Source organism: Burkholderia sp. AU45274 (genome assembly GCF_030482505.1).
GTDB lineage: Bacteria > Pseudomonadota > Gammaproteobacteria > Burkholderiales > Burkholderiaceae > Burkholderia.
On sequence record NZ_JAUJQE010000001.1, the window covers coordinates 113,391 to 225,951 of the forward strand.

Sequence of the window (112,561 nt, forward strand, 5' to 3'; positions counted from 1 at the left end):
CATGATCTGCGGCTCGAGCGCGAGCACTTTCGACATCGCATCCGGCAGATGCCTAAGCGCACGCAGATGCTCCTTCTCGTCGTCGTCGCTTAACCGCCCACGCACCTGCGCAAGCGACAACGTCAGCAGAAACAACGCAACGAGCTGCGTCGAGAAAGCCTTCGTCGAAGCCACCCCGATCTCGATCCCTGCGCGCGTGACAAACTGCAGCGCACATTCCCGCATCAACGCGCTCGTGGCGACATTGCAGATCGCGAGCGTATGCATCATCCCGCTGCGCTTCGCGACATGCACCGCCCCGAGCACATCAGCCGTCTCACCACTCTGCGACACCGCGACAACGAGCGTGCGCGGATTCGGCACACTGTCGCGATACCGAAACTCGCTGGCAATTTCCACGCTGGCCGGCAGCTTCGCGATGCTCTCGATCCAGTACTTCGCCGTGAGCGCCGCGTGATAACTACCGCCACACGCGAGCAACAACACCGAATCGACGTCATTGAAAACCCGCCAAGCACCATCACCAAACAACTCCGGCATGATCGACGACACATCGAGCAACGTATCGGCCACCGCCTGCGGTTGCTCGAAGATTTCCTTCTGCATGTAGTAGCGATACGACCCGAGGTCGGCCGCACCGCTATGCGCGGCGACCCGCTGCACCGCGCGCTCGACACGCTGGCCGGCCGCATCGACGATCCAGTAGCGATGCAGCTGGATATCGGCAACATCACCGTTCTCGAGGTAAGCGATGCGATCGGTAATCCCTGACAGCGCAATCGCATCCGACGCCAGAAAATTCTCCCCTTCACCGACACCCACGACGAGCGGCATGCCATCACGAGCACCGACAATCCGGTGCGGCTCGTCGCGGCACATCACCGCGATCGCATAGCTGCCGCGCAGTCGCGCAACCGCGCGCCGCACTGCATCGAACAGGTCGCCGTCATAAAGATGATCGATCAGGTGCGCGATTGCCTCGCTGTCGGTCTGGCTCGCGAACACGTAGCCATGCGCCTGCAGTTCCGCGCGCAGTTGATCGCAGTTCTCGATGATCCCGTTATGCGACAGCGCGATGCGCGCATTGGCGTCGCTCGGCGAGAAGTGTGGATGCGCGTTGAGCGTGACGGGCGCGCCGTGCGTGGCCCAGCGCGTATGCGCGATGCCGGTGTAGCCGGACAGCGCATGCTCGGCGATCTCGCGCTGCAGGTTGGCCACACGATCGACGCTGCGGGCGCGCGCCAGCGCCCGGTCGCGGTACACCACGACGCCGCACGAATCGTAGCCGCGGTATTCGAGCCGCTTCAGGCCGTCGACCAGGTTCGGCAGGATGTCCCGCTGGGCGACCGCCCCGACAATTCCACACATATCGCGCTCCGTAAATGTCCTGTCTGGATCAGTGACAGCGATGGTAGGGCGAGCCAAATGGAATTAAATTTCAAAATACAATAGAAAATGAAATGAATGGCAGATCGTTTATCATGTTGAAATTAAATTTCACGCCCTGACCGGAAGGAGCCGCCAATGGCCGGCATCACCCTCGACGATCTCGACCTGCGCATCCTCGCGATCCTGCAGGACGACGCGTCGGTGTCGAACCTGCAACTGGCCGAGCGGGCGCTGTCGTCGCCGCCCACCTGCATGCGCCGTGTGCGCCGGCTGACGGAAGCCGGCGTGATCCGTCGGCAGGTCGCGGTGCTCGACCCGGCGGCGATCGGCACGGCCGTCACCGCGTTGATCGAGATCAGCCTCGACCGGCAGACGGCCGAAGACTACGACGCGTTCGAAACGTACGTGTGCGCGGAGCCGGCCGTCACGCAGTGCTATCGCGTGTCGCCGGGGCCGGATTTCGTGGTGGTGGCCGATCTGGCCGACGTCGCCGAATACGACGAATTCGCGCGGCGGCTGTTCACCGGCGCATCGAACGTCCGCAACGTGCGGACGTTCTTCTCGACGCATCGCGCGAAGTTCGAAGCGAACGCTCGGGTCATGCACGCGATGCGCAAGCGCGCATGAGGTGATCGCACCATCATTCGCCATGCGTTCACGAATGCCTGCGCGACGTCATCACGTCATCACGCAGCCGCATCATCCGCGCCCACCAGTTGCAGCGGCTTGCCATATCCAAAGCAATGCGCGGGTTCCGGAAACACACGCTGCCGCACGTCGTGCGCGTACTGACGAATCGCCTCGCGCATCACCGCATTCGCATCGGCATAACGCTTCACGAAGCGCGGCGTGTATGCATCGAACGCGCCGATCATGTCCTCGGTCACGAGCACCTGCCCGTCGCATGCGGGCGATGCGCCGATGCCGATCGTCGGGATCGTCAGCGTTTCGGTGATATGGCGCGCAAGCGCTTCGGCCGTCCCTTCGACGACGACGCTGAACGCGCCGGCCCGTTCCGCCGAACATGCGGCATCGAACACCTGCGCGGCCGAGCGCGGGTCCATCCCCTGCGCGCGGAAGCCGCCCGTCGCGTTGGCCTGTTGCGGCATGAGGCCGACGTGCGCCATCACCGGAATGCCGCGCTCGGTCAGGAAGCGGATCGTGTCGGCCATCTCGCTGCCGCCTTCGAGCTTCACGCCCTGCGCGCCGGTTTCGGCGAGCAGGCGCGCGGCGGAGCGATACGCTTGCGCGGGCGATTCCTGGTACGTCGAGAACGGCAGGTCGACGACGACGCATGCCTGCGCGGCGCCGCGCACGACGGCCGCACCGTGTGCAATCATCATGTCGAGCGTGACGCGCAGCGTATCGGGCATCCCGTACAGCACCATGCCGACTGAGTCGCCGACGATGATCACGTCGGCCACCTCGTCGACGAGCTTCGCCATCGGCGCGGAATACGCGGTCAGCGACACGAGGCTGCCGATGCCCTTGGTCGAACGGATCGCGGTGACGGTCTTGCGGGTGGTGCGGGTATGAGCGCTCATGAGCGGAAGCCGTGTGAAAGAAGAGCCGCCACGGTAGCATCGCGCTCGTTCGTGCAATGACCTTCGGAGGACGTCTTATGGTGCTGGCGGGACAATCGGGTGACCCTTACGCGGTGCCGCCGATGGCGCGCCTGCCGAGGCCGCTGTATGTGCGTGCGTTCGGGATTCCCGGCAACGTGAGCATCGACGCGCACAGTCATCCGTGGGCGCAGCTGATGTATGCGACGAGCGGCGTGCTCGAGGTATCGACGCCGTCGGGCCGGCACCTGCTGCCGCCGCACTATGCGATGTGGATTCCGCCGCACGTGCCGCATGCGGTGTCGACGCGCGATTGCGTCGCGTTCCACAGCCTGTATCTCGATGCGGCGATCGCGCGCGACGACGTGCACGACGATTGCGCGATCCTCTGCATGACGCCGCTGCTGCGCGAGCTGGTGCTCGCCACGGCCGAATTGCCGGTGAACTACGACGAGACGGGGCCGGACGGTGCGCTCGTCTGCCTGATCGCGGACCGGATCGCACGCATGCGGCAGGCGCCGCTGACGGTGCCGCTGCCGCGCGATCCGCGTCTGCTGAAAATCGCGCGGGCGTTGCATGCGGATCCGGGCGATACGCGCAATCTCGACGAATGGGGGCATCAGGTCGGTGCGACGCGACGCACGCTGTCGCGCCTCTTCCGGCAGGACACGGGGCTGTCGTTTACCGAATGGCGGCAGGCGGTGCGGCTGCTGGCGTCGCTGCCGCTGCTCGATGCGGGCGAGCCGATCGGCGCGGTGGCCGCGCAACTGGGCTACGACTCGACGTCGTCGTTCATCGCGCTGTTCCAGGCGAAATTTCAGGTGACGCCCGGCGCGTATGCGAAGCGTGAAGCGCGCCGGCCCGTGTTGAACGCGTGACGCGGCCGCTCACTTCCTCTCAGAACGCGAGCGCCTGCTGCACCGGATGGTGGGCGCCGCGCTCGAACCCCGCGCCTTCGAGCGACAGCAGTGCGCGCTTGCGATCGATGCCGCCCGCATAACCGGTCAGGCTGCCCGACGCGCCAACCACGCGATGGCACGGCACCATGATCGACACCGGGTTCCGGCCGACCGCACCGCCCACGGCGCGCGCGCCGCTCATCGGCAACCCGACGCGCTCGGTGATGTCGCCGTACGTCACGAGTTCGCCGAACGGAATCGCGAGCAGTTCCTTCCATACCCGTCGTTGAAACGCGGTGCCTCGCAGGTGAATCGGCACCGAGAACGTTTCGCGCATGCCGGTGAAGTACTCGGCGACTTCTTCCGCGACCTTGCGCGCAAGCGGCGACATCGCGAGCGCGTCTGCCTCGGTCACGATCGCAACCGGCGGGAAGTATTTCTGGCCGACGAAGTAGAGGCCCGTCAGCGCATCGTCCTCGATGCGCACGGCGATGTCGCCCAGCGGGCTCGGAATCAGGTGAGCGGGAGTCATCGCGACACATCTCCATGAAGGCGCCACACGTGCAGTGCGGCATACGCGCGCCACGGCGCCCAGCGCGCCGCATGCGGCGCGGATGATGGCACACGGGCGCGTTCGCTGCGCGCGGGCAGCCACGCATCGTCGGCCGGGAACGCATTCGGCCAGGCCATCGCGCGCATCGCGACGTACTGCACCGCGTGCTCGTCGAAGCCGGGCAGCGCGCGCAGTGCGTCAAGCGTCGTGTCGAGCGGCGCCATCGGTTCGAGTGAGAGCGTGCCGTCGTGGACGGCGCGGGCGAGCGACACGATCGCCCGTGCGGGTTCGCGCGCGATGCCGATCGTGTCGAGCGCGGAAGGCGGCAGGGCGGCCAGCGTCGCGGCGGAGGGCAGCGCGTGCGTGAGGCCCGGCGGCGCGCCTTTGATCGATGTGCCGAAACGTTCGGCGAGGCGCGCCAGCACGGGTGTGCTTTCATGCGTCGCCGCAAGCCGTTCGCCCGCAATCGCACGGATTGCAATCTCGACGCCGTCGAACGCGCCGGGGACACGCAGGCCCGGCGAGCCGATCGCGAGTTCGCCGAGATGCGCGTCGATCACGTCGGGGCGGCTGTCGAGATCGAACAGCCGGCGCACACGCGCGAGCACGGCCGGTACGACCGGCGTCAACGAGGGCGATACGGTGACGGCCAGCGCGAAGCGCTGCGGCACGTGCGCGACGGACAGCCAGCCGGCAATACGCCCGCTACCGCCGTTGCCGTTCGGGTTCGGCAATTCAACGACACGCGCATAACCCTGCGCATCGATCCGCTCGACGCCGTCGATCTGCCGCTGCGCGAGAAAGCGCATCAGGTCGTCCCACGCGAACGGCGGGCGATACGGCAGCGGGAACGTCATGTCGCCATCGGCCGACGCGCGGGCTCCTTTGCGCAGCCGGAGTGGATTGAGGCCGTACCGCTGCAGGAACAGGTCGTTGAAGCGCCGCACGCTGCCGAACCCGGCCGTGGACGCGACGACGGCCACCGGCAGCGCGGTATCGGTCAGCAACCGCTTGGCCATCAGCAACCTGTGCGTCTGCGCGAACTCGACCGGCGACACGCCGAACTGCGCGCCGAAGATCCGGCGCAGGTGGCGTTCGGTCACGCCGACACGCCGTGCGAGCGCATCGACGGAATGCGCGTTCAGGAAACCGTCCTCGATCAGCGTGGCGGCCGCGTCGGCGAGCGTGCCGGACAGGTCGAGCAGTCCGTGGCCGGGCGCGAGCTCGGGGCGGCAGCGCATGCAGGGTCGGAAGCCGGCTTTCTCGGCGGCCGCGGCGCTCGGGGAGTAGCTGCAGTTCTGCGCTTTCGGCGGCTTCACCGGGCAGACGGGGCGGCAATACACGCCCGTCGTCGCGACGCAGACGAAGAACCAGCCGTCGAAGCGGCGGTTCCGCGAAAGCAGGGCGTCATAGCAGGTGTCGGGATCGAGGCGCATGAGACGACTGTAAACCATCCCGCCCGCCGATTCTGGCTGGAATCGGACATGTGTCTCGGCGGCCGCCCTCGCGCACGCCGGTCGGGAAAATCGGGGAAAAACGGTTAATGCCATGTAGTGAAACAGTCGTCTCTTTTGCGGTTGACTAATTTGAGATGACTCATCGAAATCCCCGACTGACAGGGCAGGGGCGCACGTCCTATTCTTTGAAAAACGTTTTCCAGATTGATCGACGGAATCGGCCGTGCGCGACAGGCGCGCCGCCGTCCGCCCCGGCGCCGGTCGCCGGTCAACGAATATCGTGCGGCGCGACGGGCGCGGCCGCGCATCGGAGACATTCATGCAATCTGCCGTCGTCGGTGCCGTGCGCGCAGCCGCCAGCCGCTACCGCTGGACCGTCTGTGCGCTGCTGTTTTTCGCGACCGTCATCAACTACATGGATCGGCAGATCCTCGGCCTGCTCGCGCCGATGCTCCAGCACGACATCGGCTGGAGCCAGGTGCAGTACGGCCGCATCGTGATGGCGTTTTCCGCGTTCTATGCGCTAGGCCTGCTCGGCTTCGGGCGCATCGTCGACCGGCTCGGCACGCGCATCTCGTATGCGCTGGCGATGCTGGTGTGGAGCATCGCCGCGATGCTGCACGCGGCGGTCGGCTCGGTGATGGGCTTCGCGTTCGTGCGCGCGCTGCTCGGCATCGGCGAGGGCGGCAACTTCCCGGCCGCGATCAAGACCACGGCCGAATGGTTCCCGCGCCGCGAACGCGCGCTCGCCACCGGCATCTTCAACTCGGGTGCGAACATCGGCGCGGTGTTCGCACCGGCGATCATCCCGGCGATCGCGGTGGCCTACGGCTGGCGCGCGGCGTTCGTGATCGTCGGCGCGATCGGCATCGTGTGGCTCGCGGTGTGGCTCGTGCTCTATCGCCAGGCCGATACGCGCGCGCTCGCCGCCGAATACGACGAGCCGCGCGACGAAGCGGAAGCGCTCGACGCGGCGAACGCGAATGCCGGCGCGCCGCGCTGGGGCGAACTGATCCGCAAGCGCGAGACGTGGGCGTTCCTGATCGGCAAGTTCCTGACCGACCCGGTGTGGTGGTTCTACCTGTTCTGGCTGCCGAAGTGGCTCAACGAATCGCGCGGGATGGACATGCAGCACATCGGCCTGCCGCTCGTCTGCATCTATGCGCTGACGACGGTCGGCAGCATCGGCGGCGGCTGGCTGTCGTCGATGCTGCTGCGCGCGGGCTGGAGCGTGAACGGCGCGCGCAAGACGGCGATGCTGATCTGCGCATGCTGCGTGCTGCCGATCGCGTTCGTGTCGCAGGTGCAGAGCCTGTGGGCCGCGGTGCTGATCGTCGGCCTCGCCGCCGCCGCGCACCAGGGCTGGTCGGCGAACCTGTTCACGACGGCGTCCGACCTGTTCCCGCGCCGCGCGGTGGCATCGGTGGTCGGCATCGGCGGGATGGCCGGTTCGATCGGCGGCGTGCTGTTCTCGGAAGTGATCGGCCAGGTGCTGCAGCGCACGGGCCACTACTGGGTGCTGTTCGCGATCGGCGCGTCGGCCTACCTGATCGCGTTGGGCGTGATGCACATGCTCACGCCGAAGATGAAGCCTGCGCAGCTCGACGCGTAATCGCGTGACCGCTTGTCCGCAAACGAACGCGCCGCCCTTGGGCGGCGCGTTTTCTTTTGCAGGCGCGAAACAGGAAACTCAGCCGACCGCGGCCGTCGACGCGCGCATGATCAGCCGCGGCTCGAACGTCGAATAGCTCGCATCGGTGCGGCCCGCGAGCGCGTCGATCAGCTTCTGCATCGCGAGCTCGCCCATGTTCTCGCTCTGGATGTCGACGGTGGTCAGCGCGGGCGCCGCGTATTCGCCGTACGGCACGTTGTCGATGCCCGCGACCGACACGTCCTGCGGCAGCCGGAAGCCGAGCGACGTGGCCTCCTTCATGAAGCCGAGCGCGATCAGGTCGTTGTAGCAGATCACGGCCTGCGGGCGCTGCGGCCCGAGCATCACGCGCGAACACGCACGCTCGCCGGCTTCGGCGGTCGGCGCATGCGCATCGTGCACGTCGAGCGTGAGCCCGGCTTCCGCGAGACAGTCGCGCGCGCCCTGGATCCGTTCGTCGTTCACGCGTGCGGTGCCGAAGCCGAGATACGCGATGCGCGTATGGCCGAGATTGAGCAGGTGGCGAGCAAGCATGTAGGTCGACAGCCGGTTGTCGATGCCGACGCTCGGAATCGGCAGACCGGGGCTGCGACGCAGCAGTACGAGCGGCTTGTTGAGATCGAGCATCCAGCCGGCTTCGTTATCCGGCATCCGCGTGCTGACGATCAGCCCGTCGACGCGCTGCGCGAGCGCCTCGATCAGCGAGCGTTCGCGTGCCTGGCTCTCCTCGGTATCGACGAGCAGCAGCGTGTAGTCGTGCTGCAGCGCGACGCGGTTCGCGCCTTTCACCACGTTCGTGAAGTGCGGGTTGCTGATGTCGAGGATCACGAGGCCGATCGTGCGCGTGCGGCCGGTGATCATCGAGCGCGCGAGCGGGTTCGAACGGTAGCCGAGCCGCTCGATCGCCTCCTTGAGCCGGGCCTCGACGGTCGGCGAGAAGCGCTGCGTGCCGTTCACGTACTTCGAGACCGTCGCGACCGACACGCCGGCTTCCGCCGCCACGTCGCGGATCGTCGGGGAAACTTTTTTCATTCGAAGGGTAACGTTTTCGTTCCGTAAGGCCGGATTGTGGCAGAAAAAGGGCACGCGCGGCCACGCGCCGATATCGGGAAAGTGCGGATGGCTGCCACCGGGGTCGACCATTGACGTTCGGCGGTGCGCCCGCGTATAGTTGGAAAACGTTTTCCGATTCAGTCAGATTTCAGGTCAGATGCAAGGAGATTCAATGAACGCCTCATCCACCGGCGCGCGCAAACCGTTCGGGCGCCTGCTGCTGACAGGCGCGGCCGGCAACCTCGGCCGCCAGTTGCGCGGCGCGCTCGCCGACTGGGCCGACGTCGTGCGCGTCAGCGACATCGCGACGCTCGGCGACGCGGCCGCGCATGAAGAAACCCGCGTCGTCGACCTGGCCGACCGGGCCGCGGTGATGCAGCTCGTCGACGGCGTGGACGCGATCGTCCACCTCGGCGGCATTTCGGTCGATGCGCCGTTCGACGATCTCGTCGGCGCGAACATCACCGGCACGTACAACCTGTACGAAGCCGCGCGCAAGCACGGCGTGAAGCGCGTCGTATTCGCGAGCTCGAACCATGCGATCGGCTTCCATCCGGTCACGGAAGTGCTCGACGCCGATTCGCCGCTGCGCCCCGACAGCCTGTACGGCGTGACGAAGTGCTTCGGCGAATCGCTGTCGCGCTACTACTTCGACCGCTTCGGGATCGAGACCGTGTGCCTGCGGATCGGCTCATCGTTCGAAGTGCCAAAGAATCCGCGCATGCTCGTGACGTTCCTCAGCTACCGCGATTTCATCGAGCTGGTGCGCTGCTCGCTGCTGACGAACCGCGTCGGGCACGCGATCGTGTACGGCGCGTCGGACAACCCGGTGAAGTGGTGGGACAACACGAAGGCCGGTTTCCTCGGCTTCCGTCCGCGTGACAGCTCCGAGCAATTCGCCGGGCTGTTCCCGGTGACGGCGCCGACCGCCGACTACGATGATCCCGCGCAGCGGTTCCAGGGCGGCGGGTTCGTCGTCGGCGAGCCGATGGAGCGCAAGGGGTAGCCGGCACGGTGGGGCGAGGGCCGCTTCATTGACGACGGATTTGCGATTGCGGTAAAAGGAAAGCCATCCGGTGCGACAGGTTCCGCCATGCGGGGCCGCAGAACGACGATACGCACCGGACGGCTGCATGCGAAGCGCGACACGTGGGGGCACGATGTCGTGCTTCGCCGCAATCCGATCGAATAATCACAATATCGAGAGCAATGAAAAAAACCCTATTGGCGCTGTGCGCCGCGCTGGCCGTTGCGCCGGCATTTGCCGACCTGAAGGACGGCTTGGCCGCCTACGAGAAGAAGGACTACCAGACCGCCATCCCCGAGCTGACGACCGCGGCGAACGCGGGTAACGCCGAAGCAGCCGCGTTGCTTGGCAAGTACTACCGCTACCCGGGCAGGGACGACGAGCAGGCGGTGAAGTGGAGCTTCATCGCCGCCCAGCATGGCGACGTGAAGATGCAGTACGACATGGCCGTACGGATCGACGATATCGCGTGGCGGCTGTTCCGTCGTGAAGAGGATCCGGCCAAGCGCTATTTCCGCGTGGCCGCGGATTGCTTCCAGCTGGCAGCCGACCGTGGCTACGCGCCCGCGCAGAGCGCGCTCGGCTTGATGTACGACATGGGGTTGAAGCTGCCCGCGGACCTCGACAAAGCCACTGCGCTGTATCGTTCGGCCGCGCGCCAGGGCGATCCGCTGGGGCTCGAAAGCATGGGGACGCTCTATCAGAAAGGCCGTGGCGTGAAGCAGAACCAGCTGACCGCGTACACGTTCTACCTCGCGGCGCTGAAATCCGCAAAGGGCAGCCGCAAGGTCGAGTTCTCCGAGGTATCGGCCGCCGAGCTCGACGGCGTGCTGTCGGCGCGCGATCGGGAGAAAGCGAAGGCGACGGTCGACGCGTGGGAGCCGGGGCAGCCGCTCGAAGGGATGTAACGCCGCCGTCGGCGCGTGGCGGCCCAACAGCCCGATTGGCGACCGGCGGCGCGTAATGCTTCGTCAGCGCAGGATGTCGGTCGCCTTGTGCCGCGCGTCGACGCCGTCGATCAGGATCAGCGGGCCGCTCGCGTGCCGCGCGCGCAGCGGCTGGATCTGCCGGTACGCATCCGATTCGTACCACGCGCGCGCCGTGTCCAGATCGGGAAACGCGATCGCGATCAGGTCGCCGCGCCACACGCCTTCACGTACCTCCGGCCGCGCGCCGTGAATCACGAAATGACCGCTGAAAGGCGCGAGCGTGCCGTCGATGCGTTCGAGATATTCGACGATGTCGTCGCCCATCTCGACGTCGTGCAGGTGGGCGATGGCGTAGGCGGTCATGGCGGGCTCCTTGATGTGATGCGCTTCGTGCGTCGATGGAGCCATCATCGTGGCGCGGGCGGCGCGCGTCGATTACCTGCGACGTAAGCAAATCTGCGCGGCGAAGGGGGCAGGCGCGTGCCGGCAGACACACTGCGCGTGCGGCGCGGCAGCGTCCGTGCATACCGCTTATCCGCACGCATCGTCAGTCGCGGCACGGCAGCACGGCGGCGCTGCGTCACCGTCAACGCGTCTTGCTGCAAGCCGGATCGCTACCTCGCCGCTCGGCCGAATCACACCAGTAACCCGGCCGCCACGCTTCGAACGTGACCGCTTTCGCCGCATTGGCGCGCGTGACGCGCACCGGGTCGGCCTTCAGCGCATCGCCGTTCGGATCGTCGTTGAAGCGCCAGTTCCGGAACACCTCGCGATGGAACACCCACGTGCGATGCGCGTTGTCGTAGCGAAACGTGACACGGTCGCGCCAGTGGTCATGGCCCGCGAATACGCCCTGTTCGACCGTGAAGGTGCGCGGTTCGACCGTGAGCGCGTTCTCGGCGACGCCATCCAGATACGGGTCGCCCATTCCGCCTTCGTCGGCTTTCATGATCACGGCGTCGTTGCGCGCCGCGAGCCGGTAGTGCCCGTCCTTGCCCGGCAGGAAGATCATCAGCGGACGCGGCGACGCCTTGCGCATCGAGTCGTCGGGCTGATGCGCGACGACGACATAGCCGACATGGGGGCTGTCGGTCAGTCGCCCTGACGCGGCGTCCATCGCTTCGTAGCCGGCGGGCAGCTGCGCGACGATCTCGTCCGGAAGGTCGGGGGCGGCGGGGCAGGCGAACGATGCAGGCGTATCGGCGCACGTCCTGGCGCAAGCGTTGCCGATGCCGAACGTCAGCAGTGCGGCGACGAGGAATCCTGTGGTGCGGGGGAGCGTCATGCGGATCGGGTCGTGAAGTCGCGCCGGGGAAGCCGGCGCACGCGCGTCGACTCGTCTCGCCGCCGCGGAGGTTGATTGTTTGTCAGGTGACGCAGCGTAACCAGTCATGCGCGCTTGCGTGTCGGCCGCGGGACCGGCGCGGACACCGGTGCCGACGCCGGCGCTTCTTCGGCCTGCGCGCACAGGCGGTCGAGCATCCGTTGCGCGGTTTCCGTGCAATCCTCGCCCTCCGGCTTGTTCTCAATCTCGTCGATCAACACCTCCAGATGTTGCCGGTTCTGCGCGAGACGCTGTTCGAGCAGCACGATTTCGTCGACCTTGTGCCGCAGCGCGACCAGCAGCTCGTCGCGCGGCCACGCGCCGAGATCGGGCGGCAACACCGCGCGGATCTCGTCGAGCGCAAAACCCGCGCGCTGCGCGCGGTCGATGATCGCGAGCCGCGTCAACGCTTCCGACCCGTATTCCCGATAGCCGTTGGCCTGCCGACGGGCCGGTTCGAGCAGCCCGCTCGCTTCGTAGAAGCGGATGCGGGACGCCGCGAGGCCGCTCGCCTTCGCCAGTTCGCCGATTTTCATGCTGCGCTCCAAAAGGGCTTGACCTTAAAGTTGACTTTAAAGTTATCGTTGGGCATCGTCAATTGAGGGTGCCCTCCATGAACCTGTTTACACCGCTGACACTGCCCAACGGGGCGGTGATTCCGAACCGTCTGGCCAAGGCCGCGATGGAAGAGAACATGGCCGATGCGAACCACGCACCGTCCGACGCGTTGCTGCGCCTGTACCAGGCGTGGGCCGATGGCCAGGTCGGCCTGATCCTGACCGGCAACGTGATGGTGGACGGCCGCGCGATGACGGGGCCGAACGGCGTCGTGCTCGAGAGCGATGCGCATCTCGACCGCTTCCGCCGCTGGGCGCAGGTGGCGCGCTCGGGCGGCGGGCAGGTCTGGATGCAGATCAATCACCCGGGGCGCCAGATGCAGGCGGCGCTCGGCCAGACGACGCTCGCGCCGTCGGCCGTGCCGCTCGCGCTCGGTGCGCTGTCGAAGCAGTTCCCGGTGCCGAAGGAGATGACGCCGGCCGATATCGCCGACGTGCAGCAGCGCTTCGTGCGCGCCGCGCAACTCGCGGAGCAGAGCGGCTTCACCGGTGTGGAGATTCACGCGGCGCACGGCTATCTGCTGAGCCAGTTCCTGTCGCCGCTGACGAACCGCCGGCAGGACCCGTGGGGCGGCAGCATCGAGAATCGCGCACGCCTGCTGCTCGACATCGTGCGGGACGTGCGCGCGACGGTGTCGCCGCAATTCGCGGTCGCGGTCAAGCTGAACTCGGCGGATTTCCAGCGCGGCGGCTTCAGCGCGGACGACGCGAAGCGCGTGGTCGAACTGCTGAATCCGCTCGGCGTCGATCTCGTCGAACTGTCGGGCGGCAGCTATGAAGTGCCGGCGATGCAGGGTGAGGCACGCGACGGGCGCACGCTGGCCCGCGAAGCGTATTTCCTCGAGTTCGCGCGCGACATCACGGCGGTTGCGCGGATGCCGCTGATGGTCACGGGCGGCATCCGGCGTCGCGTGGTGGCCGAGCAGGTGGTCGACAGCGGCGTGGCGATGGTCGGCATCGCGACCGCGCTGTCGATTGAGCCGAACCTGCCGCGCGACTGGCGGGCCGGCAAGGACAGCGCGCCGGTGCTGGAACCGATCCGCTGGAAGAACAAGGCGCTGGGCGCGCTGGCCAACATGGCGGTCGTCAAGTTCCAGCTCACGCGGCTGAGCGTTGGCCGGCGCACGCACCCGCAGGTGTCGCCGCTGCGCGCGCTGGTCGGGCAGCAACTGGCCGCGCAGTGCCAGACGCGGCGCTACCGGAAGTGGATGGCGGGGCGCGCGGCGGGCACGCGTGCGTGACGCGCGGTCATGCGGCCCGGCGAGGGGTTCGTCGGGCCGCCGCTGTGCGCCGATCCAGGGCGTTCATGCGGTTGCGTGAGTGGCCGCGCCTTCGCGGTGAGGTCGCGATGCATGCCCCCGCCGCAGGGCATGCACACCGGCGGCGGGTGTGGCGCACCGCATCGCGCCGCATCAGAACCGGTAGTTCGCCACCACTTCGAGCCGCCGGTCGTTGCCGAGCAGGTATTGCGTCTCGTTGTAGTACGCGGACTGCACGAAGCGCCGGTTGAACACGTTGTACGCGCGCGCGGTGATCGTCGTGTCCTTGCGCGGCTTCCACGCGAGGCCGAGGTCGACGGTGGTGTACGACGGCATCACGAGCTGGTTCGCGGTGTCGGCGAAACGCTTGCCGACGTACTTGACGCCCGCGATGCCCGTCCAGTCCGGCGCGAAGCGCCAGCTCACCCACAGGTTCGCGAGCCGCTGCGGCACCGACACCGGCACGTTGCCCGCGCGCGACACCGTCGTGCCGCCGGACGTCTGCTGGAAGTCGTCGTATTTCGCGCGCAGGATCGACACGTTCGCGTCGACGCGCCAGTCCTTCGCGATCTCCGCGCCGACCGTCGCCTCGAGCCCGCGCGACGACTGCTGGCCGATCTGGATCGACTGGTTCGGGTTCAGCGGATCGGCCGTCAGCAGATTGCTCTTGACGATCCGGTACGCGGCCAGCGTCCATTCCGCCTTGCCGCCGAGGAACGACTGCTTCACGCCGATCTCGATCTGCCGGCCGGTCGCGAGCGTGAAGTTCGCCTTCGACGCATTCAGCGACAGCAGCGAGCTGATCGGATCGGCCGCGACCGAATACTGGCCGTACACGGCGAGGCCGGGCTGCACGTCGTACACGGTGCCGATGCGCCAGCCCGTGTTCGCGAACACCTTCGTGAACGCGCCGCCGTTCACGAGATCGTCGCGGTTCACGCTTGCGTGGTCGTAGCGCAGCCCGCCGATCACCGACCAGCGCGGCGTGATCTCCAGCCGGTTCTCGGCGAACAGCGCGTACTGGTTCGCCTGGCTGCGGTACTTCGGGTAGGTGCCGGCCGTGTTGATGAAGCTGCCCGGATCGAAGTTGAACGGATCGACCGTCGACGTGCCCGAATACGGCGAGTTGTTGTCGTGCTGGAACGTCGTGTGATTGAACTCGAAGCCCGCCGAGAACGTGTTGCGCATGCCGAGCAGCGCGGTGGTGACGGTGGCCGCCGTCACGTTGCCGTACTGCTCCTGGTCGTGGAAGATTTCCGTGAAGCTGCTGCGCCGCACTTGCGCGGTTGACGGCAGGTACGTGTAGTACTCGGCGTCCTTCCAGTGACGGTTGCTCTTCATCCGGTAGAGCGTGCTGGTCACGTTCAGGCTGTCGCTCGGCTGCCAGTTCGCCGCTACCGTCGCCCAGCTGTCGCGGAACGCGATGTCGCTGTCGCCGACGTTGTAGTTCTTCTTGTCGAGCGCGCGATCGCGCGCGCCGTTCACGAGCGGCACGCCGAAATACTGCATCGGATGCTGGAAGCCTTGCGCATACGACGCCGTCACGTACAGGTCGGCGCTCACGTCGTAGCGCAGCGCGCCGGAGATCGACAGGTTGCGCGAATTGCCGCGGTCGACCCAGTTCGACGAACGGTTGCCGCTGATGTCGAAGCGATACGACAGCTTGTCGTTGATCGCGCCGCCGCTGCCGAACGCGACCCGCGCCGTGCCCTCGGTGCCGCCGCCGACCTGCAGCTCGTTCCGGATCGCGCCGCGCGTCGGCTTCTTCGGCACGATGTTGACGACCCCGCCGATCGCGCCTTCGCCGTAGATCACCGACGCCGGGCCGCGCAGCACGTCGATATGGTCGACCGACCACGTGTCGAACGGAAACGTGATGCCGATCGCGCCGTACGGGCGCACGCCGTCATAGAGCTGCGTGACCGACGACGCGCCGACGAAGCCGCGCGCGCCGAGCTCCGAGCCGCCGTTGCCGGGATGCGGCGATGCGCTGATGCCGGCGGCGCGGCTCACCGCGTCGACGATCGCGCTGTCGCCGCGCGTGTCGAGCGTCTTGCGATCGATCTGCTCGACGCTCGCGGGCGTTTCGAGCGAAGTCAGGCCGAGACGGCTGCCGGTGTCGAGCGGCTGCGTGAGCGGTGTCGCCTTCTGGGCGCTGACGCGAATCGGTGCGAGCGTGGCGCCGGCGCTCGCGGCATCGCTCTCCTGGGCTTGCCCGGCGGGCGAGAAGGCCGCGAGCAAGGCGGCGGGCAGCATCAATCTGAACTTCATGTTTCGAGATCCTTTGAATCTGTTCAATGCGGTGTTTCTTGTCAGGCCGGGCATCAGAACGCGTACCGCATGCCGGCGAACACGCTGCGACCTTCGCCCGGATAGAAGATCGCGGTGTTCGCGGTGCGCGCATCGGCGACCGTGCTGATGTCGCTCACATAGCGCTTGTTGGTCAGGTTGCGCGCGTCGACGAACAGCGAGAGGCCGTTGCGGAAGTCGTATCCGGCCTGCAGCCCGAGCAGCGTGTAGCTCGGCACGCGCAACGTGTTCGCATCGTCGGCCCACGCGCCCGACGGCACCCAGTCGAGCGTCGCCGCGATATGGAAGCCGCTCGGCCGCGCGTAGCCCAGCGTCGCGCGCAGCACGTTCAGCGGCACGCCGGCGATCCGGTTGTTGCCGTACTGCGGGTCGTTCTTGAAGCGGAAGTCGTTCAGGTTCCAGATGCCCGACAGCGTGACCTTGTCGCCCGCGCCGCGCCCGGTGACGTTGCGCAGCAGCTCGACCGACGCGCCGGCCTCGATCCCTTGCAGCACCGTCTTGTTCGCATTGAACGTCGACGCCGGCACATCCGGGTTCGTCGTGTACTGCAGCAGCTGGTCGCGCACGAGCGAGCGATAGGCGGTCACGTCCCAGCTCACGCGCTCGCGCGAGCCGCGCGTGCCGAACTCGATCGTCCACGCGTGCTGCGCCGCGAGCGGCGTGAAGCGCGTCGTGTTCGAGAAGGTCTGCGTGAGGTCGGTGAAGTCGGGCACGTCCTGGCTGCGCGTGATGTCGACGTAGGCCTGGGTGTGCGCATCCGGCTGCCACAGCAGCCCGAGCTTCGGATTGACACCGCTGTAGCTCGCGTTCGTCGACTTGTAGTTCGGGGCGCGCGGCAGCCCGCCGTTGTCGATGTACTCGCGCACCGAGTGCAGCACCTTCACGCCCGTCATCAGCGCGACGGTCGGCACGAAGAACAGCCGGTTCTCGACGTACGCCTCGTAGTTGAAGGCCGTCTGCGTCGAATCGAGTGTCTGCGCGCCCTTGTTGCCGTTGACGTTCACGTACTGGTTCGTCTGCGTGCGGCCGCCGAAGAAGCGCGCGCCGACGATCAGGTCGTTGCGCATTCCGCCGAGCGTCAGGTGGCCCGTGTAGCGCGGCGCGAAGCCGTAGGTCCAGCCGTCCTGGTCGAGCGCCTGGAAGATCGGGTGATAGAGGCTCTTGTGGATCGCCCACGTGTCGAACTGCAGCTCGCCCGAATCGAGCTTCACCGTCGTGCGGTTCGCGATCCGCTCGGTGCGCGTGTTGCGCGCCTGGTCGCCCGATATCGCGTTCGGCGCGGCCCTGGTCGGATTGTTCAGCGCGTCGGACAGCGACAGCGTGCCGGGCAGCAACTGATCGACGACGTACACGCCGACGTAGAAGCGCGTCTCGACCGTCGGGCTGAACCGGTAGCCGACGTTCGCGTTGAACTGCTCGTATTGCCCCTTCGAATGATCGCGGTAGCCGTCCGCGTGGTTGACGCTGAAGTTCGCGAGGAAGTCGAGCGGGCCGAGCACGCGCGAGACCTGCGCGCTGGTGCGCACCGTGCCGTAGCTGCCGCCTTCCACGCGCAGGATGTTCGGCGCGTCGGCGGTGTGGGCGGTCGGCGTGATGAAATCGATCGCGCCGCCGAGTGTCGACGCACCATACGCGAGGCCGTTGCCGCCCTTGTAGACCTGCACCGCCTGCAGTGCGAGCGGATCGATCTGGTAGTAGTCGCCGCTGCCGTCCGCGAGGTTGGTCGGGATGCCGTCCTGCAGGATCTCGAGGCCGCGCGTGTGGTACGAACGGGCGATTCCCGAGCCGCGAATCGACAGCCGCAGTTCCTGGCCGTAGCGGTTCTCGACGAACACGCCGGGCACGTCCTTCAGCACGTCGCGCAGCGTGAACGCGTAGGTGTTCCGGTAGCTGTCGGCATCGACGAAGCCCACCGAGCCGACCGTCTGCTCGAGCGTGCGCTTCAGCTTGCCGGTCGATTGCGATGTCAGCGAGTCCATCTCGCGGGGTGCGTTGACGTGGATCGCGGGCAGCGTCGATGCGGCCGGTGCATCGGTGGGCGCGTCGGCGCCTTGCGCGCAGGCGGCCGACGCGAAGAGCACGGAGATCGCGCCGGACAGCGCGACGGCGATACGGGTCGAGGTAAACATGTCGTTGTACGTATGGTTAGGGTGACGATGATGAGTCGGACACGATGCGCGCCATGCGCGGCGCCGGCCGCCGCGCGTGGTCACGCGCGCGGGTTCGGCATCGGGCGCCGGCAGGGCGGGCAGGCGAAGCGGACGGCGCCGCGCGGTGTGCGGCGGCGCGGTCGCGAGGTGCGTCAGGCGCGGGCGGAAGGCGGCCCGCGCGCGGCGAGCGCGTAGCGCTTCGACGGGTAGCGGGCAGAGGGGATCAGCGGCGCGGGCGGCGCATGCCGCACGGCCGGGGAGGCGGAGAGCAACACCGCGGACTGCAGCGGCGGATGGCCGGCGAGCAGGCCGCAATAGCCGCAGCGGTCGAAATGCCTGTCCGATGGAGAATCGGACGACGAATCGGGCGACGCCTGCGATTGCGCGTGCGCCACGAGCGTGTTGCCGGTTGCCGAGCAGATCGGCGCGGCCGGCAGGCCGTCATCGGGTGCGGCAGCGCGCAGTTGCGAGATCAGCGGCGCGACGAGCGCGAGCACGAGCGCGAACAGCCCGAGCCACGCGGTGGCCCGGGCGTGTCGCGTCGGCGCGCCGCGTATGCCGGCGCGCGATGAATCAGGCCGCTGCGCGTGCCGCACGGCCGAACAGCAGACGGTCGATCAACCAGACCGCGACGATCGTCGCGCCCATCAGCGGGAAGACGATGCCGAGCAGCACGAGCCCCGCGATCCAGCCGCGCATCGGCGGCGCGCCGCGTTCGCGCGACGGCGCCCCCAACTTGCGAGCCGGGCGGCGCTTCCACCACATCACGGTGCCCGTGACGGCCATCGCGGCCAGCCCGAGCGACAGCACCGCGCAGACGATCTGGTTCGCGAGCCCGAAGTAGCGGCCCATGTGCAGCGACGTGCCGTACGACACGGCGCGCGACACCGCGCCGTAGTCGTCATAGCCGATGTCTTTCAGCACGGCCCCGCTGTACTGGTCGAGGTAGATCGTCCGTTCGGCTTTCGGGTCGTCCGGGAAGTACGACGCGGTGAACACGCCGTCCGCGCCGGACGGCAGCGCGAGCGTATAGCCGCTCGTCACGCCGAGGCCCGCGACGATCGCGATTGCGCGGGCCAGCGGCAGCGGGGCCGGCGTCGGCGCCGACGGCGAATGCGGGACGGGCACGTTGCCGACCGCCCACGGCGTTTGCGGCAACGGCAGGTCGTCCATCACCATCCCCGGCATCGACTCGCCGGATTCGTGGTGATGGCCGGACGGTACATCTGCGTGGGCAGGTGCGGGCGCCGCGGCGGCACCCGGGCGCGTCGAGCGAACCGCTCCGCCACCCCATGCGCCTTCCGGCGCACCGAGGTTCACGGTCGCGGCCAGCGCCTTGAAGTTCTTGCCCCACGAGCCCGACCACGGCAGCCCCGTCAGGATGAATGCGATCGTGCCGGCCGCGAGCCAGATGCCGGCCGTCGCGTGAATGTTCTTCCACAGCGGCCGGCCGCGCAGCGACAGGTCGGGGCGCAGTGCCTGCCCGACGCGCGCCGCGCCGCGCGGCCACCACAGCGCGATGCCGGTGCCGATCATCACGAAGGTCCAGCACGCGGCGAGCTCCATCAGCAACTCGCCCGTCTTGCCGAGCAGCAGCTTGCGATGCAGCATCCGGTCGATCTGCATGAAGCGGTTCTCGACGCTCAGCGTGCCGAGCACGCTGCCGTCGTACGGGTTCACGTACACGCTCTCGCGGCTGCCGTCGCGCAGCCGGAACACGTATTCGGCGCTGCGGTCCGGCGCGGTCGAGACCTGCACGGACACCGGCGTCGCGCCGGCCGGCATCGCGGTGCGCGCGCTCGCGAGCAACGTGTCGGCATCGAGCCGCGGCGTGGCGCGCGGCTCGACGACGAGCCGGTGCGGATACAGCAGCGGCTCGATCTGCGGCTGGAAGCAATAGAGCGTGCCGGTGATCGCGAGGATCACCAGGAACGGCATGACGAACAGGCCGGCATAGAAGTGCCAGCGCCAGAGCGTCCGGTAGCCGGCGTGGGCGGATTGGGCGGGCGAGATCGCCCGTTCGACGGTGGTCGACATGGTGTCAGCTCCTCGGGTTCGTTGAGCGGCCGCGCCGGCACGGGCCGGCGGACGTCAACGCGCGTTGCGCCCGCCTGCCGGCATCGACGGAACGGGCGGCGCGGCGCCATGCGCGGAAGCGGCGCAGGACGGCGTCGCCCGCGCGAGGCGGGCAGGCGGGTGAACGGTTGAATCAGGTCGTGTGAGACGAACGGCATGCAGGCGCGCGCACGTCGTCGTGCGCGAGCCGCGGGGCGGAACCGTCAGCAGGACAGCGGAGGGGCGCGGGAGGGTGGGCGATCGTCGAGGATCGATCGCACGACGGGAATACGGTCGACGTGAATCCGGAAGCGCCGTGGCGCGGCGGCGGGAAACAGCAGCACCAGCAGCACGAATGACGCCAGCGCGGTGAACAGCGCGGCGCCGAATGCGCACAGGCCGTCGCCGCTGCCGGACGAGGTCGCATTGTCGGCATGGCCGTCATGCTTGAGCGCATCGGCGAGCGCGAGCGCGTCGTTGGCCGGTGTGATCGGCGCGCCGGCATCGAAACGGGCCGCCAGCGCGGCTACGTTGACGATCAGCGGGCCGCGGCCCGAACACAGCACCACCGAGCCCGCATCCGGACCGTCCGGATCGAGCATCACGGCGCCCGACATAAGCGCGCGGGACAGCAGCGTCACGAGGAGGACCCCCCACAGAAGCTGTCGCGCGACGCCTTGCCGGAGCAGGAAGCGGCGAAGTGCGTTCATGGCGCGCGATTGTACCTCCGTTTGCGGGGCGGGGCCGTCCGCCACGCTGATGCACGGCATCAGCCCGGCGGGGTGCCGGAAGCGGATGGCGTGCCCACGGGGGCTATTCGGAACCGAACGGGTTCCTGGAGATCATGCGGCGAGGTCATCGGGCATGCGCGTGCCGCGAATCGGGAAGGGCCGCCGTGGCCGTGCGTGACGCCCGCGGCAGCCGATGCAGTGCGCCGGCTCAGGCCGGATACGCATCGTCGACTTTCAGGTTCGCGAGCCGGAACAGCGTGCGCAGCGTCTGCGGATGAATGTCGCGGTGCGCGGCGAGCGACGTCAGCATGAAGTCGAGCACCTTCGCGTAGCGGAGCAGCACGAGACAACGCGCGAGATCGGGCGTGCGGCCGCGCATGTCCTCGGCGAGGTGAACCATTTCGGTGGACAACGAGCGTGCCATCTCGAGTTCCATCTGCTGTTTTTCGGTCCAGTCGGGCAACGGCTGTTCGAGCAGCTTCGCGAGAAAGAGCTGGAACGACGTGTCGGACGAATTGGGCAGCGCATCCATGAAGGGCCTCGTTACTTGCTCGGATCGTTCGGGCGTGTCCGCTGGATGCGCCCGACGGTGGGTTCGTGTCCGCGCGGTGATCGGCGCGGTGGTTACCCGAACGGGATGCAGGTTTCGTACCAGCGGCGCGAGACGATTGTTGAGTATTGTTGAGCCGCGACGCGACGAGGGCGGCGAGTCCCGCCGGTAGTGGGGGGCAGAGGGGGCCGAGGAGGTGGTCTACCGGCGCGGCGCGATGCATATCGCGTACGCGGAGCGGCTCGCCGACGCGAAATGCTTCACGGATGTAACGTAACGCCGGGATAAATTGCGTGGCGCGTTCCCCGGCAGTCTGACGAAATGGGCCGGCCCGCGCGTGCTGCCTGCGCCTGTCAAGCGTTCGGGCCGGCGGAAGCGGGGGGACAGGATGTCCGCCATGCGCGGCAAAAGCCACCAGCGAATGTGACGGGTGTTTCAAATCCGAGACGGATTGACCCGTGGCGATCCGGTTGCGCGCCCCGTCCAACTGGCCCAGCGAATTGTCGGCCAATTGTCCATGGGCAGACGGCGCGCGTTTGCCAACAATGCGTCGATCATCCCTGCGAGGTTCGACATGAGCGTCCACGCCTTCTTCTCGGCCAACCTGCTGCTGGCCTACACGGCTTATTTCATCGGGACGGCCAGCCCCGGGCCAAGCAACCTCGCGATCATGTCGGTCGCCGCGAACCAGGGCCGCAAGGCGGCGCTCGCGTTCGCGCTCGGCGTCATTTCCGGGTCGATGTGCTGGGCGACGGTGGCGGCGCTCGGCGTGTCGGCCGCGCTGCTCGCGTGGTCGAAGCTGCTGGTCGCGATCAAGCTGTTCGGCGGGCTGTACCTGCTGTGGCTCGCGTTCAAGTCGGGGCGCACGGCGTGGTCGGGCAAGGCAGCGGTGTCGACGAACGCAGCGGGCGAGCAGCGGCTGTCGCGCTTCTATGTACGCGGCGCGATGCTGCACCTGACCAATCCGAAAGCGATCCTCGTGTGGGTGTCGATCGTCGCGCTGTCGTCGAACGGCGCGGGCGCGTCGCACGGCGCCGTCGTGCCGGGCTGCATCGTGATCGGGTGCCTGGTGTTCGGCGGCTATGCGCTCGTGTTCTCGATGGACGGCGCGCGCCGGCTGTACGTGCGCGGCCGGCGCGCGATGGAAGCGTGTCTCGCCGTCGTATTCGGCGTGGCGGGGATCAGGTTGCTGGTGTCGAACGTCTGACGCGGCAGGCCCGCGCGTCTAGCTCTGGCGGGTGGTGCGTCGCTTGGGCGAACGCACGGCGTCGCCCGGCTGCTCCGCCGGGCGTGTGAACAACGACACGATCGTCTGCCGGAGCCAGCGGTGCGCGGGATGGCTGTCCCAACGCTGATGCCAGATCACGCAGTAAGGCCGCGCGGGCATGCGCACCGGCGGTTGCCGCGACACCAGTTCCTTCTCGTGGATCGACAGATCGAGCAGCGTGGTCGGCAGTACGCCGATGAAATCCGATTCGCGGATGATCGCCAGCGCGGGCGAGTACGCATTCAGCGTGAGGACGAGATTGCGCTGCAGGCCGTGCGCGGAGAGCAGGCTGTCGTACACCGGCACCCGCATGCCGGAAAACCCGACGTCGAGATGCCGCGCCGCGAGAAAGCGCTTCAACGTGAGCGGCCCCTTCGCGAGCGGGTGATCCTTGCGCATCAGGCAACTCCAGTGGATCGGCCACATCTCGTGCGTGCGCACGCCGCTGCTCGGGCTCGAGTCGTTCAGGTAACCGCCGATCGCGAGGTCGACGCCGCCGCGGTCGAACATGCCCGGCAGGTCGGCGACGCTGAACGGCGTGAGCTCGAGTCGCATCGATGGCGCATGCGTGCCCATGTACTGCGCGAGGCGCGGCATGATGCGCTCGACCGAGTAGTCCGACATCGCGATCGTGAAGGTGCCCCGATGTTCTTGCGGGTCGAACTGGTCGGGCGAGATCGCCTGCTTCAATGCGTCGAAGTGCGGCTGGACCGCCGACCACAGCTCGCGCGCCCGCGCGGTCGGCCGCACACCGGAGACGGTTTTCTCGAACAGCACGTCGTCGAGCGACTCGCGCAGCCGGCGCAGCGCATTGCTGACCGCCGACTGTGAAAGCGCCAGCCGTTCGGCGGCGCGCGTGACGTTGCCTTCGGCCATCAATGCCGCGAACACGCGCAGCAGGTTGAGGTCGAGCTGGCGGAACACATCCTTCATCGCACATCTCCCATTCGGATGCCGGCATCCCGCGCGTGACGTCGCGAGCCGGAACGTCGTGGCGGCCAGTGTCCGGGCCGCGGGCCGTTCGCGCAAGGTCGCGTTTGCCCTCGCAGAGCGCCGGCTGGCGCCGCGACGAAATCGCGCGCCGCGCTCGCACCGTTATTCACGTTGGTGATGATCATATTCCGGAAATCCGTTGGACGCGGTAACGGTGCGCATCGAACATGAGTACGAAACCACTGCAGCCAGCAGCGGGAGGAGACAGACGATGAAAGAGGATGCAGTGAATCCGGCGGGCGCCCTCGCGCTCGATCGCCTTTCGGCCGCGGCGCAGCCGTCGGAGCGGGCAGGCACGCTGCGCGACGTCGCGGCGGCCGCGGCAGGCAACGCGCTCGAATGGTTCGACTTCGTGATCTACGGCTATTTCGCCAGCGTGATCGCGAAGCTGTTTTTCCCGGTGGCCGGGCCGGTCGGATCGCTGTTGCTCGCGACGGCGACCTTCGGCGTGGGGTTCGTCGTGCGGCCGCTCGGCAGTGTCGTGCTCGGGCTGTACGGCGACCGGTACGGCCGCAAGGCGGCGATGTCCGTCACGATCTGGCTGATGCTGGCCGGCACGGCCGCGATCGCGGTGGCGCCGCCGTATGCGCAGGCGGGCTGGCTCGGCGCGACGATCCTCGTGCTGGCGCGGCTCGTGCAGGGCTTCGCGGCATCGGGCGAATTCGGCAGCACCGTCGCGTTCCTCGCGGAAAAGGCGCCGCCGCATCGGCGCAACTTCTTCGTGAGCCTGCAGATGGCGAGCACGATGCTGGCCATCGTGCTGGGCGGCACGATCGGCACGATCCTGACGACGTCGCTCAGCCCGCATCAGCTCGAAAGCTGGGGCTGGCGCGTGCCGTTCGTGGTCGGCCTGCTGATCGGCCCGGTCGGCTTCTACATCCGTCGCAGCGTGTCGGAAACCGATGCGTTCGTGCACGGCGAAGCGCTGCCGGTCGCGCAGGTGCTCAAGCGCCTGTTCGGCGAGCACCTCGCGTCGTTCCTCGCGGCGATCGGCGTGACGATCGTCAGTACCGCCGCGTTCTACATGTACCTGATCTACATGCCGACGTTCGCGGTGAAGCAGCTCGGGTTGCCGATGTCCGCGCCGTTCATGAGCACGACGGTCGCCGGCATCGTGATGGTCGCGATCGCGCCGCTCGCGGGCCTGCTCGGCGACGTCTGGCGTCGGCCGGTCGCGATGGTCGCCGCCGCGATCGTCGTGCTGTCCGCGATCACGCTGCCGCTCTATATGTGGGTCATCGCCAGCCCGTCGCTGCACAACCTGTTGATCATGCAGGCCGCCGCCGCCGCGCCGATGGGCGTGCTCGTCGGGCTGGTGCCCGCGCTGGCCGCGCGCGCGTTCCCGGCCGCGGTGCGCAGCACCGGGCTCGCGGTGTCGTACAACATCCCGACGACGGTCTTCGGTGGGTTTTCCCCGCTGATCGTCACATGGCTGATCGCGACCACGCACAACAAGGCGTCGCCCGCGCTGTACATCGTCGCGATGTCGGTCGTGAGCCTGGTCGCGCTGCTCGGGTTTCGACGCTTGCCGAGCGAATAAGCGAACCGGATTCGGTTTCGATCCGTAGCGTTGAAATAGAGGATAACGAATGAAATGTCGCTCTATGGAGGCGTAGAAATGATCGGCCGCCCCGTCACCCTCAACAGGAGAAATCACGCATGAAATTCACCCCTACGTTTGCGCCGCCCAGCGAGGCGGAACTCAAAGGACGCCTCGAGCGCGTGCGCGCCCGCATGGCGGAAGCCGGCCTCGATCGCTATGTGGCGTTCTCGCCGGACAACATCTACTACCTGACGAACTTCGCGAACATCGTCCACGAGCGGCCGTTCGTGCTGGTCATTTCGCGCAGCGGCCCGCCGCAGTTCGTCGTGCCGCAGCTCGAGCAGCCGCATGTGCGGACGCGCTCGGTCGGCGAGCTCGAGCTGATTCCGTATTTCGAATTTCCGGCGCCGGCCGGGCGCGAATGGAGCGACCGGTTCAAGGCGCTGTTCGGGGCGGGCGAGCGTGTCGGCGTCGAGTCGGTGTGTCCGTTGCAGGTCTATGCGCAGACGCCGGGCGAGCGCGTATGCATCGACATCATCGACGACGTGCGGATGATCAAGTCCGACTACGAGATCGGCCGCCACGTGTATGCGTGCGGGATCGCGACCGATGCGCACAACCTGCTGCTGAACGAAGCGCGCCCGGGCCTCGGGATGGCGGAGATGTCGTCGCGCATTCGCGGCTTCATCATGCAGCGGCTGCTGGCCGACGATCCGACGCTGAACCCGTTGGCGACGCGCATCGTCGCGGTGTTCCAGCCGGGCAGCGTGTCGCACGATCCGCACAACTTCAGCAACATCGACATGCGGATGGAGGAGGGCGGCCCGCACGTGTCGATCGTCAATGCGGTGATGAACGGCTATGGCGCGGAAGTCGAACGGACCTTCTTCCTTGGCCACGTGCCCGACGCGGCGCGACGCGCGTTCGATGTGATGTCGGAAGGGCGGCGGCTCGCGTTCGACGCGGCGATGCCGGGCGCGCTGCTGAGCGACGTCGATCGCAAGGTCAACGACTATTTCCGCCGCGCGGGAATGGGCGACCGGATGCTGCACCGGACCGGGCACGGAATGGGCGTCACCGCGCACGAGGCGCCGTTCTTCGCCGAAGGCTACGACCGGCCGATCGAGAAGGGGATGTGCCTGACGATCGAGCCGGGCATCTATATCGAGGGTGTCGGCGGCTTCCGTCATTCCGATACGGTGCTGATCGGCGATGAAGGCCCGGTTCAGCTGACCGGCGGGCCGCTGGAACTCGATGCGTTGACGTTCCCGGTTCGGGCTTAGGTAGTGACGCGCTGGCGTAAAAAAGCCGCTGCACGGGTGGGTGCAGCGGCTTTTTTGCGAGCGGCGCGCTTCCCAACTTGAAGTGTCCATCGATGAACTTCACGATCTGCACCCCATGATTCCGGCGAATTTCATACCGGACGTCATGGGCTCGCCTATAGTGACGAAAGACATCGGTGTCGAGGCTTGCTTCACGCCGAGCATGGACGCGCCGGGTGCTTCTCGGCAACAGGGTGCAGACAATGAAAGATATCAATGTGGGGAGGATCGTGATGGCGCGTTTTGTTCGTTCGCTGCTCTTGCTGACGGGGCTGTGTGCCTGCTCGTTTGCGTATGCCGTGGAACCCGGGGTGAACAATCCGTTGTTATCGGAATTGCGTCCGTGGTGCATCGGTCGCCTGATGTTCGACCGGCCCGTCTCGAGCGAGATCTCGGACGAGCGTTACGAGTACCGCGGCGAAAAGCTGGTGACGACGCACGATGTGTCAGCGGAGGACTACGATGCCAAAGTCGCGGCGCGCGAGAAGGAACTGCGTACCAAGCAGCGGGTGAATCCCGTCGATCTGCAGGAGCAGACGGGACGCATGTCGCTGGAAAAGGCCTTCTCTCCGGTGCCGCACTCACGGGTTTTCGTCTTCAACGATGCGGTGGCGAAAGCTGTCGCCTTGCCGTTCGATACGGAAGGCTATCTGTTCGCGAACCGCACGCTCGTCCGGACGACGAGCTTGATCGGTGCGGATGTGCTGGACCGGGCCGAAAGCATCTATGACGATACCTACCGCCGTATCAAGGTGCGCGACAACTGGGCCGTGCCGACGGAATCCGGCTTTTGCTTCGATGGCGGGGTCGTCGCCGGCCCGTCAACTTACTCGGAAGAAGTGAGCCAGTCGTTCGCGTTGATGCCGGGCCGCCCGGCGCTGCTCGTGATCAAGCTGAGGGATGCGGTGGACGTCGATCTGGAGCAACCGCTCACCCGCAATCTGCGCGCGCTGCGCGCGACACTCAATCGCATGCCGGGACGCTACAGCATCCTGCGCCAGGGCAAACGGCAGGTCGCCGGCATGGACGCGGAGGAGGTGCTGTTTGCGCTCAGGGATGGCGCGGTCACCGTCTATCGCTTCTACTTGCTCGCGCCGGGGAATCCCGCGACGGTGGAGCAGCCGCATACATCGGTCGAACTGCTGCTGGGCGCGCCCGCGCGCGACGACTTGCCACCGGAAAAGGCCACCTCGCCGGTGGACGAAGCGGGCGCGTTGCAAGTATGGGACACACTGCTGAACAGTCTGCGCGCGAGGCCTGGTGCGATCTGACCGGAGGCGGACGAGGTGGGGCGCGCACTCAACCCGATGACTCCGCCGCACTGACGCGCGGCGGAGGGCACCCGAATCAGAGCGGCTTCAGAAAATAAAACCCGTATTGATGAACTTCGAGTGGTGATCCGACACGATCGAATCGAGCAGCTGCTTGCTGCTGTCGGTCTGCTTCGCCGCGACCATCGAGCGGATCGAGAACGCGCGCAGCGCGTCGCTCACCGACAGCGTGCCTTCCGCCGAATCCTTGCGGCCCGCGAACGGGAACACGTCCGGCCCGCGCTGGCATTGGCAGTTGATGTTCACGCGGCACACCTGGTTCACGAGCGGATCGACCAGCGCGCCGATCTGCGCCGGATCGGACCCGAAGATGCTGACCTGCTGGCCGTGATCCGACGTCGTCACGTAGTCGAGCGCGGTGTCCACGTCGTCGAACGTCGCCACCGGAATGATCGGCCCGAACTGTTCCTCGCGGTACAGCTTCATCCCTTCCGACACCGGATACACGACGGCCGGATAGAACAGCGTCTTGCTGAACTCGCCGCCCGAATGGTTGACGACCTGCGCGCCCTTGGCCTTCGCGTCGTCGATCGCATCCGTCATGTACGCCGTGCGATGCATGCCCGGCAGCGGCGTGATGCTGACGCCTTTCTCCCACGGCATGCCGATCTTCAGCTGTTCGAGCGCGGCGGTGAAGCGCTTCAGGAATTCGTCGACGATCGAACGGTGTACGAGCAGCATCTTCAGCGCGGTGCAGCGCTGGCCGTTGAACGACAGCGCGCCGAGCAGGCATTCCTTCACGGTGAGGTCGAGATCGGCGTCGGGCAGCACGATCGCCGCGTTCTTCGCGTCGAGGCCGAGGATCGCGCGCAGCCGGTGCGACTTCGGGTGCTGCTTCTTCAGGTGGTCGGCCACCTTGCTCGACCCGATCAGCGCGAGCACGTTGATCTTGCCCGACGCGAGCATGTGCGGCACGACCACCGCGCCCGGCGCGTAGATCGTGTTGATCACGCCCTTCGGGAACGCGTCGCGGAACGCTTCGAGCAGCGGCTCGAACAGCAGCGTGCCGTACTGCGGCGGCTTGAACACCACGGTGTTGCCCATCAGCAGCGCGGGGATCAGCGTCGCGAACGTTTCGTTCAGCGGGTAGTTGTACGGACCCATGCACAGCACGACGCCGAGCGGCGTGCGGCGGATCTGGCCGATCGTGCCTTCGGCGATCACGAAGCGCGAATTCGCGTTGTCGAGCTCCTTCAGCGCGTCGATCGTCTGCGTCATGTACGTGACGGTGCGGTCGAACTCCTTCTGCGAATCGGCGAGGCTCTTGCCGATCTCCCACATGATCAGGTTCACCACCAGCTCGCGCTGCGCGACCATCCGCTTGATGAAGTCCTGCATGCACGCGATGCGCTGCTCGACCTTCATCGTCGGCCACTCGCCGCGGCCGGCGTCGTACGCGCGCACTGCGGCGTCGAGCGCCGCGTCGCTTTCCGTTTCGCCCATCACCGGGTAGCTGCCGATCTCGACCTGCTCGACGCTGCCGTCCGCCTGTCGCACGCACACGGGCGACAGCACGGTCTTGGTCGCGCCGTCCCACGGCCGCAACGCGCCGTCGACGAGCGACACGCGCTGGTGAATCGGCGAAGCGAGCCGGTACTCGGCGGGGATGTCCTGAAAGGCGGGAAACAGCTGCTGCAGGGAGGCGGAATCGGGCATGACGGTCTCGTTTGACGGGGTGTCCGGGAAGGACGGGCGATGCGAATCCTGAGCGGGGAGATCCTCGATCCTGAATCGGCATCATGACGCGCGGACGACGACACGTCACGCGTGACCCTGGCCGATTCAACGACTGGAACCAGTTCCATTAAAAAGGAACGCCGGCGCGAATGCAAGAATTGCCGAATCGCGCCGCATGCATCGTAAGCATTCAGAAAGACTGTTGCCGAATGCTTGGTATAAGCCGCCAACAGTGCCCGCAAACGTTTCAAACGGGCCAGTTTCAGCGGATAATGGCCCGGCGCGGCGAAGAAAAAAATGAAGCGAGCCTGAGAGCATATGTAGTGAAGAACGGAAGAAGGTCCGCCGCGCTGCCGATGCGAGGTCGGCTGCCCGGAGCGCCGGGTCGGGGTTGCCCGGTCCGGCGCGCACCGGACTTCGAATGCGCGCCGTCCGCTTCGACGGATGCTTCGTGATCCTCTCCAGTCCTTTCGTCGTCGTCTCCCGAATCCCGCCTGTTGCCTGGCCCGTCATCGCCTGATGCGGCCGAAGTATTTCTTTCGTTTTTATTACGGTCGGGTCGCATAAAAGCGCGGAATAGAAAGGCATTCGTCAGGAATGCAGAGCGCGATGCGCACGCACGTTGCGGGCAGGCGACACGTTAAAAATTAACTAAAAACACGAATCATTCTCGTTTAATATTTCGCTCCGTTACGGGCCGTGACGGAGCGTCACGGCCTCTTTCGTGCCGGCTCTGCCGGCCGGCTGCCACCCGCCGCCGGCCGTTCACCGGCCCGTGGGCGCGACGAGGCGATCCCTGCGCGCCGCTGCTTGTTCACGGAAAGGATGTCGCCAGCCCGATTCACAGCGTGGTTCGCGCGTTGGCCGGATGCGTTTCCGTTCGCCGTTTTCCCTCAGCCTCTACTTCAACGATGAAACTCAACAAGAGCGCTTGCCATGCGCTGCTGATCGCTACGTCGCTGGCCGGCGCACGCACCTCCTTCGCACAGGCGAGCGACGCCGCGGCAACCTTGCCCGCGATCTCGGTCAAGGCGACCGCCGAGCATGCGTCGTACGACGGCGGCCGCTCGCGTGCCGCAACCAAGACCGACATGTTGCTGATGGACGTACCGCAGACGGTGAACGTCGTGCCGCACGCGGTGATCGAGGACCAGAACGCGACGTCGATGCAGGATGCGCTGCGCAACGTGCCGGGCGTCGGCTTCTCGGTCGGCGACGGCCAGCGCGACCAGATCACGATCCGCGGTTTCAACAGCATCACGGACCAGTACGTCGACGGCATCCGCGACGATGCGCTCTACTATCGCGACCTGTCGAACGTCGATCACGTCGAAGTGCTGAAGGGGCCGGCGGCCGTGCTGTACGGGCGCGGCTCGGCGGGCGGCATCGTGAATCGCGTGTTGAAGCGGCCGGACGCGAACCCGGTGCGCGATGTGGGCGTGACGCTCGGCACGCGCGGCGAGCGGCGCGGCGAATTCGACCTCGGCTGGAATGCGAACGACGCGGCGCGTTTCCGGATCACCGGCGCGGCCGAGAACTCGAACAGCTTCCGCGACCAGTTCCAGCTCAACCGCCAGGCGATCGCGCCGTCCGCGCAGTTCAAGCTCGACCGCGACACGGTGCTGAACGTCGAATTCGACTACCTGCACGATCGCCGCACGTCCGACCAGGGGCTGCCCGCGTATCTCGGCCGGCCGGTCGACGTGCCGATCAACACGTTCTACGGCTCGGCCGACGCGGCGAACAGCTCGTACAACGATGTCTCCGCGAAGAGCGCGACGGTGTCGCTCGATCATCGCTTCAACGATTCGCTGTCGTTCCATGGCGCGATCCGCGCGTACGACTTCTCGCTCGAACGCAAGAACTACGTGACGTACGAGCCGATCAAGACGGCCGCGCATCCGGTCGTGACGCTCGACCAGTCGACGCGCCAGCGTACCGACCACGGCATCGACGGCCTGTTCGAGCTCACGCAGAAGACGTCGCTGTTCGGCATGCGTCACGAGCTGCTGTACGGGCTCGAACTGTCGCAGCAGCAGAAGTTCGACACGATCTACAGCGTGTCGAAGGTCGCGACCTACGATCTGTTCAATCCGCAGCAGGTGGTGCTGCCCGGCGTGCCGACCGGCACGCGGGCGAAGACGAACGCGTCGACCGTCGTCGGGCTCGCGGGGGTGTACGCGCAGGATTTGATTTCGCTCACCGAGCACTGGAAGGTGCTCGCGGGGCTGCGCTTCGACTACCTGAACCAGATCCGCCACGACTACACGTCGTCGAACGTCAACCTCGATCGCACCGATCACGCGTGGAGCCCGCGCGTCGGCCTGATCTACGAACCGCTCGACTGGCTGACGCTGTACGGATCGTTCAGCCAGTCGTTCTCGCCGCTGGCCGATACGCTGATCAGCTCGGGCGCATTCTCGAACGGCGCCGCGCTCGCGCCGCAGAAGACCACCGCGTATGAGGTCGGCTCGCGCTTCGACCTCGGCGGCAAGGCGACGGCCAGCGTCGCGCTGTTCGACATGCGCCAGACCAACCAGCAGATCGGCGACCCGGCGAATCCCGGCTATGCGCTGCCGATCGGCACGCAGCACGTACACGGGATGGAGCTGGGCTTTACCGGCGAGATCGCGCCGAAGTGGTCGGTGTATGCGGGCTACGCGTACCTGAACGGGACGGTCGACGGCTCGGCGCAATCGACGGCGGCCGGCGTCGCGGTGTCGAGCAACACGCCGGGGCTGATGCCGCGCCACAGCGCGAACCTGTGGGTGAAGCGCGAGCTGCCGTACGGTTTCTATGCGGCGGCCGGCATGCAGTTCCAGTCGGCGCGCTACACGTCGGCGAGCGATCTCGTCACGCTGCCGTCGTTTACCGTGTTCAACCTGGGCGCCGGCTATCGCAGCAAGAAGGTCGACGTGACGCTCACGCTCGACAACCTGTTCAATCGCCGCTACTTCATCGCCGCGCACGGCAATGCGGACCTGTACAACCTGCCCGGCGATCCGCGCACGCTGACCGCCACGGTGAAGTGGCACATGTAATGCACGTGATGCAGGCGCCGGGTGACAATGCGGGTCGTCGTCACGATGACCCGCACCTCATTGCCCATGATTCGCCAATCGATTGATGTGTCGAACCTGACCGGCCGCGCCCGCGTGCTGTGCGCCGTGTTGTGGCTGGCTTGCGGCGCGGCCGCGGCGCACGCGCAGACGATCCCGGCCGACGCCGAACCCGAATGCCATTCGGTGTACGTCGGCCGTGCGATCACGTTGTCGGGCCGTTTCATAGTGGATTACGGCGACGAAGAGAGCGGGGAAGACGTGTGGTTCGAGGAGGACGACGCATCGGCGCGGCGCCTGCCGGACCGTTCGCAACGCGCGGGTGTGATCCGGTTCACGAACCAGCGCGATGCACGGCGCAGTCTGCGGCTGCCCGCCGCGCAACCCGAACGCGTGTGCCGCTTCGACGGGCACGCGACGCTCGTGATTCGCGATCTGGAAACCGTGTGCCCGGGGCTGGAAGAGCCCGATCACGCGCGGCTGGTGAAGGTCGTGAAGGCCAGCCTGCCGACGCGACATGCGTGCGAGGCCGCCGCGCCATGAGGCGGCCGCGACCGCGCCGTTACTCGACGTCCTCGTCGTCCACGATATCGCCGCCATCCGCGTCGACATCCGGCGCCGCATACGCGCTCGCCTGCTCGAGCAGCCAGCCGCGAAACAGCTCCAGCGGCTTGCTGTGGCTGAACTCCGTCGGATAGACGAGGTAGTACGCGGAATCGCCGACCGACGCCGCATCGCACGGCACCACCAGCCCGAGCTGCTGCAACTGTTCCTCGACGAAGAACTTCGGCACGAGCGCGATGCCGAGCCCGGCCGCGGCCGCGCTGATCAGCATCGTGTGCAGTTCGTAGCGCACGCCCTGCATCGTGCGGATGTCCTCGACGCCGTGCGTCTCGAACCACTGCGCCCACGCGCCGGGGCGCGTCGTCGAGTGCAGCAGCGGGTAGGCGAGCAGATCCTCGACGCTGTGCACGGGCCCGTCGAGCAGCGCCGGCGAGCAGATCGGCACGACTTCCTCGCCGAACAGGTAGTCGGACGACGTGCCGGGCCAGGTCGGCTTGCCGTAGTGGATCGCGGCCTCGAAGTGGGTGTCCTCGAACGAGAACAGGTCGGTGCGGCTGCCCATGTTCACGCGCACGTCGGGCGTGCGATCGTAGAAGCTCTTGATGCGCGGGATCAGCCAGTGCGACGCAAAGGTCGGCAGCACCGCGAGCTCCAGGTAGCCGCCGCCGCTGCCGTGCGCGATGATCGACAGCGTGTCTCGGTCGAGCGCTTCCAGTGCGCGGCGCACCTGCGTGCCGTACAGCTTGCCGGCGCGCGTCAGCACGACGCGCTGCTTCACGCGGGCGAACAGCCGCACGCCGAGGCTCGCTTCGAGCGTCGCGATCTGGCGCGATACCGCGCTTTCGGTCAGGAACAGCTCCTTGGCCGCGTGCGTGAAGCTTTCGTGGCGCGCGGCGGCTTCGAAAGCCACGAGCGCGCCCATGTTGGGGATCTTGAATTTACGCATGATGTCAGGCTCTGTTTAGATATGGAACGCGCATGCGTTGCCACGAGAACGGCCGCTCGCGAGGCGCGCGACGCCGCGAATACTGACGTATTCGCAAGGAGCGCAACGCGGCGAGCGGCCGTTCTCGTGGCAACCCCAAATTAAAAAATCATGCCACGGGAATGCCCGAAATCGCCCGTATGGCGGCGTCGCTCGTCGCTTGTTTGGCTCGGCCAAACGGCGCTCCTCACTCCTTGCCCTACGAGCGATTTCGGGCATTCGCATGTGCGTTCCATATCTAAACAGGCCCTGAATTCGTCTGACGAACGCACCTGCCCGGTGCGGGCCGGCGGGCGAAGCCGGGAGCGGCTGATAATTCCAAAAACTCATCACATATCAATTTAATCTCGCTTTACGCCCCGCTGCAACCCTTTGAATAATGCTCTCCACGCAAGGTCAGGCGCCCGTGGGGCGGCCGGCCGACGAGTTGCCGGCACGTTTGCCGGCGGTCCCCCGAGACGAGAATCCTGATGCGCAATCCGAATATCGAGAGCTTGCTGACGAAGCTGCTGGGACAGGCGAAGACCGACGCCCTGTTCTCGACCCTGAACATGCCGGCCATCCTCGAAGAATGGGAAGACGGCGTCGTGACGCGCGCGGAAATCGCGCAGGCGATGAACATGGCGCTGTTCGAAGGGCTGCTCGAACGTTCGGCGAACGGCCGCGCGTACACGGCCGAAGCAGTCGAAAGCGGCGGCTCGGTCTATTTCGACCACGGCGCGCTGCGCACGGTGCGCTGGCCGCACACCGGCGCGCTGCCGCCGGGCGAGGCTGCGTTCACGCGCATCCTGCGTCCGCTCGGCTTCCGCCTGAACGGCCGTTACCCGCTCGACAAGCTCGGCATGACCGGCCGCGCGTATGCGCATGAAGACGCACCGGACGAAATCGCGCAGTTCTTCGTCAGCGAGCTGCATCCGGAACGTTTCTCGAAGGAATTCCAGCAGGCCGTGACGAACGTCGTGAGCACGTCGCGCGATCCGCTGTCGCCGGCGGCCGTCGCGCTGCTGTGGGAAGTGGAGCGCGAAGGCTGGCTCTCGCTAGAGGCCGCGCACGCGCTGCTGCCGGAGATCGTCGGCGCGTTCGCGCGCCAGCACGACCTGCCGAACGAACTCGACTACGAAACGCTGCTGCTCGAATCGGCGGAAATGGCGTGGATCGCGACCGAAGGCAACGCGTTCAACCACGCGACCGACCGCGTCGCCGACGTGTTCAAGCTGTCCGACGACGAGAAGGCGAAGGGCCGGCCGATGAAGCCGGAAGTCGAGCGCTCGCGCTCGGGCCGCGTGTTCCAGACCGCGTATCGCGCGGATACCGTCGAACGCGAATTCCGCACGCGCGACGGCGGCACGGTGAAGCGCAACGTGCCGGGCTCGTTCTACGAGTTCATCACGCGCAAGCGCACGTTCGACCAGGCGGCGCGCCGCTGGGTGACCGACCTGCGTTTCGATGCGGGCAACGCGCAGGGCATCTTCAAGATGACGGCGAACGCGGCGAAGTAACGAAAGGAAAGCGGGGGCGCTGCGCCAGCCGCGACCGATTGGCCGGCGCACGCACGACCCGCGGCCTGAAGCGCCCTGCGAATGCAGGGCGTTTGCCATTTCGGGGATGGGCGGTCATGGATGCTACCGCCGGGCGCGCGGGATGACGCGACCCCGAAAATCTCATCGAGCCGTGTCATATCCGCCGGTTCGGGACGACAAACGTCTCGCCAGTCGACCCCTCATTCATCAGCCGATTCGTCGTAGCACGTGTCAGGGAGACACCTTTCGATCATCGGGTCGATTGATTGGACGAGGTCTCGAGGTCCGCTGGCAGTTCATGACACACGCTCAGGAAACCCGTGCATGCGACACGGGCGCTTCCCGACGTCCTTTCTTGACAGGAGAACCCGGATGAACCCGATTCGCAAGCTCATGCTGTGTGGCGCCATTCCGTTCCTGCTCGTCGCCGGTGCGGCACAGGCAGACGGCGGCGGCATTGGTCGCAGCGGCACCTACATGTCGCATACCAGCGACTGGACCATGATGATGATGGACAAGCTCACGCCCGAGCAGCGTACCCAGGCCATCGGCATCCAGCAAAAGATGATGGCGATGGAAATGCAGCACAACGAAGCGATGGCGAAACTGCAGATGCAGCATGACAAGGACATGATGGCCTTGCATAGCCAGTTGCTCGATCTCTACAAGGGGCACTAAGTGTCGCGAGCCCGGTGTCGAACGCCGGGCTCGTCCCTCATGGCGTTGAACCTGTCATGCCGGGGTGTTCTGATGCGGCGCTTCGCCGGCGCGCTCGATGACCTGTCACGTTGCGCGACGGAACAGGCGAATCACGAGCAAGAGGATCACCGCACCGATGAGGGCGATGACGATCGAGCCGAGAATCCCGCTGAAGCCGATACCGAGCAATCCGGCGAGCCAGCCGCCGATCACCGCGCCCAGAATCCCGACAACGATGTCGATGAGCAGGCCGAAACCGCCGCCCTTGACGAGTACGCCCGCAAGCCAGCCGGCGATGGCGCCGATGACCAGCCATATGATCAAGCCATGCATGTCCATGAACGATTTTCCCCTTGGATTGGCGAAATTGTTGTAAATCGGGTGGTCATGTTCTTACCGGTGGCATCGCGCACGCGGCGCAACGCCGGCCGTTTCGAAGAACGTCGGGCGGCCCCGTCATGACGCGTTCATTGCGACGCGGCCGTTGCCGCGCTTGCCGCCTTGGCTTTCTTTGCCGCGTGGTGGTGGCCGATCGCGCAACCCGCGGCGGCGCCCACTGCCCCGTGGTGCCCCGCGACGTGGCCGGCGACCCCGCCCACGGCCGCGCCCTTCAGGCACCCTGCCGCAAAACCCGGGATCGAAGCGGTCATCAAGGCGATGCAGGCGACCGAGATCGAAAGCAATTTCATTGTTCATCTCCCTTGAAAACGAGTTGTTTTGATCGGCTCTGATCGAGCCGGCACGCTCAGAAGACGTGCGTGATCAGAAAGAACAGCACCAGCAGCCCGACTGGCACGCCGAGCAGCCAGGCGATCAGGTATTTGCCCATGTCGTTGTCCTGGTGGCCGCGACGCCGTTGGCGCCGCGGCGGTTGCATTGAAGCGCGATGGAAGCGCTATCGCGTTACAGTTCGCGGTCGAATTCCTTCAACTGCTTCTCGGCTTCATCGCGTGCGATGCCGTAGCGCTCCTGGATCTTGCCGGCCAGATACTCGCGATTGCCGTCGGCCACCTTCAGGTCGTCGTCGGTCAACTTGCCCCACTTGGCCTTCAGCTTGCCCGAGAGTTGCTTCCACTGACCCTTGATCTTGTCCTCGTTCATCATGTGCTCCTTGTCATGCAGGGATAAAAGGCGCGGCGGCATGCCGCGCCGGGAGGTCAGGCCTTCGCCTTCAGGCCGGATGCGTCGACGTGCTTCACGCCCTTGATCGCGCGCGTGACGGCGATAGCCTTCTTCACGGCGACCTTCGACGGCAGCACGCCGGTGAGCGTGACGACACCGTCGACCGTCTTCACGCTGATGTCAGTGCTCTTCACGCCGTCGGTGGTCGCGAGTTCCCCTTTCACCTTGGTGGTGATCCACGTGTCGGTGACGGGCTGGTTCGATTCGGCCGTCATGCCGCTGTCGGTGGACGAGGCTTGCGCCTGCGCACTCGTGAGCGGTGCGGCGCAAAGCAGGAAGGCCGCGCTGGCGGCGAGCAGCGTCGAAAGGTGCGAGGTCTTGTTCATTGATGTTCTCCTTCGATGGGCGTGGTGAATGGATTGACTGCCGAGCATGGCGCGTGCCCGGATCAACGGGCGATCGGCGTGTCGTAGCCGGGCTCGCGCGGCGGCATGTCCGGGCGCGGCACGTCGGGCGGCAGCGGAACCGGCGGATCGGTGCCGGGCGGTGGTTCGGGCGGATTGTCCGGGGCCGGTTCGGGCCGCGTCGGATCGGGTGTCTGATGCAGCTTCATCGTGCTTCTCCTCTGCGGATCGGAAGGCAGCGCATGAGCGCCGATGCAGTACCAGCGTACCGATGCAAACGGGCGTGGACATCCCGCAAATTCACCTGATCGGCTAGTGCGTTTGCACGGGGCGTCGAGAAGGGGGCGGTGGTGCGCCTGTCGGCTGGGACGTGCGGAAAGCAGGCGCAGTGGATGCTTCGGGGATCGGCGGGACACCGCACGGTGGGGCAGGCCGTGCGCATGTACTATGACGAATAGTGCATCCGCGTCTGTCGTGCACCGGTGCGGCACGCGATCATCGCCACACGCGCCGGCCGGCGCGTGTCGACGAAGCGGCAACCGGGCCGGCAGTCATGCTGACGACAGGGACAACCATTCGATGAACGAACAGGTAAACGAACAGGCGCTGAAGTCGCATACCGATCGGCGCCAGCTGCACCAGATCATCGCGGGGCTCACCGAGGGCGTGATCCTGGTCGAGCCCGACCAGCGGATCGTCTGGGCGAACGAAGCTGCGCTCGCGATGCACGGCGTGACCGAGCTGAAGGCGCTCGGTGCGACCGTCACCGATTACCGCGAGCGTTTCCGGCTGCGCTACCGGAACAACCATCCGGTGCGCGACGGCCACTATCCGATGGATCGTGTGATCGCGGGCGAGGAGTTCAGCGACGTGACGGTCGAAGTCGAATCGGCCGCCGACGAAACCGTGAGCTGGGTCCACCGCATCCGCAGCCTCGTGCTGACGAATGCGGCCGGCGAGCCCGACTGTCTCGCGCTCGTGCTGCACGACGCGACCGAATGGGCGAGCGCCGAGGAACGCTTCGAGCGCACCTTCAACGCGAATCCGGCGCCGGCCGTGATCTGCCGGCTCGACGACCTGCGCTACGTGAAGGTCAACCAGGGCTTTCTGGACCTGACCGGCCACGCGCGTGACGACGTGCTCGGCCGCTCGGTGTACGAGATCGACGTGCTCGACCAGGCCGACCGGCGCGACCTCGCGATCGAGCGGCTCGGCGAAGGTGCGACGATCCCGCAGATGGAGGCCGTGCTGAAGCTCGCGGACGGCAGCACGAAGGCCGTGGTGGTCGCCGGGCAGCCGATCGACATGAACGACGAGGCGTGCATGCTGTTCACGTTCATGGATCTCGAGCCGCGCAAGCAGGCCGAGCGCGCGTTGCGGCAGAGCGAGGAACGCTTTGCGACGGCGTTCCGGATGGCGCCGGTCGCCACCGCGATCGTCACCGCCGACCGCTTCGAATTGCTCGACGTGAACGACGCGTTCGCCGCGCTGACGGGCCATGCGCAGGACGACCTGCTCGGCAAATCCGCGGACGAGATCGGGCTATGGGCCGAACGCGGCGCGTGGCAGCGCATCGAAGGCCGGCTCGCACGCGACGGCAACGTGCGCAACGCCGACGTGCAGATCCGCACGCGCGAGGGCGACGTGCGCGATTGCGTCGTGTCGGCCGACCCCGTCGCGATTCACGGGCGCGACTGCCTGCTCGTCGCGCTGCTCGACATCAGCGACCGCAAGCGCACGGAGATGGAGCTCGTCTACGCGATTGAAACGGCGATGCAGGATGCATCCTGGTTCAGCCGTACGCTGATCGAGAAGCTCGCGAACGTGCGGCGCGCGAATGCGCCGGATGCGGGCGCCCAGCTGTCGGACCTGACTGCACGCGAGCGCGACGTGTTCGACCTGCTGTGTCACGGTCTTGCCGACAAGGAGATCGCCGGCCGCCTCGGGCTTGCGCCGAACACCGTGCGCAATCACGTCGCGACGATCTACGCGAAACTCGACGTGCACAGCCGCGGCGAGGCGATCGTGTGGGCGCGCGAACGCGGGATCGTCGGCGCGGCCGATGCGAACGGCGCGCGTGGCGAGAAGGGCGGCGCGAAGGACAAGGACTGAGGGCGCCGGTACGAATGCACCAGGCGCGCTGGTGCATCCGCATCTGCCGCGCGCGGCCTCCGCTTGCGATCCTGTCCACTCGGCGGTGCGACGCGGGCCGTCACGCCGCCGGCTCTCCCCCAACCATCGCAGGAGACGACCATGGACAGGAATCGCATCGAAGGCAAGCTCAAACAAGTCAAGGGTTCGGTCAAGGAAGCGCTCGGCAAGGTCACGGGCGACCGCGAGACGGAAGCGGAAGGCGTCGCTGAACAAGAGGCCGGCAAGATGCAGGAGCAGGCCGGCGAGGCGGCCGATGCGGTGCGCAAGCAGACGGGCACCGATCGGCACTGACCGATGACGCAGCGCCGCGGGCGTCGCGATGGCCGGCCGGGCCGTCATCGCCACGATGATGCGCCGTCGGCATGACCACGGCCGGCCTTGATGGCCGGGCGCCGGCGCGGCATTCCACGGTAATGATTTACCCGCGGCCCACCGTGGCGTGGGCCGCGGGCCGCCCGCGTACGCGGCACTTGATGACAAATCCTCACAACATAGTTCCGATATTTCGTTTGCTGCACGGGTATTGGCTATCCACAATCCATTCACCTCTTTCGCGATGAAAGGCTCTTCGGAGACGGAGCCGCGGCGATCGACCGGCCGGTAGCGGCGTTGCAAGACGCCCCGCAGGCGGACGACATGACCGGCACGCGGGAGGTTGCCGACGCGCGGCAGTCGCGCGTTGCATCCCGGCCCCCAGAACAAGGATTGTCATGACGTTCCGCATTCGTTCGCTTTCCGGCGTCGCATTGACCGCCGCGATCCTCGCGCTCCAGACCGGCGCGGTTCACGCGCAGGAGATGGTCGTCAAGGTCGGGGTGGCCGGCCCGCTGACGGGCGGCGGCGCCGCCTACGGCAAGGACATCGAGAACGGCGTGCGCATGGCCGTCGACGAAGCGAATGCCGCACGTACGACGGTGGGCGGCAAGCCCGTGAAGTTCGTCGTCGCGTCGCAGGACGACCAGAGCGATCCGCGCACCGGCGTGCAGGCCGCGCAGCAGCTCGCCGACGCGCAGGTGGCCGTCGTGATCGGCCACTTCAACTCGGGCACGACGCTGCCCGCGTCGAAGATCTACGCGAAGGCCGGCATTCCGATGATCACGCCGTCGGCGACCAATCCCGACATCACGCGCGCCGGGCTCGGCACCGTGTACCGCGTGATCGCGACCGACACGCAGAACGCCGGCAACGCAGGCGCGTATGCGGCGAGCGTGACCAAGGCGAAACGCATCGCGATCATCGACGATCGCACCGCGTTCGGCCAGGGCGAAGCCGACGAATTCGAGAAGTCGGTGAAGGCGAACGGCGGCACGATCGTCGCGCGCGAATTCACGAACGACAAGGCGGTTGACTTCAGCGCGCAGCTCACGAAGATCAAGAGCACCAACGCCGATCTCGTGTTCTTCGGCGGGCTCGACGCACAGGCCGCGATGCTCGTGAAGCGCATGCGCCAGCTCGGCATCCGCGCGCAGTTCCTCGCGGGCGGCGGCGTGATGAACGCGAACTTCATCAAGCTGGCCGGCAATGCGGCGGAAGGTGCGTCCGTGTGGGAATACGGGCAGCCGCTCGCGCGTCTCGCGAAGGGCAAGGAATTCGAAACGAAATTCAAGCAGAAGTACGGCATCGATATGCTTGCGTACGCACCGTTCGCGTACGACGCGACCTGGATCGCGATCAACGCGATGCAGAGGGCGAACTCGACGAAGCCGGCCGATTTCAACGGCGCGCTGAAGGGCACGCGCTACGACGGCATCACGGGCACGATCGCGTTCACGAACACGGGCGACCTGAAGAACCCGAGCTCGACGCTGTATGAGGTGAAGAACGCCGCGTGGCAGCCCGTCACGACGAAATCGGCGGATTGAACGCCACCCGCGCGCGGGCTTTCGCGGCGACGCCGGACGTGCTGAAATGCCATCAGCGATCGGTGGCGATCGCGGCGCACGCCGGTGTGGCAGCCGCACCGGTCTGCCCGCGCGACGCCGCGCGTGACGCGGCACGAACAACCCACGGGCGCGGCCGGCTGGCCGCGCCCAATCTGTGCAACTGGAGTCAGTCGTGAGTTCTCAAGTCGTCATCGTCGGCGGTGGTGTGATCGGCAGCTCGATCGCCTATTTCCTGCGCGCCACCGATCCCACGGTTTCCGTGACCGTGATCGAGCGCGACCCCACCTATGCGCGATCGTCGTCGGCGTTGTCGGCCGCGTCGATTCGCCAGCAGTTCTCGACGCCGCTGTCGATCGAGATGTCGCTGTTCGGCATCGACTTCCTGCGCACGATCGGCGAGCGCCTCGAAGTGGATGGCCATCAGCCGTCGATCGACCTGCACGAAGGCGGCTACCTGTTCCTCGCGACGCCGGCCGGTGATGCGACGCTGCGCGAGAACCACGCGCTGCAGACGAGCCTCGGCGCGGACATCCGGCTGATGGATCGCGATGCGCTGCGCGCGAAGTTCCCGTGGCTGAACGTCGACGATCTTGTGTCGGGCGCGTATGGCGTGAGCGGCGAAGGCTGGTTCGACGGCTACGGGCTCGTGCAGGCGCTGCGCAAGAAGGCGCAGGCGCTCGGTGCGCGCTATGTGCCGTCCGACGTGAAGGACGTGGTGCGCGACGGCCGCAAGGTGACGCACGTGGTCACGGCCGACGGCGAACGCTATGCGTGCGACACGCTCGTGAACGCGGCCGGCGCATGGACGCGCACGCTGTCGTCGATGATGGGCATCGACATCCCCGTGTATGCGCGGCGCCGCAGCATCTTCAACGTGTCGTCGCCGGCGAAGCTCACGGATTGCCCGCTGCTGATCGATCCGACCGGCGTGTATTTCCGGCCGGAAGGGCGCACGTATATCTGCGGGACGTCGCCGAGCCCGGACCGCGACCCGGACGACCTGCCGCTCGACGAAGTCGACCACGACCTGTTCGACGAAGTGATCTGGCCGACGCTCGCGAACCGTGTGCCGGCGTTCGAAGCGCTGCGCGTGGAGAACTGCTGGTCGGGGTACTACGAGTACAACGTGTTCGACCACAACGCGATCATCGGGTATCACCCGGACCTCGACAACGTCGTGTTCGCGAACGGCTACAGCGGCCACGGGCTGCAGCAGGGGCCGGCGACGGGGCGCGGCGTCAGTGAACTCATTCTGGGCGGGCGTTACGACACGCTCGACCTGTCGACGCTCGGCTGGGCGCGCGTGCTGGAGAACCGGCCGATCGTCGAAAAGAACGTCGTGTAGCGCGGCGTGACCCGCCCGGAGTGGTGGGCGGGATTCTCCTTGTGTCTCACCTCATTGGCCCGACCGTGTCGGGCCTTTTTTGTTGCGCGCGCAACGACATGGCGCAGGTCTGCGCGTGTCAGCCGACGCCGTAGACCGCGTCGCGCAGATCGAGCGTGTACGGGCCGTTCATCCCTTCGTAAAGCGTGTTCGACAGCGACACGACGGTGAGCCCTCGTGCGCGGTCGACGAACCAGGAATGACCGTAGACGCCGCCCCAGCGCCACGTGCCCGGCGACTCCGGCGACAGCGCCGCGCGCGGGTCGCGCAACACGGAGAACCCGATCCCGTAGCCCGCGCCGGGCAGGTCGGGCAACGCGAGGTTGCCGGTGTGGATGCGGCCCATCTCGTCGACCAGCTCGGCCGGCAGAATGGCGCCGCCACCGGCCCGCAGCGTGTCCAGTACGTCCAGCACGTCACCGGCGGTGCCGACCATCCCGGCGCCGCCCGATGCGAACGCCTCCTTGTCGAGCGCGCGCGACGGCGAGTACGTCACGCCGACGGAGCCTTCGTAGATGGGTACGGCTTCGTTCTCGGCGAGCCGGTGCGGCTGCGGCGTGTCGTTGACGTAAGGCGTCGCGAGCCGCGCGGCATCGCGTGCGACGAATCCCGTGTCGCGGGTGCCGAGCGGGCGGAGCACCAGCGCATCGACCGCGTCGGCGAGCGGCTGTCCGGTGACGGCCTCGATCACCGCGCCGACCACGTCGATGGAGAGCGAATAGTTCCAGCCGGTGCCGGGTGCGTACTGCAACGGCACGCTCGCGATCCTGCGCATGTTCTCGGCGAGCGTGATCGATGCGCCATCGAGCCCGTCGGAGACGCCCGCGCGTGCATACGGGCCGGCCGCGTCGGCTTCCGCGTAGCGATAGCCGAGGCCGGCCGAATGCGTGAGCAGGTGGCGCACCTTGATCACCGGCACGCTGCCGTCCCGCAGCGCCGGGCGGAACTCGGGCAGCCACTTCGTGACGTCGTCGTCGAGCGACAGCTTGTGCCGGGCAACGAGCGCCATGGCTGCTGCCGAGACGATCGGCTTCGTCACCGACGCGAGCCTGAACAGCGTGTCCTCCTGCATCGGCGTGCGTGCTTCGCGGTCGGCGAACCCGGCCGCGCGGCGATAGACGAGTTCGCCGTCGCGTGCGACCAGGACGACCACGCCGACGAGGCGTTGCGTGTCGAGTTGGCGGGACAGTACCGCATCGACGCGCTCGGCGAGCGCGGGATCGGCCGACGGCTGCTGTGATGATGCTCGGTGGGGGATCATCGAAGACTCTGTCGTGAAGGGAGAGCCGACATGGTAGGCGGCACGCGGCGGACGTGCCATTTATCCGTACATGGAACAGGGCTTCGGGGGCGTCGTGCGCTGCAACGGTCGGCGTGGACGGCCACGGGGCGGGCGATTCAGCCGGGGCCCGTGGCGGCTCCGTTGCAGCGCGGCGCGTCGGCCGGCGGCGGCGCGCCGTCACGCCTGCGCCGGACAGCCGACAAAATATGCCCCAAGCGGCGCGCGGCCTTCGTTAGAATCTGCTTTCGTCGAGAAAATAACGCAATTGCATGGGTGCAGCGCGGTATCGCATCACGGACACTGCTCGCCCAGATTCCATCGTTCATCTTTCACCGGAGGCGAGCATGCCAGGATTACTTCCCGATGTTGACCGCGAGGGGCTCCTCGAATATTCAGTGGTGTACACCGATCGCTCGGTCAACCATATGTCGCAGCGCTTTCAGGGTGTCATGCGCGACATCTCCGGCACGCTGAAAAAAGTCTACAACGCGAAGTCCGTGGTGATCGTCCCCGGCAGCGGGACGTTCGGCATGGAAGCCGTCGCGCGGCAGTTCGCCACCAACAAGAAGTGCCTCGTCATCCGCAACGGCTGGTTCAGCTTCCGCTGGTCGCAGATTTTCGACATGGGCAGCATTCCGTCCGAGACGACGGTGCTGAAGGCGCGCCCGGTCGAAGCGGGACGGCAGGCCGCCTATGCGCCGGCGCCGATCGACGAAGTGGTCGCCGCGATCAAGGAACACAAGCCGGATCTGGTGTTTGCGCCGCACGTCGAAACCGCGTCCGGGATGATGTTGCCCGATGGGTATCTGCGCGCGGTGTCGGATGCCGTGCATGCGGTCGGCGGCATGTTCGTGCTCGATTGCATCGCGTCCGGCACGGTGTGGGTCGACATGCAGGCGAGCGGCGTCGATATCCTGATCAGCGCGCCGCAGAAAGGCTGGAGCGCGTCGCCGTGCTGCGCGATGGTGATGCTCGGCGAACTGGCCCGCGAACGTATCGACGGCACGACCAGCACCAGCTTCGCATGCGATCTGCGCAAGTGGCTGCAGATCATGGAAGCGTATGAAGGTGGCGGGTTCGCGTACCACGCGACGATGCCGACGGATAGCCTCACGACGCTGCGCGACGTGATGAAGGAAACCGAGGCGTACGGCTTCGACAAGGTGAAAGAGGAGCAGTTGGAGCTGGGCAAGCGGATTCGTGCGTTGCTGGCCGAGAAGGGTTTCCGGAGCGTGGCGGCGGAAGGGTTCGAGGCGCCGGGTGTCGTGGTCAGTTATACGGACGACGACGGGATTCGAACCGGGAAGAAGTTTGCCGACGTCGGGTTGCAGATCGCGGCGGGTGTACCGCTGATGTGCGACGAGCCGGAGGATTTCAAAACCTTCCGGCTGGGGCTGTTCGGCCTCGACAAGCTGCATGATGTCGATGGGGCGGTTGGGCGGTTTGCGGATGCGCTGAACCGGATTCTTTAAGGCGCTTTGCGGATTGGGCGAGGCAGTGGGCAGTGGGCGTGCGCGCCTGCGGCCCACTGCCTTGCTGGATTGATGGTCTTGTCTGACGTGCGCGTTCGGGTCGAGTCGCAGTTGGTTGGAAACAGATGGAGCGCGGTCAACGCTTCCGGTTCGGGGGCGTCCGATGTGACCGCAAAGATGGATCGATTTCGGTCCGGAAAATATCGACACGTGGGGCATCGTGTTTCCTGTCGCGGTGCGCCCGCGCTAATTCACGCATTCCGGCACCACAGGGTCGTTGCTGCCCGTGTAGACGAATCCGTCGGAGATCCATTGATTCGAGGCGAGTCGATACCAAAGCCGTGTGGCGCCCCAGTTGCCATTCACGGAATCGCCGTACTGGTGGCAAGCGAGCTGCACGGTGCGCCCATTCTCGAGCGAACCGACGACCGGCGCCGACAATGAAGGCGCGCTGCGCAGATTCGCCGGACCCGGTGCCTGTACACGTGCGCTGACGGGCGTGGACGGATCGCCGGAATCCGCGCTCCCGTAGTTGACCAGCCATGCTTGCGGAGAGACGCGGCGCTGATTGCGAACCGCGTATCCGGAATACGGCGAAGTGCCCTCGAAGAATTGCCAGCCGCCGATCGTCATGCCATTGACGGACACGTCATTGCCATCCTTGCTCAATGAAAAGTGAACATGCGGCCCCGTCGTTTGTCCGCCGCACGGCAGGCCGTTTCCGACGCTGCCGAGATATTCCCCCTGACGGACCCGCGTACCGCTGTTCAGCGACGTCAGCTGGACCATGTGGTAATAAGTCGTCGCATAGCCGTTGTCGTGAACCACCTTCACGATGGCGCTGCCGTCGCGCTCGCAGCTCTTGTAAAGATAGCCGTCTCGCGCCGCCAGCACGCGGCCGTTGCCACCCGAGAAATCGAGGGAGTTATACGGCCTGCTTTGTCCGGACCAGCCGTGTGCACCGCCCGTCCAATACCACCCGGCATTCGGTTCCCACGGCAACGCAAGGCCCGGTTGCGGCAAGGCAGCCGACCGTGGTGCAAGCGATGCGCGTCTCGACGCCAGATTTTTCCGCTCGTCGGTCGCGAGCAGCGTGGGGGGTGCCGCATCGAGCAAGGCTCCAAACTGGCTGCTGCCCTCCACACCCGCGATCCATCGGCCATTCACGTTGCGCGCAATGAACAGCTTCGTGACGGGATCGCCGGATTCGTCTTCGCGCAGGATTTGCGTCGCAGTGCCAAATACCCATCCGGAAATTTCGTCGGTCTTGATTGCCTCGACCAGGCTGTCGTCCGACCGGGCCGGCAGCTTCAACGTCCCACCCGATCGGGATTCAAGCGCCTGCCCGATCGAGCGCTGCAACGACGTCTCGATTGGCGCCGCATGCGCGATTTCGGCAAGGCTGGCTGCAATCAGCAGGATTCCAATGGAGTATTGAATCGAATTCGACGCAGAACGATCTAATAAATTGCGCATGGTTAAATGCACCGCGGAGAGGGTTTTGAAGAAGTTCATGACGGCGCCAGCAAGCCTACATCATTTGCTAGTCATTGCAAGTAAAATGAAATATATCGGGATGCGTTTTTAAATTGGCCGATTCAGATGAAATTGTGGATGCGATCGTTTCAAAGCGATTTGACCACTCCGGAAAGCCGAGTTGATTGATCTGGAATCACCGCGTGGGGGCGGCCTCCAATCCGAAGTGCAACACTTTCGCCATCCGTTGATGTTCGCGACCCGGACGATCCGGCCAGCATATGTCTCGCGAATCGATTTGCAACGCCATCCATGCCCGGCCTCGTGGCGAACTGCGTCCGGGTTACAGGGGATTTAACAGTCGTTGAATCGGATCGGATTGTTTAAAAAAGAGAAACGATCGTGATATGGCCTTTGTTAATATTGCATTCATCTTCCTGGCAAATATACGGCGCGGTCACTGGCCCGTGCACGTTCACCGGCGATCCGGACGAGACGTCGACCGATTGCGATTCCGACGAGTATCCGTTTGCCTCGACAGAGGAGGGCGCATCAAGGGATCCGGAAGTATCGGTCAAGCGTATCGATGCCAGCGATAATCGACGTGCGGCGCTTTCCTCGGCAATTTCTATCTGAATCAGCGTGTGATCGACCAGGAGCCGTTCTACGTCGATGTCGGTTCTCCGCAGCCTGCGGCAAAACGTTAAGCCACGGGCGACGATAACCGTACCTGTGCCGTGGTCCGCAGGCCTCCTTCGAACCAGGGCATAACAACACCCATCATCATGAACGATCACGAGAACTTCCCCTTCTGGCTCGACCAGCCCTACAAGCTCTGCCGACGGGCCGTGCCGGGCGCGATGCAATCCGAGACGATTCCGGTCGAGGATGCGTTGACGCGCGTGACGGCGGCGGACGTTTTCGCCCCCGAGAATGTTCCGCCCGTTCCGCTTGCTGCGGTCGAAGGCTATGCGTTGCGTGCATCCGATACCGCGCATGCGACGCGTGGCGCACCGGCCGAGCTCGACTTCCAGTTCAGCCGGCGCGCGCTGGCCTCGCCGGCCGGAAGTCCGGCGGCTCGCGCAATCGGCGCGCAGTGTGCGGTCGACGTCCCACCTCATTTCCCGTTGCCGGAAAACGCCGACACCGTCGTGCCGAAAAGCGACCTCGAGGTTTCGTACCGTGGCGCTCGATCGCTTCTGCTGCTGCACGCGCCGCTATCCGCCGGCCGGCATGTGATCGCACCGGGCAGCGAATTTCGGCAAGGCAGCCTGCTCCTGCCCAGGGGCAGCCGGATAACGGCCGAACGGCAGATCGCGCTGACGGCCGCAGGCGTACGCGACATCGAGGTGACGAAACGGCCGCGCATCGGCGTGCTGATTGTCGGGTATGAGCAGTGCGTACCCCGGACCGCGCGCGAGCGCTGGCAGCGGCCCGACACGAGCGGACCGTACATCCGGGCGGTCCTGCAGCGCTGGGGATACGAGGTGCGTTCGGTCGAGTACATCGAGCCGCCGGACATGGCACGGCCGCCGCTTGAGGTGCAGCAGAACGAATACGCGTTCAAGAAGAAACTGGCCGAGCTCGCGCAGCGTTACGACCTCATCGTCGGTGCCGGGCTGCCTGCCGTGCCGCCCTTTCGGAATCTGGGGCTGAATAGGCAGTTGGTGTACGCCTACGACGAAACGACTGTCGACATCAAGCAAACGCCGGTCAATTGCTTCAACTTCGGACGCAGTGACAATCGCTCGCCGCCGAAGAAAACCATTCTGCCGTTCACGCGCCCGGACGGTACGCAAAGCGGGATGACGGTCCTGACCAGCTACGATCAGGCCACGCTGATCAACCTGCCGGGCCACACGAGCGCAGTGGCGATGCTGATGCACGCGATCATGCCGCGCGTACTCGATTTGCTCGAGCATGCTGCAACGCCGGGGCCTCATTGGGAGTCCGGCATCGTCGACCACGGCGTCGAGCGCGATGCCCGACTGAACGCGATGCGATGGGGCAATCTGCATCGTGGCGTCGACGGAAACCTGGTCGTTCGCCTGTTGCCGTCCGAAGGCGACGGGTTGATCGGCGGCGTCGTTCGTGCCGATGTGCTCGTCGCGATCCCCGCCGCGGAAGGTCCCATGGCGGCAGGTTCGTCGGTGCTGTTCCTGCGTCTCGACCGCGACCTCGCCAGTGAACCGCCGTGCCCCGTGGCGGAAACATCCGTCGAGGCAGCCTCACCACCGTCACCAGTGGTCGACGCCCGCGCGACGCCCCGTAATATCGACGACGCACGCGGCATCGATCTTCGCGAAACATGGCAACGACTCGAAGCAGCCTTCGCCGCCGATGCATCACGTCTGCCGGGTGGCCTCAACGGGCCGGCGTCCGACGACGCGATCGCAGCCTTGCAGACTGCGCTGGGAACGCGGTTGCCTGACGCATTCGTCGACAGCCTGCGCATTCACGATGGCCAGGCCGATTCGGGGGATGAATTTTACGGAAGTGATGCGCTGCTGAGCGCGCACGAGATCCTCGCGCAATGGCGTATCTGGAAAGGTCTCGTCGACGGAGGCGATTTCGACGGTGTGGAATCGGAGCCGGATCCAGGCATCGGGGACGACTGGTACAACCTGAAGTGGATTCCATTCACGCATGACGGCAGCGGCAATCATTTGTGTATCGACCTCGATCCCGCGGAAGGCGGTTGCTCCGGACAAGTGATTCGGGTCTGGCATGATGATGCGCGGCGCGAGCGTGTAGCGGGGAGCTTTTCGGCGTGGCTTGCCCGCGTCGCCGACGAGGGACGATCAAGCTGAGCACTCGCCGAGCGTGAGGGTGGCGGGGTGTGGGCCGCTACGTTGATGCGCATGCTCCAATGGCTGTGCCGGTGGACCCTTGGGGAAGCGCTTGTCTGCGCAGGACAGGCGGGCGTTTCGCGTGCTACCGGATCAAGCAGTACAAGACGTCAGGGCAGCCCTCCTCATTCCTGCTCCCATCGCTGTATTCAACCGCAATGAACCCATGCCGCTCGTAAAACGCAGCGGCATCGAGATTCATCTGGAACGTATGGAGCTGGAGCTTGCCAACCGTCTGCGACTTCACCGATTCCAGGAGGGAAGTGCCAATCCCTTGTCGTTTGCATTCGGGGCACACATACAACTGGTCAAGCCACGCCACGCCGTCAGCAACAACGTGCGCGGCCATGCCGACAATGCGGTTATCGTTCACGGCGACGGTAACGTTGCCCGACGGAACCAGCACGTTGGCAACCCAATCGCGGACGGCGGCTTCCGAGTGCGCGAGCGGCGCATAGGATGCCAGCGTGTTGCGCGACCGTAGATAGACTTCAGCCACCTCTGCGGCATCAGCGGCAATCGCTCGACGCAAGATCAAGGGCATGTATCTCCCGCTCCGAAATCGTCAAAAGGTGCACAACGATAGCAGCACGGAATCGACCTTCCAAGATCGCGGACGCATGCCGCTGAAACCGGCGAGACGGGAAGTTCAGTGCGACGTATCGAGCGTGCGGTACAGCGAACCGGCAGTGAGATCCCGTCACCGGCTCGCTGCTTCATTCCGGGATTCCCGGGCGCCGACATTCCCGTATCGTCTGTCCGATTTGTCGGGATCGCATGACCTGGCCATTCCGCACCCCTGAGAGCGCGAGCGATGAAGGTCGATTGACCCGGCCATTCTCTTGCCGACCCTGCCGACGGGCAGGTCATCCGATGCGCATGTTTCGCAGTGGTCGTTTCTTTCGGAATCCTTCCAGACATGCCTGTCGCTCGACGATCAGTCACAGCTTCGTGCGCGATCGCCGGGTGTCGCCAGCATCACAATGACGTCGTGTCGCACGCCGCGACTGCTCGATGAGGAGTGAGCGTCCCGCTCGTTGGCCCGACTGTGTCGGACTTTTCTTGTTCGGTCGCGCAGGGGATGCTAGCGACGGCTGCGTGTGGCAACATCGCGGTGATTTCGACGTTCCATCCGGGTGCCGGCAGACCCATCTATCCGAGGGGGAGTCATGTTTGACCATGTCAAATTCGGCGTGACCGACTTTGCAGCGAGCAAGGCGTTTTTCCTGAGCGCACTCGAGCCGCTTGGCGTCGTGGTGCAGGGCGAGGGCGAGCCGTCGTACGGCATCGAGATCTCTCCGCCGGGCAAGCCTTCGTTGTGCCTGTTCCAGACGACGGAGAAACCGGCGCACCTTCACATCGCGTTCGTGGCCGACAACCGGCAGCAAGTCGACGCGTTCTATCGCGCGGCGCTGGCGGCAGGCGGGAAGGACCATGGCGCGCCGGGGCTGCGGCCGCACTATCACGCGAATTACTACGCGGCGTTCGTCATCGGGCCGGATGGGCACAATATCGAGGTGGTGTGCCATCAGGCGCAGGGGTGATCTGCGCAAGCGCGTGGAACGCGGCGATCAATGGAGCGTCCATCTCACGTACTGAAGAACCCCGCGCTATCTCGTGAACCGCCCCGATGGGCGCCCTATCGGCGGATCGCCGGCCGCAATCGCTCATTCGACAGAACCGGCCGGATCATCGACAATTCGCGCCTATCAAGACATGACAGAAGAGGGCGGGTGCATGCGCGGGTTCCGTAAAACGCTTGGGGTGATCCTGGGCCTTTCCGTCGTTGGCGTCACCGGCGTTCAAGCCGCATCCGGCGAACTGGCCTTCCCCCGTTTCACCCAGGCGGAGGGCCGGACGGACACCGACGGCCTCCCGCTGTCCGGCGTGAAACTCTGCGTGCTTCCGGACCGTGCGCAGTGCTTCGAGATGCCGCCCGCGCCGCTGCCCAATTCGCCGAAGGAGCTTTACCAGTTCGGACTGACGCCAAGGTCCGAGCGGCTGCCGATTGCGTCGGGCGGCTCGTGGGTGTTCTTCTCGGGAATGTTTTCGGGCGGCGGCAGCGGGATGCTGGAGCGCGTGGCGATCCTGCGTTATGGCGCGAACGGCAAGATCGAGAACCTGATGCCGGAAGTCACCCAGACCGAACTGGCCGATCGCGCGATGTGGAAGGTGCCGGACGTGTCGTCCTATCCGGTGTTCGTTCGGGCCGATTATGTGTGGGGCAAGGGCGAAAGTCATTTCGAAGCGCACCTCTTCGACGTCGATGCGTGGGTGTTCGATCCCGCTACCAATCAGTACAAGAAGCGGTTGTCCTACCGGACGACCAAACGCTATGACCGCGGCGAGGGCTCGGACCATGTGCTGACTTCCGAGCGTGCAGAGATTCTGCGGCGCCTCGCGGCCAGCAAGTAGCCCGGGGCCGGTGGCGCACCGGGAAGCCGTCGAGACGCACGACGGGGTTCGGCGAATCCGGCGGGCCGTTCAACGCAGGCGTGGCTCGCGAAACCCTACCGCTGCGCGTCCCCGTAAGTCTCCCTGCACACCCCGCGCAACGCCTCGACGAGCAGATCCCGCGCCGGCGAGCGCGACTCGGCGGCGCGGGTGAACAGCGCGATGGGCGGAAGCGTCCACACCAGCGAGTACGGCACGATCGCCACGCCGGCGATCCGCACCAGTTCTTCCGCGATATCGGCCGGCACGATCGACACGGCCTCGTCGCTCGACGCGATCATCTCGCCGATCAGCTTGGATGAATAACTCTCGACGATCGGAACGGGCGGCGCGATGCCGGCCGACAGGAACAGGTCGGTGACCTGTTCCCGCATCGGCGTATGCGGCGCGCCGAGAATCCAGTCGAGCGCGTGCAGCTTGTGCCAGTCGAGCGCGGTGCGGGCCAGTTTCGCGGCAAGGCGCCGGCTCGCGATCATGCGCGGCTGCTGCTGGTACAAGACCTCGAAGGAGACCTGCCCCAGGTCGATCGCCGACGAGGCCCGCCCGATCACGATGTCGACGCCGTGGTCCCTGAGCTGCAGCAGCAGCTGATCGCTGGTGCCCTCATGAATCGTCACGGTCAGGCGTCGCTCCATGCGCGCTTGCAGCCGCTTGAGCGCGGCCGACAGCATCTGCCCGGAAATGAACGGAATCACGCCGATGTGCAGGTGGGCCGCATGGCCGGCGGCGACGGCCTCCATCTCGCGGGCGAGGTGGTCGAGATCCTTGATCATCGCCTTCGCCCGCTCGAGCACGACCGCGCCGAGCGCGGTGGGCCGCATGCCGCGCGACGAGCGCTCGAACAGCGGCGTGCCGAACATGCTCTCCAGCTCGGACAGCGCATTGGTCACGGCGGGCTGGCTGCTGGCCATGTGCTCCGCGACGCGCGTCAGCGACCCGTGCTGCTGGATTTGCAGCAACAGCACCAGGTGCCGCATCTTCAAGCGGGCGCCCAGCCGCCTGACCACGTCGTTTGCGTCAAAAGTCATTGACTGGTCATGTATCCATCATGAAAAAGTGATGGGCCAATATTAAAACAGAATCAACACGTTATGGCGGAGCCCTAGAATCCCCTTCATGGATCGCGCCGGGACTGGCCTGGCGCCCGTGCCCGGATCGAAGAACATGAAACAGACTGAGACACAGCAGCAGGCAGCGTTCGACTATCACGAATTTCCGACGCCGGGAAAGATCTCGGTCGTCGCCAGCAAGCCGCTCGTGACCCAGCGCGATCTCGCGCTGGCGTACACGCCGGGCGTGGCGGGCGTGTGCGAGGCCATCGCCGCCGATCCGCTGCAGGCGCACCGGTTCACGAGCCGCGGCAACCTGGTGGGCGTGATCACGAACGGCACGGCCGTGCTCGGCCTGGGCAACATCGGCCCGCTCGCGTCGAAGCCGGTCATGGAAGGCAAGGCGGTGCTGTTCAAGAAATTCGCGGGGATCGACGTCTTCGACATCGAGATCAACGAAACCGATCCGGACAAGCTGGTCGACATCATCGCCGGCCTCGAGCCGACCTTCGGCGGCATCAACCTCGAGGACATCAAGGCGCCCGAGTGCTTCACGGTCGAGCAGAAGCTGCGTGATCGCATGAAGATCCCCGTCTTCCACGACGACCAGCACGGCACCGCCATCACCGTCTCCGCCGCGTTCATCAACGGGTTGAAGGTCGTCGGGAAATCGATTTCGGAAGTGAAGGTCGTGACGTCGGGGGCCGGCGCCGCGGCGCTGGCCTGTCTGGACCTGCTGGTCGACCTCGGGCTGCCGGTTGAAAACGTCTGGGTGACCGACATCGAGGGCGTCGTCTATCGCGGCCGCACCACGCTGATGGATCCGGCGAAGTCGCGCTTCGCGCAGGACACCGACGCGCGCAAGCTGGCCGACGTGATCGGCGGCGCGGACGTGTTCCTGGGCCTGTCGGTCGGCGGCATCCTGACCGCCGAGATGCTGAAGGCGATGGCGCCGCGCCCGCTGATTCTCGCGCTGGCCAATCCCACGCCGGAAATTTTCCCGGAACTGGCGCATGCGACGCGCGACGACGTCGTGATCGCGACGGGCCGCTCGGACTACCCGAACCAGGTCAACAACGTCCTCTGCTTCCCGTACATTTTCCGGGGCGCGCTGGACGTCGGCGCGACGACGATCACCCGCGAAATGGAGATCGCCGCCGTTCACGCGATCGCGGGGCTGGCCGAGGAAGAGCAGAACGAAGTGGTCGCGGCGGCCTACGGGGCGTACGACGTGGCGTTCGGCGCGCAATACCTGATTCCGAAGCCGTTCGACCCGCGCCTGATCGTCCGTATCGCGCCGGCCGTGGCCAAGGCGGCGATGGACGGCGGCGTGGCGAAGCGCCCGCTGACCGATCTCGACGCGTACGTCGAGCAACTGCAGCAATTCGTCTACCACTCCGGTGCATTCATGAAGCCGCTGTTCGCGACGGCGCGCCGGCTAGTGCGCGACGGCGGCAAGGCGCGGATCGTCTTTACCGAAGGCGAGGACGAGCGCGTGCTGCGCGCGGTGCAGGTGATCGTCGACGAGAAGCTGGCGCGGCCGATCCTGGTCGGGCGCCCGGAGGTACTGCTGGCGCGCATCGAGCGATTCGGCCTGCGGATCCGGCTCGGCCAGGATGTCGAGGTGACGAATCCCGAGTATGACGAGCGCTTCCCGCAGTACTGGACGAAGTACTGGGAGCTGCGCTGCCGGGATGGCATCTCGAAGGAGATGGCGCGGGTCGAGATGCGGCGCCGCCTGACGCTGATCGGCGCGATGATGGTGCGGCTTGGCGACGCGGACGGGATGATCTGCGGGACGGTGGGTGAGTATCACAACCACCTGCGGTTCGTGGACGAGGTGATCGGGAAGAAGCCGGGGGCGTCGACCTATGCGGCGATGAACATCCTGTTGCTCGACCAGCGAACGGTCGCGCTGGTGGATACGCACGTCAACGACAATCCCGACGCGGAGCAGATCGCGGAATTCACGATCGCCGCGGCGCGTCAGATGGAATGGCTGAACCTGACGCCGAAAGCGGCGCTGCTGTCGCGGTCGAACTTCGGGTCGGGGAGCGCGGCGTCGGGCGTGAAGATGCGCCGGGCGCTGGAGATCGTCCGGGAGCAGGCGCCGGATATCGAGGCGGACGGCGAGATGCATGGCGACTGCGCGCTCGACGAGGGCTTGCGGTCGAAGCTGCTGCCGATGTCGCCGCTGAAGGGCGCTGCCAACCTGCTGGTTTGCCCGAACGTGGATGCGGGGAATATCGCGTACAACCTGCTCAAGACCGAGGCGGGCAGCAACGTGGCGGTGGGGCCGTTCCTGCTGGGCGTCAACGCGCCGGTGAACATCCTGACGTCGAGCGCGACGGTGCGCCGGATCGTGAACATGGCGGCGTTGACGGTGATCGAGGCGAATCGCAACGCGTCTGCCTGAGCAGGCAACGAAGGCGCCGCGTAGCGGAATCCGGGTGGTAGCGGGTTCCGCTATCCGGTCGTCTGAATGAACAGGGGGCGTGGGTGGTTCGTGTCGCTGAGCCGCGTGTGTCAAGGGCGATTGGCTGCGGCTAGCTTCGGGCGTCGGCAATCGTTTGCACGCAGCCACCCGCACCTCGGCTTTACCCTGAGACGCACCCGCCGCCGCCTCTCCCGGCACCAGCTTCTCGCGCCGATGCTGCAGTGCATTTAATAAGTATCACGTAACAACTTACCTGACGCGGCATCCTGCCGCATTCACTTTTGATACCGATCCCAACGATCTTTTTAGGGCTCGCCACTTTCAATATCATCCGATAATTACCTTTTATTTTCGTCTAAAATCGCGCTTCTTCTTACTTTAGGGCGGAAAGCGTTTTGAAAAGACTGACGAAAAATATCTCGCGCACGGCCATCGCCGCATGCGTCGCTTATGCCGGGCTCCTGCCTTTATCCCGGCCCGCTGAAGCCCAGGTCGAACCTCTGAAGAATCCCGTCTACGGCGTGACCCTCGACGACCTGACCAAGCTGGACGCGATCGTCGCGTCGCTGCAGAACCTGCCGTACAAGCCCACCGTGCGTGTCGTGTTCGATCCGGGTACGTCGGCCGCCGACTACTATGCACCGCTGCTGCGCCTGCACGCCGTCGCGTACGTGATGGGCGAAGTCTACGATTCTTACTATTTCCCGACGGATCTCGCCACGTACAAGGCCAGAACGCAGGAACTGGTGTCGCAGTTGAAGAACACGGTCGACGTCTGGGAGATCGCGAACGAAATCAACGGCGAATGGCTGCGTAACGACCCGAGCGGGACGAACAGCGTGGTCAACGCGCAAGAGCAGCAGATCGGCCAGATGGTCGCGGCGGCCAACCAGATCGTCAAATCGAACGGCGGCAAGACGGCCATCACGCTGTACTACAACGACGACAGCAAGGGCACCAACTGCTGGGAGAAGCCGCAGGATTACTGGAAGACGTGGCCGACCACCTTCCTGTCGTCGACGGTCCGCCAGCAAGCCGACTACGCGCTGTTCAGCTACTACCCGTACCAGGATTGCCCGGGGCTGAATCCGACGTGGAAGAACGATTTCGCGGCGCTGGAAAGCATCTTCCCGAACGCGAAGGTCGGCTTCGGCGAAATCGGCACCTCGAATACCGCCGCGCCGGCGTCGGTGCAGCAGAACCTGATCAAGACGTACTACCCGATGGTCAACAGCATGACCGATCCGCGTTTCATCGGCGGATTCTTCTGGTGGAACTACGCCGAGCAGATGGTTCCGTATTCGACGAGCTCGTACTTCCAGCTGTTGCGTCAAACGATCATCACGCTCAAGGCGCCCAACTAAGCGCAAAGCGCCATCCATGAGCAAGCGTCAGCGTCGCTGTTAGAACCACAATGTCGCGCGTACCACGAGACCACGTGCGCGTGCCGCTGACGTCAACCCGAACCGGTATTGCACCGTGACATCCAGATAGCTTGCCGGCGCGCTATATCGGCCTTCGCGAAACCAGTACCGAAACTGGATGCCGGGCCCGGCGCCGATCGCCGTCTTGTCCGGCTGCCGATTGTCGTGATCGCCGGCCACCGCGGCGTGCGGGTAGATGGTCAGCCGATCGCTGATCATCGGCAAACGCCAGGTGTGCCCGTAACGCAACTCCGAATAAATGATGTATCGCCCCGCGCTGATGAAGTAAGCGCCTTCAACGTAGGCCTGCCAGCTGCGCCAGCTCGGCTCGGTGACCCTCAGGTCGGTCCCGCCTTCCGACGAATAACCCAGGCGCATCAGCCAGTCCGTCATCGACTGGCTGCCGACGTGGAACAGCCGCTCGGCGGTCAGCACGACGTTCTGGTCGGGCAGCGGCTTGTAGCGCGCGCCCACCGAACCCTGCACGGTCGGCAGCCCGGTCGTGTTGCCCGATCCGTCGTAGGCCGTGCCGTATCCGCGCACGAAGAACTGGAAGATGCGGCCGTTCTGATAGCCGATCTTCGGCGGCTGCCAATACACTTCCACACCCGGCTGCAGCACGCTGATGGTGCCTTGTGGACCGAACGCGGCCGACTGGTACGGCGCGCTCAGGACGAACCCCCAGCTGCGCTGAAGCTGCTCGACCTCCCGCCGATAGCCGAACTTGTGTTGCGCATCGAAGGTGTGTTCGTTTTCGTCGGCGTCGAGGCTGTGCTCGAACAGGTCGATGGACTCCTGGTTCAGCCCGATCCGCTTGGCGGCGTAGCCCGCGTCCGCGTAGTTCATCGCATTGCCGGCACCGCCGGAAAATCCCGCCTGGAATGCGTCGAGCGCCTCGCGATCCTTGTGGTCGCGCAGGAGGTCATAGGCATCCTGCAACTTCTGCTGCGCGGTATTGTCGACCGGCGCCTCGGCGGCCTGATCGTCCAGCCTCGCCTGCGCCGCGATCGACGCGGCCATGTTGCGCTCGCCTTCGGTCGTCGCGTCGCTGGCCGCCAGGTCGGCCATGCGGATGGCGGTGTCGCGGTCGCCTGCCTGCAGGCTCATCTGCGCGATGCGCACCTGGACCACGGCCGATTTTTCATCGGCCAGCGGCGCCAGCGCGATGCCGGCTTCATGCGGAAGCTTCGCCGCGAGCGCGCTGTCCGACCAGGCGAGACGCAGGTTGCGCTGCTGTTCCTTGCTCCATTTCCCGGTCGCGACGGCGGCCGCGAAATCGCTGCAGGCAACGTCGTAGCGCATCTGCCGCTGCGCCAGGTAGCCATGCTGCGCGCGTACCGCCGCACTCTTCGGAAAACGAACGATCAGCGATTCCACCATCGAATCCGCTTCGTCGACCTTTCCTTCCCGTCGGTATACGTCGACGAGCAGCAGCCCGAGCTGTTCGCTTCCGGGCTGAAGCTTGATGGCGCGCGACGCATACACTTCCGCGAGGGGCAGGTCGCCGGCATTGATTGCCTTGTAGGCGCTGTCGGCGAGCTTGTAGGCCTTGGGCGTCAGTTGCTGCGCGGCGGACGCCGGCGCCTGCCAGGCCAGCGACACGGCGATTGCCAGTGCGCTCAACCGTGCGCAGCGCTTGAGGCTGGCCGCGATCGGGCGTGTCGAATGCTTCATGCCTGTTCTCCCGACGGTTTCTGCGCGGGAGCACCTTGCTGCGCGGCCGGGTCGCCGTCGCGCAGGCGCGTGAGTTCGACGAAGCGCGAGTGCCGGGCGAGTTCGGCGGTAATCTCCGTGTCGCAGGCAATGAAATAGGCCACCTTCGCCCGGGCGCCGCGCCGCACGACATCCTGTTCGTCCGGCGTGAGCGGCCGCCCGACCGCGATGTTCAGCGTGCCGTCGTCCGCCGTTGAAAACGGGACGGCCCGATACGCGTACTGCAGCTCGAAGGCGAGCGAATCCGCGAAGTGGCCCACCGCGACGTTGCCCAGGCTCACCCGGGGCAGCTCGGCTTGCTCGGCGATCGCATCCGCGAGCGATTCGGTCGAGATCTCGCTGCCTTCGATCAGCAATTCGCCCAGCCGCTTGCCGCAGGTCAGTTGTTTCTCGAGGCTCGCCTGCAATTGCTCCAGCGTGACCACGCCCCAACCGACGAGGATCTCGCCGATCTTGAGGCGCACCTTCCCGAGCTCCTGGTTCGACAGGTAGGTATGACTGGTCTTGTCCCACGCGATGGGCTTGCCGCTCACGAGATGGCCGAGATAGATGCGCCACGCACGGCAGACCGCGTAGAAGTTGATCAGGTTGTTGACGAACATCCGCGGGATCGAGAGCAGCCCCTGGAGCGGGCCGTTCAGCTTGCTGACGAAGTGATAGCGTTGCCCGGCGCGCGCGAACAGCATCGCGGTGTTCACCCACAGCAGCGGCGTGACCCACGAGCTCGCCATGACGGCAGAGGCGCCGGCGGGGATGGCAACGCCGGCGTGCTGGAGCGCCGCAAGCAGCAGGAAGTTGAGCAGCACGGCATAGGCAATCACCGAAAACAGTGACGTCACGATGCCTTTGCGATCGTGGAAGAACATGTAGCGGGTGAGCAGGTTGCCCTTCCAGCCGAGCTGCTCCCAGCCCTGGAAGGCGATGCCGAGAATCCAGCGCGCGCGCTGACGGTACGCGGTGCGAAATGTCTTGGGAAAGTACTCGCGCGTGGCCAGCAGGTTTCGATTGACGACGTTGCCGTTGGCACGCTGGCCGCCGGTGTCGCGTGCGATATCCGAAAGCGGGAAGCGGGCGAAGGTTTCCGTCATGCCGAGGTCGCGCAGCCGGAAGCTGAAGTCATAGTCCTCGGTCAGCGAACGGGTGTTGAACGGACAACCGTTGCGCTCCTTCATCGCCGCTTCGATCGAGCGCCGGCTGTAGCATGACGCGACACCCGCGCCCGGGACGATGCCGGTCAGCCGGGCGCGCACCGGCACGTCCTTCTGGTGCGTTTCGCTGAAGTCGTCCAGGTAGCAGCCGGCGACGAACTCGTTCCATTTCCGCGGCAACGACAGCACGGGAAGCTGGACGAGGTCGCTGTCCGCCACCGCGTGGTTGAGGTATTTGAGTTCGACCGGATGAATGACGTCCTCGCAGTCGTGCATGACGACGCCCGCGAACTGGATGTGATGGACCGATTCGTAACGCAGGATGGCTTCGACGATCCAGTTCAGGCAGTCCGCCTTGCAGGTCGGCCCGTCGTTCATCACGGTCGCGCGCGTGACCCGGCCCGGATACCGGCGGACCATGCGTTCGACCTCGGCCGTGGTTTCCGCATCGTTGTGATAGGTGCCGACGAATATCACGTAGCGCTCGTACTCGAGCGTCGCCAACGTGTTTTCGATCATCTTGGCGATCACGTCATATTCTTTCCACGCCGGCACCATCAGCGCCAGATGCCGCTCTTCCAGCGCGCGCAGCATGCCGATATCGATCGTTTGCGATTTTTCGCGGCGCAGGATGCGCCCGATTTCAAAGGACCAATAGCAGGCATCCAGCGTGAGGTCATCCAGTGTGCTGACCAGGATGACGATTGCGGTCACAATGGTGACGATGTTAAGCGCATATAAATACGCACTCCAAACCATGTTGTCCATCATCTTTCCCGCGCTGTTATCTTTTATTTGATTATTTCCCCTCGTACCGACGCAAGACGAAACGTTCATTCGTCCTCGTCGCCCCGTCACGTCCACTGCGTGGTGTGTGCCACGCGAATGCCTGCCGCTCGAAAAAGCGCGCGCCGCGCGCGCTTCGTCGATGCAGCCACGTCACATCGCGAGCGATGCAACGTGTTCAGTGGATGACTTTTGGACAGCCCATTTCCGCCTGCCTGCCTCCGTCACTGCATCCTTCAACGCTCGCAGCCGCTCTCCGCCCGGCGCGCGCGCATGGCTCCCCGCGCATCGACTTCGCAACACAGTGCTCATGTAGCAAGTCGTGCGCCATCGCCGCGCGACCCTTGACGTTGCGGGCGCCGCGAACCGCCGCACAGGATCGGCCCGCCGAATCCGAGCCAAATGTTTCAGTGCTGAAACACGCCGTCGATCGACCGGATGACACATCGTTTTCGGACCCTCGGCACGTGCGCGGCTGGCGCCCTCCGAAAATCGTCATGCGATTCCAGCGGTGACCGGCCGGACGAATGGGCGTTGAACCGGAAATCGAGCGCGCCAGGCGTCGTTGCGCGTGCGGGCGTGCCATTCACGGCGATCGTCGCATCGCGATCCGCGAAGCGTGGGGCACGACAGGTTTCGCCCGGGGCGCATGAACGGGTTTCGCGTGTTTGTCCGATTAAATTCGTGACACCGCCGCGTTGCACGCCTGAAACGTTTTATCGACGCATTTTCGAGCGGCCTCGATGCGCCAATTTCGTCGCCTTGGCGCTATGCCCATTTGCGACGGATGGTACGGTTCTAGCTTGAAAGTAAAACCATCTCCTACCGGATTTATTTGTCTGGTTTCAATTGCGCATCAAAATATTCACGACATGGCGCCCCGATTCCGGATGGTGATTCGACGTGCTCGTTTCGCTAACGAGATGAACTTATTTCGCATATCAAAGGATGAAAATCATGCCTTCGCATCGCAATCAATCTTTTCGAAACGGGTTGAGCGCCGCCGGATCAATCGTCGCATTGATCACGACGCTCGTCTTCGCCGTCGGCGTTCAGGATGTGGGTGCGCAGCAGACGAGTAATTCCTCTGCCCAGAAGATCAAGCCGCCTCCGCTGCCGAACGGCTCGGCGCACGTCAACGTGAAAGCCGGCATGTCCGACGAGGATTGGGAAAAGGCGTACAAGGAAACGGGCCGCCCGAAGTTCAGCAAGAAGTCCGTCAGTAAATCCAACGGCAATGTGGAACGTGAATAGGGAGAAACGGCCATGAAAAAGATCTTGCTCGTCATCGCCCTGCTTGCGGGACTCGCGCAAATGACATTGCCGGGCACCGCGCACGCGCAGGCCACCACTGCCCATACGCTCATCCTGTACGACAATCCGGCCAACGATCCGTTTTCGAAGCTGGGCCTGATGTACAGCATCATGCTGAGGAACCTGCTGGGTCACTTCAATACGACCGTCGATCTGGTTCCGATCCAGAACTACACGGCCGGCATGGTCGGGAATCACGACGCGACGTTCTATATCGGCAACTACTACAACAACCCGATTCCGACCGCGTTCATGAGCGACGTGATGACCACCAAGAAGACGGTGGTCTGGTTCAAGTACAACCTGTGGCAGCTGGCATGGAACACGGCCTACACGTTCAACCAGACCTACGGGTTCAGCTTCCTGGGCCTCGCCGGGATGAACGCGACGCCATCGTCGAGCAATCCGAATCCCGGGTTCTACGACACGGTCACGTACAAGAACCTGCCGATGGTCAAGTACTACGCCTATGACGCGTCGTCCGGCACGATCAATGCGGATCCGGACGTCGGACTGACCCAGGTCGTCGATGCCACCAAGGCGCAGGCGCTCGTCACCATCAAGAACAGCCAGAGCGGCGCAACCGCGCCGTACGTCATGCGCTCGGGCAACTTCTGGTACTTCGCGGACATGCCGTTCTCCTATATCGGCCCGACGGATCGCTACCTGGTGATCTGCGACATCCTGCACGACATCCTGCAGACCAATGCACCGGTGAATCATCGTGCGCTCGTCCGCCTGGAGGACCTCGACGCGTATACCACGACGAGTTCGATGCTGCTGCTGACGAACTACATGTACTCGAAGAAGATCCCGTTCACGATGGCCACCATCCCGTTGTATACGGACCCGAACGGCTACTACAACGGCGGCGTGCCGGAGACGATCCATCTGGCGCAGGCAACGGGCCTCAAGCGTGCTCTGAATTATGCGCTGTTGCGCGGCGGCTCGATCGTGATGCACGGCTATACGCACCAGTACGATTCGACACCGAACCTGCTGAATGCCGTCAGCGGTAGCGACTACGAGTTCTGGTACGCGGTGCAGAACCGGCCGGTTGATGAGGATTCCGTGCAATGGGCGGAAGGCAGAATGGCCGATGGCCTGCTCGAGTTCACGCTCAACGGCTACAAGATCGTCGGCTGGGCCGCACCGCAGTACCAGATGTCCCCGGCCGCGTCGTCGGCGACAGCCCTCACGTTCCCGACCACGTTCCAGCGGGCCGTGTATTACACTGCGACCAAACCGCAACTCGGCACGGGTGCCGCCAACCAGGACTTTTCGGCCGGGCAGTTTTTCCCGTACATCATCAACGCTGATTACTACGGGCAGCGGATCATTCCGGAGAACCTGGGCAGCGTGCAGTACAACATCTGCAACGTCGACCCGTTCTCGTGCATCACCTACACGTGGCAGCAAATCGTGACCAATGCGCAGTACGGCCTGGCGGTGCGGGACGGTTTCGCGTCCTTCTTCTTCCATCCGTACTGGCTCGAACCGGATCTCGGATTGCCGGCGTATCAGGACTTCCAGAGCATGATTACCGGCATTACGAATCTCGGCTACACGTGGGTGGACGGCACGACGGCCAAGTGACGCAGGCGTAGCGACAGCAACGTGCGACCCGCATTGGCAACGCGGGTCGCACGTTTGCATTTGATCGGCTACGATGACGCGCAGGCATGCTTCCGGAGAGCCAGCGATGACCATGTATGCGACGCCGGCCTGGCGCAGGATTCAACAACGCATGGGCCGGCTTCGACTCGCAGCGCAACCGGGCTCGCTCGCCGCCGCGCCGCGTTCGCCTCGCGCGGCGACGCTCGCGGCGATCGGCGCATCGCTCGTCGTGGCCGCCTGCAGCTGGACCGCGCACGACGTGCACGCCGACGGCATCGCCTGGCAGGTGGACAACACGACGACCAATCCGGCCGGCAACTGGCAGATCCTCGGCATCCACGATCTGCTGATTCAATGGACCGTCGTCGACGATACCGCGTTCATCGCCAACACCCGCATCCAGCCTGCCGCGCACCTTCCCGACTGGGAGCGTATCGGTCGTGAGCCCTGGGCGAGGAACGTGATCCTGGGCCTCGCCGGCTACCAGGACGAAAAACGGGCGCGCACCCATCTGTCGACGCTCGCCGATCAATCCCTCGAAGTAGCGCACGCAACGATCCCGCTGCATGTCACCGGTTATTACTTTCCGGTGGAGATCGATCCGACCTGGCAGGACGCGCCCAAGCTCGCCGCGATCCTGCAACGGCTGCCGCGTCCGCTTTGGGTGAGCGTGTACGACCAGACCAACATCGGCGGAAAGACGCTCGCGGACTGGCTCGCGGCGTGGCTGCCCGCGGACGTCGGCGTGTTCTTCCAGGACGGCTGCGGCGTCTATGCCCGCGAGCCGTATGTCGCGCGCAGCTACCTCGACGAACTCGTTTCAAAACTGGGCAAGCAACGCGTGCGGGTGATCGCCGAGGCATTCCGGCCCGCCGAGCGGGGCGGGTTTCGCGCCGCCAGCGCCGACGAGCTGAGCAAGCAACTGGTGGCCTATCGCGGCTACTCGGTCTATCTGTTCGACGGTCCGCACTACGTGTCGGACGACCTCACGCGCGCGCTGTCGACGTGGAAGCCCAAGCCGCCGCCGCCCGCGCCTGCGGGGCCGGCGCACTGATTCGGCCGGGTCCCGGCCACAAGCTGGGCGGGCAGGGTGAGCGCGCGGCGAAACGAAACAATCGGGCGGATTGGCTTTCCGCCGGCAACACGTGCGTAAAGCCCTGGGTCGAAACGCTGGCGGACCGCGCGTTTTGCTGCGCCCGCCCGCGCCCCATGTGATGACCAAACCGCAAGACCTAGTGCATAGATATCGTTTGCCGCGGCCTTAATGACTATCGACAATCGTGGCTCGATTTCACCGCCGTGGCGCCAGAAGCGCCGCGGTGGCCGGTATCGGGCGGCTATCCCGGCCGTCCGCGCCATCCAGCTCACGACGACATGTACGCGTTCACTCCCTCATTCCAGAATCCCGCCGGCTCGCCGATCCGCGAACTGTTCAAGTACCTGTCCGAACCGGGCATGATTTCCTTCGCGGGCGGTTATCCGGCCAGCGACCTGTTCGACGTCGACGGCCTGAACGCAGCCGCCGAGCGCGCGTACGCGCAGCCCGTGCGCTGCCTGCAATACGGTCCGACCGACGGCCTCGCTGAACTGAAGCAGCAATTGATCGCGCTGATGGGGCGTCGCGGCGTGGCGTGCATACCGGCCGAACTGCTCGTCACGACCGGTTCGCAGCAGGGTCTCGACCTGCTGCTGCGCGTGATGGTGTCGCCCGGCGACGTCGTGCTGACCGAGCAACCGGCTTACCCGGCGACGCTGCAGGCGATGCGTCTGCAGCAGGCGCGCATCGTGACGATTCCGGTCGACGGCGCGGGCCTCGACGTCGATCGTCTCGGCGAACAGCTCGCGTCCGGCGCGATCGCGCAGCCGAAGCTGCTGTACACGGTCCCGACCTTCGCGAACCCGACGGGCGCGACGCTCACGCGCGAGCGCCGGCTGAAGCTGCTGCGTCTCGCGGTGCAATACCGTTTCCTGATCGTCGAGGACGATCCATACGGCGACCTGCGTTTCGCGGGCGAAGCCGTGCCGTCGATGCTGGCGCTTGCCGATGAAGTGGACGGCGCGCGCGACTGGATCGTGCATTTCGCGAGCCTGTCGAAGATCGTCGCGCCCGGGCTGCGCGTGGGCTGGACGATCGCGCCGGCCGAGATCGCGCGGCGCTGCGTGATCGCGAAGCAGACAGTTGATCTGTGCAGCACGCCGTGGACCCAGGCGGCCGCCGCCGAGTATCTGGCCGACGGTGCGCTCGAACGCCATCTACCGCGCATCACGGCCGCGTACCAGCGCAAATGCGACGCGATGTGCGACGCGTTGCGCGACGGCCTCGGCGATGCGATCGAATTCCATCGTCCCGAAGGCGGGATGTTCGTGTGGGCGCGGATCGGCGCGGTGTCGTCGGACGTGCTGCTGCAACAGGCGATCGCGAACAAGGTCGTGTTCGTGCCGGGCAAGGCGTTCTTCGCGGACAACGTCGACGCGGCCTCGCTGCGCCTGTCGTTTGCCGCGCCGGACGTCGACGCGATCCGGGAAGGCGTGGCGCGCCTCGTGCGCGCGTATGGTGCGGCGCTGGCCGCGTGAGGAGACACCAACATGACGATCACCGTCAACGACACCGTATCGATGGGCGCAGCGCCGGGCGCGAGCGATAGCCGGCCGGTTGCGCACCGGTCGTCGCAGATCAGCGCCGGGCCGCAATATGTGGCCGACGTGCTCGGCCGCTTCGGCGCGGAGCCGGCGGCCGACCTCGGCGACGCGGCATCGGTCGTACTCGGCTACAACTGAGCCGCCCGGCGACGGCCGGCGCGCCGCGCGCGTGCCGTCGCCGCAGCAAACGGTTAAGCTGGCGCGATCGCAACCTGCACGATCGCCGCTTCGTCATGCCTGACTCCCCTTCCGAATCACTTGCGCAAACCTACGAGCGCCTGTGGTCCTGCCTCGAATCCGGCGTGAGCGCGCAACGCTCGCCGTTCACGATGCTGCAGGCCGCGACGCTCGGCGTCGACGGCGCGCCGAAGGTTCGCACGATCGTGTTGCGTCAGGTGAACCGCGCCGATCGCGTGCTGTCGTTTCATACCGATGCGCGTTCGGAGAAGGTCGCGGAGCTGCGCCGCGATCCGCGCATCGCGCTCGTCGCCAACGATCTCGATGCGCTCGTGCAGATTCGCGTGGAAGGTGCGGCATCGATCTGCGACGACGAAGCGCAACGGCGCGCGGTCTGGCAAGCGAGCCGTCCGCATACGCTGCTGCTGTATCGCGCACCGTTGCCGCCGGGTACGCCGGTCGCGTCGCCGGAAGCCGCGCAGGTCCCGGCGAGCCAGGGGGCAGCATCAACCGATGACGGCTACGGCAACTTCTGCCTGCTTCACGTGACCGTGACGCGTATCGACTGGCTCGAACTCGCGCGCACCGGCCATCGCCGCGCGGTGTTCGATCTGCACGAACGCGGCTACGAAGGCCGCTGGGTCGCGCCCTGACGCGGCCGACGCCCGCTCAAGGGCGCCTGTCCGACACCACTTGCGCGGCCATCCACTCGCGCATCACGACGATCGCATCGTCGTCGCGGCGCTCGGCCGGATACACGAGATAGAACCCCACCGACAGCGGAAACGCGAAATCGAACGGCTTGCACAGCCTGCCCGCGGCGATGTCGCGCTCGACCAGCGGATCGGTCGCAAGCGCGATGCCCTGGCCGGCGACGGCCGCATCGATCGCGAGCGACGTCTGGTTGAAGCGCAACCCCTTGTGCGGATCGATGTCGACGGGTTCCGGCATCGCGGCGAGGAACTCGGGCCACAGGTCGTGCGCGTCGTGCAGCAGCACGTGGCCCGCGAGCGCGCGCGGCGACGCGGGCGCGGCCAGCAGCGCGGGGCTGCACACGGCGCACACGTCGAGCGGAAACAGCGCATGCGTGGCGAGATGCTTGCCGAACGGCGGCTTGCCGTAGCGGATCGCGAGATCGACGCCGTCATGCCGGAACGTTGCGATCTGCGGGTCGGCGATCACGCGCACGTCGTAGTCGGGATGCGCATCGGTGAACTGCGCGAGCCGCGGGATCAGCCATTTCGACGCGAACGACGGCGTCGTGCTGATCGTCAGCGCGGCACGGCGCTTGACGAGCTTGTCGGTCGCGTCGGCGATCGCATGCAGCGCGCGCTGCACGTCGGAGAAATACGCGGCGCCGTCATGCGTCAGCGCGAGGCCGCGCGGCAGGCGTTCGAACAGCTTCAGGCCGAGCACGTCCTCGAGATGGCGCACCTGCTGCGCGACGGCGCCCTGCGTGACGCCGATCTCGTCGGCGGCGGCGCGGAAATTGAGGTGCCGCGCGGACACTTCGAATGCACGAAGCGCATTCAGCGGCGGCAGGCGGGAGGGGCGAGGCGGCATCGTCAGGCTATAGAAAAACTATCGGCTGGAGGCAGAAATACTGGTTCGACAGTCGTGATGGATGCGCCTACATTACCACCATGGCGGGCCGAACGGCGGCTGCGCGGCGGCAGGATTCGAACGAGGAGCACATCGTGACTGTAGAAAAAGTAGCGTTGATCACGGCGGCGGGCAAGGGCATGGGCGCGGCGATCGCGCGTGAGCTGGCGGCGACGGGCTATCGCGTCGCGCTGATGTCGCCGTCGGGCAGCGCGGTGGCGCTCGGGGACGAACTGGGCGGGTTCGGCATCCAGGGCTCGGTGACGGAAGAAGCCGACATCAACCGGCTCGTGCAGGAAACGGTGGCGCGCTACGGTCGCATCGATGCGGTCGTGAACAACACCGGACACCCGCCGAAGGGCGATCTGCTGGCGATCACCGACGACAACTGGCACGCGGGGCTCGACCTGATCCTGCTGAACGTGGTGCGCGTGATGCGCCGCGTGACGCCGATCTTCCAGCAGCAGGGCGGCGGCGCGGTGGTCAACATCTCGAGTTTCGCGGCGGATGCGCCCGAGCAGCCGATGCCCGTTTCGTCGGCGCTGCGCGCGGCGCTGAGCGCGTGGACGCGGCTTTACGCGGAACGCTACGCGGCCGAGAACATCCGGATGAACGCGGTGCTGCCGGGCTTCATCGACAGCTGGCCGGAAACGCCGGAGATCGTCGCGCGCATTCCGGCCGGCCGCTTCGGCAAGACCGGCGAGATCGCGAAGACGGTCGCGTTCCTGCTGTCGGACGGGGCGGGCTACATCACCGGCCAGAACATTCGCGTCGACGGCGCGATCGTCAAGGCGCTCTGAGCGGCGCGCGGGCGGGCGGCTGCAAAGGCCGGGCCGCTCGCCGCGCAGCCGCTACAAACGCGTACAAATCAGACAAATACCGGATACATCAGACCTTTCAAATGGGCGACGCCGCGTGACGCGGGCGCGCCGGATTGAAAGCGTGGGCGCGTTTCCCGCGCGCGGCATGTTCACTTTCCACTTCACGAAAGGAGATGCCGAACGATGTCTTCCACACCGTTTTCCCCGATGCGTCGCCACCTGCTGGCCACCTCCGTGGCCGCCGGGGTCTCGGCGATGCTGCCCACCGCGCTGCATGCGGCGACCGGCGCGACCGGCATACGCCCGTTCACCGCGCACATTCCCGATGACGCCGTGGCCGACCTGCGCCGCCGCATTGCCGCGACGCGCTGGCCGGGTCGCGAGACCGTCGCCGACGAATCGCAAGGCGTGCGGCTCGCGCGCATGCAGGCGCTGCTGCGTTACTGGGGCACCGACTACGACTGGCGCAAGGGCGAGGCGCGCCTGAACGGCTTCCCGATGTTCATCACGGAAATCGACGGGCTCGACATTCATTTCATTCACGTGCGCTCGCGGCACGAGAACGCGATGCCGATGATCATGACGCACGGCTGGCCGGGCTCGATCTTCGAGTTGCTGAAGGCGATCGGCCCGCTGACCGATCCGACCGCGCACGGCGCGAGCGCGGACGATGCGTTTCACGTCGTCGTGCCGTCGTTGCCGGGTTTCGGCTTCTCGGGCCGTCCGACACGGACCGGCTGGGGTTCCGACCACATCGCGCGCGCATGGGGCGAGCTGATGGCGCGGCTCGGCTATACGCGCTTCGTGTCGCAGGGCGGCGATTGCGGCTCGGTGATCTCGCACCGGATGGCGATGCAGCGCGTGCAGGGCCTCGCCGGGATCCACGTGAACATGCCGGCGACGGTGCCGCCGGATATCGCGACGCGGCTCGCGACCGATGCGCCCGCGCCGGCTTCGCTGTCGCAGAAGGAGAAGGCCGCGTACGAGAAGCTCGCGACGTTTTATCGCGACAACTGCGGCTACTCGGCGATGATGGTCACGCGCCCGCAGACGGTCGGCTATGCGCTCGCCGATTCGCCTTCGGGGCAGGCTGCGTGGATGTACGACAAGATTTCGCAATGGACGTACAGCGGCGGCGTACCCGAACGCTCGATTCCGCGCGACGAGATTCTCGACGACATTTCGTTGTACTGGCTGACGAACACCGCGACGTCCGCCGCGCAGATCTACTGGGAGGATCACTCGAACAACTTCAACGCGGTGGACATCTCGCTGCCGGCCGCGATCACGGTGTTTCCGGGCGAAATCTACCAGGCGCCGCGCAGCTGGGCCGAGCGCAGTTATCACAACCTGATCTACTTCAACGAAGTCGACAAGGGCGGGCATTTCGCGGCATGGGAGGAGCCGGCGCTGTTTGCGCGTGAAGTGCGTGCCGGGTTCCGGCCGTTGCGGCGCGTGTAAGCGGGGAAGGAATGGCGAACGCGGGCCGGCGCGGTCATGCGGCCTGCGTTCGTTTCTGCTTTGCGGTTCAGCACGCCCACGCGGATGGCAACCTCGGCTACCTGCGATTCGGTGTGTCATGCGAACCGGCAGTGACGAACGATGGTGCGCCGAACAACTCAATCGGCACACCACCGAAGCCCGGATCAGGTCACTTCTTGAACGAATCCTGCGGGACGGGAACCGGGCTCCAGATCTCCGCATCCGATGCGTTGGCCGTGTACGTCCAGATGTACGTGCCCTTCGCGACGTTTCTCCATTGGAGATCGAAGACAAGTTGCGAATTGCTCACGTTTTCGATGTAGCCCGATTGCGCGTCGTCCGATTGCGGGTCGAATTGCCATTGCTGAGAGGCCGACGCGTTGTTTTTCTTGTAAGTGTTCAGGTAAAGGTATTGCTCGGCGGATACCGTTCCGCAGTCGATGGCGAGCGTGGGGTCGCTGTGCAGCGTGATTCCGCCATCCGGTTGGAAGTCCCACTCGGTATACAGGTTGTCCGTACTGGTGGGAAGGAGCACCAACCTGTTGCCTTGGACGCGATCGGTGACGCCGATGAGCCAGCTGTTGTCGGCCGAGTAATAAATTTTTGCCATTTTTTCCTCTGAGCGGTAATTGGATGAGTCGATAAATGAACGCTTCTTTCCCGACAGCAGCCTCGCGTGTAAATCATTCTTGCCCTTGATGCATCTGCATATAGTCGACGAAAAATCGTCGGCGCTTGATTGGCAAGGTTTAATGATGGGCGTCTGCCTGGGCCAAACATTAGGCCCGCCACATCGCTGGATCAATTACATGCGATTACACGAAGGGTCGCTACCGTGTCGGGAACGGGTCGACCTGCAACGCTGGCCTGATGAATTGCCCACGATTGAATGACATATCGATGAAATCGATCCTTCCGGATCGAAACATTCCATCGTAATTATCTGATTTGAAAGCGATTTTGATAAAAATCAAACATATATCGCGTGAATGATCTGGTAGTTTTAAACCCTCAATACAATGATTCGCGGCATTAAGGCAATTCGGCCCTTTCGCAGTTTCGCCCGATGAAAAAATACGTTTCGAGGTTTCGCGATGACGAATAACGACGTGCGCGAGTCGCGCGCGCCTGGCAATGGCGTGCGGCCGCTTGAAGGCAAAAGAGGCATCGTCGTCGGCCTGGCGAACGAGCAGAGCATCGCCTGGGGATGTGCGCGCGCCTTTCACGCAGCGGGGGCCGAACTGGCCGTGACCTGGCAATCCGATCGAGCGTTGCCGTACGTCGAGCCGCTGCTGGAGCAGCTGAAGCCGGCGATCGCGATGCCGCTCGACGTCAGCCGAACCGACCAGATGCGCGACGTGTTCGACACGATCGGCGAGCAGTGGGGCCGCCTCGATTTTCTGCTGCATGCCGTCGCCTATGCACCGAGGGCCGACCTGCACGGGCGGGTCGTCGACAGTTCGCCGGAAGGGTTCGCGCTCGCGATGGATACTTCCTGCCACTCGTTCATCAGGATGGCGAAACTTGCCGAGCCGTTGATGGATTCCGGTGGCAGCCTGATGGCAATGACCTATATCGGCGCCGACCAGGTCATCGCCGAGTACGGCGTGATGGGGCCGGTCAAGGCGGCGCTGGAGGCCACCGTTCGCTATCTGGCCGTCGAGCTGGGGCCGGCCGGCATCCGCGTGCATGCGGTGTCGCCCGGTGCATTGCCCACGCGCGCGGCCTCCGGGCTGCCGAACTTCGATCACCTGCTCGACGACACCGCACGGCGTGCGCCATTGCGCCGGCCGTTCGACATCGACGACGTCGGCGCGCTATGCACCTTTCTTGCCAGCGATGCCGCACGCGCGATGACCGGCGGCATTCACTACGTCGACGCGGGAATGCACGTGCTCGGCTGACGCGAGACGGCCGCTCCCGGAATGCGTCGGGATTCACCTTGCCCCTCTGGAGAACAGTGTTATGGATGCTGCCACGCAACTGGCGCGCAGTCACGAGATCGCCGCGGAGATTGTCCACGTCCTGCAAAAGCGCACGCAGCACGCGCTGGAACAGTACGGAAAGCGGTTGAGCGAAGCATTCGACGGCAGCGACAGCTCCGGCCACGACCCGGGCGCCGCCTCCTTCGCCGCACCGCTCTCGCCGTTGAGCGCATGGCATTACGCGGTCGACACCGTCCAGCGCTCGCTGCTGTTCTGGGACACGTTGCGCGAGCGCGGCACGCAATACGTCGAGCGCGCGGGCCAGGGGCTCAAGCCGGTGCTGCATTTCGACTACGACGTCGTGCTCGACGGCCGGCAGTTCGAGCGCCCCGTCAATTACGCACTCGTTCACATCCAGCCGCCGGACGGCGTGATCGTCGACGCCGCCAAGCGGCCCTACCTGATCATCGATCCGCGCGCGGGGCACGGCCCCGGCATCGGCGGCTTCAAGGACGATTCGCAGGTCGGCGTGGCGTTGCGCGCGGGGCATCCGGTGTACTTCGTCGTGTTCTTCCAGGAACCCGAGCCCGGTCAGACGCTGCTCGACGTGTGTGCGGCGGAACAGGCGTTCGTCCGCAAAGTGCGGGCGCTGCATCCGGACAGCCTCAAGCCGGCCATCGTCGGCAACTGCCAGGGCGGCTGGGCCGCGATGATGCTCGCGAGCTCGTCGGCGGACGACACGGGCCCGATCGTCATCAATGGTGCGCCGATGTCGTACTGGAGCGGCGCGTGGAGCGACGGGCCCGGCGACAATCCGATGCGCTATGCCGGCGGCCTGCTCGGCGGCACCTGGCTCGCGTCGTTCTCGTCGGACCTCGGCAACGGCAAGTTCGACGGCGCGTATCTCGTGCAGAACTTCGAGAACCTGAACCCGGCGAACACGTTGTGGGACAAGTATTACCACGTGTACGACCATATCGACACCGAGCCGCCGCGCTTCCTCGAGTTCGAGCGCTGGTGGGGCGGCTACTACCTGATGAACCGCGAGGAGATCGAATGGATCACGCGCAACCTGTTCATCGGCAACAAGCTCTGGTCCGGCGAGGTGCGGGACGGGACGGGCAAGGCGTTCGACCTGCGCGAGATCCGCTCGCCGATCATCCTGTTCGCGTCGATGGGCGACAACATCACGCCGCCGCAGCAGGCGTTCAACTGGGTCGCGGACATCTACGGCAGCACCGAGGAGATCAAGTCGCGCGGGCAGGTGATCATCGGGTTGATGGAAGAGGATGTCGGGCATCTGGGCATCTTCGTGTCGGGCAAGGTCGCGAAGAAGGAGCACGCACAGATCGTCAGCGTGCTGGATGCCGTCGAAACGCTGCCGCCCGGCCTCTATGCGATGTCGATCGAGGAAGTGAAAGGCGCCGACGGGAAAGTCGCTTACGAGGTCACGTTCGCCGAGCACCGTCTCGAAGAGATCGCGCAACACTTCAACCGCTTCGGGCGCAAGGACGAACAGGCGTTCGAGGCGGTCGCCGAGTTGTCCGAATTCACGCAGCGCGCCTATGAACTGTTCATGCAGCCGTTCGTGCAGCAAGCCTCGAACGAAACCACGGCGCGCGCGTTGCGGGAATTTCATCCGCTGCGCTTTCAGCGCTGGGCGTTTTCCGATCTCAACCCGTGGCTTGGCTGGCTGAAGCCGGCTGCCGACACGGTCAACGCGCATCGCCAGCAGGCCGACGATATCGAACTGTGGCGCAAGCTCGAACGCCGTGGCTCGGACGTCGTCAGCGCGTCGCTCGATTTTTTCCGCGCGATGCGCGATGCGAGCACCGAGTCGCTGTTCTTCACGCTGTACACGCAGCCCTTCATGCTTCATTTCGCGGAGCAGAATCGCGATCGTCATGCCGCGTCGCCGGCGGCGACGGACCCTCGCGACCTGCCGTTCGTGAAGGACGCGCTTGCGTCGATCGATCGGGGCGGCTACACCGAGGCGGTTGCGCGCGCAGCCTTTCTGCTTGAACGCAGCGGCGAGCCGTTTCCGCTGGCGCAGCTGGCGACCGAGCGTGAGCTCGCCGAAACCTACGCCGAGTATCTGCCGAACCTGCCGCCCGACCAGTGGCGGCGCATCTACGGCGAGCAGGAAATCATCGCGACCTACGCGCCGCAGCAGGCCGTCGCGACGCTGCCGGCGCTGCTGGTCCGGCCTGAGGATCGGCAGCGGCTGCTGACGTTGCTGGACAAGCTGCTGGGCGATCCGCGCGTGCAGAGCGCGTCGGTGAGCGAGCAACAGTGGGCGGCCCTGCAACGCATCCGCGCGGTGCTGGGCGCGCCGCCCGCGAAGCGGCCGGCCAAGGAGCCGGTAGCGGCCCTCGAGCGTGTGCAGTGACGGACAGCCAGGAACCACGATGGAAAACAGACACGAGAAATATCTCCGCCTCATCGAACACTGCCGGACGCTGGCGCCGATGCCGACGGCCGTCGCGCACCCGTGCGATCGAAGCTCGCTCGAAGGGGCGCTGGAGGCGGCGCGCAAGGGGCTGATCGAACCGATCCTGGTGGGCCCGCGGGCCCGGATCGAAGCGACCGCCGCGGCGTGCGAGCTGTCGATCAGCGACTATGAGATCGTCGATGCGCCGTACAGCGAGGCGTCGGCAGCCGCGGCGGTGCGGCTCGTCCGCGACGGGCGGGCGGCCGCGCTGATGAAGGGCAGCCTGCACACCGACGAGCTCATGGCCGAAGTGGTGCGTCACGATGCCGGATTGCGCACCGGCCGGCGCATCAGCCATTGCTTCGTCATGGACGTGCCCGCGCATGCCGATCCGCTGATCGTGACCGACGCGGCGATCAATATCGCGCCGACGCTCGAGGAAAAGGTCGACATCCTGCAGAACGCGATCGATCTTGCGCATGCGCTGGCCTTTCCGCAGGTGCGCGTGGCGATCCTGTCGGCGATGGAGACGGTCAACCCGAAAGTGCCGTCGACGCTCGAAGCCGCCGCGCTGTGCAAGATGGTGGACCGGCGGCAGATTACCGGCGCGCTCGTCGACGGCCCGCTTGCGCTCGACAACGCGATCGATCCCGAGGCCGCGCGCATCAAGCAGATCGATTCGCCGGTGGCCGGGCACGCGAACGTGCTGATGGTGCCCGACCTCGAAGCAGGCAACATGCTCGCCAAGAGCCTGTCGTTCCTGGCCGGCGCGGACGCCGCAGGGATCGTGCTCGGCGCGCGCGTGCCGATCATCCTGACGAGTCGCGCCGATTCTTTGATCACCCGGCTGGCTTCATGCGCGGTCGCGATGCTCGTCGCGAATGGGCAGCGTGAAGCGGCCACGCACGCGGGGTGACGCCATGGCAGACGTGATTCTGGTGTTGAATGCCGGCTCGTCGAGCATCAAGTTTTCCGCGTTCGACGTGCAGGGCGACACGCTCGGGCTGATCGTGCACGGTCAGGTCGATGGGCTTTACACGGCCGCCGCGCACTTCAGTGCCGTCGACCATCACGGGGAACATCACGAGCAGCAATGGGCCGACGTCGAGACGTTCGGCCATCACGAAGGGCTCGAGCAGATCGCCGCGTTCCTGGAGGCTCACCAGGAAGGGCATCGTCTCGCGGCGGTGGGCCATCGCGTCGTGCATGGCGGCCAACGCTTCAGCGGCCCGGTGCGCGTCACGCCCGAGATCGTGGCCGAGCTGGACAAGCTCACGCCGCTCGCGCCGTTGCATCAACCGCACAACCTGACGCCGATTCGCATCCTCGAAACGGTGCAGCCCGGCATCGAGCAGGTGGCCTGCTTCGACACGGCATTCCACCGCACGCAGCCCGCAGTGACCCAGGCGTTCGCGCTGCCCGAGTCGATCACCAGCCGGGGCGTGCGCCGCTATGGATTCCACGGGCTCTCGTACGAGTACATCGCGAGCGTGCTGCCCGACGTCGCGCCACAGGCGGCGCGCGGGCGCACGGTCGTCGCCCACCTCGGCAACGGCGCGAGCATGTGCGCGCTCGTGGCGGGCAAGAGTGTCGCGAGCACGATGGGGTTCACCGCCGTCGACGGGCTGCCGATGGGCACGCGCTGCGGCAACCTGGACCCGGGCGTCGTGCTCTTCCTGATGGAAGAGCTCGGGATGGACGTGCGTGCCGTCGAGGATCTGATCTATCGGCGCTCCGGGTTGCTCGGCGTGTCCGGCATCTCGAGCGACATGCGCACGCTGCTCGCGAGCGACGATCCGCATGCGCGCTTCGCGATCGAGCTGTACGTCGATCGCATCGCGCGCGAACTCGGGTCGCTCGCCGCCGCCATGGAAGGCATCGACGCGATCGTCTTCACGGCGGGGATCGGCGAGCATGCGGCGGCGATTCGCGAAGGCGTGATGCGCCGTGCGGCCTGGCTCGGCGTCGAGATCGACGTCGACGCGAACCAGACCGGCGGGCCGCTGCTCACGACGGCGTCGAGCCGCGTGTCGGCGTGGGTGATCCCGACCAACGAAGAACTGATGATCGCGCACCATACGCGCCGGCTGATCCGGTGACGGCGGTCGAATCGAGAAAGGAGCCGTCATGGCCGAACTGTTGCTGGTCAATGTCGAAGAACACGCACGCGACGACGAGGTCGGCGCGTTCCTGACCCGGTATGGATTCCCGCTGTTCGATTCGATCGAGCGGGTGCCGGCCGGGATCGGTAACCCGATCGCGCTGCTCAGGTTCAGTACGCTGTCGTCGGTGGCGCTCTACACGCTGCGCGCGCGGATCGATCACCTGTCGTGGCGGGGACGGTCGATTCGTGCGCATATCCTGCCGGATCGGAAGGTGTGAGCGGATTCTCATGTCAGCGTGGTTGAAGGGGGGAATGCGGGCTGATTCCCCTGCAAACACGCCTCTCCAGCACGATTTTTGAATCGCCGTGTGTCGTGTTCACGCACAGATACGTTGGGATACAAAGCCTCTGGATGGATCGGATATAAATCCGGTGAAGCGATTCACACGGCAGCGCAGTGCCAACGCCGCCGCCGCGAACGCGGATTCCCGAGCGCCCCTGCGCGCCGTGGTCCCCCTTCCTTAGCGATCGACACTGGAGAACGAGTCATGCCTGAAACCGTGAACACCCGCCGCCGCCTGATCCTCGGTACGACGCTGGCCAGCCTGAGCCTCGCCGACCTCGGCTTCAGCGCCCTCGCGCATGCGCAGTCGGCGCCCGATGCAGCGCCCGCAAAGCGCACGGCCGGCGTCGCGTCGCTGGGCACGATTCACCAGATCGACGCGGGCGTGCTCAACGTCGGGTATGCGGACCTCGGGCCGAAGAACGGCCCGGTCGTGTTCCTGCTGCACGGCTGGCCGTACGACATCTACAGCTACTCGGAAGTCGCGCCGCTGCTCGTCGCGGCCGGCTATCGCGTGATCGTGCCGTACCTGCGCGGCTACGGGTCGACGACGTTCCGTTCGGCCGACACGGTGCGCAACGGCCAGCAGGCCGTGACGGCCGTCGACATCGTCGCGTTGATGGATGCGCTGAAGATCGACCGCGCGGTGTTCGGCGGCTACGACTGGGGCGCACGCACGGCCGACGTGATCGCGGCGCTGTGGCCGCAGCGCGTGAAGGCGCTGGTGTCGGTGAGCGGCTACCTGATCGGCAGCCAGGCGGCGAACGCCGCGCCGCTGCCGCCGCAGGCCGAGCTCCAGTGGTGGTATCAGTTCTATTTCACGACCGAGCGCGGCGAACTCGGCTACACGCAGAACCGCGATGCGTTCAACAAGCTGATCTGGCAGCTCGCGTCGCCGAAATGGCAGTTCTCCGACGAAACCTTTGCGCGCACGGCCGCATCGTTCCAGAACCCCGATCACGTCGCCGTCGTGATTCACAACTATCGCTGGCGCCTCGGGCTCGCGAAGGGCGAAGCGCAGTACGACGACATCGAGCGCCGCCTCGCGGCCGGGCCGGCGATCACCGTGCCGACGATCACGATGGAAGGCGACGCGAACGGCGCGCCGCATCCGGCGCCGGCCGCCTACGCGAAGAAGTTCACCGGCAAGTACCAGCACCGCACGATCACCGGCGGCATCGGCCACAACCTGCCGCAGGAAGCACCGCAGGCGTTCGCCGATGCGATCCTGCAAGTGGAGCATCTGTGATGCGGGCGCGCGTGGGTGTGATGCGCCGCATCATGCGACGCGCGGTCGTCGCGGGCGTGCTGCTGGCCGGCGCGTGGTCGGCCAGCGGTCCGGCCGCATTCGCGGAGCAGCCGAAGCCGGCTGCCGCCGCTTCGCCGATCTATGGCGTGACGATCCCGCCTGGCTACCGGAAGTGGGAAATGGTCGCGCCGGCCGAGGAAGCCGCGCCACTCGACGAACTCCGTGTGGTGCTCGGCAACCCCGTCGCGATCCGCGCACTCGAACAGGCGACGCTGCCGTTCCCGGACGGCACGATCCTCGTGAAGCTTGCTTACAAGCGCAAGCAGTCCGACGAGCTCCCGAGTGCCACGGTGCCGGGCCAGGCGACGACCGTGCAGGTGATGGTGAAGGACTCGCGCCGCTATGCATCGACGGGCGGCTGGGGCTTCGGGCGCTTCATCAACGGCGTGCCGGCCGATATCGGCCAGCATCAGACGTGCTTTGCGTGCCACCAGGCGCGTGTGAAGAACCACGACTACGTGTTCACGCGGCTTGTGCCGTGACGTGCGTGGTTTGATGGGTTCGACCGAAGGCGTGCCGTGTATGGCACGCCTTTTTTCATGGTGAGTGGGCTTGGGGGATCGCGTCAGCAGACGGGCCAGTGAACGATGCGGCAGCCCGGTTTGTATCGCACTGTATCTGCGGCCATTCCTGAAAAACTGGCATGCAGAAAGCCCCGGTTTTGGAAACATCGCAGATACGTGCGCGGGTTCTACTGTCGACATGCAGGAAACGTTCGATACCAGACGATCTGGATCGGATGCCGAATGATCGACTGACCTACCTCTCTCAAGGAGAACCCTCATGAAAGCCGCTCGAATCCTCGCCGTTGCCGTCCTCGCTGCCATCCCCGCCCTGTCGTTCGCCGATACCGGCCACGGCCTCACGCGCGCCGACGTGCGCGCCGATCTCGTCCGCCTGGAGAAGGCCGGCTACCGCCCGGCCAGCAGCGAAGCGAACTACCCGAACGATATCGCGGCCGCGGAGAACGCCGTCGCCGCGGAGCAGGTCGCGCGTTCCGACCAGAACGGCCCGTCGAAGTCGCAAGGCGACAATGTGGCCGATGCATCGGCGCCGGCCGGCCATCACGATGCCGCTCAATCGCGTTCCGCGCGGAATGCCGCCGACGACCTGTACGCCCATTCGTGATTGGCTGCCGCGCTTGCCTCAGGCGGGCGCGGCCACCACTGCAGCACTACATGTGAAAAACACAACAGAGCAAGGAGCATGACGATGGCCGGTTTGATGAAACGCGTTCTGGTATCCGCCGCGGTGATCGGCGGACTGTTCGGTGCGGTGGCGGCACAGGCCGCGCCGAAAGAAGATCTGAAGGGCACGAACGTCGTGCTCGTGCACGGCGCGTTCGCCGACGGGTCGAGCTGGAATCGCGTGATTCCGCTGCTCGAGGCGCGTGGCCTGCACGTGGTGTCGGTGCAGAATCCGCTGAGCTCGCTCGCCGACGATGCGGCCGCGACGAAGCGTACCGTCGACGCGCAGAAGGGGCCGGTCGTACTGGTCGGCCATTCGTGGGCCGGCGTCGTGATCAGCGAGGCGGGCAACGACGACAAGGTGAAGTCGCTCGTGTACGTCGCCGCGTTCGCGCCCGACAACGGCCAGTCGATCGCCGACGTCACGCAGGGGCTGCCGGCGCCCGCGTGGGCCGGTGAGCTGCGCAAGGACGCGGGCGGTTTCGCGACGCTGTCGGACAAGGCGATCGCGCAGGATTTCGCCCCCGACCTGCCGCCCGCGCAGCAGCGCATCGTTGCGGCGACGCAGGGGCCGTGGTACGGCGGTTGTATCTCGGAGAAGGTCACGCAGGCCGCGTGGCATGCGAAGCCGTCGACGTTCGTCGTCGCGACGCAGGACAAGATGATCGACCCGACGCTGCAGGAAGCGATGGCGAAGCGGATCGGCGCGACGGTCACGCGCGTGAACGGCAGCCATGTGTCGATGCTGAGCCAGCCGAAGGCCGTGGCCGACGCGATCATCGCAGCGGCCGAGCGCGCGAAGCAGGATGCGCAGTGAGTGCACGCGGCGCCGCGCTTTCGCAGGAAAGTGCGGCGCCATGAGTGCGTGTGATGTCCTTCCACAAGGAGAAGTCATGACGGAACTCTGGCAACTGCCCGCAACCGAACTCGCGAAGCGCGTGCGGCATCGTGACGTGTCCGCGCGAGAAGTGGCGGATGCGGTGCTCGACCGTCTCGAGGCGGTGAATCCGGCGATCAACGCGGTGATCGAACACCGGCCCGACGATGTCCGGCGGCAAGCCGACGAAGTCGATCGCGCGATCGCGCGCGGCGACGATCCGGGGCCGCTCGCGGGCGTGCCCGTGACCGTGAAGATCAACGTCGACCAGGCGGAATTCGCGACGACCAACGGCACGCGCCTGCAGGAGAACCTGATCGCGCACGCCGACAGCCCGGTGGTCGGCAACATCCGAAAGGCCGGCGGGATCCTGCTCGGCCGCACCAATTCGCCGACGTTCGCGTTGCGCTGGTTCACGTCGAATCTCGTGCATGGCCACACGCGCAATCCGCGCAACCCGTCGCTGACGCCGGGCGGATCGAGTGGCGGTGCGGCGGCAGCCGTGGCCGCCGGGATCGGTCCGCTTGCCGTCGGCACTGACATCGGCGGCTCGGTGCGTTACCCGGCCTACGCCTGTGGCGTGCATGGCATTCGTCCGTCGCTCGGTCGCGTGCCCGCGTTCAACGCGTCGTCGCCCGAGCGTGCGATCGGCGCGCAGCTGATGTCGACGGCGGGGCCGATTGCACGCACGATCGACGATCTCTCGCTCGCGTTGCGTGCGTTCGCCGCACCGGACCCGCGCGATCCGTGGCACGTGGCGGTGCCGTTCGACGGGCGCGAGGTGCCGAAGCGCGCGGCACTGTGCGTGCGGCCGGGTGGCTTGCAGGTCGTGCCCGAGGTCGAGGCCGCATTGCGCGATGCCGCACGGCGGTTGATCGATGCCGGCTGGACCGTCGACGAGATCGACGACACACCGCCGATGCGCGAGGCGGCACTGTTGCAGGAGCAGCTCTGGCTCGGCGACGGATTCGACGCTTTGACGAACGCGGTCGTGAAAGACGGCGATCCGGGGGCGGCTGCCGTGGTCGAGGCCGTGCGCGGCAAGGTGCGCGACCTGCCGGCCGACGTGATCAGCCGCGCGCTCGTCCGGCGCACGACGTTGACGCGGCAGTGGCGGCTGTTTCTCGACGAGTATGCGGTGCTGCTGCTGCCGGTGTCGTCGGAACTGCCGTTCCCGGACGATCTCGACCGCCAGGGGCAGGATGGGTTCGATCGCGTGTGGGAGGCGCAGTTCACGTTGCGCGCGTTGCCGGCGATGGGGCTGCCGGGGTTGGCCGTGACCACGGCGCTCGTGAATGGCGTGCCGGTCGGCGTGCAGGTGGTTGCCGCGCATCATCGCGAGGATCTGTGCCTGCTCGCGGGGCGCGATATCGAAGCGCGCGGCGTGCCGGTCGCGCCGGTTGACCCCGTGGTGTGACGCGTTGAAGCGCGAGTGCATCGGCGATGCCGCGTCCGGCGTCGTGTCGATGCATTCCGCCAGCCAACAGGATGTCACCCGTTGTCCCTGCATGCGCGCCCGTGCATGCAGGCCATTTCGGATTCCATTGCAACGCGCCGCACGCCGCGTTGATCGTCTGCCGCGAACCCTTTCAAATTCCTTCGATGCGTGACATCGAACGGTCACCATGCTTCCCGTCCTGCTCGCCGATGAACCCGCCCTGATAGCGCGCGTCTGCTATTGCATTCCTCGCGGCGCTGATTAGGAAATGAATTTTTATTGGTTCTGCTTGCTCTTCCTCGCTCGCATAGTGGCGCTGACGGCTATAGACAGCACGCAAGCTGCAACGGCCGCATTCCCGGTGTCTTTGATCATACGAATCAACGAAAACAAGGAAGTGTCATGACGGTTGCATTGGAAGAACGAACCGCTGCGCAACAGGCGCTCGAAGACGCGCGCGCGGCGGCTACGGCGGCCGGCACGCCCTATGCGGGCGGCGTCGCGCCGGAAGCGGCATGGGCGCTGTTCACCGCCGGCGATGCGCTGCTGGTGGACGTACGCACCGCCGAGGAACGGAAATTCGTCGGCCACGTGCCGGAATCGCTGCATGTGCCGTGGGCAACGGGCACGAGCCTGACGCGCAACCCGCGCTTCGTGCGCGAACTGGAAGCGAAGACCGGCAAGACGGCCGTCGTGTTGCTGTTGTGCCGCAGCGGCAACCGCTCGGCGCAGGCGGCCGAGGCCGCGACGAAGGGGGGCTTTACGCAGGTATTCAACGTGCTCGAAGGGTTCGAGGGCGACCTCGACGAGCGGCAGCATCGCGGCGGCAGCAATGGCTGGCGTTTTCGCGGCCTGCCGTGGGCGCAGGACTGATTCACGGCCGTTACGGGGAGAAAGCAGCATGGCCGCATTCGACATCGACGACATCGTTCAATCGCTGCAAAGCGTGCGCCGTGCATGGCGCGAGAAGCAGCGGCGCTCGCTGGAACCGGGCGGGCGCGACCTGCCGGCGCGCGAGGCGCTCGCGCAGATCATCGGCGCGCTGAAAGGCGTGCTGTTTCCGATGCGGCTCGGGCCGCCCGACCTGCGCCAGGAGAGCGAGAACTTCCACGTCGCCCATGCGCTCGACGCCTCGCTGAATGCGCTGCTCGCGCAGGTGAAGCTGGAATTGCGCTACGCGGCACGGCAGCGCAATGCCGACGAACCGGTCGATAACGTCGATGACGTGGCGTCGACCGCCGTGCAGGCATTCGCCGCGCGCTTGCCCGAGATTCGCCGGCTGCTCGACAGCGACGTGCTGGCCGCGTTCCATGGCGATCCGGCGGCCGGCAGCGTCGACGAGGTGCTGCTGTGCTACCCGGGCATCCTCGCGATAATCCATCACCGGCTCGCGCATGAGCTGTACGGGCTCGGCCTGCCGCTGCTCGCGCGGATCATCGCCGAGCAGGCGCATGCGGAAACGGGTATCGACATTCATCCGGGCGCGCGCATCGGCGCGGGCTTCTTCATCGACCACGGCACGGGTGTCGTGATCGGCGAGACGGCGATCATCGGCGAGCGCGTGCGCGTGTACCAGGCCGTCACGCTCGGCGCGAAGCGCTTTCCGCGCGATGCGGACGGCCATCTGGAGAAGGGGCACGCCCGCCATCCGATCGTCGAGGACAACGTGGTGATCTATGCGGGCGCAACGATCCTCGGCCGCGTGACGATCGGACGCGGCGCGGTGATCGGCGGCAACGTATGGCTCACGCAGGACGTGCCGGCCGGCGCGAACATCACGCAGGCCGTGCTGCGCAGCGAAGCGAACGCCGCGCCGCGCGCGGCGGCGCGCGTCGCCTAGGAGGCGCGATGAGTGACCTCATCCATCACTTCGGCGCCAACGTGCGCAAGCTGCGCGAAGCGCGCACGTGGTCGCAGGAGCAGCTGGCCGAGCATGCGGGGCTGAACCGCTCGTATGTCGGCGAGATCGAGCGCGGCGAGGCGATCGCGTCGATCGTCACGGCCGACAAGATCGCGCGCGCGTTCGACGTGTCGATCTCGACACTGCTGCCGGGTGCGTACGTCACCTGAGGCTGCCTCGTTTCATTTCCCTTTCGGTTGCACGCGACCTGACGGCTATAGCATGTTGAGCCGGCAGGTGCGTGCTTCCGATAATCACCGAGCGTCATAAGCAATCCCGTTTTTCATCTAAAGAACCCGGAGCCACACATGTCGACCGTTGCAAGCGGCACGGCCGCGCTGAGCGATCACGCCGCCCGCCAACTAGCGAACGCTACCAAGACCGTCCCCCAGCTTTCCACGATCACGCCGCGCTGGCTGACCCATCTGCTGCAATGGGTGCCGGTCGAGGCCGGCATCTATCGGCTGAACCAGGTGAAGAACCCGGAAGCCGTGCGCGCCGCGTGCACGCAGCTCGAGGACGAAAGCGTGCTGCCGCAGACCTTCGTGCCGTACGAGGAACAGCCGCGCGAGTATTTCCTGAACGCGGTGAGCACGGTGCTCGACGTGCATACGCGGATCTCCGATCTTTACAGCAGTCCTCACGACCAGATCAAGGAACAGCTGCGCCTGACGATCGAGACGATCAAGGAGCTGCAGGAAAGCCAGCTGATCAACAACCCCGACTACGGGCTGCTCGCCAACGTGACCGACGAGCAGCGGATCTTCCCGCTGACGGGCGCGCCGACGCCGGACGATCTCGACGAGCTGCTGACCAAGGTGTGGAAGGAGCCCGCGTTCTTCCTCACGCACCCGCTCGCGATCGCCGCGTTCGGCCGCGAATGCACGCGGCGCGGTGTGCCGCCGCCGACGGTCAGCCTGTTCGGTTCGCAGTTCCTCACGTGGCGCGGCATCCCGCTGATCCCGTCGGACAAGGTGCCGGTCGCGGACGGCAAGACCAAGATCCTGCTGCTGCGCGTCGGCGACAAGCGCCAGGGGGTGGTCGGCCTCTATCAGCCGGGCGTCGCGGGCGAGCAGGGCCCGGGCCTGTCGGTGCGCTTCATGGGGATCAACAACCAGGCGATCGCGTCGTACCTGATCTCGCTGTATTGCTCGCTCGCGGTCCATTCGCCGGATGCGCTGGCTGTCCTCGATGACGTCGAAATCGCCAAGTTCCATGACTATCCCGACACCTACCGTTAATCCCGGCCTGGCCGGCGGCGACGCGCACGCGCTGCCGCACGCGCCGCTGCCGGCCGGCTTGCCCGACCCGGCGACGCTTGCGCGGCTCGCGTCCGAGTTCTTCGCGACGCCGCCCGGGCAGGCCACCGCGCCCGGGCTGTCGGCGGGCAGCGGTGCGGTGGGCGGCGTGCCGTCCGCGTTGCCGGCCGCCGCGCCGATCCTTGCGTCGGTGAGCAACCCGGTACCCGGCGGTTCGCCGCTCGCGGGCCCGGGCGGTGCGGGCACCGGCGTGCCCGGTCTCGCGCTCCCGCAAGGGAAAGTGCCCGGTGCGAACCTTGCGCCGTCCGCGCCGACGCACGTGCTGTCGCTCGGCAACCGCGCCCCCGCGCTCGCGCCGCATGCGGCCGCGCAGAACGGGCTGCCCGACAACGTCGTGTCGATCGCGCCCGCGCTCGAACCGCGCGTCGGCGGCGCGGCGCTCGGCGTGCCGCAAGTGAACGCGCCGGTATCGGAAGGCGCGGCGAAGGCCTCGCCGTACTACTTCACCGACGGCTCGCTGCAGGGCTGGCAGGCGACGCCGCAGGACATCGTCGTGCCGTCGAACGGCCTTGCTTCGCCGGAAGCGTTCGGGCTGCCGGGCGACGACGCGCTGCGCGAACTGCTCGCCGTGCATCGCGACGGGCCGGTGTCGCGTGCGTCGGGCGCCGACGTGCCGCGCTACTTCATCGACGACACGCACGCGGCGGAGCCGCAAGGCCAGCTGTATCGCGGCGCGCATCCCCCGTTCGACGTGAATGCGATCCGCCGCGATTTCCCGATCCTGCAGGAGCGCGTGAACGGCAAGCAGCTCGTGTGGTTCGACAATGCAGCGACGACCCACAAGCCGCAGGCCGTGATCGATCGTCTCGCGTACTTCTATGCGCACGAGAACTCGAACATCCACCGCGCGGCACATGCGTTGGCCGGCCGTGCGACGGACGCGTACGAGCATGCGCGGGAAACGGTGCAGCGCTTCATCGGCGCATCGTCGCCCGATGAAATCGTGTTCGTGCGCGGCACGACCGAGGCGATCAACCTGATCGCGAAGACGTGGGGCGTGCAGAACGTCGGCGAAGGCGACGAGATCATCGTGTCGCATCTCGAGCACCACGCGAACATCGTGCCGTGGCAGCAGCTCGCTGCGCTCAAGGGTGCGAAGCTGCGCGTGATTCCGGTCGACGATTCGGGGCAGGTGCTGCTCGACGAATACCGGAAGCTGCTCAACGACCGCACGAAGATCGTGTCCGTCACGCAGGTGTCGAACGCGCTCGGCACGGTCGTGCCGGTGAAGGAGATCGTCGAGCTCGCGCATCGTGCGGGCGCGAAGGCGCTCGTCGACGGCGCGCAGTCGATCTCGCACATGCGGGTGGACGTGCAGGCGCTCGATGCGGATTTCTTCGTGTTCTCCGGGCACAAGATCTACGGGCCGACCGGGATCGGCGTCGTGTACGGCAAGCGCGCGATCCTCGACGACATGCCGCCGTGGCAGGGTGGCGGCAACATGATCGCGGACGTGACGTTCGAGCGCACGGTGTTCCAGCCGCCGCCGAACCGGTTCGAGGCCGGCACGGGCAACATTGCGGATGCGGTGGGGCTGGGCGCTGCGCTCGACTACGTGAACCGGGTCGGCATCGAGAACATCGCGCGCTACGAGCACGACCTGCTTGCGTATGCAACGAGCGTGCTCGCGCCGGTGCCGGGCGTGCGGCTCGTCGGCACGGCCCGCGACAAGGCGAGCGTGCTGTCGTTCGTGCTGAAGGGCTATGAGACCGAGGAAGTCGGGCAGGCGCTGAACGAAGAGGGCATCGCGGTGCGCTCGGGGCATCACTGCGCGCAGCCGATCCTGCGGCGCTTCGGGCTCGAGGCGACGGTGCGGCCGTCGCTCGCGTTCTACAACACGTGCGACGAAGTCGATGCGCTGGTGAGCGTCGTGCGGCGGCTTGCCGCGCGGCGCTGACGCCATTCGCTTGCGGCGGCCCGGGTGGGTCGCCGCAAGCGTTTTATCGCTACCAGAAAGTCAGAACCGCACGACCTGCTTCTGCTCGACGCTGAAGCCGTCGCGCAGCACGCTCGCCGAATCCGCGAAATAGCGGCGGGTTTCCGACAGCAGGTCGGTGTTGCCGCGACGGCAGAACACGACCCCCGATCCCTCTTCCGTCAGCAGTTCGTCGATCAGCGATTCGGGTTGCCCGATGTCGGCGAGATGGACGTTCTGCACGCCGTGCGCAAGCGCATCGAGCGCGTCCCGCACGCAAGGCGCCGCCGCGGCGGCCGGGTGCTCGGCGAGCCAGTGCTCGAGTTCCGTGATGCCGTACAGCCCCGCGAGTTCGCCAAGTTCGCGCAGCAGCGTGCCGTCGACCATCATCACCAGCGTGACGGCGCCCGTGCGCTGCGCGAAGAGGCTGCCGAGCCGCTCCGCGCGCAGCAGGTGATCGTGGCCTGCGTCGTCCGGGGCGACCGGCATCACGACGGGCACCAGTCCGTTCTCGAGAAACGCGTTCAGCGCGGTGCCGTCGAACCGTGCGACCGCGCTTGTGCCCACGCGGTCGGAATCCGCGCTCGCCACCAGCAGGCCGCCGTCGTGACCGTCGATTCCGATTGCCTTGGCGCCGTGACTGCCGATCAGGCGCACCAGTTCATGATTGACGCCGGCCATCGCCGCGTGAACGGTGTGGATCGATTGCGTACCGGAGGCGGCCGGCACGCCCTGGACGACGATCGGGCGAACGCCGGTGAGCGCGAGCAGCGCGACATCCTGCGCGAATGCTTGGCGGGCGCGCGCATCGCTCGCGGCGCCGCCATCGACGATGACGACGGTCTGCCCGTGCAGGGCCTGCATGAACGGTAGCGAACGCGCCAGGCCGGCTACGCGGCGGGACGTCGGGGTGGGACTTTCAGGGTCTGGGAACATGGGAATTCGAATGGATGAAGGGAATGCCTGCCGCCGCAGGGCGCGGCATCAGGGCGTGCGTTGCATCAGCTGGTGAATCTCGTCCGGCGTCAGCGCATCGCGCGATGCCTGCCGGAACGGGCGTTCGCTGAAACACCGCGCCGCGTCGGCCAGCAGTTCGAGGTGCGCGCGGTTGTCTTCCTGCGGCAGGACCAGCACGATGAATTCGCGCACGGGCTTGCGGTCCGGTGCGTTGAAGCTGAACGGATACTGCGCGCGAACGAACAGCGCGACGGCCGAGCGGAGACCGGCGACACGCGCATGCGGAATCGCGACGCCCTGGCCGAGGCCGGTCGAGCCGAGTTGCTCGCGCTTCGTCAGTTCGGTCCTGATCCGTTCCGCGGATACGCCGCTGCTGCGCTCGACATAGCGCGCGACGAGGTCGAACAACTGGATCGCGCTTTCGACCGGTACGTCGAGCAGGATGTGGTCCGGCGGGCAGGCGTCGGCCAGCCGGGTCGCGAACGGTGTGCCGCCGCGTCGGTAGGGAAGGTCGGGTTGGCCGCCGGCGGCGGCCTGCTGCGTTTGCATGCGGATCTCTCCGTGTCGGGATGACAGGGAAATCCTAGACAAAGCCGCGTAAAGACGGTGTTAGATACGAGCGGGCCCGGCATTAAAATTGTGTATCGATTGCCGGTGGAACCGGGCCCGAAGCGTAGCGCTTCAGGTACCCGACAGCACGAACGGCAGCGTTGTCAGCAGAAACACCGAAATGCCGACCACCGGCGCGCCGAACGCGATCGCCGCGAACGCCACCGCGGCGCTGGTCAGCACGAGCGTTCTCGACACCCGTCGGTGCCGGTCGTGTGCAGCCGCCCTGTCATCGCGGATTGCATCGGTCCGCGTACCGATCACGTGTTTCCAGAACGTCAGGCCAAGCATGATGGCTCCTGTATGAAAGATGGCCGGAATGGGGCGCGCGACGCGCCCGGCATGCCTGTCAACAACGCTTGAGCTTGAGCACGCGCGAGATCTGCCCGGACGTGAAGCTGCTGTTGCGTACGTAAGGCGCGCAGTCGAGCGGTGCGGTGAGCGATTCGCTGACGACGTACTGGCCGACGAAGCGGTACGCATCGGTGGCCATGCGGATGAACACCGGAATCGCATCGCGTTGCGCGGCGAGCGTCCTGCCGGCCGCCCGCGCGGACGCGCTGCCGTCGCAGAGGATCACGTCGGGCGCGTGCGGGTTGAGGTCCGTGCGCAGGCAGGCGGCCACGACCTTGCCGTTCTTCGTCGGCAGGAATGCCTGTTTGCTGCCGCCGCAGGCGGTGTGGATGAATTCGCGGGTGTACTGCTTGTCGATCTCGAACATGATCGGGCTCCGGTATCGGAAACTTCCGTTGGTTAAATCAGGTATGCAAAGCAACGCGATCGGATCGACATTTCTGACTCAGGCATGCCAATCGATCGTTGCCGGGGCGGCGGATCGATGGCGCATCGTGAGGCGGGAATTTCCGCGCGAACACGCTCGCATCGCGCGATGCGCGGCTGGCGCATCGACGTCGTGTTCAAGCGTGCAAGGTAAGGACTACGGCGCGCACCGTCCGCCTGCCGGCAGGACGGTGGCTCGGGAACAGAGAGACGCAGGCGTCCTGCCGGTCAGGCAGAAAAGCAACTCGGAGGGCGAGGACTTCGGATGCGCATGGGCGTACTCGGTAATAGATGGATTGCGAACACATTCTAGTGAACGCATACGCGGGCGCAAGTAAAAAGGTCGTAAAGGTTGTGTAGTCCGTGCGGTCCGGCGCACCAAGCAAAAAACGCGTGACGACTATCGTCGCCACGCGTTTCCGGTTGCTTCAGGACGGCGCGCATGCCGGCGAACCGGCATACGCGTCGGGTCATCAGAAATCAAACCCCGGCCCGCCCGCACCCGGGCCGCCCGGCGCCGCCGCCGGTGCCGCGTCCTTCGGCGCCTCGAACACGGTCGCATCGGTCGTCAGCAGCAGCCCCGCGACCGACGCCGCGTTCTGCAGCGCCGTGCGCGTGACCTTGGTCGGATCGAGCACGCCCGATTCGACGAGGTCGCCGTATTCACCGGTCTGTGCGTTGTACCCGAAGTTGCCCGAGCCTTCGGCCACCTTCGCGACGACGACGCTCGCTTCCTCGCCCGCGTTCGTGACGATCTGGCGCAGCGGTTCCTCGAGCGCGCGCAGCACGATCTTGATGCCCGCGTTCTGGTCGGCGTTCACGCCCTGCAGTTCGCGGATCGCCTGCCGCACGCGGATCAGCGCGACGCCGCCGCCCGGCACGATGCCTTCCTCGACGGCCGCGCGCGTCGCGTGCAGCGCGTCGTCGACGCGGTCCTTCTTCTCCTTCACTTCGATCTCGGTGGCCCCGCCGACCTTGATCACCGCCACGCCGCCCGCGAGCTTCGCGACACGTTCCTGCAGTTTTTCACGGTCGTAGTCCGACGTGGCTTCGTCGATCTGCACGCGGATCTGCTTCACGCGCGCCTCGATGTTCTTCGCATCGCCCGCGCCGTCGATCACGGTCGTGTTTTCCTTGCCGACCTCGATGCGCTTCGCCTGGCCGAGCTCGGCGAGCGTCGCCTTCTCGAGCGTGAGGCCCGTTTCCTCGGCGATCACCTGCCCGCCGGTGAGGATCGCGATGTCCTCGAGCAGCGCCTTGCGGCGGTCGCCGAAGCCCGGCGCCTTCACGGCGACCGTCTTCAGGATGCCGCGGATGTTGTTCACGACCAGCGTCGCGAGCGCTTCGCCTTCGACATCTTCCGCGATGATCAGCAGCGGCCGGCCCGACTTCGCGACCTGTTCGAGCACCGGCAGCAGGTCGCGGATGTTCGAGATCTTCTTGTCGTGCAGCAGGATGTACGGGCTTTCGATCTCGGCGATCTGCTTGTCCGGATTGTTGATGAAGTACGGCGACAGGTAGCCGCGATCGAACTGCAGCCCTTCGACCACGTCGAGCTCGTCCGCGAGCGACTTGCCGTCCTCGACGGTGATCACGCCTTCCTTGCCGACGCGGTCGATCGCTTCCGCGATGCGCTGGCCGATCGATTCCTCGCCGTTCGCGGAGATCGTCGCGACCTGCGCGATCTCCTTGCTCGTGGTGGTCGGGCGGCTGATCTTCTTCAGCTCGTCGACGGCCGCCGCGACGGCCTTGTCGATGCCGCGCTTCAGGTCGAGCGGGTTGAGCCCGGCCGCGACGTATTTCTGGCCTTCACGCACGATCGCCTGCGCGAGCACGGTGGCCGTGGTGGTGCCGTCGCCGGCGGCGTCGCTGGTGCGCGACGCGACTTCCTTCACGAGCTGCGCGCCGATGTTCTGCAGCTTGTCCGCGAGTTCGATTTCCTTCGCGACCGACACGCCGTCCTTCGTGACGACCGGCGCGCCGAAGCTGCGTTCGAGCACGACGTTGCGGCCCTTCGGCCCGAGCGTGACCTTTACCGCGTTCGCGAGAATGTTCACGCCTTCCGTCAGCTTCGCCCGTGCGACGTCGCTGAAAATGATTTCCTTCGCTGCCATGATTGCGCTCCGTTATTGATTGACGACCGCGACGATGTCTTCTTCGCGCAGCACGAGAAACTCGTTGCCGTCCACCTTGACGGCCTGGCCCGCGTACTTGCCGAACAGCACGCGCTCGCCGACCTGCAGGTCGGGCACGATGCGCTGGCCGTCCGTATCCTTGCGGCCGGGGCCGACGGCGATCACTTCACCCTGGTCGGGCTTTTCCGCCGCGCTGTCGGGGATCACGATGCCCGATGCGGTGGTGGTTTCCTGGTCGAGTCGCTTCACGATCACGCGGTCGTGCAAGGGGCGTAGGCTCATTGGTTCGTCCTGTGCTGATCTGTTGAATTGGGCTGGCACTCTTTAACAGAGAGTGCTGACGAGTATAAAAATGCGCGGCGGTGCAATCCAATAACGGATTCCGAAATGCATTCGCGCCGTCGTGCAAAAGCGCGTTGCCTCCGCTATTGCGAAACGGCTGGCTGGGCGGCGGGCGTGCAGACCGGGCGGATCGTCTCGCCGGCGAGCACGCGCTTCGCGAACGGAATCGAATCCGCCAGCGACGCGTTCACGGTGCCGTTGTGTTCGCGGCCCGCATACAGGTGCGCCTCGACCGTCGTGCCGGCCGCGCACGCATCCTTTGCAAGCGCGAGTTCGAGCGGTGCGAGCCCGTCGTCCGCGCCCGCGCCGATGAAGACGGGCGTGGCGATCTTCAGCGTCGGGTACGTCAGGTATTCGTCCCACCATGCCTTCAGCCGCGCATCGCCGCCGGGCTTGACCGTGTTCGCGTGCGTGAGGTGCGCGAGCGCCGCGTCGTCCTCGAGCGATGCAAGGCAACTGATGCGCGACTGTTCGAGGATCGGCAATGCCTGGTCGGTCAGCACCTCGTCCGCGCGCAGCGACGGGTCGATCTGCTGCGCGGAGAGCACCGAATAGAACTGGTACGCGAGCGTCGGATCGACGCGCTCGGGATCGCGCCGGTACGCGCTCTCGAACTTCGGTAGCGACGCGAGCGTGGCGGGCGACGCGTTGTAGATCGTGCCGGTGGCCACGGTCGCACGGATCGCGAGTTCGGGCGCATAGGCCGGTGCGTAGCCAGCCGCCGCGAACACGGCCGAGCCGCCTTGCGACTGGCCGACGAGCACGACCTCGTTCGCGAGGCCCGGCACGCCGCCGAGCACCGCGCGCACGCTGTCGAGCAGCGTGTAGCTGTTCGAGCGGTTGTTGAGCTGCGGATTCGGGCCGGGCGTGCCGAGCCCCTGGTAGTCGGTCGCGACGACCGCGAACCCTTGCTGAAGCCACGCGTTCAGGTAGCGCACGTCGCGATACGAGCGGCCGAACCACGACGGCGCGCAGATGTCGGCCATCCCGAACGTGCCGTGCGCCCACGCGACGATCGGCCAGCCGCCGGCCGGCGGCGTGCCGCGCGGCACGAACAGCGCGCCCGACACGGCGATCGGCGTGTGGCCGCCGACGCCGTCGGTCGATGCATACAGGATGCGCAACTGGCGGCCGGCGTTCGCGAGCCCGAGCGTCGCCGGCAGCGGCTCGGTGCGCAACAGCACGCCGGGCGTCGCCGGAATGTCGCGGTCCCAGGTGTAGAACGCGGACACGCGGCCGTCGCCCTGCAACGGATCGGGCGCAGGCACGCGGCCGGGGGAAGCTGCATGCGAGAGGAGAGACGAGACGGCGAGCGCCGAAGCCAGCAGCGTGCGCGCGGCGTAGCCGCGCAGGGGGAGGAGCGTCATGGTCGGATGGGTGTCGGTGAAGTCGGATCGGGCGCGCCGGACAGCGCGCGGCGCGGGCCGACCACGACGCAAGTTTCGAACCAGCGCAGCCGTTCGGCGCGTGGCGCGAGACACGACGGGCCGCTGCGCCGTACGGCAAGCCGCGCACGCTCTCGGCGGCTGCGTGTCGCGCAGCAATCCGGGCCGGCAGGTTGTTGCTCCCGCAACAGAGGCGCACGCGTGGATCGCACGGCGCGCGTCGTGCCAAGCGCACACGCACCGCGCCACGGGCCTTCGACGCATGCCTGCCCGGCTGGCACGATTGCTGCTGATCCGGTGGCCGTGCGTCGCGGTGTCACGACATCGCGATGTGAGCCCATCCGTCCATCCGATCAAGGAAACCGTCCTCATGTCTGTCACCTCAACCATCGACAGCGGCGAACTCGTGGCATTCGTCGAGCGCGCCACGCGCGAATTCACGCAGGCCGAGCGCGTGCTGAAGGACACGCGCACGCTGTCCGCGACCAACACGTTCCAGGCGTTCCAGCGCGTGCCGGGCACGGAACTCATCGTCGCGCTATCGGCGCCGAGCCCGTGGGCCGCGTCGCAGGAGATCCAGCCCGTCGTCGTGACGTTCGACGGCAACGTGCTGCACGGCGACGCGCGCGCGGGCGGCAACGGGCCGCGCTATGCGGACGTGTTCCGTGAAGCGCCGGAGGTCAGCGTCGTGATCCACGTGCACGGCCCGTACCTCGGCGCGTGGGCGAGCGCGCATCGCCCGCTGCCGATCCGCTATGCACCGGCCGCGCGCTACACGCGCGCCCGCGAGATTCCGGTGTATGTCGATCGTCGTCCCGGCGAGCCGCGCTTCATCATCGACACGATCCGTCGCGACCCCGAGGTGCCGGCGATCATCGAGGCGAACGGCGGTGCGACGTTCTGGGGCAAATCGATCCTCGACGTGTCGAAGTACATCCTGATCCTCGAGGAAGCCGCGTATTTTCAGGCGCTCGCGGAACCGCTCGGCGGCTCGCTCGAATTCGGGCCGGGCGCGCTCGAGCAGCAATGGAAGATGACCGGTCTCGCGTGACCTCGTGCCGCGGCCGGCGCAATCCGGCCGCCGTCATACCGATAGCTCGATGAATTGGTTCGTGGCCGGCGCGCGCCTTGCTATCGTCGAACCTTCCCCGTTCAACACGCCGGTCGTGCCATGGCCATCTTCAGCTTGCCGGACCCGACTTCGCATGCGATCACGATTCGTGCGAAGGCGCTGACGTTCGACGATCCCAAATCGCGGGTGCTGCTCGAGCGCATCCAGCTCGTCGCGCCCAGCGACGCGACCGTGCTCGTCACCGGCGAGAGCGGCACCGGCAAGGAGCTGATCGCGCGCCTCGTGCATTCGCTGAGCGAGCGCCGCGACGGCCCGTTCGTCGCGGTCAACTGCGGCGCATTCTCCGAGACGCTGATCGAGAGCGAGCTGTTCGGCCACGAGCGCGGCGCGTTCACCGGCGCGATCAACAGCCAGCCCGGCTGGTTCGAATCCGCGAATCGCGGCACGCTGTTTCTCGACGAGGTGGGCGACCTGCCGCTGTCCGCGCAGGTGAAGCTGCTGCGCGTGCTGCAGGAGCGCGAAGTGACGCCGGTCGGCTCGCGTAAGACCGTGAAGATCGACGTGCGGCTCGTCGCGGCCACCAACGTGAATCTCGAAGCCGCGGTGCGCGCGGGCAATTTCCGTGAGGATCTGTACTACCGGCTCAACGTCGTGAAGCTGAGCCTGTTGCCGCTGCGCGAGCGGCCCGGCGACATCGCGCCGCTGATCGAACACTTCATCGACACCTACGCGAAGCGGCTGCGCGTGGCCGCGCCGACGCTCACGGACGCCGCGCGCGTCCGGCTGCATGCGCACGCATGGCCCGGCAACATCCGCGAACTCGAGAACGTGATCCACCACGCGGTGCTGATCTGCGCGGGCGGCGCGATCGACGTGAGCGACCTGCAGTTTTCCGCGCTGTCGCTGGCGCCCGATGCCGGTGATCCGCGCAGCACCGCGGCGGCACCGCCGCGCCGGGCGCGCGACGTGGCCGAGGCCACCGATGCGCTGCGCCACGCGGTGATCGAACTGCTGGATCTCGGCACGCCGGCGCTGTGGCAGCACATCGAGGACACCGTCTACCGCAGCGTGTTCGACTACAGCGACCACAACCAGCTGCGGATGTCGCGCCTGCTCGACCAGTCGCGCAACATCGTGCGCGCGCGGCTCGCGCAGCTCGGCATCCTGAAGCCGCGCGACGCGGGCGACGCCGACGCCGACGCGCGGCTGCGCCGTCAGGCGTGATCGCGCCAGCGCAGCGCACGCCGCGCGATTCGCTCGCATAGCGCACTCATGCCGACGGCAAGCGCCGTCACGCCCAGCACGCAGACCAGCAACACGTCGGCACGTGCGCCGGCCTGCGCGTTCTGCATCAGGCTGCCGACACCCGCACCCGCGTTGAACAGCAGCTCGCTGCTGGTCGCGGTGATCCATGCGAACGGCACGGCCTGCAACACGCCCGCGAACAGGTCGGGCAGCGCGCCCGGGATCAGCACGTCGCGCCACAGGCCGATGCGCGTCAGGCGATACGACTGCGCGAGTTCGACGTAGCGCGGATCGACGCGGCGCAGCCCGTCGAAGCTGGCGGTGGTCATCGGGTAGAACGCGGCGAGCGCGATGATGAACACCTTCGCGAATTCGCCGGTGCCGGCCCACAGGCTCAGCAGCGGAATCAGCCCGAGCAGCGGCACGTAGCGCAGCGCCTGGAACGCCGGCTCGCCGAGCTTGCGCGCGAGCGTCGAGCGCGCCATCGCCGCGCCGAACAGGAGCCCGACCGCGACGCCGGCCGCGAGGCCGAGCGTCGTGCGGCGCAGGCTCGCGCCGAGATCGGTGGCGAGTTCGCCGCTACGCGCGAGTTCGACGAGCGCGGCGCCCACCTGTTGCAACGGCACGAACGCGTATTGATGGACCGCGTCGCCGGACGACGCGGATTGCCAGGCGGCGACCAGCAGGGCCGGCACGACGAGGCCGCGCGCACGACGGCGCAGCGCGGCGAACGAGAATGAGGGGATGGCGAGGGTCATTCGGATACCTGTTCGTTCAGCGCGCGGGCGTCTGCCAGCGCAATGCGTAGCGTTGCACGAGCGCGATCGACCGGTCGATCGCGAAGCCGATCAGCCCGATCACGGCGACGTCGATGAGTACGACGTCGAGCCGCAGCATCTGCCGCGCCAGTTCCATCATCTGGCCGATCCCGCTGTCGGCGCTGAGCAGCTCGACCGCGACGAGCGCGAGCCACGCGCGCGCGAGCGCGATCCGCACGCCGGTCAGCAGCGGTGGCAACGCGGCCGGCAGTAGCACGTCGCGCAGCAGCGCGAAGCGGCCGAGCCCGTAGTGCCGCGCCATCTCGACGAGGTCGCGCGGCGCGTCGTGCACGCCCGTGTACGCGGCCAGCGCGACCGGAAAGAACACGGCCTTGCCGACGACGACGAGCTTCAGCGGCTCGTCGACGCCGATCAGCAGGATCAGCAGCGGAATCAGCGTGAGCGTCGGCACTTGCCGCAGCAGGTCGAACGTCGGCCGCAGGTAATCGGCGAACAGCCGGCTGCGCGCGAGCAGGATGCCGAACGCGGCACCGCCGGTCGCGCCGATCGCGAAGCCGAGCGCGAGGCGATGCAGCGTGATCAGCAGGTTGTCGCGCAGTTCGCCGGTGTCGAGCAGCGTGCGCAGCGTTGCCGCAAGCCGCTCGGGCGGTACGACGAGCTGCGGCGGAAACCAGCGCTGCGCGCTCGCGAGCCACCACAGCGCGACGAACGCGACGGGCGTGGCCCACCACAGCGCGATGCCGCCGAGCCGTGCGAGTCCGGGCAGGCGGAGCGCGCGTGCGCCGGTCGACGCGAGGGCATGCATCGGCATCAACGGCTCGCGACGCGCGCCGCGTCGGTGCGCCAGTAGCCGTCGAGCCCGAGCTGCTTGAGCGCGGTCGATACGAACGTCGGCGCGAGCAGCGCGTTCACGTCGACCGGCGTGGACGTCAGGCCGGCCTGGCGGCTGTACGCGATGACGTCGCGGTAGTGGCCGGTCAGCGCGGGCGTGAAGAGCGGCGCCCATTGGTCCTTCCACGGCGTCGCCTCATCCGCGTATTCGCGGCGCACGATGCTTTCCGGCTGGCCGGACGCGCTCAGGATCTTCACGTACGCATCGCGGTTCCGCGGCTGCGAGATCCAGTGGGCGGCACGCACGTAGGCCGTCGCGACGAGCTGCGTGAGGTCGGGGTAGCGCCGCACGAAATCGTCGGACGCCCACAGTTCCGCGCGCATCTTCCAGTCGTCGGGCGCGGTCTTGGTCGACCAGATGATCTTGCCGACCTGCTTGTCGACGAGCGAATACGCGTCGGACAGCGTGAAGAAGCCGTCCACGCGGCCGGCCGCGACGGCCGCCGCGCCGGCCTGCGGGTCGAGGTTGTAGATCTTGAAATCGGACAGCTTCAGCCCGTTCTCGGCGAGCAGCTTGCTGAACGTGACTTCCCACGGCCGGCCGCGATTGAGCGCGATGCGCTTGCCTTTCAGGTCGACGATCGATTTCGCGGTCGAGCCGGCCGGCACGACGAGATACGTGTTGCTGCCGACACCGCCCGGTACGATCAGCCGCGTATGGGTGCCCGACGCGTTGACGACGACCGACGGCAGATCGCCGTAGCCGGCGAAATCGATGCTGCCGTTCGTGAACGCCTCGTTCACGAGCGTGCCGACCGCCGCGGTCGACACGGGTACCCATTGCAGTTTCACGTGCCGCGCGGCGAGCGCCTTCTCGAGCGACTTGTCGGCGTCGATCAGCGCCGATGCGCCCGCGTATTGCGTCTTGCCGCCGCTCGAATAGGCGACGACGGCGATCCGCACGACCTTGGGCGCGTCGTCCGCATGCGCGGCCGGTGCGACGAGCGATGCCGCGACGAACGGCAGCGCGGCGAACAGCGCGTGCAGCGGGCGGCGCAGCGCGGCGAGGGAGAGCGTGTGTTTCATGATGGTCCGGAACGATAGGCGGGAAAGGGGTTCACGCGCGCTTCTGCAGCGACGGCCGCAGCACGTCGGCGAGCGGGCGCGGGTCGATCCAGTCGGCGACGTCGAAGTCGGCTTCCAGAAAGCCGTGGTCGTGCAGGAACGTCTTGAAGTCGTCGAGCGCGGCGACCGATTCGTCGTCGAGATTGACGCCGAGATGCCGGTGCAGCTGGTTGCCGTACGCGGCGCGGACCCAGTCGATCGACGACGCGGTCTCGCCGGCCACGTAATGCGCGGTTTCGTCGGGATGCGTGCCGGCCCAGTCGCCGGCCGCGACCACGAGCTTCAGGAAGCCGGCGACGATGTCCGGATGATTCGCGAGCACGTCCGCGTTGACGGTCAACGGGCGCGGCGTGCCGTTGTTGTTGCGGATCGTGCGCTCCGGATGAAAGCCGATGTCGATCACGACGTGCGCGCCGATCAGCTGCGCGATCTCGAGGCCGGTCGAGCCCTTCACGTAGATCGCGTCGACCTCGCCGCGCAGCAGCGCGCCGGCTTCGGCCGCGTACAGCGCGCGGCTCGAAAAGCCGTGCGGCGACGCGAACAGGTCCGCCGCGCGCGCCGGCCCGACGGCCTGCAGCGTGCGGGCGCGCACGTCGACGAGCTCGACGTCGCGCGTGGTCAGCCCGTCGAGGCTCAACGCGTTGACGAAGCCGCGCAGCGCCGACGCGCGAAAGATGTCGATGCGGTCGTCGGGGCGGCTCGGGATCGCGATGCGGCGCCCGCGCAGGGCCTTCACCGAGCGGATGCCCGACTCGGGCCGCGCGAGGATCAACTGCGATTCGTCGACCCACGACAGCCCGATCACGCGCGTGTTCGCGCCGTTCGAGCGCGCCCACATCGCGGGGATGCTGCCGCCCTGGCGGAACGACTGCGCGAGCGTGTGATCGCTGATCGACGACACGTCGTGCCGCGTGGCGCCGCGCGGCGAGCGGATCGCGACGCCGTCGGCCGACGTCTCGCCGTTGAGCCAGCCGAGATGCACGGCGATGCCGAGCGGGGTCGGCACGGGCGACCGGGCGTACCAGAACGTCTGCTGCTTGTCCGATGACGAATCGGGCCTGTCTGTCATGGGTGAGATTCCCTCTCTGCGTAAGCATGGTTGAAGCCCGGTCGCGCACGGTGTCGCGGTGTCGCACGCGCGGGCCGGTCAACGTTGCAAGTTCCGGGCCAGTGAACGGAAACGGCGCGGCCGCACGCGGCGCGGGCATCGCGCGGGAGGAGCGGTGCGCGTACCGATGCAGGGCCTGTTGCGCCAGCAACAGTCGCGTCGGCTGCTGTTGCGCGCGCAGCAGCAGTGGGGGCGGTGCAGCAGCGCGATACGGGCGTGTCGCGGCGGTATGGACGACCGCGAACGCAGGCGATTCGATTGCCGCTGACGCCCGGTATGCAAGGCAATGCGCGGGATCGCCGGCGACCACGTTCGCGCAGCGGCGAGCGCGTTGGCACACCGCGTGCTTTACAGCGCAGCACACGCGCGGCACGGCGATGCCGCACGCAATCCGAATGGCCCGACCAGGAGAACTCCGATGGCTGTTGAATTTCTGTGGCGCCTGCCGATGCATGGCGACGGCCGGCGCGCGCACGACCTGCATACGCGCGGCGAATGGAACCGCCAGCGCGCATCGCGCGTCGCGCCGAAAGTCGACGACGACGATTTCGGCTACATCGACTATCTGTCGCAGGTCGCGCGCGCGGCCGATATCGCCGGCTTCCACGGCGCGCTGATTCCGATCTTTCGTTTTACCGAGGAACCGTGGGTCGTGGCGGCCGCGCTGGCGCGCGAGACGCGCCGGCTGCGGCTCCTGATCGCGCTGCAGCCGCATTTCGTGCACCCGGTCTATGCGGCGCAGATGGCCGCGAGCCTGCAGCGGATCAGCCGTGGGCGCGTCGAGTGGAACGTCGTCACGGGCGGCGGCGGCCCCGACCAGCGTGCCTACGGCGACTTCATCGATCACGACAGCCGCTATGCGCGCACCGACGAATTCCTCGATGTCGTGAAGGGCGTCGCGGCCGGCGAACCGTTCACGTTCGACGGCCGCTTCTACCGCGTCGAAGCCGGCGGCCTGCTGCCGCCGCTGAGCGGCCAGAAGCCGCCGCGCATCTACCTGGCCGGCGCGAGCGACGCCGCGCTCGCGGTTGCCGCGAAGCACGGCGACGTGCACCTGAGCTGGGGCGAACCGCTCGCGAAACAGAAGGAAGTGATCGATGCGGCGCGCCGCGCGCTTGACCGCCAGCACGCCGAGCGCGACCTGCGCTTCGGCATGCGCATCGACGTCCTGGCGCGCGAGACCGAAGAGCAGGCGTGGGCCGAGTTGCGGCAGATGTTCGCGACGGTGGGCGACGCGACGCGCGGCGGCTTCGGCGGGCGCGGCGAATCGTCGGAGTCGGTCGGCGCGAAACGCCAGTTCGCGCTGCACCAGGGCAACACGCAGCACTTCGACGACCTGATCGTCGGCCCGAACCTGTGGGCCGGGATGTCGCAGATTCGTGGCGGCCCCGGCTGCGTGATCGTCGGCAGCCACGAGCAGGTGGCCGAGCGGCTCGCGGAGTACGTCGACATCGGCGTGTCGACGTTCATTCTCGCGAGCAACCCGCATCTCGAGGAGGCGTACCGCGTGGGCGAGGAAGTGCTGCCGCTCGTCGACGGCGCGCTGAACGCGCGCGGCACGCAGGCGGCGCTGCGCGTGGCCGGCGCATGAGCGCGACGGCATTGCCGCGCCATCCAACGACATCGACAAGGACATTCACCATGACGACACTCGCTGCGCAGGCCACGGCCTGCGACGCACTCTGGTACACGCGCTGCCCGGTGCCGACCGCGCTCGGCATCGCCGTGCATCGCGGCTGGTTCGACGAGGAGTTCGGGCCGGACGGCATCACGCTGAATTCGCTGCAGGAGACGGCCGATGCCGGCAAGCGCGAATCGCATTTCGATCACAGCCTGCCGCACTCGTTCCGGCAGGGCGGCAACATTCCCGCGCTGTGGGCGCGGGCGCGCGGCGCCGATACGCGCGTGATCGGCCTGTCGTGGACCAACGAATTCCAGGCGATCGTCACGTTGCCCGATCGCGGCATTCGCTCGGTGCGCGATCTGCGCGGCCGGCGGCTCGGGTTGCCGCGCCATCCGATCAGCATCGACTTCTGGCGGGCGGCCGCGCTGAAAGGCTTCCTGAGCGCGCTCGAACTGGAAGGGCTCGGGCACGGCGACGCCGAATGGGTCGACCTGCCCGACGAACGTGAACGTCGCACCGGGCCCGCATCGTTTGCGCGCGGCCCGCACGAGTACGGGATCGAGATCGCGGCGCTCGTGCGCGGCGAGGTCGACGCGGTGTTCGTGAAAGGCGTCGAAGGGCTCGAGACCGTGCATCTGATCGATGCACAGGTCGTCATCGATCTCGGCGCGCACCCCGATCCGCTCGTGCGGATCGGCAACGGCACGCCGCGCACGTTGACCGTCGACCGCGCGCTGATCGACGCGCGCCCCGATCTCGTGAGCCGCTTCCTGTCGGTGGTGGTGGGGGCGGGCGACTGGGCCGCGCGCCATCCGGCGGAGACGGTTGCGTATATCGGCCGCGAGACGCGCGCGTCCGACGAGTGGGTGCGCTATGCGTACGGCGCGGACGTGCACCGCCATCTGGAGACGGGGCTCGCGCAGACGTCGATCGACGGGCTGGTCGCGTTCAAGGATTTCCTCGTCGAATGGGGCTTTCTCGAACAGGATTTCGATGCGCGCGCGTGGATCGACCCGGCGCCGTTCACGCGCATCGACCGGCAACGCCATGCGTGGGTTGCGTAGCGCGCCGCGGCGCGTCATTGCAAGGAGTCGAGCATGACAGGTCTGACGATCGAATACGGCGTGCCGCCTGCGCGCCGGCATGCGGCGCGTGCTGCGCCGCGTGCGGGTGCGAGCGGGGCGGCGGCGGTCGCGCGTCCGCCGTCCGCTTCGCCGTCGGCACGGCCGGATGCGCCGAAGGCGAAGCCGGGCGCGTGGCGCGTCACGGGTGCGATTGCGCTCGCCGTCACGGCGCTGCATGCAGGTGTCGCGTTGCTGGCCGCGCGCACACCTGCCGCGCCGCCCGTGCATCCGCCGCGGCCGCAGCCGTTGACGGTCGAACTGACGCGGCCGCCCGAACCGTTGCCGCAGGCCGCGCATCCGCCGCCGCCGGCAGTGCCGCCGAAGCCGTTGAAGCAGGCGCCGACCCCGCCGAAGCCGCGTGCGGCCGTCGCGCATCCGGCGCCGGCGCCCGCTGCCGCGCCGCAAGTCACCCGCGAGGCGGCCCCTGCGACGGCGGCACCGGCCGCCGCCGCGCCGGCCACGCCGGCTCCCGCGCCGGCCGCACCTGCCGCGCCGGTACGCGAAACCGCACCGATCGGCGACGCGGCCTACCTGCGCAACCCGGCGCCCGACTATCCGGCGTTCGCGCAGGACCAGGGCTGGGAAGGGCGCGTCGTGCTGCGCGTGCACGTGCTCGCGAACGGCTCACCCGATTCCGTCGAGGTCCGCACGAGCAGCGGCCGCCGCATGCTCGACACGGCGGCGGTGGCCGCCGTGAAGCGCTGGACGTTCGTGCCCGCGAAGCGCGGCGACGAAGCGGTCGACGGCTGGGTCAACGTGCCGATCGATTTCAAGCTGGGCTGACCCGCCGGGCAGCCCGCCACATTTTCAAAGGAACTCACATCATGAACGGTATTCCGACCACCTTCATCGTCCAGGGCGCGCTCTGGCTGCTCGTCGTCTTCTCCGTCGTCACGTGGACGCTGATCGTCGTGAAGGCGATCCAGAGCCTGCGGGCGAGCGCGCGCAACCGGCGCTACGTCAGCGCGTTCTGGGCGGCGAACAGCTTCCACGAGGCCGCCGCGCTCGACGGCGCGAACAGCCCGGTGGGCGAACTCGCCGCGACGGGCTTCGACGCGCTGCGGCGCGCCGACGAGAGCAGCGCGCACGATCTCGAACACAGCTGGAGCCGCCACGACCTGCTCGAACGGCATCTCCGGCAGCAGATCCACAACGCGCGCCGGCGCGAGGAGGCGGGGCTGGCGGTGCTCGCGTCGATCGGCAGCACCGCGCCGTTCGTCGGCCTGTTCGGCACCGTATTCGGCATCATCCATGCGCTGACCGCGATCACGCACAGCGCGTCGGCGAGCATCGACGTCGTGGCCGGGCCGATCGGCGAGGCGCTCGTCGCGACCGGGATCGGCATCGCGGTCGCCGTGCCGGCCGTGCTCGCGTACAACTTCTTCGTGCGCCGCGTGAAGGCCGCGTCGGCCGACCTCGACGCGTTCGCCACCGATTTCGTCACGCTCGCGCAGAAGGCCGGCTTCCGCGTGCCGGCCGCCGCCGCTGCGCCCGCGCCGGCGCGCCGTGCCGGCGACACCCGTCAGGAGGCCTTCGCATAATGGCCTTCTCCTCTTCCTCCGACAACGACGACGTGCTCAGCGAAATCAACATCACGCCGCTCGTCGACGTGATGCTCGTGCTGCTCGTCGCCTTCATCGTCACGGCCCCGCTGCTGAACAACGCGGTGCACGTGAATCTGCCGAACACCGTTGCCACGGCGCCGGCCGATCGCAAGCCGAACGTCACCGTGAGCGTCGACGACAAGGGCGTCGTGTATCTCGACAAGCGGGCGGTCGCGCTCTCCGCGGTGCCGGCCGAGCTGGCCGCGCTGAAGGTCGGCCGGCCCGACGTCGCGCTCGACCTGCAGGCCGACGAGCACGTGCCGTACGGCACGGTCGCGAAGCTGATGGCCGCGATCGAGCATGCGGGCATCACGCGGCTGTCGGTGCTCACCGCGCCGCGCGGCTGACGCGCGGTTCACGACTCCCTCCAAGAACGCATCCATGAGCATCACGGCTTCCTCCAACGTCCAGTCGATCTGGTACACACGCTGTCCGGTGCCGACGCCGCTCGGCATCGCCGCGCATCTCGGCTGGCTCGACAGCGAATTCGCCGGCGACGGCATCACTGTGCGCACGCTGCAGGAGAGCCAGCACGCGGCACTGCATCACGCGCACGTCGATCATTCGCTCGACAACGCATTCCGGCAGGGCGGCAGCATTCCCGCGCTGTGGGCGCGCGCGGCCGGCGCCGAGACGCGCGTGGTCGCGCTGACCTGGGTCGACGAGGCGCAGGCGATCGTCGCGCTGCCGGAAAGCGGCCTGAAGCGGCCGAAGGACCTGCGCGGGCGCCGCATCGGCCTGCCGCGCCGCGACGGCGAGCGCATCGACATCTTCCGCGCGGCGGCGCTGCGCGGCTTCGTCAGCGCGCTGTCGCTCGACGGGCTCGGCCCTGCCGACGTCGAATGGGTCGACGTGCCCGCATCGAACCTGCGCGCACCGGTGTCGACACCGGCGACGCGCGACGCGGCCTTCAGCCATCCCGCGAGCCTGTCGAGCCGCCGGCTCTATGCGGCCGAAGCGGCCGCGCTCGTGCGCGGCGAGGTCGACGCGATCTACGTGAAGGGCTCGCTCGGGCTCGAAACCGCGCACCTGATCGGCGCACAGGCGGTCGTCGACATCGGTTTTCATCCCGATCCGCAGATCCGCATCAACAACGGGTCGCCGCGGCCGCTGACCGTCAATGCGTCGACGCTCGACCGGCATCCCGACATCGTCAGCCGCTTCCTCGCGCGCGTGACCGATGTCGAAGGCTGGGCGCGCGAGCACGAGCAGGACGTGCTCGGCTATCTCGGCCGCGAGACGGGATCGGGCCATGACTGGCTGCGGCTCGCGTACGGTGCGGACGTGCACCGGCGGCTGCGCACGGATCTCGACGAAGCGTCGATCGCCGCGCTCGACGATTTCAAGCGCTTCCTCGTCGAATGGCGCTTCCTGCCGGCCGACTTCGACGTGCGCGCGTGGATCGACCGGCGCGCGCTCGACGGCATCGCGACGCGGTCTCGCGACGCCGCGCGGTGAGCGCATCGGCACGCGTCGCCGACGCATGGCGGCGCGAGCGCTTCACCGGCGGCTTCATGCTGCTGGCGCTCGCGAGCGGCACGACGATCAGCATGGCGCAGCTCGCGACGACGCTGTACGCGCTCGCGCTCGGCGTCGACAGCGCACGGCTCGGGATCATCGCGGCGATGGAGCCGCTCGGCATCGCGTTGATGACGCTGCCGGCCGGGCTGCTCGTTGCCCGCTACGGCGCGCGGCGCGTGTACTTCGTCGCGAGCATGGGGCCGATGCTGCTCAATCTCGTCGTGCCGTTTACCGGCGCATGGTCGCTGATCGCGCTCACGCAAGTGTCGATCGGGCTGTGCATCCCGTTCCGGATCGTGTCGATCAACGGCGTGTTCCTCGCGCGTCTCGCGCAGATCGGCCTCGCACGCGCCGGCTGGTACCGTGCGGCGATGTCGGTCGGGTCCGGCATGGTCGGGCCGTGGCTCGCGAGCGGGCTGCTCGGCGCGCATGGCGCGGTCGCGACGTTCTGCGTGGCATCCGCGAGCTTCGCGGGCATGGCGCTGTTCAGCCGGACGCTGCTCGGCGATGCGGAGCCCGCGGCGCGCGGTGCGCCGCCTGAACCCGGTGGCCTGCGCGCGTTGCTGGCGCTCGCGTGGAGTCACGACGTGCGCGAGCAGCTCGTGCTGGAAGCCGTGAACAGCGCGACCCGTTCGCTCGCCGGTGCGTATACGGTGGTGCTGGCGATCCAGTCGCTCGGGCTGTCGCAAACGAAAGCCGTCGCGCTGCTGACGCTGCAGGGCGTCGTCGCGGTGATCGCGCTGTTCGGGCTTGGGCATGTCGCGCAGCGGATGACCGCGCGCCGCTGCCACGCGCTCAGTCTCGCCGGCGCCGTGGCCGGATTGCTCGCGCTGGGTCTCGCCCATGACGCATGGGTCGTCGGCGCGGGGCTCGCCGCGCTGTGCGCCGGCTCGTCGCTGCTGCATCTCGTCAACATGCAGCGCCTCGGCCGTCACCCGGCCGACAAGAGCCAGGTGTCGAGCCTCTACAACCTCGCGTCGATGACGGGCGCGTTCTGCGGCCCGCTGGCCGGCAGCGCGCTCGTGCCGATCGTCGGGTTGCCGGGCGTGTTTCTGTGCTGGCTGCCCGTCGTCGTGCTGGTGACGTTCGCGTTGCGCGTTGCAACGAAGCGGCGCGACGCATCGCGGTCCGTGACTGCAAAGTTCTCCTGACCACCCTCATCGGGTGTTGCGTGACAAGCAGTTTGCTTCCCGTCACAGATGCGCATGCAGCAACACCCGCGCCACCCACATACCGGAAGCCCCGTGCGACGGGCTTCTCGATGCTGGCATCCGAATTGCAATAGATCACCCGTGCGTCGCGCACGCACGTGCGTTCAACCGATCAAACAGGATGACTCATCGATGTTCAGGAAAAAACTAATCGTCACCGCGCTGGGGGGGCTGCTGACGGGTGCAGCCGTATCGTTGCCCGCCTGGGCGGAAGAGGGCGCGGTGACGGCGGCGCCGGACGCGAAGCCGGCGCAACAGGGCGCGGACGATGCAGCTGCGGCAGCGCCGAAGGCCGCCCGTGCGACCCGCGGCACGGCCGCACGCGAAACGAATCTCGGCACGGTGACGGTGACCGCGCGCCGGCGCAAGGAGAGCATCCAGGACGTGCCGGTCGCGGTGAGCGCGCTGAGCGGGGACACGATCAAGAACAACGAGCTGCGCGTGGTGAACGACGTCACGAAATATGTGCCGAACTTTACCGGCCAATCGACCGAAGGCCGCGAGCGGCCGCGCTGGTTCCTGCGCGGCGTCGGCAGCAACGATCCGTCGGACTTGTCGCTGAGCCCGATCGGCGTGTACTTCGACGACGTCTACATCAACAGCGTGTTCGGGCAAGGCTTCCCGCTGTTCGACCTCGATCGCATCGAAGTGCTGCGCGGCCCGCAGGGCACGCTGTGGGGCAAGAATACCGTCGGCGGCGCGCTCAGCATCACGTCGCAGAAGCCGACCTTCGACGTGAGCGGCTACGGCAAGATCGGGCTCGGCCAGTACAACAGCCGGCTCGCGGAGGCCGCGATCGGCGGGCCGATCGGCAAGAACGACGTGCTGGCCGCGCGCGTGTCGGTGTATCACGAGAACGCCGACAGCTTCTACACGAACACGGTGCAGCAAGGGCGCTTCGGCGGCTTCCACGACAATGCGGTGCGCTTCCAGGTGCTGGCCGTGCCGACCTCGGATACCGATTTCCTGTTCAACATCCACGGCCGCAACTACACGGGCGGCGGCAACGCGTGGCACGCGCAGGGTGCAGGGCCGGGCGGCGCGAACCAGTTCGGCTTCGTCGGGTCGAGCGATCCGTACACGGTGTCGCTCAACGCGCCGTCGAGCGATCACATCTCGACCTGGGGCACGTCGCTCACCGCGCACTGGCGCATCAACCCGGCAGTGACGCTGACGTCGATCACCGCGTTCGAAGGGCTGCATCGCTGGTATCAGGACGACGAGGACTATTCCGCGCTCGACGTCGCACGCTCGCACGATCGCCTGTCGAGCCGCCAGTTCTCGCAGGAATTCCGGCTCGAATCGCCGCAGAACGACCGGTTCAGCTGGCTCGTCGGCACGCACCTGTTCACCGAGCAACTGGCCGAACAGGGTGCCGGCGGCGGCCTGCCGGGCTCGCCGTCGCCCGCGTTCTACCACCTGACCGACCTCACGCAGCACACGCAGAGCGCTGCAATCTTCGGCAGCGTGAAGTACCGCTTCACCGACCGCTTCAACGTGACGGGCGGGCTGCGTTACACGATCGAGCGCAAGAACATCAACCTGACCGGGCTGCAGGGCACCGGCAACGTGACGTTCAGCAACCCGGGCAGCTGGTGGGATCCGTCGTCGGTGTCGTCGCCGCTGGCGGTCAGCGCGCGGCAGAACCAGACGAACACGTGGCGCGCGCCGACCTGGGACCTCACGCCCGAATATGCGCTCAGCAGCAACGTGCGCGCGTATTTCCGCTATGCGCGCGGCTTCCGCTCGGGCGGCTACAACGGCAACGCGTATACGCAGAGCACGGTGTCGACCGTGTCGCCGGAGTACCTGACCGATTACGAGGTCGGCATCAAGAGCGAGTGGTTCGACAAGCGGCTGATCGTCAACGCGAGCGTGTTCCACTACGACTATCGCGACATCCAGGTGTTCGCGCTGGCGCCGAACCCGTTCGGCGGGCCGCCGGTGTCGACGCTGTCGAATGCGGGGCAGGGGCGCGCGGACGGCTTCGAGCTGGAGCTGAAGGCGCAGCCGGTCAACAGCCTCTACCTGTTCGCGAACCTCGGGATGCTGAACACGCGCTACACGGAGTTCCGCTACGTGCCGACTGCCGTCGGCAATTCGTTCGCGCGTTCGCCGCATACGACGATCAACGCGGGCTTCGACTATCGCGTGCCGGTGTCGTTCGGCACGCTGACGGCCGGCGGCGACGTGAATTACCGCAGCCGCGAGTACTTCAGCGCGACGCGGCAGACGATGCCGCAACTCTGGCAGGGCGGCTACACGGTGCTGAACGCGCACGTGTCCTACACGACGCCGAACCAGAAGTACATCGTGACGGGCTACGTGACGAACCTGACCAACAAGGTCTACAAGAAGCTCGAGCTGCTGCCGTCGTATGGCGCGTATCCGGCGCTGTACGGCGATCCGCGCACGGTCGGGATCACGCTGACGGCGAAGATCTGACGGGCAACATGCGGCGGCGCGGCGGCGAGCCGCGCCTGCCGCGCGTCAGATCAGCAGCGACAGCGTCCTGAACAGCGCGAGATCCGCCTTGCGTGCCGAGCGCGCATGCCGGCGGATCACGTGCAGCAGGCAGTCGATGAAGCAGCGCGCCGCGTCGCTGAGCGTGCTGCTGCGCCGCGTGACGATCCCGAGGTCGCGCGGCTCGAAGGTCTCCTTCAACTGCAACGCGCGCATCCGTTCGCCGAACGACGGCACGGCCGCGAGGATCGTCGGGCACCACGTGCACATGTCGGCCTGCTCGAGCATCGTCTGCAGCATCGCCACCGACTGCGCACGCACGATGCGCCGCTCGTCGATTTTGGCGCCGTGGCGCGTGAACAGGTAATCGACGAGCGCGGCCTGGCCGTCGGCCGCGAAATTCAGCACCCAGTCGTGGTCGAGCAGGTCGTGGATCGACCGCGCGTGCTCGAGCGAATGGCCGGCGCGCACCATCACCGCGGTCTCGTAGCGCAGCATCGGCTCGAACGCGAATTCCGGCGTGCCGCCCGGTTGCACGTGCCCGAGCGCGAAGTCCATGCCGCCGTCGCGCAACAGCGGCTGCGCGACGGCCATCAGCGCTTCGTAGAGCTCGAGGCGCACGTCCGGCATCTGCTCCCGAAAACGCAGCACCGCCTCCGCGAGGAAGGTCATCGTCAGCCACGGCGTGACGCCGATGCTCAACCGGCCCTCGACGCGGCCGCGCATGCGCTCGAGATCGCTCTGCGCGTGTTCGAGCTGCTTCAGCACGAGCTTCGCGTGCGTGAGCAGCGTCTTCCCGTATTCGGTGAAGCCGATCCCCTCCGGCGCGCGGACCAGCAGCGGCAGGCGTTCGCTGGCCTCCAGCTCGCGCAGCGCGCGCGTAACGGCCGCCTGCGACAGCCCGAGCGTGCGCGCCGCGCCGCGGATGCTGCCGGCCTCCGCGCTCGCGACGAGCGCCTGCAACTGATGCAGCTTGATCGTGCTCATGGTGCGATACCCGACAACGAAAGGTTGTCATCATAACGAAACCGCGGCTGTTCGCCGGGATTTTCGCTGCCTACGATGCGGGCACGGTCGGTCATTCGGGCGATCGGCAACCGGAACGCATCGAGGAGAATCGGGGTTGGACCACACACCTATCCATCCGGAAATGGCAGCCATCGAGGCGGAAATGATTGCGCTGCGCCGCCGGCTGCACGCGCATCCGGAGCTTGGCTTCGAGGAACACGCGACGAGCGATCTGGTCGCCGGGTTGCTGACAACGTGGGGTTATCGGGTGACGCGCGGGCTCGGCGGCACGGGCGTGGTCGGCACGTTGACGCGCGGCCCCGGCAAGCGGCTCGGGCTGCGCGCGGACATGGACGCGCTGCCGATCCGCGAGGCGACCGGGCTGCCGCACGCGAGCCGATGCGACGGCGTGATGCACGCGTGCGGCCACGACGGCCACACGGCGATGCTGCTCGCGGCGGCGCGCTGCCTGGCCGAGCGGGAACGCTTCACGGGCACGCTGAACCTGATTTTCCAGCCGGCCGAGGAAGGGCTCGGCGGCGCGAAGCGGATGATCGACGACGGGCTGTTCGACCAGTTTCCATGCGATGCGGTATTCGCGATGCACAACGTGCCGGGCCTGCCGGCCGGCGTGCTCGGCTTCTGCGACGGCCCGGCGATGGCCTCGGCCGATGAGGTGCAGGTGCGTGTGACCGGGCGCGGCGGGCATGGCGCGGCGCCGCATACGACGATCGATCCGGTGGTCGTGTGCGCGTCGATCGTGATGGCGCTGCAGACCGTCGTGTCGCGCAACGTGAACCCGCAGGAGATGGCGATCGTGACGGCCGGCTCGATCCATGCGGGCGCCGCATCGAACGTGATTCCGCCGCACGCGGATCTCGCGCTCAGCGTGCGTGCGCTGTCGCCGGACGTGCGGGCGCTGCTTGAACGGCGCATTCGCGAGATCGTGCACGGGCAGGCCGCCAGCTATGGCGCGACCGCCGAAATCGACTACCGGCACGCGTACCCGGTGCTCGTCAATCACGCGGAGCAAACCGCGTTTGCCCGCGACGTCGCCCGCGAATGGGGCGGCGACGGCGCGCTGATCCCGCACCTGCGGCCGATCGCGGCCAGCGAGGACTTCGCGTTCATGCTGAATGCGTGCCCCGGCAGCTACCTGTCGATCGGCAACGGCGACGGCGCCGGCGCCGCCGGATGCGGGCTGCACCACCCCGGCTACGACTTCAACGACGCGTGCCTCGCCACCGGCGCGAGCTACTGGATTGCACTGGCGGAGCGCTACCTCGCGTGATGGGCCCGCACGATTTTGACTGACGATTCACACAAGGAAGGAGACTGGCAATGAAGCAGTGGAAACGGATGGCGGCGCTCGCGGTGGCGCTGGCGGCAGGGGCGGCGCATGCGGGCGACTGGGCGGGCAAGGAGATTCGCCTCGCGGTCGATCCGACTTACCCGCCGCTCGAATACAAGCTGCCCGACGGCACGCTGACGGGTTTCGGGATCGACATCACGAACGCCTTGTGCGCGGAGCTGCATGCGCGCTGCGTGTGGGTCGAGTCGAGTTTCGACGGGATGATCCCGGGGCTGCTCGCGCGCAAGTTCGACGTGATCGCGTCGTCGATGACGATCACGCCGAAGCGCCAGCAGCAGATCGCCTTCACGAACCGGATCTCGAATGCGCCGGCGCGCCTCGTCGCGCGCAAGGGCTCGCCGCTGCTGCCGAC

105 protein-coding genes (2 of these 105 only partly in view) are annotated in these 112,561 nt (G+C 66.7%); 60 read left to right on the top strand and 45 right to left on the bottom strand.

The window, feature by feature from the left end; all coding sequences use genetic code 11:
• Positions 1-1,368 carry the 5' portion of a glutamine--fructose-6-phosphate transaminase (isomerizing) gene (gene glmS / locus QZM35_RS00555; protein WP_301775191.1) on the bottom strand. 462 nt of this gene lie to the left of the window's left edge, so 1,368 of the gene's 1,830 nt are visible here — the first part of the coding sequence; it begins with the start codon at positions 1,366-1,368; its stop codon lies beyond the left edge, outside the window.
• 156 nt (positions 1,369-1,524) lie between these two features.
• Between glmS and QZM35_RS00560 the strand changes: the two genes are divergently transcribed.
• Positions 1,525-2,016 carry an Lrp/AsnC family transcriptional regulator gene (locus QZM35_RS00560; RefSeq protein WP_301775192.1) on the top strand — a complete coding sequence of 164 codons (492 nt, stop codon included), beginning with the start codon at positions 1,525-1,527 and terminating at the stop codon, positions 2,014-2,016.
• A gap of 59 nt (positions 2,017-2,075) precedes the next feature.
• Here the strand turns inward: QZM35_RS00560 and panB are convergent, their stop codons facing one another.
• Complete coding sequence (gene panB, locus QZM35_RS00565) at positions 2,076-2,933, bottom strand: 3-methyl-2-oxobutanoate hydroxymethyltransferase (protein ID WP_301775193.1); 858 nt, start codon at positions 2,931-2,933, stop codon at positions 2,076-2,078.
• A gap of 77 nt (positions 2,934-3,010) precedes the next feature.
• On the opposite strand from panB, the gene QZM35_RS00570 reads away from it, so the two are divergent.
• Complete coding sequence (locus QZM35_RS00570) at positions 3,011-3,829, top strand: helix-turn-helix domain-containing protein (protein WP_069250717.1); 819 nt, start codon at positions 3,011-3,013, stop codon at positions 3,827-3,829.
• Positions 3,830-3,848: 19 nt separating this feature from the next.
• Here QZM35_RS00570 and QZM35_RS00575 read toward each other — a convergent pair whose 3' ends face one another.
• Entirely contained in the window at positions 3,849-4,382 is a 534-nt protein-coding gene (locus QZM35_RS00575) for a methylated-DNA--[protein]-cysteine S-methyltransferase (RefSeq protein ID WP_089432112.1), read from the bottom strand.
• A complete protein-coding gene (locus tag QZM35_RS00580; RefSeq protein WP_301775194.1) occupies positions 4,379-5,857 on the bottom strand; it encodes a bifunctional transcriptional activator/DNA repair enzyme AdaA in 1,479 nt (492 codons plus the stop codon). Before QZM35_RS00580 ends, QZM35_RS00575 begins: the two co-directional genes overlap by 4 nt.
• A 322-nt stretch (positions 5,858-6,179) precedes the next feature.
• On the opposite strand from QZM35_RS00580, the gene QZM35_RS00585 reads away from it, so the two are divergent.
• Positions 6,180-7,472, top strand: coding sequence for an MFS transporter (locus QZM35_RS00585; RefSeq protein ID WP_069252842.1), 1,293 nt, complete (start codon positions 6,180-6,182; stop codon positions 7,470-7,472).
• Between the two features lie 78 nt (positions 7,473-7,550).
• On the opposite strand, the gene QZM35_RS00590 is transcribed toward QZM35_RS00585, so the two are convergent.
• Complete coding sequence (locus QZM35_RS00590) at positions 7,551-8,654, bottom strand: LacI family DNA-binding transcriptional regulator (protein ID WP_089428366.1); 1,104 nt, start codon at positions 8,652-8,654, stop codon at positions 7,551-7,553.
• 82 nt (positions 8,655-8,736) lie between these two features.
• Here QZM35_RS00590 and QZM35_RS00595 point away from each other — a divergent pair, with 82 nt between their 5' ends.
• Both QZM35_RS00595 and QZM35_RS00600 read left to right on the top strand, forming a co-directional pair.
• The gene (locus tag QZM35_RS00595; protein ID WP_089428365.1) at positions 8,737-9,570 is read left to right on the top strand and encodes an NAD(P)-dependent oxidoreductase; all 834 of its coding nucleotides are present in this window, start codon (positions 8,737-8,739) and stop codon (positions 9,568-9,570) included.
• A 203-nt stretch (positions 9,571-9,773) separates the two neighbouring features.
• Positions 9,774-10,499, top strand: coding sequence for a tetratricopeptide repeat protein (locus tag QZM35_RS00600; protein ID WP_089428364.1), 726 nt, complete (start codon positions 9,774-9,776; stop codon positions 10,497-10,499).
• A gap of 63 nt (positions 10,500-10,562) precedes the next feature.
• On the opposite strand, the gene QZM35_RS00605 is transcribed toward QZM35_RS00600, so the two are convergent.
• The 3 genes from QZM35_RS00605 to QZM35_RS00615 form a co-directional block, all read right to left on the bottom strand.
• Positions 10,563-10,883 (bottom strand): DUF1330 domain-containing protein, encoded by a 321-nt coding sequence (locus QZM35_RS00605; RefSeq protein ID WP_089429181.1) that lies wholly within the window; start codon positions 10,881-10,883, stop codon positions 10,563-10,565.
• A gap of 223 nt (positions 10,884-11,106) precedes the next feature.
• Positions 11,107-11,805 (bottom strand): hypothetical protein, encoded by a 699-nt coding sequence (locus QZM35_RS00610; protein WP_089428363.1) that lies wholly within the window; start codon positions 11,803-11,805, stop codon positions 11,107-11,109.
• A 104-nt stretch (positions 11,806-11,909) separates the two neighbouring features.
• Positions 11,910-12,380 (bottom strand): MerR family transcriptional regulator, encoded by a 471-nt coding sequence (locus QZM35_RS00615; protein WP_089429180.1) that lies wholly within the window; start codon positions 12,378-12,380, stop codon positions 11,910-11,912.
• A 77-nt stretch (positions 12,381-12,457) separates the two neighbouring features.
• On the opposite strand from QZM35_RS00615, the gene QZM35_RS00620 reads away from it, so the two are divergent.
• Positions 12,458-13,702 carry an NADH:flavin oxidoreductase/NADH oxidase family protein gene (locus QZM35_RS00620; RefSeq protein ID WP_089428362.1) on the top strand — a complete coding sequence of 415 codons (1,245 nt, stop codon included), beginning with the start codon at positions 12,458-12,460 and terminating at the stop codon, positions 13,700-13,702.
• Between the two features lie 171 nt (positions 13,703-13,873).
• On the opposite strand, the gene QZM35_RS00625 is transcribed toward QZM35_RS00620, so the two are convergent.
• The 6 genes from QZM35_RS00625 to QZM35_RS00650 all read right to left on the bottom strand — a co-directional run bounded on the left by QZM35_RS00625 (position 13,874) and on the right by QZM35_RS00650 (position 21,498).
• Positions 13,874-15,991 carry a TonB-dependent siderophore receptor gene (locus QZM35_RS00625; protein WP_089428361.1) on the bottom strand — a complete coding sequence of 706 codons (2,118 nt, stop codon included), beginning with the start codon at positions 15,989-15,991 and terminating at the stop codon, positions 13,874-13,876.
• A 53-nt stretch (positions 15,992-16,044) separates the two neighbouring features.
• On the bottom strand, positions 16,045-18,159 hold the full coding sequence (locus QZM35_RS00630) for a TonB-dependent receptor (RefSeq protein WP_301775195.1): 2,115 nt from the start codon (positions 18,157-18,159) through the stop codon (positions 16,045-16,047).
• Between the two features lie 173 nt (positions 18,160-18,332).
• Positions 18,333-18,776, bottom strand: coding sequence for a DUF2946 domain-containing protein (locus QZM35_RS00635; protein ID WP_144025237.1), 444 nt, complete (start codon positions 18,774-18,776; stop codon positions 18,333-18,335).
• Positions 18,754-20,217, bottom strand: coding sequence for a PepSY domain-containing protein (locus QZM35_RS00640; RefSeq protein ID WP_089428359.1), 1,464 nt, complete (start codon positions 20,215-20,217; stop codon positions 18,754-18,756). Before QZM35_RS00640 ends, QZM35_RS00635 begins: the two co-directional genes overlap by 23 nt.
• 242 nt (positions 20,218-20,459) lie before the next feature.
• Complete coding sequence (locus QZM35_RS00645) at positions 20,460-20,945, bottom strand: hypothetical protein (RefSeq protein WP_301775801.1); 486 nt, start codon at positions 20,943-20,945, stop codon at positions 20,460-20,462.
• Between the two features lie 229 nt (positions 20,946-21,174).
• Positions 21,175-21,498: a hypothetical protein gene (locus tag QZM35_RS00650; RefSeq protein WP_021162626.1), complete on the bottom strand. Its 324-nt coding sequence runs from the start codon at positions 21,496-21,498 to the stop codon at positions 21,175-21,177.
• 592 nt (positions 21,499-22,090) lie between these two features.
• Here QZM35_RS00650 and QZM35_RS00655 point away from each other — a divergent pair.
• Positions 22,091-22,723, top strand: coding sequence for a LysE family translocator (locus QZM35_RS00655; protein ID WP_089429177.1), 633 nt, complete (start codon positions 22,091-22,093; stop codon positions 22,721-22,723).
• An 18-nt stretch (positions 22,724-22,741) separates the two neighbouring features.
• Here QZM35_RS00655 and QZM35_RS00660 read toward each other — a convergent pair whose 3' ends face one another.
• Positions 22,742-23,716 (bottom strand): LysR family transcriptional regulator, encoded by a 975-nt coding sequence (locus tag QZM35_RS00660; protein WP_089428357.1) that lies wholly within the window; start codon positions 23,714-23,716, stop codon positions 22,742-22,744.
• Between the two features lie 271 nt (positions 23,717-23,987).
• Between QZM35_RS00660 and QZM35_RS00665 the strand changes: the two genes are divergently transcribed.
• The 3 genes from QZM35_RS00665 (at position 23,988) to QZM35_RS00675 (ending at position 27,912) form a co-directional block, all read left to right on the top strand.
• Positions 23,988-25,316: an MFS transporter gene (locus QZM35_RS00665; RefSeq protein WP_089428356.1), complete on the top strand. Its 1,329-nt coding sequence runs from the start codon at positions 23,988-23,990 to the stop codon at positions 25,314-25,316.
• 119 nt (positions 25,317-25,435) lie between these two features.
• The gene (locus tag QZM35_RS00670) at positions 25,436-26,602 is read left to right on the top strand and encodes a Xaa-Pro peptidase family protein (protein ID WP_089428355.1); all 1,167 of its coding nucleotides are present in this window, start codon (positions 25,436-25,438) and stop codon (positions 26,600-26,602) included.
• Positions 26,603-26,844: 242 nt separating this feature from the next.
• A complete protein-coding gene (locus QZM35_RS00675) occupies positions 26,845-27,912 on the top strand; it encodes a T6SS immunity protein Tli4 family protein (RefSeq protein ID WP_301775196.1) in 1,068 nt (355 codons plus the stop codon).
• Positions 27,913-27,999: 87 nt separating this feature from the next.
• Here QZM35_RS00675 and QZM35_RS00680 read toward each other — a convergent pair whose 3' ends face one another.
• Both QZM35_RS00680 and QZM35_RS00685 read right to left on the bottom strand, forming a co-directional pair.
• Positions 28,000-29,628, bottom strand: a complete 1,629-nt coding sequence (locus tag QZM35_RS00680) for an NADP-dependent glyceraldehyde-3-phosphate dehydrogenase (RefSeq protein WP_089432126.1) — start codon at positions 29,626-29,628, stop codon at positions 28,000-28,002.
• A 126-nt stretch (positions 29,629-29,754) separates the two neighbouring features.
• Complete coding sequence (locus QZM35_RS00685; protein WP_179255293.1) at positions 29,755-30,237, bottom strand: hypothetical protein; 483 nt, start codon at positions 30,235-30,237, stop codon at positions 29,755-29,757.
• 323 nt (positions 30,238-30,560) lie between these two features.
• On the opposite strand from QZM35_RS00685, the gene QZM35_RS00690 reads away from it, so the two are divergent.
• Positions 30,561-32,690, top strand: a complete 2,130-nt coding sequence (locus QZM35_RS00690) for a TonB-dependent siderophore receptor (protein WP_301775197.1) — start codon at positions 30,561-30,563, stop codon at positions 32,688-32,690.
• A gap of 87 nt (positions 32,691-32,777) precedes the next feature.
• A complete protein-coding gene (locus tag QZM35_RS00695; RefSeq protein WP_301775198.1) occupies positions 32,778-33,251 on the top strand; it encodes a hypothetical protein in 474 nt (157 codons plus the stop codon).
• Between the two features lie 19 nt (positions 33,252-33,270).
• Here the strand turns inward: QZM35_RS00695 and QZM35_RS00700 are convergent, their stop codons facing one another.
• On the bottom strand, positions 33,271-34,218 hold the full coding sequence (locus QZM35_RS00700; protein ID WP_089428352.1) for a LysR family transcriptional regulator: 948 nt from the start codon (positions 34,216-34,218) through the stop codon (positions 33,271-33,273).
• Between the two features lie 509 nt (positions 34,219-34,727).
• Between QZM35_RS00700 and QZM35_RS00705 the strand changes: the two genes are divergently transcribed.
• Positions 34,728-35,756 carry a DUF1338 domain-containing protein gene (locus QZM35_RS00705; RefSeq protein ID WP_089432128.1) on the top strand — a complete coding sequence of 343 codons (1,029 nt, stop codon included), beginning with the start codon at positions 34,728-34,730 and terminating at the stop codon, positions 35,754-35,756.
• A 393-nt stretch (positions 35,757-36,149) separates the two neighbouring features.
• Complete coding sequence (locus QZM35_RS00710; protein ID WP_089428350.1) at positions 36,150-36,455, top strand: hypothetical protein; 306 nt, start codon at positions 36,150-36,152, stop codon at positions 36,453-36,455.
• A 105-nt stretch (positions 36,456-36,560) separates the two neighbouring features.
• On the opposite strand, the gene QZM35_RS00715 is transcribed toward QZM35_RS00710, so the two are convergent.
• The 6 genes from QZM35_RS00715 to QZM35_RS00740 all read right to left on the bottom strand — a co-directional run bounded on the left by QZM35_RS00715 (position 36,561) and on the right by QZM35_RS00740 (position 38,211).
• A complete protein-coding gene (locus QZM35_RS00715) occupies positions 36,561-36,815 on the bottom strand; it encodes a GlsB/YeaQ/YmgE family stress response membrane protein (protein WP_089428349.1) in 255 nt (84 codons plus the stop codon).
• A gap of 128 nt (positions 36,816-36,943) precedes the next feature.
• Entirely contained in the window at positions 36,944-37,165 is a 222-nt protein-coding gene (locus QZM35_RS00720) for a hypothetical protein (RefSeq protein ID WP_089428348.1), read from the bottom strand.
• Between the two features lie 56 nt (positions 37,166-37,221).
• Positions 37,222-37,353 carry a hypothetical protein gene (locus QZM35_RS00725; protein WP_256976851.1) on the bottom strand — a complete coding sequence of 44 codons (132 nt, stop codon included), beginning with the start codon at positions 37,351-37,353 and terminating at the stop codon, positions 37,222-37,224.
• A 26-nt stretch (positions 37,354-37,379) separates the two neighbouring features.
• Positions 37,380-37,577 carry a CsbD family protein gene (locus QZM35_RS00730; RefSeq protein ID WP_009694074.1) on the bottom strand — a complete coding sequence of 66 codons (198 nt, stop codon included), beginning with the start codon at positions 37,575-37,577 and terminating at the stop codon, positions 37,380-37,382.
• A 56-nt stretch (positions 37,578-37,633) separates the two neighbouring features.
• Entirely contained in the window at positions 37,634-37,984 is a 351-nt protein-coding gene (locus QZM35_RS00735) for a BON domain-containing protein (RefSeq protein ID WP_089428347.1), read from the bottom strand.
• A gap of 62 nt (positions 37,985-38,046) precedes the next feature.
• The gene (locus QZM35_RS00740) at positions 38,047-38,211 is read right to left on the bottom strand and encodes a hypothetical protein (RefSeq protein WP_174975033.1); all 165 of its coding nucleotides are present in this window, start codon (positions 38,209-38,211) and stop codon (positions 38,047-38,049) included.
• A gap of 370 nt (positions 38,212-38,581) precedes the next feature.
• Between QZM35_RS00740 and QZM35_RS00745 the strand changes: the two genes are divergently transcribed.
• The 5 genes from QZM35_RS00745 (at position 38,582) to QZM35_RS00765 (ending at position 43,384) form a co-directional block, all read left to right on the top strand.
• Positions 38,582-40,114, top strand: a complete 1,533-nt coding sequence (locus QZM35_RS00745; protein ID WP_089432129.1) for a helix-turn-helix transcriptional regulator — start codon at positions 38,582-38,584, stop codon at positions 40,112-40,114.
• 141 nt (positions 40,115-40,255) lie between these two features.
• Positions 40,256-40,447: a CsbD family protein gene (locus QZM35_RS00750; protein ID WP_089428345.1), complete on the top strand. Its 192-nt coding sequence runs from the start codon at positions 40,256-40,258 to the stop codon at positions 40,445-40,447.
• Between the two features lie 419 nt (positions 40,448-40,866).
• Entirely contained in the window at positions 40,867-42,018 is a 1,152-nt protein-coding gene (locus QZM35_RS00755) for a branched-chain amino acid ABC transporter substrate-binding protein (RefSeq protein WP_301775199.1), read from the top strand.
• Complete coding sequence (locus QZM35_RS00760) at positions 42,015-42,215, top strand: hypothetical protein (RefSeq protein WP_301775200.1); 201 nt, start codon at positions 42,015-42,017, stop codon at positions 42,213-42,215. The genes QZM35_RS00755 and QZM35_RS00760 overlap by 4 nt, the downstream gene beginning before the upstream one ends.
• Positions 42,212-43,384 (top strand): FAD-binding oxidoreductase, encoded by a 1,173-nt coding sequence (locus QZM35_RS00765; protein ID WP_089457572.1) that lies wholly within the window; start codon positions 42,212-42,214, stop codon positions 43,382-43,384. The genes QZM35_RS00760 and QZM35_RS00765 overlap by 4 nt, the downstream gene beginning before the upstream one ends.
• A gap of 118 nt (positions 43,385-43,502) precedes the next feature.
• On the opposite strand, the gene QZM35_RS00770 is transcribed toward QZM35_RS00765, so the two are convergent.
• Positions 43,503-44,684: a serine hydrolase gene (locus QZM35_RS00770; RefSeq protein WP_089428342.1), complete on the bottom strand. Its 1,182-nt coding sequence runs from the start codon at positions 44,682-44,684 to the stop codon at positions 43,503-43,505.
• A 365-nt stretch (positions 44,685-45,049) separates the two neighbouring features.
• Between QZM35_RS00770 and QZM35_RS00775 the strand changes: the two genes are divergently transcribed.
• Entirely contained in the window at positions 45,050-46,177 is a 1,128-nt protein-coding gene (locus QZM35_RS00775) for an aminotransferase class V-fold PLP-dependent enzyme (protein WP_089432132.1), read from the top strand.
• 246 nt (positions 46,178-46,423) lie between these two features.
• Here the strand turns inward: QZM35_RS00775 and QZM35_RS00780 are convergent, their stop codons facing one another.
• Both QZM35_RS00780 and QZM35_RS00785 read right to left on the bottom strand, forming a co-directional pair.
• Positions 46,424-47,653 carry a peptidoglycan DD-metalloendopeptidase family protein gene (locus tag QZM35_RS00780; RefSeq protein WP_301775802.1) on the bottom strand — a complete coding sequence of 410 codons (1,230 nt, stop codon included), beginning with the start codon at positions 47,651-47,653 and terminating at the stop codon, positions 46,424-46,426.
• A 383-nt stretch (positions 47,654-48,036) separates the two neighbouring features.
• A complete protein-coding gene (locus QZM35_RS00785; protein ID WP_301775201.1) occupies positions 48,037-48,450 on the bottom strand; it encodes a hypothetical protein in 414 nt (137 codons plus the stop codon).
• Between QZM35_RS00785 and QZM35_RS00790 the strand changes: the two genes are divergently transcribed.
• On the top strand, positions 48,439-50,463 hold the full coding sequence (locus QZM35_RS00790; protein WP_301775202.1) for an SMI1/KNR4 family protein: 2,025 nt from the start codon (positions 48,439-48,441) through the stop codon (positions 50,461-50,463). The genes QZM35_RS00785 and QZM35_RS00790 overlap by 12 nt on opposite strands.
• Positions 50,464-50,587: 124 nt before the next feature.
• On the opposite strand, the gene QZM35_RS00795 is transcribed toward QZM35_RS00790, so the two are convergent.
• The gene (locus QZM35_RS00795; protein WP_301775203.1) at positions 50,588-51,046 is read right to left on the bottom strand and encodes a GNAT family N-acetyltransferase; all 459 of its coding nucleotides are present in this window, start codon (positions 51,044-51,046) and stop codon (positions 50,588-50,590) included.
• A 625-nt stretch (positions 51,047-51,671) separates the two neighbouring features.
• Between QZM35_RS00795 and QZM35_RS00800 the strand changes: the two genes are divergently transcribed.
• A complete protein-coding gene (locus QZM35_RS00800) occupies positions 51,672-52,046 on the top strand; it encodes a VOC family protein (protein ID WP_089428338.1) in 375 nt (124 codons plus the stop codon).
• 73 nt (positions 52,047-52,119) lie between these two features.
• Positions 52,120-52,917, top strand: a complete 798-nt coding sequence (locus QZM35_RS00805) for a hypothetical protein (protein WP_301775204.1) — start codon at positions 52,120-52,122, stop codon at positions 52,915-52,917.
• A gap of 95 nt (positions 52,918-53,012) precedes the next feature.
• Here QZM35_RS00805 and QZM35_RS00810 read toward each other — a convergent pair whose 3' ends face one another.
• Entirely contained in the window at positions 53,013-53,984 is a 972-nt protein-coding gene (locus tag QZM35_RS00810; RefSeq protein ID WP_301775205.1) for a LysR substrate-binding domain-containing protein, read from the bottom strand.
• Between the two features lie 136 nt (positions 53,985-54,120).
• Here QZM35_RS00810 and QZM35_RS00815 point away from each other — a divergent pair, with 136 nt between their 5' ends.
• Together QZM35_RS00815 and QZM35_RS00820 are read left to right on the top strand one after the other, a co-directional pair.
• Positions 54,121-56,421, top strand: a complete 2,301-nt coding sequence (locus tag QZM35_RS00815) for an NADP-dependent malic enzyme (protein ID WP_089428334.1) — start codon at positions 54,121-54,123, stop codon at positions 56,419-56,421.
• 482 nt (positions 56,422-56,903) lie between these two features.
• Complete coding sequence (locus QZM35_RS00820; protein ID WP_301775803.1) at positions 56,904-57,806, top strand: hypothetical protein; 903 nt, start codon at positions 56,904-56,906, stop codon at positions 57,804-57,806.
• Between the two features lie 39 nt (positions 57,807-57,845).
• Here the strand turns inward: QZM35_RS00820 and QZM35_RS00825 are convergent, their stop codons facing one another.
• Both QZM35_RS00825 and QZM35_RS00830 read right to left on the bottom strand, forming a co-directional pair.
• Entirely contained in the window at positions 57,846-59,540 is a 1,695-nt protein-coding gene (locus QZM35_RS00825) for a bacteriophage N4 adsorption protein A (RefSeq protein WP_089432136.1), read from the bottom strand.
• On the bottom strand, positions 59,537-61,495 hold the full coding sequence (locus QZM35_RS00830; RefSeq protein WP_301775804.1) for a glycosyl transferase family protein: 1,959 nt from the start codon (positions 61,493-61,495) through the stop codon (positions 59,537-59,539). Before QZM35_RS00830 ends, QZM35_RS00825 begins: the two co-directional genes overlap by 4 nt.
• A 975-nt stretch (positions 61,496-62,470) precedes the next feature.
• Here QZM35_RS00830 and QZM35_RS00835 point away from each other — a divergent pair.
• The 6 genes from QZM35_RS00835 to QZM35_RS00860 all read left to right on the top strand — a co-directional run bounded on the left by QZM35_RS00835 (position 62,471) and on the right by QZM35_RS00860 (position 67,914).
• A complete protein-coding gene (locus tag QZM35_RS00835) occupies positions 62,471-62,767 on the top strand; it encodes a hypothetical protein (protein ID WP_175238053.1) in 297 nt (98 codons plus the stop codon).
• A gap of 12 nt (positions 62,768-62,779) precedes the next feature.
• Positions 62,780-64,423 carry a DUF2334 domain-containing protein gene (locus QZM35_RS00840; RefSeq protein ID WP_301775207.1) on the top strand — a complete coding sequence of 548 codons (1,644 nt, stop codon included), beginning with the start codon at positions 62,780-62,782 and terminating at the stop codon, positions 64,421-64,423.
• 106 nt (positions 64,424-64,529) lie between these two features.
• Complete coding sequence (locus QZM35_RS00845) at positions 64,530-65,498, top strand: hypothetical protein (RefSeq protein ID WP_301775805.1); 969 nt, start codon at positions 64,530-64,532, stop codon at positions 65,496-65,498.
• A gap of 320 nt (positions 65,499-65,818) precedes the next feature.
• Positions 65,819-67,018, top strand: coding sequence for a PLP-dependent aminotransferase family protein (locus QZM35_RS00850; RefSeq protein ID WP_301775208.1), 1,200 nt, complete (start codon positions 65,819-65,821; stop codon positions 67,016-67,018).
• A 12-nt stretch (positions 67,019-67,030) separates the two neighbouring features.
• Entirely contained in the window at positions 67,031-67,222 is a 192-nt protein-coding gene (locus QZM35_RS00855) for a hypothetical protein (protein ID WP_301775209.1), read from the top strand.
• A gap of 95 nt (positions 67,223-67,317) precedes the next feature.
• Positions 67,318-67,914 carry a pyridoxamine 5'-phosphate oxidase family protein gene (locus tag QZM35_RS00860; protein ID WP_089428325.1) on the top strand — a complete coding sequence of 199 codons (597 nt, stop codon included), beginning with the start codon at positions 67,318-67,320 and terminating at the stop codon, positions 67,912-67,914.
• A 16-nt stretch (positions 67,915-67,930) separates the two neighbouring features.
• On the opposite strand, the gene gcvA is transcribed toward QZM35_RS00860, so the two are convergent.
• Positions 67,931-68,824, bottom strand: a complete 894-nt coding sequence (gene gcvA, locus QZM35_RS00865) for a transcriptional regulator GcvA (RefSeq protein ID WP_089428324.1) — start codon at positions 68,822-68,824, stop codon at positions 67,931-67,933.
• A gap of 134 nt (positions 68,825-68,958) precedes the next feature.
• Between gcvA and QZM35_RS00870 the strand changes: the two genes are divergently transcribed.
• Together QZM35_RS00870 and QZM35_RS00875 are read left to right on the top strand one after the other, a co-directional pair.
• Complete coding sequence (locus tag QZM35_RS00870; protein WP_089429175.1) at positions 68,959-69,663, top strand: SDR family oxidoreductase; 705 nt, start codon at positions 68,959-68,961, stop codon at positions 69,661-69,663.
• A 204-nt stretch (positions 69,664-69,867) separates the two neighbouring features.
• A complete protein-coding gene (locus QZM35_RS00875) occupies positions 69,868-71,145 on the top strand; it encodes an epoxide hydrolase family protein (protein ID WP_301775210.1) in 1,278 nt (425 codons plus the stop codon).
• A gap of 190 nt (positions 71,146-71,335) precedes the next feature.
• On the opposite strand, the gene QZM35_RS00880 is transcribed toward QZM35_RS00875, so the two are convergent.
• A complete protein-coding gene (locus QZM35_RS00880; RefSeq protein WP_301775211.1) occupies positions 71,336-71,776 on the bottom strand; it encodes an RICIN domain-containing protein in 441 nt (146 codons plus the stop codon).
• Between the two features lie 484 nt (positions 71,777-72,260).
• Between QZM35_RS00880 and fabI the strand changes: the two genes are divergently transcribed.
• From fabI to QZM35_RS00955, 15 genes are all read left to right on the top strand, one after another.
• Complete coding sequence (gene fabI, locus QZM35_RS00885; protein ID WP_301775212.1) at positions 72,261-73,070, top strand: enoyl-ACP reductase FabI; 810 nt, start codon at positions 72,261-72,263, stop codon at positions 73,068-73,070.
• A 61-nt stretch (positions 73,071-73,131) separates the two neighbouring features.
• The gene (locus tag QZM35_RS00890; protein ID WP_301775213.1) at positions 73,132-75,480 is read left to right on the top strand and encodes a DUF3141 domain-containing protein; all 2,349 of its coding nucleotides are present in this window, start codon (positions 73,132-73,134) and stop codon (positions 75,478-75,480) included.
• A 19-nt stretch (positions 75,481-75,499) separates the two neighbouring features.
• Entirely contained in the window at positions 75,500-76,438 is a 939-nt protein-coding gene (locus QZM35_RS00895; RefSeq protein ID WP_301775214.1) for a phosphate acetyltransferase, read from the top strand.
• A gap of 4 nt (positions 76,439-76,442) precedes the next feature.
• On the top strand, positions 76,443-77,621 hold the full coding sequence (locus QZM35_RS00900; protein WP_301775215.1) for an acetate/propionate family kinase: 1,179 nt from the start codon (positions 76,443-76,445) through the stop codon (positions 77,619-77,621).
• Between the two features lie 28 nt (positions 77,622-77,649).
• Complete coding sequence (locus tag QZM35_RS00905) at positions 77,650-77,904, top strand: hypothetical protein (RefSeq protein WP_089428318.1); 255 nt, start codon at positions 77,650-77,652, stop codon at positions 77,902-77,904.
• A gap of 270 nt (positions 77,905-78,174) precedes the next feature.
• On the top strand, positions 78,175-79,218 hold the full coding sequence (locus tag QZM35_RS00910; RefSeq protein WP_301775216.1) for an alpha/beta fold hydrolase: 1,044 nt from the start codon (positions 78,175-78,177) through the stop codon (positions 79,216-79,218).
• A complete protein-coding gene (locus tag QZM35_RS00915) occupies positions 79,218-79,760 on the top strand; it encodes a cytochrome P460 family protein (protein ID WP_301775217.1) in 543 nt (180 codons plus the stop codon). The genes QZM35_RS00910 and QZM35_RS00915 overlap by 1 nt, the downstream gene beginning before the upstream one ends.
• A 301-nt stretch (positions 79,761-80,061) precedes the next feature.
• Positions 80,062-80,406, top strand: coding sequence for a DUF4148 domain-containing protein (locus QZM35_RS00920; protein WP_301775218.1), 345 nt, complete (start codon positions 80,062-80,064; stop codon positions 80,404-80,406).
• A gap of 84 nt (positions 80,407-80,490) precedes the next feature.
• Positions 80,491-81,282 (top strand): alpha/beta fold hydrolase, encoded by a 792-nt coding sequence (locus tag QZM35_RS00925; protein WP_089429173.1) that lies wholly within the window; start codon positions 80,491-80,493, stop codon positions 81,280-81,282.
• A gap of 76 nt (positions 81,283-81,358) precedes the next feature.
• A complete protein-coding gene (locus QZM35_RS00930) occupies positions 81,359-82,759 on the top strand; it encodes an amidase family protein (RefSeq protein ID WP_301775219.1) in 1,401 nt (466 codons plus the stop codon).
• Between the two features lie 423 nt (positions 82,760-83,182).
• Positions 83,183-83,653: a rhodanese-like domain-containing protein gene (locus QZM35_RS00935; protein WP_089428313.1), complete on the top strand. Its 471-nt coding sequence runs from the start codon at positions 83,183-83,185 to the stop codon at positions 83,651-83,653.
• Positions 83,654-83,681: 28 nt separating this feature from the next.
• Entirely contained in the window at positions 83,682-84,620 is a 939-nt protein-coding gene (epsC, locus tag QZM35_RS00940; RefSeq protein WP_301775220.1) for a serine O-acetyltransferase EpsC, read from the top strand.
• Between the two features lie 8 nt (positions 84,621-84,628).
• Positions 84,629-84,850 carry a helix-turn-helix domain-containing protein gene (locus QZM35_RS00945; RefSeq protein ID WP_011356215.1) on the top strand — a complete coding sequence of 74 codons (222 nt, stop codon included), beginning with the start codon at positions 84,629-84,631 and terminating at the stop codon, positions 84,848-84,850.
• 138 nt (positions 84,851-84,988) lie between these two features.
• The gene (locus tag QZM35_RS00950) at positions 84,989-85,921 is read left to right on the top strand and encodes a family 2A encapsulin nanocompartment shell protein (protein WP_006479760.1); all 933 of its coding nucleotides are present in this window, start codon (positions 84,989-84,991) and stop codon (positions 85,919-85,921) included.
• The gene (locus QZM35_RS00955) at positions 85,896-87,896 is read left to right on the top strand and encodes a family 2A encapsulin nanocompartment cargo protein cysteine desulfurase (protein ID WP_301775221.1); all 2,001 of its coding nucleotides are present in this window, start codon (positions 85,896-85,898) and stop codon (positions 87,894-87,896) included. The genes QZM35_RS00950 and QZM35_RS00955 overlap by 26 nt, the downstream gene beginning before the upstream one ends.
• A 60-nt stretch (positions 87,897-87,956) precedes the next feature.
• Here the strand turns inward: QZM35_RS00955 and QZM35_RS00960 are convergent, their stop codons facing one another.
• The 7 genes from QZM35_RS00960 to QZM35_RS00990 form a co-directional block, all read right to left on the bottom strand.
• Positions 87,957-88,850, bottom strand: a complete 894-nt coding sequence (locus QZM35_RS00960) for an acetylglutamate kinase (RefSeq protein ID WP_367620776.1) — start codon at positions 88,848-88,850, stop codon at positions 87,957-87,959.
• A gap of 48 nt (positions 88,851-88,898) precedes the next feature.
• Positions 88,899-89,420, bottom strand: coding sequence for a PTS sugar transporter subunit IIA (locus tag QZM35_RS00965; protein WP_301775223.1), 522 nt, complete (start codon positions 89,418-89,420; stop codon positions 88,899-88,901).
• Positions 89,421-89,552: 132 nt separating this feature from the next.
• Positions 89,553-89,771 (bottom strand): hypothetical protein, encoded by a 219-nt coding sequence (locus tag QZM35_RS00970; RefSeq protein WP_230624101.1) that lies wholly within the window; start codon positions 89,769-89,771, stop codon positions 89,553-89,555.
• 58 nt (positions 89,772-89,829) lie between these two features.
• Positions 89,830-90,201, bottom strand: coding sequence for a DUF6697 family protein (locus tag QZM35_RS00975; RefSeq protein WP_043178447.1), 372 nt, complete (start codon positions 90,199-90,201; stop codon positions 89,830-89,832).
• A gap of 532 nt (positions 90,202-90,733) precedes the next feature.
• The gene (gene groL / locus QZM35_RS00980) at positions 90,734-92,374 is read right to left on the bottom strand and encodes a chaperonin GroEL (protein ID WP_039354347.1); all 1,641 of its coding nucleotides are present in this window, start codon (positions 92,372-92,374) and stop codon (positions 90,734-90,736) included.
• A gap of 12 nt (positions 92,375-92,386) precedes the next feature.
• Entirely contained in the window at positions 92,387-92,677 is a 291-nt protein-coding gene (locus QZM35_RS00985; RefSeq protein ID WP_011694564.1) for a co-chaperone GroES, read from the bottom strand.
• Positions 92,678-92,820: 143 nt separating this feature from the next.
• The gene (locus QZM35_RS00990; RefSeq protein ID WP_301775224.1) at positions 92,821-94,104 is read right to left on the bottom strand and encodes an alpha/beta fold hydrolase; all 1,284 of its coding nucleotides are present in this window, start codon (positions 94,102-94,104) and stop codon (positions 92,821-92,823) included.
• Between the two features lie 388 nt (positions 94,105-94,492).
• Here QZM35_RS00990 and QZM35_RS00995 point away from each other — a divergent pair, with 388 nt between their 5' ends.
• Positions 94,493-95,173: a class II aldolase/adducin family protein gene (locus QZM35_RS00995; protein WP_301775225.1), complete on the top strand. Its 681-nt coding sequence runs from the start codon at positions 94,493-94,495 to the stop codon at positions 95,171-95,173.
• 120 nt (positions 95,174-95,293) lie between these two features.
• Positions 95,294-96,418, top strand: a complete 1,125-nt coding sequence (locus QZM35_RS01000) for a sigma-54-dependent Fis family transcriptional regulator (RefSeq protein WP_301775226.1) — start codon at positions 95,294-95,296, stop codon at positions 96,416-96,418.
• On the opposite strand, the gene QZM35_RS01005 is transcribed toward QZM35_RS01000, so the two are convergent.
• The 4 genes from QZM35_RS01005 to QZM35_RS01020 are packed head-to-tail and all read right to left on the bottom strand — an operon-like array spanning position 96,409 to position 100,243.
• Positions 96,409-97,197 carry an ABC transporter permease gene (locus QZM35_RS01005; protein WP_301775227.1) on the bottom strand — a complete coding sequence of 263 codons (789 nt, stop codon included), beginning with the start codon at positions 97,195-97,197 and terminating at the stop codon, positions 96,409-96,411. The genes QZM35_RS01000 and QZM35_RS01005 overlap by 10 nt on opposite strands.
• Before the next feature lie 16 nt (positions 97,198-97,213).
• Entirely contained in the window at positions 97,214-98,029 is an 816-nt protein-coding gene (locus QZM35_RS01010) for an ABC transporter permease (protein WP_089474168.1), read from the bottom strand.
• Positions 98,029-99,135: a PhnD/SsuA/transferrin family substrate-binding protein gene (locus tag QZM35_RS01015; RefSeq protein ID WP_301775228.1), complete on the bottom strand. Its 1,107-nt coding sequence runs from the start codon at positions 99,133-99,135 to the stop codon at positions 98,029-98,031. Before QZM35_RS01015 ends, QZM35_RS01010 begins: the two co-directional genes overlap by 1 nt.
• 31 nt (positions 99,136-99,166) lie before the next feature.
• Positions 99,167-100,243 carry an ABC transporter substrate-binding protein gene (locus QZM35_RS01020; RefSeq protein ID WP_089432152.1) on the bottom strand — a complete coding sequence of 359 codons (1,077 nt, stop codon included), beginning with the start codon at positions 100,241-100,243 and terminating at the stop codon, positions 99,167-99,169.
• A 457-nt stretch (positions 100,244-100,700) separates the two neighbouring features.
• Between QZM35_RS01020 and QZM35_RS01025 the strand changes: the two genes are divergently transcribed.
• The 8 genes from QZM35_RS01025 to QZM35_RS01060 all read left to right on the top strand — a co-directional run bounded on the left by QZM35_RS01025 (position 100,701) and on the right by QZM35_RS01060 (position 109,811).
• Positions 100,701-101,873: an LLM class flavin-dependent oxidoreductase gene (locus QZM35_RS01025; protein ID WP_301775229.1), complete on the top strand. Its 1,173-nt coding sequence runs from the start codon at positions 100,701-100,703 to the stop codon at positions 101,871-101,873.
• Positions 101,874-101,923: 50 nt separating this feature from the next.
• Positions 101,924-102,970 (top strand): ABC transporter substrate-binding protein, encoded by a 1,047-nt coding sequence (locus QZM35_RS01030; protein WP_089432154.1) that lies wholly within the window; start codon positions 101,924-101,926, stop codon positions 102,968-102,970.
• A 33-nt stretch (positions 102,971-103,003) separates the two neighbouring features.
• A complete protein-coding gene (locus QZM35_RS01035; RefSeq protein ID WP_301775230.1) occupies positions 103,004-103,813 on the top strand; it encodes an energy transducer TonB in 810 nt (269 codons plus the stop codon).
• Positions 103,814-103,854: 41 nt separating this feature from the next.
• Positions 103,855-104,571, top strand: coding sequence for a MotA/TolQ/ExbB proton channel family protein (locus QZM35_RS01040; protein WP_089428299.1), 717 nt, complete (start codon positions 103,855-103,857; stop codon positions 104,569-104,571).
• Entirely contained in the window at positions 104,571-104,981 is a 411-nt protein-coding gene (locus QZM35_RS01045; RefSeq protein ID WP_301775231.1) for a biopolymer transporter ExbD, read from the top strand. The genes QZM35_RS01040 and QZM35_RS01045 overlap by 1 nt, the downstream gene beginning before the upstream one ends.
• A 34-nt stretch (positions 104,982-105,015) precedes the next feature.
• On the top strand, positions 105,016-106,092 hold the full coding sequence (locus QZM35_RS01050) for an ABC transporter substrate-binding protein (protein WP_301775232.1): 1,077 nt from the start codon (positions 105,016-105,018) through the stop codon (positions 106,090-106,092).
• Positions 106,089-107,306, top strand: coding sequence for an MFS transporter (locus tag QZM35_RS01055; RefSeq protein ID WP_301775233.1), 1,218 nt, complete (start codon positions 106,089-106,091; stop codon positions 107,304-107,306). Before QZM35_RS01050 ends, QZM35_RS01055 begins: the two co-directional genes overlap by 4 nt.
• 192 nt (positions 107,307-107,498) lie before the next feature.
• Positions 107,499-109,811 (top strand): TonB-dependent receptor, encoded by a 2,313-nt coding sequence (locus QZM35_RS01060; RefSeq protein WP_301775234.1) that lies wholly within the window; start codon positions 107,499-107,501, stop codon positions 109,809-109,811.
• Positions 109,812-109,856: 45 nt separating this feature from the next.
• On the opposite strand, the gene QZM35_RS01065 is transcribed toward QZM35_RS01060, so the two are convergent.
• Entirely contained in the window at positions 109,857-110,816 is a 960-nt protein-coding gene (locus tag QZM35_RS01065; RefSeq protein ID WP_301775235.1) for a LysR substrate-binding domain-containing protein, read from the bottom strand.
• Between the two features lie 184 nt (positions 110,817-111,000).
• Between QZM35_RS01065 and QZM35_RS01070 the strand changes: the two genes are divergently transcribed.
• Positions 111,001-112,128, top strand: coding sequence for a M20 aminoacylase family protein (locus QZM35_RS01070; RefSeq protein WP_301775806.1), 1,128 nt, complete (start codon positions 111,001-111,003; stop codon positions 112,126-112,128).
• A gap of 50 nt (positions 112,129-112,178) precedes the next feature.
• Positions 112,179-112,561, top strand: partial view of an ABC transporter substrate-binding protein gene (locus QZM35_RS01075; RefSeq protein WP_089428293.1) — the beginning only. Its footprint extends 406 nt past the window's final position; the window shows 383 of its 789 coding nt (coding positions 1-383); the start codon lies at positions 112,179-112,181; its stop codon lies beyond the right edge, outside the window.

What these genes read in the sequence shown, in the direction of transcription:
- QZM35_RS00560 (WP_301775192.1), top strand. Translation starts at nt 1,525, where the DNA reads ATGGCCGGCATCACCCTCGACGATCTCGACCTGCGCATCCTCGCGATC.
- panB (WP_301775193.1), bottom strand. Translation starts at nt 2,933, where the DNA reads ATGAGCGCTCATACCCGCACCACCCGCAAGACCGTCACCGCGATCCGT.
- QZM35_RS00570 (WP_069250717.1), top strand. Translation starts at nt 3,011, where the DNA reads ATGGTGCTGGCGGGACAATCGGGTGACCCTTACGCGGTGCCGCCGATG.
- QZM35_RS00575 (WP_089432112.1), bottom strand. Translation starts at nt 4,382, where the DNA reads ATGACTCCCGCTCACCTGATTCCGAGCCCGCTGGGCGACATCGCCGTG.
- QZM35_RS00580 (WP_301775194.1), bottom strand. Translation starts at nt 5,857, where the DNA reads ATGGTTTACAGTCGTCTCATGCGCCTCGATCCCGACACCTGCTATGAC.
- QZM35_RS00585 (WP_069252842.1), top strand. Translation starts at nt 6,180, where the DNA reads ATGCAATCTGCCGTCGTCGGTGCCGTGCGCGCAGCCGCCAGCCGCTAC.
- QZM35_RS00590 (WP_089428366.1), bottom strand. Translation starts at nt 8,654, where the DNA reads ATGGTCGACCCCGGTGGCAGCCATCCGCACTTTCCCGATATCGGCGCG.
- QZM35_RS00595 (WP_089428365.1), top strand. Translation starts at nt 8,737, where the DNA reads ATGAACGCCTCATCCACCGGCGCGCGCAAACCGTTCGGGCGCCTGCTG.
- QZM35_RS00600 (WP_089428364.1), top strand. Translation starts at nt 9,774, where the DNA reads ATGAAAAAAACCCTATTGGCGCTGTGCGCCGCGCTGGCCGTTGCGCCG.
- QZM35_RS00605 (WP_089429181.1), bottom strand. Translation starts at nt 10,883, where the DNA reads ATGACCGCCTACGCCATCGCCCACCTGCACGACGTCGAGATGGGCGAC.
- QZM35_RS00610 (WP_089428363.1), bottom strand. Translation starts at nt 11,805, where the DNA reads ATGACGCTCCCCCGCACCACAGGATTCCTCGTCGCCGCACTGCTGACG.
- QZM35_RS00615 (WP_089429180.1), bottom strand. Translation starts at nt 12,380, where the DNA reads ATGAAAATCGGCGAACTGGCGAAGGCGAGCGGCCTCGCGGCGTCCCGC.
- QZM35_RS00620 (WP_089428362.1), top strand. Translation starts at nt 12,458, where the DNA reads ATGAACCTGTTTACACCGCTGACACTGCCCAACGGGGCGGTGATTCCG.
- QZM35_RS00625 (WP_089428361.1), bottom strand. Translation starts at nt 15,991, where the DNA reads ATGAAGTTCAGATTGATGCTGCCCGCCGCCTTGCTCGCGGCCTTCTCG.
- QZM35_RS00630 (WP_301775195.1), bottom strand. Translation starts at nt 18,159, where the DNA reads ATGTTTACCTCGACCCGTATCGCCGTCGCGCTGTCCGGCGCGATCTCC.
- QZM35_RS00640 (WP_089428359.1), bottom strand. Translation starts at nt 20,217, where the DNA reads ATGTCGACCACCGTCGAACGGGCGATCTCGCCCGCCCAATCCGCCCAC.
- QZM35_RS00645 (WP_301775801.1), bottom strand. Translation starts at nt 20,945, where the DNA reads ATGAACGCACTTCGCCGCTTCCTGCTCCGGCAAGGCGTCGCGCGACAG.
- QZM35_RS00650 (WP_021162626.1), bottom strand. Translation starts at nt 21,498, where the DNA reads ATGGATGCGCTGCCCAATTCGTCCGACACGTCGTTCCAGCTCTTTCTC.
- QZM35_RS00655 (WP_089429177.1), top strand. Translation starts at nt 22,091, where the DNA reads ATGAGCGTCCACGCCTTCTTCTCGGCCAACCTGCTGCTGGCCTACACG.
- QZM35_RS00660 (WP_089428357.1), bottom strand. Translation starts at nt 23,716, where the DNA reads ATGAAGGATGTGTTCCGCCAGCTCGACCTCAACCTGCTGCGCGTGTTC.
- QZM35_RS00665 (WP_089428356.1), top strand. Translation starts at nt 23,988, where the DNA reads ATGAAAGAGGATGCAGTGAATCCGGCGGGCGCCCTCGCGCTCGATCGC.
- QZM35_RS00670 (WP_089428355.1), top strand. Translation starts at nt 25,436, where the DNA reads ATGAAATTCACCCCTACGTTTGCGCCGCCCAGCGAGGCGGAACTCAAA.
- QZM35_RS00675 (WP_301775196.1), top strand. Translation starts at nt 26,845, where the DNA reads ATGAAAGATATCAATGTGGGGAGGATCGTGATGGCGCGTTTTGTTCGT.
- QZM35_RS00680 (WP_089432126.1), bottom strand. Translation starts at nt 29,628, where the DNA reads ATGCCCGATTCCGCCTCCCTGCAGCAGCTGTTTCCCGCCTTTCAGGAC.
- QZM35_RS00685 (WP_179255293.1), bottom strand. Translation starts at nt 30,237, where the DNA reads ATGCCTTTCTATTCCGCGCTTTTATGCGACCCGACCGTAATAAAAACG.
- QZM35_RS00690 (WP_301775197.1), top strand. Translation starts at nt 30,561, where the DNA reads ATGAAACTCAACAAGAGCGCTTGCCATGCGCTGCTGATCGCTACGTCG.
- QZM35_RS00700 (WP_089428352.1), bottom strand. Translation starts at nt 34,218, where the DNA reads ATGCGTAAATTCAAGATCCCCAACATGGGCGCGCTCGTGGCTTTCGAA.
- QZM35_RS00705 (WP_089432128.1), top strand. Translation starts at nt 34,728, where the DNA reads ATGCGCAATCCGAATATCGAGAGCTTGCTGACGAAGCTGCTGGGACAG.
- QZM35_RS00710 (WP_089428350.1), top strand. Translation starts at nt 36,150, where the DNA reads ATGAACCCGATTCGCAAGCTCATGCTGTGTGGCGCCATTCCGTTCCTG.
- QZM35_RS00715 (WP_089428349.1), bottom strand. Translation starts at nt 36,815, where the DNA reads ATGGACATGCATGGCTTGATCATATGGCTGGTCATCGGCGCCATCGCC.
- QZM35_RS00720 (WP_089428348.1), bottom strand. Translation starts at nt 37,165, where the DNA reads ATGAAATTGCTTTCGATCTCGGTCGCCTGCATCGCCTTGATGACCGCT.
- QZM35_RS00725 (WP_256976851.1), bottom strand. Translation starts at nt 37,353, where the DNA reads ATGCAACCGCCGCGGCGCCAACGGCGTCGCGGCCACCAGGACAACGAC.
- QZM35_RS00730 (WP_009694074.1), bottom strand. Translation starts at nt 37,577, where the DNA reads ATGAACGAGGACAAGATCAAGGGTCAGTGGAAGCAACTCTCGGGCAAG.
- QZM35_RS00735 (WP_089428347.1), bottom strand. Translation starts at nt 37,984, where the DNA reads ATGAACAAGACCTCGCACCTTTCGACGCTGCTCGCCGCCAGCGCGGCC.
- QZM35_RS00740 (WP_174975033.1), bottom strand. Translation starts at nt 38,211, where the DNA reads ATGAAGCTGCATCAGACACCCGATCCGACGCGGCCCGAACCGGCCCCG.
- QZM35_RS00745 (WP_089432129.1), top strand. Translation starts at nt 38,582, where the DNA reads ATGAACGAACAGGTAAACGAACAGGCGCTGAAGTCGCATACCGATCGG.
- QZM35_RS00750 (WP_089428345.1), top strand. Translation starts at nt 40,256, where the DNA reads ATGGACAGGAATCGCATCGAAGGCAAGCTCAAACAAGTCAAGGGTTCG.
- QZM35_RS00755 (WP_301775199.1), top strand. Translation starts at nt 40,867, where the DNA reads ATGACGTTCCGCATTCGTTCGCTTTCCGGCGTCGCATTGACCGCCGCG.
- QZM35_RS00770 (WP_089428342.1), bottom strand. Translation starts at nt 44,684, where the DNA reads ATGATCCCCCACCGAGCATCATCACAGCAGCCGTCGGCCGATCCCGCG.
- QZM35_RS00775 (WP_089432132.1), top strand. Translation starts at nt 45,050, where the DNA reads ATGCCAGGATTACTTCCCGATGTTGACCGCGAGGGGCTCCTCGAATAT.
- QZM35_RS00780 (WP_301775802.1), bottom strand. Translation starts at nt 47,653, where the DNA reads ATGCGCAATTTATTAGATCGTTCTGCGTCGAATTCGATTCAATACTCC.
- QZM35_RS00790 (WP_301775202.1), top strand. Translation starts at nt 48,439, where the DNA reads ATGAACGATCACGAGAACTTCCCCTTCTGGCTCGACCAGCCCTACAAG.
- QZM35_RS00795 (WP_301775203.1), bottom strand. Translation starts at nt 51,046, where the DNA reads ATGCCCTTGATCTTGCGTCGAGCGATTGCCGCTGATGCCGCAGAGGTG.
- QZM35_RS00800 (WP_089428338.1), top strand. Translation starts at nt 51,672, where the DNA reads ATGTTTGACCATGTCAAATTCGGCGTGACCGACTTTGCAGCGAGCAAG.
- QZM35_RS00810 (WP_301775205.1), bottom strand. Translation starts at nt 53,984, where the DNA reads ATGACTTTTGACGCAAACGACGTGGTCAGGCGGCTGGGCGCCCGCTTG.
- QZM35_RS00815 (WP_089428334.1), top strand. Translation starts at nt 54,121, where the DNA reads ATGAAACAGACTGAGACACAGCAGCAGGCAGCGTTCGACTATCACGAA.
- QZM35_RS00825 (WP_089432136.1), bottom strand. Translation starts at nt 59,540, where the DNA reads ATGAAGCATTCGACACGCCCGATCGCGGCCAGCCTCAAGCGCTGCGCA.
- QZM35_RS00830 (WP_301775804.1), bottom strand. Translation starts at nt 61,495, where the DNA reads ATGGACAACATGGTTTGGAGTGCGTATTTATATGCGCTTAACATCGTC.
- QZM35_RS00835 (WP_175238053.1), top strand. Translation starts at nt 62,471, where the DNA reads ATGCCTTCGCATCGCAATCAATCTTTTCGAAACGGGTTGAGCGCCGCC.
- QZM35_RS00840 (WP_301775207.1), top strand. Translation starts at nt 62,780, where the DNA reads ATGAAAAAGATCTTGCTCGTCATCGCCCTGCTTGCGGGACTCGCGCAA.
- QZM35_RS00845 (WP_301775805.1), top strand. Translation starts at nt 64,530, where the DNA reads ATGACCATGTATGCGACGCCGGCCTGGCGCAGGATTCAACAACGCATG.
- QZM35_RS00850 (WP_301775208.1), top strand. Translation starts at nt 65,819, where the DNA reads ATGTACGCGTTCACTCCCTCATTCCAGAATCCCGCCGGCTCGCCGATC.
- QZM35_RS00855 (WP_301775209.1), top strand. Translation starts at nt 67,031, where the DNA reads ATGACGATCACCGTCAACGACACCGTATCGATGGGCGCAGCGCCGGGC.
- QZM35_RS00860 (WP_089428325.1), top strand. Translation starts at nt 67,318, where the DNA reads ATGCCTGACTCCCCTTCCGAATCACTTGCGCAAACCTACGAGCGCCTG.
- gcvA (WP_089428324.1), bottom strand. Translation starts at nt 68,824, where the DNA reads ATGCCGCCTCGCCCCTCCCGCCTGCCGCCGCTGAATGCGCTTCGTGCA.
- QZM35_RS00875 (WP_301775210.1), top strand. Translation starts at nt 69,868, where the DNA reads ATGTCTTCCACACCGTTTTCCCCGATGCGTCGCCACCTGCTGGCCACC.
- QZM35_RS00880 (WP_301775211.1), bottom strand. Translation starts at nt 71,776, where the DNA reads ATGGCAAAAATTTATTACTCGGCCGACAACAGCTGGCTCATCGGCGTC.
- fabI (WP_301775212.1), top strand. Translation starts at nt 72,261, where the DNA reads ATGACGAATAACGACGTGCGCGAGTCGCGCGCGCCTGGCAATGGCGTG.
- QZM35_RS00890 (WP_301775213.1), top strand. Translation starts at nt 73,132, where the DNA reads ATGGATGCTGCCACGCAACTGGCGCGCAGTCACGAGATCGCCGCGGAG.
- QZM35_RS00895 (WP_301775214.1), top strand. Translation starts at nt 75,500, where the DNA reads ATGGAAAACAGACACGAGAAATATCTCCGCCTCATCGAACACTGCCGG.
- QZM35_RS00900 (WP_301775215.1), top strand. Translation starts at nt 76,443, where the DNA reads ATGGCAGACGTGATTCTGGTGTTGAATGCCGGCTCGTCGAGCATCAAG.
- QZM35_RS00905 (WP_089428318.1), top strand. Translation starts at nt 77,650, where the DNA reads ATGGCCGAACTGTTGCTGGTCAATGTCGAAGAACACGCACGCGACGAC.
- QZM35_RS00910 (WP_301775216.1), top strand. Translation starts at nt 78,175, where the DNA reads ATGCCTGAAACCGTGAACACCCGCCGCCGCCTGATCCTCGGTACGACG.
- QZM35_RS00915 (WP_301775217.1), top strand. Translation starts at nt 79,218, where the DNA reads ATGCGGGCGCGCGTGGGTGTGATGCGCCGCATCATGCGACGCGCGGTC.
- QZM35_RS00920 (WP_301775218.1), top strand. Translation starts at nt 80,062, where the DNA reads ATGAAAGCCGCTCGAATCCTCGCCGTTGCCGTCCTCGCTGCCATCCCC.
- QZM35_RS00925 (WP_089429173.1), top strand. Translation starts at nt 80,491, where the DNA reads ATGGCCGGTTTGATGAAACGCGTTCTGGTATCCGCCGCGGTGATCGGC.
- QZM35_RS00930 (WP_301775219.1), top strand. Translation starts at nt 81,359, where the DNA reads ATGACGGAACTCTGGCAACTGCCCGCAACCGAACTCGCGAAGCGCGTG.
- QZM35_RS00935 (WP_089428313.1), top strand. Translation starts at nt 83,183, where the DNA reads ATGACGGTTGCATTGGAAGAACGAACCGCTGCGCAACAGGCGCTCGAA.
- epsC (WP_301775220.1), top strand. Translation starts at nt 83,682, where the DNA reads ATGGCCGCATTCGACATCGACGACATCGTTCAATCGCTGCAAAGCGTG.
- QZM35_RS00945 (WP_011356215.1), top strand. Translation starts at nt 84,629, where the DNA reads ATGAGTGACCTCATCCATCACTTCGGCGCCAACGTGCGCAAGCTGCGC.
- QZM35_RS00950 (WP_006479760.1), top strand. Translation starts at nt 84,989, where the DNA reads ATGTCGACCGTTGCAAGCGGCACGGCCGCGCTGAGCGATCACGCCGCC.
- QZM35_RS00955 (WP_301775221.1), top strand. Translation starts at nt 85,896, where the DNA reads ATGACTATCCCGACACCTACCGTTAATCCCGGCCTGGCCGGCGGCGAC.
- QZM35_RS00960 (WP_367620776.1), bottom strand. Translation starts at nt 88,850, where the DNA reads ATGTTCCCAGACCCTGAAAGTCCCACCCCGACGTCCCGCCGCGTAGCC.
- QZM35_RS00965 (WP_301775223.1), bottom strand. Translation starts at nt 89,420, where the DNA reads ATGCAAACGCAGCAGGCCGCCGCCGGCGGCCAACCCGACCTTCCCTAC.
- QZM35_RS00970 (WP_230624101.1), bottom strand. Translation starts at nt 89,771, where the DNA reads ATGCTTGGCCTGACGTTCTGGAAACACGTGATCGGTACGCGGACCGAT.
- QZM35_RS00975 (WP_043178447.1), bottom strand. Translation starts at nt 90,201, where the DNA reads ATGTTCGAGATCGACAAGCAGTACACCCGCGAATTCATCCACACCGCC.
- groL (WP_039354347.1), bottom strand. Translation starts at nt 92,374, where the DNA reads ATGGCAGCGAAGGAAATCATTTTCAGCGACGTCGCACGGGCGAAGCTG.
- QZM35_RS00985 (WP_011694564.1), bottom strand. Translation starts at nt 92,677, where the DNA reads ATGAGCCTACGCCCCTTGCACGACCGCGTGATCGTGAAGCGACTCGAC.
- QZM35_RS00990 (WP_301775224.1), bottom strand. Translation starts at nt 94,104, where the DNA reads ATGACGCTCCTCCCCCTGCGCGGCTACGCCGCGCGCACGCTGCTGGCT.
- QZM35_RS00995 (WP_301775225.1), top strand. Translation starts at nt 94,493, where the DNA reads ATGTCTGTCACCTCAACCATCGACAGCGGCGAACTCGTGGCATTCGTC.
- QZM35_RS01000 (WP_301775226.1), top strand. Translation starts at nt 95,294, where the DNA reads ATGGCCATCTTCAGCTTGCCGGACCCGACTTCGCATGCGATCACGATT.
- QZM35_RS01005 (WP_301775227.1), bottom strand. Translation starts at nt 97,197, where the DNA reads ATGACCCTCGCCATCCCCTCATTCTCGTTCGCCGCGCTGCGCCGTCGT.
- QZM35_RS01010 (WP_089474168.1), bottom strand. Translation starts at nt 98,029, where the DNA reads ATGCCGATGCATGCCCTCGCGTCGACCGGCGCACGCGCGCTCCGCCTG.
- QZM35_RS01015 (WP_301775228.1), bottom strand. Translation starts at nt 99,135, where the DNA reads ATGAAACACACGCTCTCCCTCGCCGCGCTGCGCCGCCCGCTGCACGCG.
- QZM35_RS01020 (WP_089432152.1), bottom strand. Translation starts at nt 100,243, where the DNA reads ATGACAGACAGGCCCGATTCGTCATCGGACAAGCAGCAGACGTTCTGG.
- QZM35_RS01025 (WP_301775229.1), top strand. Translation starts at nt 100,701, where the DNA reads ATGGCTGTTGAATTTCTGTGGCGCCTGCCGATGCATGGCGACGGCCGG.
- QZM35_RS01030 (WP_089432154.1), top strand. Translation starts at nt 101,924, where the DNA reads ATGACGACACTCGCTGCGCAGGCCACGGCCTGCGACGCACTCTGGTAC.
- QZM35_RS01035 (WP_301775230.1), top strand. Translation starts at nt 103,004, where the DNA reads ATGACAGGTCTGACGATCGAATACGGCGTGCCGCCTGCGCGCCGGCAT.
- QZM35_RS01040 (WP_089428299.1), top strand. Translation starts at nt 103,855, where the DNA reads ATGAACGGTATTCCGACCACCTTCATCGTCCAGGGCGCGCTCTGGCTG.
- QZM35_RS01045 (WP_301775231.1), top strand. Translation starts at nt 104,571, where the DNA reads ATGGCCTTCTCCTCTTCCTCCGACAACGACGACGTGCTCAGCGAAATC.
- QZM35_RS01050 (WP_301775232.1), top strand. Translation starts at nt 105,016, where the DNA reads ATGAGCATCACGGCTTCCTCCAACGTCCAGTCGATCTGGTACACACGC.
- QZM35_RS01060 (WP_301775234.1), top strand. Translation starts at nt 107,499, where the DNA reads ATGTTCAGGAAAAAACTAATCGTCACCGCGCTGGGGGGGCTGCTGACG.
- QZM35_RS01065 (WP_301775235.1), bottom strand. Translation starts at nt 110,816, where the DNA reads ATGAGCACGATCAAGCTGCATCAGTTGCAGGCGCTCGTCGCGAGCGCG.
- QZM35_RS01070 (WP_301775806.1), top strand. Translation starts at nt 111,001, where the DNA reads ATGATTGCGCTGCGCCGCCGGCTGCACGCGCATCCGGAGCTTGGCTTC.